Below are 101,018 nucleotides of genomic sequence, written 5' to 3' on the forward strand. Positions count from 1 at the left end.
AAGAAGTCTAATCGCCTGAGAAAGCGAGTGTAGTTGAAACTCGGTCGATAAGAGCGGGTCTAACTGCCCGAGAAAGTATGCATAGCCGAAACTGGGTCGATACGTTAGGGAAGGTGAATGTATGAAACATAGCTTTGTTATGTTGAGAACGGGTGTTATGGAAGTCGTTTGTCCCTGTACACATTGTGAAGGAATGAAAAAAATAGAAGTAAGAAAAGGGACCATTATAACAATTACACCAGATAAAAAGTATGTTGATGGCCTTGGCTGGTATTTTTTAATTGATTTCAACTGGGAGTACCAAGTATACATAAACATTCATGACTTTGAACACTATTATTTTCAGGAGATCTTTTGTTCACTTGTTGATTTTGATTTGAAATATATCTACATACAGTTTAGGCTTAATCAAGCTCTTGACGAGAGAAATAAAGAGGCATTTAATTATTTCTCCGACGAACTTATACAGTTGAACAAATTAAAAGAAACAATTGTGAAACGAATGCAATATCATGATAAAGTGTAAATAGATAGCTATGATGTATATAGAAGTCGATTGTAGCAATATACGTATTACATAACGTAGGAGGAAATTTGAATTGAATATATTAGATGTAATTAATACACGCCGAAATATAAAGAGTTTTAAAGAAGAACAGGTTGATATGGTGCAAATCAACAAATGGTTACAAGCAGGAGCAATGGCACCGAATCACAGAATGACCGAACCTTGGGAAGTGTATGTCGTTGGTCCGGAGGCAAGAGAGAAATTAAATCATAAAACAAACTTCTTTAATGCCCCTGTTGTTCTTGCTGTTTTATCAAGACATGGCGCAACAGATGTTGAAACTGCTGAAAATGTAATTGCAACAGCTTGCTTTGTACAGAATTTCAACTTAGCTGCATGGGCGGATGGTGTAGGTACATTTTGGTCTTCTATGGGTAATGTTCAAAAGAACCGTGATATTTTAGGAGTTCCAGAAGGATATGATGTCATTGGTGTATTTGGTGTTGGATATCCTGACGAAATAAAAGAACCAAAGGTAAGAACATCTATACAAGAGAAGATTAAGTTCATTTCTTAATTAATACGCAACGAATTCGGTATAAAAGTATGCTGAAGAAAAGGGCTTGTCCACTGATATGTAAGTGTATCGATGGGCAGGTCCTTTTTCTGTGCTTTACAAGATTGATACTATCCCATTATGGTTAAGGAAGGTAAATATAGAAAAAATATATTCTTATTTGAAACAAACCGTTTTGAAAACCGACTTGTAAGTAAAGGGGGGAATGAAGTGAGTGAGGAATTAGATATTGATATGTTATATAGAGAGTATCACATAGATATTTATCGTTTTTCCTTATATTTTTCAAATAATAAACAGGATGCAGAAGATATTACTCAGGAAGTTTTTATAAAAGCAATCCGGAATCGTAAACAGCTGAAGGATGATACTCGCGCGAAATACTGGCTGCTATCGATAGCCAGACATACGGCGATTGATCATATGCGGAAAAAGAAGTTGAAATTGAGATTACCAGATTTAATCGAAAAACTGACTACCCATGAAAAAGAACAGTCTATAGATGATCATATCCTGTTAAAAGAGAAGTGGGAAGAAATTCAAAATGCGCTGCTGCATATAAAACCACATTATCGTAGTTTATTAATTTTACGAGGAATTCAAGAAATGACAATAAAGGAGACTGCAGAAATTTTAGGCTGTACGGAGCTAAAAGTACGAGTAGACTTTTTCCGTGCTGTGAAAGTATTGAAACGAGAACTTCATTCGTTGGAAGGAGTGAATGATAGTGAAACAGACCGAAGATCTAACGCAAGAGGCTAAGAAGCTGCTGAATCCAATTAAGCAAAGACCTAATCTTAAACCTGATCAAGCATTTGTTACTGAATTACATAATCGCATACTCATTGAAAACACAAAGAAAAAACCAAAAGTAAATCTTGTTCCTTTGTTTGCTATAGCAACTATCATTCTTATCGTTCCTTTACTTATTTTATCTACTTTGACTGAAAATGAATCTGTTGCTTTTGATGTTGAGGAATCCTCCAGTATCCAATTAGTGAAACAGATAGAATATGGAAGTGAAAAAGGAGACATCAGTCTAAATGCTTATGGAATGAATCCTGTTTCTAGTTTTGATATCAAGGATGGGACTTTATATCTGCTAGATGATGCTGGGTCACAAATAGTTGTTATGAGTAAAGATGGAGAGAGAACATCGATTTCTATACCGAAAGATCAATACACAATGGGAATACTTCAAGATATTTTAGTAACAAAGAATGAAGATATTTATGTGGTTAACTCTTTGGATAAAGAAGTGTATCAATTTCAGGCTGATGGTAAACTAGTAGATACTTATGATTTATCCAATGTTGATTTATTTTTTCCGGACTCGTTATATGAACTAGAAGATAATGAGATAATTGTTGGTCAAAACCAAGAACAATTTGTAAGCCTAGAAACAATGGATTTTATTAATGATAAAAACCTTCCGTTTCAATTTAAGCGTGTGAATCAAAAGGAAAGTAAGTTATTAGTTAACAATCAGGAAAATCAAACTGAGCTGACCTTGTTATCAGATTTAGGACTTGGCAATGTATCTATAAAGGAGCTCACAGAAGATCAAATTCTTTACATGGAGACCATTACTCCACCAGTTTTCACACCCCTTTCAGAGACACATCTGTATGTGTTAAATAGTGAAGGTACCAAACTTGGAGGTGCCCGTATTCCTGTAGAAACGTTTATAGAAAAACCACAGAGGGTGGAGAATTATATCAAAACCGATGGAAATCAAATTTATCTTTTAATTCCTGAGAAAGAGCAAATTTCTTTATATGAAGTATCCTTAGGGAAAACGTATGAAAGCTTTATAGAGGAACAAGCAAAAGAGCATACAATAGGCTATGATTATCAAACGTTTGGAGAGCCATTTCCAGAGTTAGAGGCTGAAGTAAAGAAGCTATTTACTGACAACAAAATTAAGTATGGTAATGCGGATTCATTAAATGGAGTTTCAATCGACGAAGATGGTAAAGTGATAATAGACTTTAAGGATTTCTTGTCAGGTAGTCCTGCAAGTGCCGAAGCACAATCCCTGTTCGAGGCACTTCATTCCGCAACATTTGAGAAGTTCCCGGAAATTCAACAAATCTATTTTCAGTTTGATGGCAGCTTTAGCGCATGGTGTCATTGGTTAGAAAGTACGGAGGAACCTTGGAAACGTCAAGGTACCGAATAATAGAGGAGAGTTGTTAATGTGCAGAAACATTAGGCCATTATTTAATTTTGAACCAGCAGCAACCGATGATGAGATATATGCAGCTTCATTACAGTATGTTAGAAAAATAACAGGATTTAATAAGCCCTCCAAGGCGAATGAAGAAGCATTTAATCAAGCGATTAACGAGATAGCAGCGGTTACTCGAAAATTAGTAGATTCAATGGAAACGAGTGCCCAACCTCGTAATCGTGAAGTAGAGGCTGAGCGGGCAAAAGCAAGGGCTGCCAAAAGGTTTGGGTAGACGTCGTGAGAGTTGCGGGCTAAATGAATAGAAATGAATTTTAAAGATCGTCACAAAAGACGATCTTTCTTTATTACTGAATGAAGCTTTTAACCTACTATTGTTTTAATCAAATAAAATGTAAAAACACAAAACGAGACCAGTTTTCGAGAGCTCAAGTTAATGGGATTATAGAGTTGTTTTTATTATATATAATAGTACCATTGCATTATTAAGTAGGTATTTTGTACAAAGTATCAATCATATATTTTGAAGGGGAGTGGTGTATCTACTAAGGAGGGACAACATGACAGCTAATCCTATTGTTGCTAGGTCACTAGACGAAATTAGATTTTGGTCTAGGATTATGAAGGAACATGCCTTGTTTTTAAGCTTGGGATTTACTTATGAACAACAGCAATTAATTGATGAAGCCAATCAGTTTATTGCATTGTTTGAAAGGATTGAAGAGAAGTTATCAAGATTTACTGTTAATTCTGATTTGCGCCAAGTCCAAGCCTTCAATGCTGAGGTTTATCAGGCTGCCGTATCAATATGGAGTTACAAAAGAAAGGTTTTAGGTTTAACACTACGCTGTGAAATCAGAGGCAGTAACAACTTTCCTTTATTAGTTGACCATATTAGCAGAGAAGCTGCATATTTTGCTAATCGTTTAAAAGAACTAAATGAAGGGAAATTAGCCCCATCCCCTGCTGCCATCATTGAAGAAAATGTATTCTTCTTACGAATTATGGCTGATCATGCTAAGTTTATCGGACACCTCTTAGACCCGTCCGAAAGAAAATTAGTTAACCAGGCGAGAGAATTTAGTCATGATTTTGATCAACTTCTATTTCAAGCTGTTGATTTGGAATCAATGAGACCACAATCTGAAACGAAGCCCATTCTCACACAATTCTTAGATCAAAATAAAGTTTCTGTCGCTTCCTTAAGGGACTTCAAGAAAACGGCAAGAGAATTAATTGAAGCTTGTCGTATTAAGAGTAATATTCATCCTCTTTTAGCAGATCATACTTTCAGAGAAGCTGAAAGGTTCTTGGAAATAATAGATTTATTTGAAGCTAGTCTGAAAAGAAGGTAATACATTACTTAACTTTTGCAATTGCGGGTTGTAGTACAATGTGGAAAAGTAATGCAGAAAAAAGATCAATAGTTACTGAGCCATTTAAAAGACAAGTGGTATGCAGTAATTGTGTTGCAATTTGATATGAATTTTTTTGTGTGAGTGATATTTTTGTGATAGAAAACGGAGTCCGAACTCAATAGAGTCGGGCTTTTTTTATTTTTAAGCTGTTGAACTCATATTATGGTGATAATTTTCTTGTAATAGAAAAAAATAATAATAAGAAAGGAGGGATGAAAATGACTATGAAAAAGTGGTTGAGAGGATTGGTAGGTTTACTCTCAGTAGTTGTTCTAATGACAACTTTTAGCTCATTTAGTGTATTTGCCAAATTCGATAGCGTAACACAAAAAATGAATCCGATTGAAGTTGAGTTGAACGATGATTACTTTAACCCGAAAGTTATCACGATCTCCAGTGGTAGTACGACAACTTTTTTATTGAAAAACAAAGGAAAGAAAGAACATACCTTCACAGTTGAAAAGCTATCTATTGATGTCGAACTACAACCAGGAGAAGAAAAATCGATTTCAGTGAAGCCGGAAAAACCGGGTACATATGAGCTTATATGTAGATACCATTTTAAGAAAGGCATGGTTGGAGAGGTAATAGTTAAGTGACCATTAAAACAAAAGTATTGATTTATGAAGGCTTAGAGCAATTATTTGTCTAAGCCTTTTTTTATTTTTTACGTTCAAGTAACTCTTTTATCTTAGCAAATTCCTACATATTCGCTTTTTATCATGCTTTTTGCCATAAACGGTATTAAAGGTTTTGAATAATCAGTTGGGTTTCCATTGTTCTACATTATTTGACAAATTTTGAAATTATATTAAGGTTAATAAGAGATAGAATAATGTGTTATTTCAGTAAATAGATTTGAGAGGTGCTATTTTATGGAGAAAAGTAAAAAATTGTTACTAGTCATGGTTTTTGTTGTATTTGGATTACTCACGGCTGCGTGTGGAGACTCATCTGATGAAACAGGTGGTACGCCGGAAACCCAGAAAGAAGATAATAACGAACCGGAAACTACAAAGGACACTAATTCAGATGTGGATACAACAGAAGAAAGTACAGAAAACATTGATACAGATACAACGGATACAGAGAAGAGTGATACAGGCGAAAAAGCTGAAACATCAAATAATGAAACTGAAGAAGCTGATACTTATATCGGGGTGAAAGCGGAGTATCTCAATAAATTAAACGCTACTAAACTAGAAGTAGAAGCAGTGGAACCAGCAGATTCTTCAACCTATGCATTGAAAAAAGTAGAGAATGAACGCTGGGAAGCATGGGACGGGCTGTTAAATGAAATTTATGGAGTTCTTAAGTTACAACTCACTTCAGAAGAGATAGAGAAATTGAGAGAAGAACAACGGAAGTGGATCACATATAGAGATGATACGGCATTAGAGGCTTCTTTGAAATTCAAAGGTGGTACGATGGAGCAATTAGAATATGTGTCAGTCCTGGCTAATGTCACAGAAGAAAGATGCTTTGAATTAGTTGAAGAGTATATGAAATAGATTAATAGAATATGTGATACAAATGTAGAGTTGAGTATAACAACGATTGAAACAATTGGGGAGATGTTTTTGTGGAAAAAGAATATACAGAAATTAATTCAAAAACAATTGATAAGTGGGTTGAGGAAGGATGGCAATGGGGTCAACCGATCAGTCATGAGGTATTCGAAAAAGCAAAAAATAATGAGTGGGAAATGGTGTTAACACCTACGAAGGCAGTACCGAAGGAATGGTTTTGCGATTTGAAGAATGCCAAGGTACTTGGCTTAGCTTCTGGCGGTGGTCAGCAAATGCCTATCTTTTCTGCATTAGGTGCTAAGTGCACGGTATTAGATTATTCGGAAAAACAATTAGAAAGTGAACGAGAAGTTGCGAAAAGAGAAAATTACGAGATTAAAACAGTAAAAGCAGATATGACAAAACGATTCCCTTTTGAGGATGAAACATTCGATCTTATTTTTCATCCTGTATCCAATTGTTATGTTGAAGATGTTTTGCCGATTTGGAAGGAATGTTACAGGGTGTTGAAAAAAGGAGGCATCCTTGTAGCCGGGCTAGATAATGGAATAAATTATATTTTTGATGAAGACGAAACAACGGTCAAATATAAGCTGCCGTTTAATCCTTTGAAGAATGAGCAGCAGTATGAAGATTCAATAAAAAATGACTGGGGAATCCAATTCTCACACACCATTGAAGAACAAATCGGGGGACAATTACAGGCAGGGTTTATCCTAACAGATATCTATCAAGATACAAATGGTTCTGGTAAGCTTCATGTACATAATATCCCGACTTTTTATGCGACAAGGGCAATTAAAAAGTGAGGGTTATATCCTTTACCGCGAAAAAAGCAAGTGCAAAATGCCTTGCTTTTTTACATAGATCCAAAATAAATCCTTTAAACAGTCTTACTTTTTTTCTGATTCTTCACTAGAAAATAAGCCGTAATCCATGAGGTGATCGGAATGACAAGTGTTACTCCTATTCCTGCACAAAGGATTGTGACCAACTCAGCGCTGAATATTTTTGAATTTACAATTTCTCCTAGGGAATAGGACAGATCCTTGAACCAAATTAACAGTGCCAAATAGCTGCCAAAAAAGGCGAAAAACAATGTGTTTGTACTTGTTCCTAGTATATCCTTTGCGATACTTATTCCAGAATTAAATAATTCTCTCCTACTCAAATGTGGATTATGATAATGTATTTCACGCATTGGCGAAGAAACGGCTATTGCTGTGTCAGTAATTGCTCCGATTGTACTCATGATGATTACTGAAACAGCAATTTTCACAAAATCAATTCCAATATAAAGAGAGAACATACCCAGCTCTTCGATTTCTTCTTCACCAAATCCTTGTATCATCGTCTTTTCAGTAATAATAATGATAAGGAATAATAAGATAACAATTGAAATGATTGTAGAAAGAAACGCTGTTTTCGTTTTAGTGTTTACTTGGTTAATATAGAAAAGATTAATACAGCTTATAGCTACACAAGCAATTACCGTTAAAATAATCGGGTTTATATTTGGGTCGTTCAAAAAAATAATTGTAATAAAGAGTATACCAAAATTAAAGAATAATGCTAAAAACGATCGTACTCCTTTTTTTCCGCCAATAAGAGTCATTAATAGGAATAAAATCAACGCAAATACTACCAATACATTCATAGTTTTGCCCTCTTTCTATTCACGAAAAAGATTGTGGTATATAGGCCAATAGGAATGGTTATCACAATCCCGATACCTCCTGCTAATGCCCGTGCAAGTTCTAATGATAGGTTCATTGAAAGAGTGAACCCTAGTGGAGAAGCATTTTTAAAATAAAGAATAAGTAATGGAATTGACCCACTGATATATGCAAAAAACAAGATATTTGTCATCGTACCCATTATATCTCTTCCAATTTCCAATCCCGACTTACTAAGTGCTTTTACGGATATTTGGTTGTTCTTTTCATATAAACTAAAGATGGAAGATGACATCGTAATGGCTACATCCATTACGGCCCCTAAAGAACCAATGAATAATCCAGCCATAAATACTATTTTATAAGGGCGGGTGATAAACTGTAATTCTTCGTATCGAAGTCCTTGCTCAGACGTTACCCATAGAACAAAGTAGGCAATTAGAAGAGAAACAAAAGTACCCAATAGAGTAGAAATAATAGCTGCATATGTTTTTTCATTTAAACCATTTACTAGCAGTAAAGAAATAATTGTAAAAAGAATCACACTTACACTACATATTACAATTAAATTGTTATCTGCCTGACTCATATAAATATCTAATGCGTACGATAATATCACGGCATTGACAATTAGACTGATAATCGATAACAATCCTTGGCGTTTTCCTACTAATAGCAAGATGAAGATAAATACCCAGGCTACAAGTAGGAGGTATTTGTCGCGTTTAACTTCTAAAATAGCCCCAGTTATTGTATCATTTTCCTCTGTATTATCATTAATTGAAACAAATAACTCATTACCAACATGGTACTCATGGTCATAGGCCTTCGAGGATGAATATTCATTGACTAAGTGAATGACTTGTCCTTTGTACTCACCATTTTTAATTTTAGCCATAATAGACTGCGTAAAGAGAGTATCTTTATTTTCGTAGTTATCAATCATTTCAGTTTTATCTATTACACTTGTTTCAATCACTTCAGCAATAGGACGGTCGTACAATGAATGATTATTGTTAACAAAGATAAGTGAACATATAAATCCAAGAATGAGAACGATCGAATAGATTTTTTGTTTAAGAGATATATTTTTATATGTATTCAGTAGAAAATTCAAAGAAAAACCTCCAAAACTTGCTTCCATACAATGGATTTAGAATAACAGGAATAAATTCAAATGGTCAAGAGAGGGTTATTCTATCTTGTACTCGTGGATTTGAAAATAGGATACGAGAGGAAAGTTAAGGTTAAAACACAAGTTAGTAGGTTTATAATAGTATATGTATTGTAGATATGTATGGGCTTTTGTAAGTCCCCATTAATAATGATTATCCTTTTATTTGCAGGAATCTGGATCTAAATTCTAGAATGTGATGATGATGACAATAATGTAAACCAGTATTTACTTACTGTATAGGAGACCGTAAATATGTATGAACCGAAGATGAAAGAAACCGACAATAGTGTAATTGAATTTATTGAACGTGTTGAAAATGAAAATAAGAAGGCAGATGCCCATCAGTTATTAGAAATTTTTGAAGAGGTAACTGGCTTTGAAGCAAAAATGTGGGGTCCTAGTATTATAGGCTTCGGTAGCTATCATTATAAGTATGCATCAGGTCGTGAAGGGGATGCGCCTTTAGTGGGTTATTCCCCAAGAAAAGCGAAAATTAGTCTTTATTTGGCCTATGAAAGTGTGGAAAGAGAGAAATTATTAGAAAGCTTTGGTAAACACACAAAGAGTAAGGCTTGTATTTATATTAATAAAGTAGCTGATATCAATACCAATGTTTTAAAGGATTTAATTAAACATACTGTAGAAACATATCAGAATCTTTATCCGAACGAATAATAATATTGCGATTGTTCTATCCATTTCCTGCTGACTTTTTGTAATTATTTTTTGCTGTTTCCGATTTGAATTATACCTCGCGAAAATTGTTATTGAAGCATTTTTCACTTCAACAGCCATACGTCTTTAAAAGAGTTCTGAATTATCTGAAGTTTAGTGGAATTTACGATATTGTTGGTTATAATAATAGTTGGAGTAATATTCCAATAAAATCAGAGGAGCTGAAATAATGCGATTTATTCCTTATTTACAGTTAAATGGAAATGCAAGAGAAGCAATTGGATTTTACGAAAAGGTATTTCATGCAGAAAATTTAGGGGTTATTACATTTGGTGAAATGCCTTCTTCTCCAGATTTCCCTTTACCTGAGGATGCAAAAGACCTTGTTGCACACGCTACGATAAGGGTTGGAGAGTCAGCAATTATGTTTTCAGATACATTCCCAGGTCAACCGGCTCAAGAAGGTAACCTGGTGACCATTTGTGTTACATTTGACAATGCAGACAAAGCTCGCCAAGTTTTTGAAGCTGTACAAGATGGCGGACAAGTTGAAATGCCACTATCAGAAACAAGTTTTAGTCCTGCTTACGGGGTCATTAAAGATAAATTTGGCGTAACCTTCCAATTTTATACTGAAGGTCACCAAGGTTAGTACATAAGATAAATCACAGGGACGGTTCTTTTGTTTCTTTACTAAACAAGAGAACAGTCCATTGTTTACTAAGGAGATTTTATCTAAGCTTTTAACTACCTTTTTTCTTCACCGGCATCCAGATTTCACTATAGACATTTTCCGATGTTCCGTTGTACTTTGTAAAAGATATGCCAGGTAGATTTGTTACTTGGTAATCTGAAGATGGTAACCATTCTGAGTAAATTTTGCATACGTTTCTTGGAGCGTAGTGGGAAATGGTCCCTGATTCGGGAAGATTGCCCATAGACTTTCTTCGATCGTAATTTCCCCTAAATCCTCAAATGGGTTAGCATTTGTAGTAGCGAAACCTATCATATGAGTTAAATGCCCTTTTTCTTCCAAGTGCCCGTCATCAAAATTATAGGACACATTCAAGACTTGATGAGGATACAGATCTGCTAACTGATGCATTTCATTTCTTTGTTGTTCGGTGATAGATTGTGCCAGTTCTATGATTGCTTGATTTTCACCTTCGAATTGAATAGGAACTCGTTTGGATACACCTACTATATTAAATTTTTCCTTTTTTTCAATTTTGAATTCCAGAGAAATTCCTCCTCTAATATCAATATAAAATGTAAATTTCGGAAATGATTTTTGAATATTGTTTTTAGCCACTTCTGATGGCAAAAAACCACTCCAATCACGAAAGGCCCTTGAAAATCCTTCAATCGACTGATAACCATATTTATAGGAAATATCTGTTACTTTTGCTCCGTTTATTAATTCAACATTGGCAACGGATAATCTCCTGTTTTTGATATACTCACTCAGTGACATCCCAGCCATATACGAAAACATCCTTTTAAAATGATAATCGGAAAGCCCAACAATTTTGGATATGTCTTTACCAGAGATATCCTCTGTTAAATGTGCTTCAATGTAATTTATTAAACGATTGAATTCTTGTAACATGTTTTTCCCTCCTTACACCTATATAGTACTTGTTACAATTATTTTTGACTTGATATTTGGTATACGGACTTTATCGGAATTCTTTTTCCACTATTATAATCCTTTATTACTAATAAACGTAACGAATCTACAAGCAGTAAAGTCACCAATATTGCTCACAAATAGTTGGTAAAATCAAGACTAGTATGTACAAGGAAGCTAGACTGCTTCAAAATCTAAAAAAGCCTATTGCTATATTCGTCATGAAAAAAATGCATGCAATACAGGAGATAGCAGTGGAGACTGCTTAATAAAGAAAGCTGACTGGTTCTTTAGGAATCAGTCAGCTTTTTGCATGTGTTTCTACTTTCAAAGCTCGCAGCAGCTAATTTTGTGAAGTCCCATGGGGGTAGATATGGCGGATATAGTATATAAATTTCTCCCAAAGGGATTACAATAACAGATATTTATAATGCATTAGGAGATACATCAACCATACCGTTTTATACAGTTATCTCAACTGAAGTAGAGGCATTTATTTCTCGAAACATTGATAAAGTGGAAAAGAATTTTTAAGAGGAATTGAATAAATTACAATTCAAGATTTAGTAGGTTTTAAGAAAAGGGGATAGTCCTTTTTACGGTAATAAATAGCAATAGCAGAGTAATTCGAGAAAAAATTCGCTCTGCTATCTGTATTTAAATAGATTTTCTTATTTTCTTAAATCCTACCAATGTACTTTGGATCCCTAATAATTCCAGGTTGACCTGGAACCCAGTTAGCAGGGACGCCTTCTCCAGTTTTTCTACTATATTGAATGCCATGGATGACCCGTAAAATTTCGTATACATTACGACCGACTTCCAAAGGATTTATGAATTTAGTAACAATCGTTCCTTCTGGATCAATAATAACGGTTGCCCTAAATGTTGCTCCAGTTTTTTCATTTAGCACTCTATATGCTTTACTAATTTTATGTGTTCGGTCACTTAAAAGCGGAAACGACACTTTTGATGCAGATGGAGAAATCTCAGTAAAAACTTTGTGAGAATATACACTGTCTGTACTTATAGCAAGGACTTCAGTATTTAGAGCCTTAAATTGTTCATGAATGGCAGCGACCGCTGCCAATTCTGTCGGTCAAACAAAAGTAAAATCACTTGCATAGAAAAATAAGACTACCCATTTTCCACGGTAACTTTCCAGGTGAATTTCTTTTATTTTCTTTTCTACATTGTCGTAAGCTTCAGCTACAAATAAGGGGGCAACATCTGTTGTTTGTGCACAAAAAGGAAGAACACAGTTTCCTAGACTGTCTTCAGGTCTTTTAGATTCCACATTACCACCTCCCGCCATTAGGAATACGATTTACTAGTAGATGGTTTTTATGGTTACCCGCCAGCCGGTGCAGCAGCTGCAGCTGGACCACCATTGGTCCTTGCGCCAAGTTCTTGATCGATTAATAAAAGAGCAGATGGGTTATTACCAGCAAGTTTAAGACGGTTCACAATTGTTAAACTCTGGGCTTCTTCGTCAATTTGTTCTCTTAAGAAGTCTTGGATGATAACAGCTGCTTGAGGGTCAACTTGATTTACATAATTAAAGGCCTGACGATATGAATTCGTTACAAATTGTTCGTGAGCTAACACTTTTTGGAATGTTTCAAGTGGTGTTCCGAAATCGGTTGGCTGTGCAGGTAAAGTGTTTAACTGAACAGTACCATCTCGATCCACAACAAAATCGATCAATTTTAGCATGTGAGTTCTTTCTTCCTCAGATTGTAATCGTAGCCATTTAGCCATTCCTGTTAGGTTTAACCTTCCCATATATGCAGACATTGCAAGATATAACGTAGTTGAAACATGTTCAATCTGAATAAGGTTATTTAATAGTTTCTGAAGCTCTTCATTCATTGGGTACACTCCTTATAGAATATAAATTATAGTCTATAGTATCTAATCAATACACAAGTGTACCTTGTATATGTGTTTACACTAGCCCATTTATGCTATGGCCATACTTTATTGATAGTTCTGTTTATAAATAGCAATACTAAAAATGTTGTAGATTAAAGAGAATGTGGTGAGAAAATGGAAAATTTCCCGACAATACATACAAACTTTTGGGATGCAATGATTGCAGTTCCTATAGTCGTAATACTAACGCAAATTCTAAAAAAGATATTTCCAATCTCAAAGCCTTTTGTCCCTAGTGTGGCAAATGTACTTGGACTACTTATATCGATTTTCTTTGCTCATCGGAATAACCTATGGGCTGGTGTCTTTATGGGTTTTTTTTATGGAAATGCTGCGGTAGGAGTGTACGCTTCATTAAAGACACAACTTAAAGCGTATCGAGAGGCAAAAGAATGAGTAAATCACAGGTACGGTTCTTTTGTTTCTTTTTTGAAACACGAGAACCGTCCCCATGTTTACATGTTTATATTTTTTTTCATAGTTTGACAAGCTTATTTAATTGTTAAGGAAGATTAATTTTCACTTAAATAATTCCTTCGAAAAGGGTATACATGAGAAGATAATTCCCCCATTTTTCTCATTACTATTGAAGTATACGTCTTTAAGTAATCTTTACATAGGATTTACATTGAATCTGTATAATGAACCTTATGGGTAGGAAGTACTATGAAATCGGGGGGCATAAGTTTGGGTATGAGAAATGTATTTAACATAAACTTTCATGGTAAAAAAAAGTTTAGTAGTACTAAAGTGAGTATAGTTGAAAAATCCAGTATTAGGCTTAATCTCAGTACTAGATTATTCATTCTGTTTGCAGCCTTGCTTTTGGTATCCAATGTTGCTGTAGGAGTCAGTTCCTACTTGAAAGCAAAGGATATGGGTATGCAAACAATCGAAAACAGATTAGAGAGAGAAGCAGATTTAATGGGATACATAGCAGAAAATTTAAAGTTTGTATACGTAAGCGATGAAGATTACTTTAAGCAGCAGCTAGAAACAAATGTCCGCTCGCAACAAAAAAAGCTTCAAAGTGAGGGGATTACCTCTGATTTTTTCTATATTGCTGATGATAAAGCAATTCCGTTTGAATCTAGTAATAATTCTAACTATGAATTTTCAGAACGAACAATAAATTTAATTAAGGAAACAAAAACAGGCATTATTCATGAAAAACATAATGGAAAAGATTATACTATTGCTTTTAAAGAGATGAAAGAGATCAATGGGATGTTTGTGATTCTCATTCCGACAGATTCATATATGAATTCAGTTAATGAAATGGCATATACTACAATAGTGGCAATTGCTATTAGCATCCTCATTGCAACTGTTGTAATTAGCCTCTTTGTGAGAAAAGTGACTAAACCGTTAACTCATCTTAAAGATACAATGAGAAAGGTCCGTGAAGGAGATCTGCAATACTCCTCTAAAATTCATACAAATATTCCGGAAATCACCTCTCTACATGAAAGCTATAACAGTATGATTGAGCAAATGATGAGGATGATAAATGAACTATCTGAGACTAATAAAGAACTATCGAACACTGGGGATGAGCTAAAGGATTCATCACAAAGTGCTTTAGTAAGTGGACAGCAGCTAGTTTCTGCTATAAATCTAGTGAAATTGGGAGCAGAGCAAACGGCTGCAAGCTCTGAAACTAGTGTGAATAGTTATCAAGATATGAAGCAGATGATTGAAGAAATGTTAAAGAATATGGATCGTGTATTTAACAGTTCAGCTACTATGAATCATACTGCTGAACAGGGCGAAAAAATTATGGGTACATTAATTTCAGCTATCCATTTATATGGTGAAGATTTCGAGCACCTTACGAACACTATTCGCCAAGTAAAGGAATATTCTCTTTCTATTACAAATCTTGTTGGAATGATAAGAGGGATTGCAGTACAAACAAAACTATTAGCACTTAATGCTTCGATTGAAGCGGCACGAGCAGGTGAGGCGGGTAAAGGGTTTGCTGTTGTTGCAAATGAAGTGAGAAATCTTGCAGAACAATCTTCGAAAACGACGGAAGACATTACTCGTGCCATCATGAATATGGAGAACATAACAATAAATGCTACCGAGGAATTTGATCAAATGCATTTAAAAATAAAAACAAATTTATCTATGGCCAGCAATTCTAAAACTTCATTTGACAATTTAATGCATGAGATATCTGAAGTTAGCAGTAATTTATCTTTCATGAAAGATGAACTGAAACATATTGAGAGTATTTTACCTAAATTAGAGTATCAAGCTGACAGCTTCTCTTCAGTTTCACAAGAAACTCTGGCTAGCGCTGAAGGGATGCTTTCTGCAAGCGAACATCAGATTAGACAAATGGAGAGCACCCATGAAATTGGCTTAAGGCTACACACTTTGGCTAAGTCACTATCTAAAATTAACCAGCAATTTCGTATTTTGAAATAGGCATTTGAGAAAAAGCATAAAAGAGCTTTCAAGACGAATTGAATTAATTTACAACTCAAGATTTAGTAGACATTAAGAATATGGGAAAGTCTTTTTCGATAATAAAAAGCTTCGAGATCCTCGAAGCTTTACTTAACAACCTTCATTGACTTTGCAATCTCTATCATCAATTTCTTTGGGATTTCTGTACTATCCATTACGATATATGTACCTTCCTGTTTCCAACAAAGTAAGCCACCTGTAATTTCTCCTTTATCATCGCTGCTGTTTCCCCATTTTGAAAAATATCCCTGACTTTCATTAATATCGATTTGCTCAGCATTGAGACTTCTTCTAACATCATCGTATAATAATCGTCTTGGACTTTGTTCAATACCAACCATTAATTTTGTGTCATTACTATTCATATAATGTAGTCGGAAATGAGAGTAATGTTCAGTTTCTTCTGATGGGTATGTCTTAATTTCTAAGGTCCAATCTTCAGGAATCTGATCAGGTGTAAGGACAGAAAAGACGACTTTTTCGTTGACCTCTGAAACCGACATGCTGTTGTGGTTGTACTGGATGTCCTTTGCGTGAGTGATAAAAGGGGTAAGAATAAGTAGAATGAAAAAAAGTATTACTCGTATATACAATGACAACTACCTCCAAAGTGAATTTGATGGTAGTTTTTCCAAATTGGACTGATATATTTACACATATTGCCAGTGTGCTGTTAACTCGGCTGAGACCTGGTTCCTTTTACAGATGGTTTATTGACAAGATAGATCCCGACTAAAATGATACTCCCACCTGCTAATGTAGAAAAATGCAGTTGTTCATTCAGTAGAAGCCAACCAGAAATGACACCGAAAAGAGGAGCAAGGAAGAGAAAGGAACTAACCTTTCCAGGGTCTTCTTTTTGTAAAAGATAAAACCAGATCGTGAACTGCACAATCGAGGCCATAATTGCTAGCCAAAGTATAATAAACACAGATGCAGGTGCAAAAACGATATGAATATCCTCAAACAGTGCACTCATCAACAATAAGAGTAGTCCTCCAAACAGCATTTGATAAGCGGTTAATACCCATGTATCAAAAGCTGAACCCCATCTTTTTAATAATAGTGTCGCAACTGCCCAGGAAATGGCACTCATTAGACCTAAAACAGTTCCTAACTTCTGAAGATTTAAACTTGCGCCTAAGGTAATTACTACGCCTAAAAAACCAACAACTACACCTACCCACTGTAATTTCCGGTATTTCATCTTCATAAAAAGAGTACCAAAAACAACGACAAGTAATGGATTAGTAAAAGTTAATATAGATGACTCGCCTGCAGAGATAGTACGTAAACTTAGAAAAATACACCCCATTACAAAGGCGGTTTGGAAGGTACCCACCATGATCATTTGCAACCATTCTGTTAGTTTCCTGGGATGTGGTCGTTTCAAGAGTGCTACAACCGATGTCATTAGTAAACCCGCGATGGTAAAACGTAGGCCGACTAATAGTAAAGGTGATACATAGGTCAAACCGATTTTTCCAACAGCAAATGATGAACCCATCAGTCCAGTTGTTATCACTAACAATATAATAAATTTAGTTCTACTCATGATTATCTAGACTCCATTCATTGTAGTCTTGCAAGAATACATCGGGTATTTGCTTATCGGAGATTAACAAGCTTTGTATTTTATATACTATAAAAATAGGAAAAGACCTGCTTATGTAAGAAAGTAGTTTTTCTAATTTGTCGTCTCTCCGCCTAAATAATATTGTAACTGCTCGGATTTCTATTAAATTACACACTATTTTGTGGTGCTATTCCAACTAAATTGGGCTGCTTCTGTTGATCGATATAGTAAAATAAACGGTAAATCTCGCCTGAATTCCGACCTTTTTTTAACAAGTTTTATCATAATGAAAATTCGCATATCAATTGGCTTGGTTTGGGTATTGATGGATAAATGAAGCTGACATTCTTTCTTATCCTTAAATTGAGTAACCTTTGATTGTGTAAATAAGCGGAGTTTTTCCCGTTAGTCTACTGAATATAGCACTTTTCTGGGGATATAAGGGGATTTCTTACCGTTAAGGACAAGCAAATTAGTCCATTTCCATGTTTTTCGACTAAATAGGGGGAATCTACCCCTCTTTTTTAAACTGTTTTCCGTGCTATTTCATTAATAAGAGGAATTTCTCCACTTATTTTAGTAGATTATTACCTTGTATTTTTTTATTTGTGACCGGTGCTTATCCTTGGAAAAAAATGCTTGGAGCATATATGACTTCAAGCATTCTTTTCTGATTTACTTGCCGAATTGCTTTCAATTCAAGTGGGAATTACTATAGATAAGCAATTTAATTGTATTTTGTGCCTTAAGACAGAATACATTACCTCTTACGTATATGGTTTTTGTTCATTCCGCTTTAGAAGTCTTTCCACCTGATAAGATAAACTCCATCGCATCCTAAACGCACTGGAATTGTCCTATTTTGCAAGCAATTAACAAAGATATCCCCAACAAAATGCAACCCATTGCTGCTAATGTTGAAATTTGTAACTGTTCAACTAAATGAATATAACCAATTGATGTAATTTAGAAGAGCAAGGAGTAGTAAAGAACTAATTCAAGACAAACAGACTCCACTTGTAATTCAAGCAAGGGAGTCTATTTGTTATATAATAGAATTTTAGATTTAGAGAAAGGGATTTGTAGAAGGTGTTCCACCATTTTCATTATTAGAATGCCTTTGTTAGTCCTCCATCTACAACTAATGATTGGCCTGTAATATATGTATTTGCTTCAGATGCGAGGAAAACAATAGTCTTGGCAAATTCTTCTGGTACACCATACCGGCCAAGTGGAATCGAAGCTTGTGCAGAATTGATGAGTTCCTCATAGCTAACGTTTAAATTTTTAGCACGTTTGTGATCAATCTCAACAACACGGTCAGTTGCAAAACGCCCTGGACCTACTGTGTTAATTAAGATTTTGTCTTTAGCAAGCTCTTGTGAAAGACTTTTGGATAATCCAGTAATACCGGTTCTAAACGTGTTCGATAAAATAAGCCCATCTATAGGTTGCTTTATTGAAGTTGAAGCTATATTTACAATTCTTCCATGTCCTTGTTTTTTCATATGTGGGAGAACTTCACGGATAGAGCGAATAAAACTTAACAATGTTAGTTCAAAGGCATCCATCCATTTTTCATCGTCAAAGTCATCAAAGAATCCAGCCGGAGGACCACCTGTATTATTAACAAGAACATCAATTGTACCAAACTGGGTCACTGTCTCATTAACTAATTCTTTTATCTGCGAAGGTTTTTTAACATCACATACGAAATATCGAATGTTTGCGTTAGTTTCATTTATAATTTCTTCTTGAGCTACTTTTAGTTGTTCTTCATTTCGACTCGTGATCATGACTTTTGCGCCTTCTTTTGCGAATTGAAAAGCGGCTGCCTTTCCCAACCCCTTACTTGAAGCAAGAACAAGGACGGATTTTCCTTTTAAACCTAATTCCATAGCAGATCACTCCTTATTTTTTTAATAGTTTATTAATTACTGAGAAATCTTCATTATGGTATTGTTCTGGAAGTAGTTCAAATAATTGATAAGAAGTATTTAAAAGAGGGAGAGGTATATCTTCACCTTCCTTAAGTGCAATTTTCATATCCTTCTTCATTAAGCTAAATTTAAACCCTAAATCGTATTGGTCCTTAACCATATTATTATATTTATTTTTGAATGCAGTAGAATTACCTGAGCTAGAAGTGATTACGCTATAAAGAATATCATGATTAATACCTAGCTTTTCAGCTAATGTGAATGCCTCTGAAGCTGCTAGTGCATGGATAGATAATAGCATTTGATTTATTGCCTTAACAGCTTTTCCATTTCCAACTTCACCAACATAGTAAATGTTACTACCAAAAACAGAAAGAACAGGGCGGATTGTTTCTAATAATGCCGCGTTTCCCCCGCAAATAATTGTAAGTGTTCCTTTTTCGGCACCAGTAGTGCCCCCACTTACCGGTGCATCGATTACACGAATATCTTTATCTGCATAGATGCGGTTTACTTTCTCAATTGTTTCAGAAGTACATGTAGACATTTCAATCAAGATTGTATTTGGGCTAATAGCAGAGAGAATTTGTTCATCTAGTAGAAGTCCTTCTACTTGTTGGTCTGCAGGTAAAATAGTAATAAGAACATCTATATCTTGTACTACCTCTACAAAACTATCTTTGATAATGCCCCCGCATTTTGCTAGTTCTTGAGCTGGTTGTTGATTAACATGGGCAGCAGATTTTACAGAATAGCCACTTTCGCATAATCGTTTAGCCATGGGTAAACCCATAGAGCCTAAACCGATAAAGCCGACTCTTTTCATTTTAACCCTCCTAGTTTTAACACAGTTTCACGACCTTGATACATATGCTCGAGCATGGCAGTCTTTGCACGATTTCCATCTTTTTCAATAATTGCATTCGTTATTGATTGATGTGCATTTACGGAACGCTTTAAGCGATCGATGTCGTACCAGTATAGTGATTGGTATACAAGGGGAGCAATCACCACCTTTGTTCGTAAGAAGCAGATATATTCATTTTGTGCTGCATTACATACTGCATCATGGAATAAACTATTCGTCTTCATGATCATTCGCATTATATTTTTTTCTTCATCAAAAATATCTATAAGGTTCCGATATTTTTCATTTGCCTCTTCTAATCTTTGAATATCCTCATCTGAACGATAAAGTGCCGCTTGATAGGCCATATGTCCTTCTAATAGAATACGAATGTCATATAACTTTCTAACATCTTCCTTCGTGTATTCTTTTACTACCACTCCTCGTTTTAAAGGAATTAATAATCCTTCTACCTGTAATTGTCTTAACGCTTCTCTTATTGGGGTCCTACTAATATTAAGGTCACTAGCGAGAAATTCTTCTGTAAGCCGCTCACCAGGTTTATAAGCTCCTTCAATAATCTTTTCTTTAATCTGTTCATAAATATTCATGTTTACACTCCTATTGTATACAATTGGTAATTTATATATTTTATTTTACCTTTAAAATCCTGTAAAAAGCAATAAAAACGGTGCTTTTTTATAATTATTTTATTTTTTCTAAAAATTCTGTTGAACGTTTGTATACAAAGTGATATATTTTTTTATAAATCACCTTCAAATGAAAAATAATTTGTAAACGATTTCAATTTTAGTTTTCGCTACTTAGAATTTTTTCTTCGAGGATCAATTACATATTTTAATCAAAAGAAGGTGAAAAAATATCTTTTTAATGAGGGGGAAATAAGGTGAAAAAGAGTTTTTGGTATCGTGGATTATGGTTTGGTTTTGTTTGTTTACTATTTTTTACATTAGTAGCTTGTAACTCTAGTTCTTCAAGTGGTAACAAAAAAGAAGGTGAAACTGGAAATGCCACAGCAACATATCCAGAAAAAGAAATTACAATTATTGTTCCTTGGGCTGCTGGTGGTGGAACAGATGCGATTGCAAGACAAATTGCATCTTTTATGGAGCAGGATTTAGGAAAACCAGTTGTTATTGTAAATAAAGAAGGCGGTGGAGGAGTAGTAGGTTTCAAAGAGATTGCGAACTCCAAAGCAGATGGTTATACAATTGGATTTATTTCTAACTCACTTTTATTACAAAAATATTCTAGCGAGACATTTGTAGATTATAAATCATTCGAACCTATTACACTAGTAAACCAAGATCCAGCAAGTTTAGCGGTTCCAGCTAATTCGCCATATAAAACTGCCGATGAGTTTATTGCGGCTGCAAAGGCAGAGAATGGAAAGTTCAGAATTTCTAATTCTGGACCTGGTGGTATCTGGCATGTTTCTGCATTGAAACTTGGAATCGATAATGGCATTGAATTTACACATGTTCCATATGAAGGTGGTAACCCAGCAGCTGTTGCTGCAGCAGGGGGATTTGTTGAAGGAACAACTGTAAGTGCTGCAGAGGTTTCATCTCTCGTAGATGCTGGAGAATTAAAAATCTTAGGAATTGCCTCTGAGGAAAGACTACCACAATTTCCTGATGTACCAACTTTACAAGAGCAAGGTGTAGATACAGTAATTGGGGTATGGAGAGGATTTGTTGCTCCAAAAGGTACTCCGAAAGAAATAATTGATTCGCTAAATGCATCAATTTCAAAAGCGGTTGAAACAGATGAGTATAAAGAATTCATGAATAATGGTGGTTTTGGAATTAGATATATTCCATCAAGTGATTTTGGACCCTTCATGGATGATGAGGATCAAAATTATAAGACCCTTTTTGAAACCATGGAATAAATAGCAGACCAGAAAGGGGTATATCAATGGTGATTGCAAATTATATTTTCATTGTATTTCTGGCTATATTAAGTGGGGTTATCCTAGTCGTGACAGGGGACTTTCCGACAGGTAGTTATTCGTCAGGGTATGGACCTGGATTTTATCCAAAAATCATCGTTTATATCATTATAGGTCTTACAGTTTTATTAGTAATTCAAACCTTGTTAAAGAAAGATATCCGAAAAGTTGAAATGAGTCTGAAACAATTAAAGATTCCAGCGGCTTTAGTAGGGTTAATTATTGTTTATTCATTAATCTTAGAACACCTTGGATTTGTGTTTACTACTCTAATTATCCTATGTACTGCCATGATTACATTAAAAACGAGTAAAGTGAGAGCGTTACTTGTTTCTAGTATTATAACAACATTAATTTATGTCGGATTTAAAATACTTCTTAGAGTTCCACTACCAGAAGGTATATTTATCTAAGTTCTAGGAGGGAATCACATGTCTCCATTTGATTTATACACAGCAGGTTTATCAAATGTATTTGTTCCTGAGGTTATCATGATGTTGTTAATCGGTACTTTGGCAGGCGTCATTATTGGCGCTCTGCCAGGATTAACAGCAACTATGGGGGTTGCGGTCATGACACCACTCACCTTTGGAATGAGTGCTGAAATGTCTTTTGCTTTATTATTAGGAGTTTTTAGTGGCGGAGTCTATGGTGGTTCAATGACTGCTGTATTAGCAAATATTCCTGGTACACCTTCTTCAATGATGACTGCATTAGACGGTTATCCATTAGGACAGAAAGGTGAAGCGGGCAAAGCGATTGGAATGGCGACGATTGCATCATTTATTGGTGGGTTAATTAGTGCTGTGATTCTCTCGATTTTTGCTCCTTCCATCGCAAGAGTTGCACTTAATTTTAGTGCACAAGAATACTTTGCTGTAGCCTTATTCGGTCTCGGAATTATTGCATTTATTAGTAATGGTTCAATGATAAAAGGCTTATTATCAGGATGCCTTGGTTTACTGATTGCTACTGTAGGAATGGACCCAATGACAGGGTTTGAAAGATTTACTGCAGGCAGTGCGGATTTATTAAGTGGAGTTGAGCTCTTGCCAGTACTGATTGGAATATTTGGTCTTGGTGAGATCTTAATAGTTGCTTTTTCGTCATTAAATGGGGTAAAAACAACAAAACAAATCGGTAAAATTATTCCGTCAAAAGAAGAAATTAAAGAAAATACTCCTACGATATTTAGAGGTTCTATTATTGGAAGTTTTATTGGTGCCATCCCAGCTGCGGGAGGAACGATTGCCGGAATCATTGCTTATGGATTCGAAAAAAGAATTTCACGTAATCCTGAAAAGTTTGGAACAGGCTATCTGAAAGGGGTCTCTGCACCTGAGTCCGCGAATAATGCAACAACTGGTGGTGCGATGATTCCGATGTTAACTCTTGGTATTCCAGGTGATGCAATTACAGCAATTTTAATAGGTGCTCTCGTATTACATGGGTTACAACCTGGCCCCTTACTTTTTCAAAACAACCCAGATATTGTCTCCATGATTTTTATTCTCTTATTACTTTCAAATTTTGCATTCTTGGCTATAGGTTTACTAGGAGCAAGAGTTGTCAGCAAGGTAATGACTACCCCAATGGGAATTTTACTTCCTACTATTTTAATTCTTTGTGCTGTAGGGACTTACTCTATTCGAAACTCATTTTTTGATCTTGGAGTCTTAATCGTGTTTGGTATTGTTGGTTTTCTATTTAATAAGGCTGACATACCGGCAGCTCCCCTAGTCTTGGGATTGATACTCGGTCCTCTCGTGGAACAGAATCTACGTCGCTCGCTTGTCTTATCTGAAGGTGATTTCCTAACTTTCTTTACTCGACCTATAAGTGCAACTTTCTTAGTGTTAACTATTCTTGTTCTTGTTTTTCCTTTATTAACGAAAGGAATTAATAAACTGAAACCGAGTAAGGAAGATGGCCAATCTAAGAAACTTTAAATATAAAAATTCGAAGGGGGTGGGAAGATGGTACATATTTATACAAATATAAAGAGACCTCATCCAGACTTAATCAAAGATTTTGCTACACAATCAACAGCTACTGTTCATGAAGTCATGGGTAAGAGAGGTGCAGTTCATTCATCGATTAAGCCTTTATATTCGGGGATGCGCCTTTGTGGATCGGCCCTTACATTGAGGGGTCACGCAGCAGATAACTTAATGTTATTAAAAGCTCTTGATATGGCTCAAGCGAATGATGTAATCGTTGCAGATCTAGGACAGCTTTCAGAGGCAGGCCCATGGGGTGAGGTAACAACGGTTCAGGCCAAGGTGAAAAATCTTGGAGGGCTTGTCACAAATGGTTCTATACGAGATTCGTTAGCAATTAAAGAACTAAACTTCCCTGTTTTTTGTAAATCAGTCAGCATAAAAGGTACAGCAAAGGACTCCTTAGGCTATATCAACCATACAATTTCAATCGGTGATACGGTGGTGAATCCGGGCGACATTGTACTGGGTGATGAAGACGGTGTCGTAATTATTCCGCTAGAAGAAGCATAAACAGTAATACAGAAAGCTAAAGAACGTGAGGCAAAGGAAGCTGAATACATGAAACGGATCCGTAATGGTGAATCTTTTTTCCATTTCATGGGTTATGATAAGGCTCTTGAACAAAAGGGTTGCATCATCGAGGAACGAAAAATAAAGGAGGAAAAACGATGAGTCAAGTGCTTAAACGACCGTCTAAGGAATTAATTGAAGGTTTTAAGGAAGTGTCCACACCAAATGTTTCGGACGCACTAGATAAACTCGGATTAAAAAGTGGTGTTTGCGGAATTCGTCCTTTATATGATTGCGAAAAAATTGTAGGTCCAGCCATTACGATGAAGGTTATTCCATATGGACCAGATGTACCAAAGGGGCATATGGGAGCTGATGCATTAGATGCTGCTGAACCGGGCGATATCATTGTAATTGATAATGGTGGTCGTACAGATCAAAACTGTTGGGGCGAGATTTTAGCCTTTGCTGCTCAGCAAATTGGTGTGTCTGGAGTCATTATTGATGGTGCAGCTCGAGATATTGATATTATTAGTGAAATTAAGTTTCCTGTCTATGCTAAAGGAACGGTTCCATTCACTGCAAGAGGAAGAAATGTTCAAGGTGGGTTTAACTGTACAATTCAAGTTGCAGGTGCACAGGTTCGACCAGTCGACATTATTATGGCTGATGTAAATGGGGTTGTAGTCATTCCGCTTGAACATGCAGAAGAAGTTCTCCGAATAAGTAAGGAAATTTTTGATCGTGAATTAGAGATTGTGCGCTTGTTGAAGGCGGGTATTCCTTTTTCCGAAGTTGACCGTCAATCAGGCTATGATAAGATGCTCGAAAAAAAATAAGAATGTAAGGAAAAGGAGGCAAAATGATGTTTTTAACTGATGAAGAAAAAGCTATGTTACACGGTGATAAAGGACCTTCCGTCCAAAAGGCAATGGAGATATTAGTAGCTCTTGGTGAAAGTTTCGGTGCAGAGCGCTTAATTGAAGTAAATAGTGTTCATATGGCTGGATCATCTATTGTTGTAGCAGGTGATGCAGGGACTAAATTTGTTGAAAATATTTCGAAGCAAGGTGCAAAATTCGTTACAAAAGTAACAACGAATCCTACCGCAATCGACCCAGATAAATGGAGAGAAATAGGGATAGATGAAGAAGATACAGCTCTACAAAATAGACTTTCAGATTCATATAAAAGCATGGGTGCAAATGCTTGTAATACATGTACACCTTACCTGGTAGGAAATACACCACGATTTGGAGAGCATCTTGCATGGGGGGAATCTTCCGCGGTTGTATATGCAAACTCAGTATTCGGAGCAAGAACAAATCGTGAAGGCGGTCCAAGTGCTCTCGCATCATCACTAACTGGTAGAACACCATTATACGGATTCCATTTAACAGAAAATCGTTATGGGAAGGTATTAGTAAAACTTGAAGCAGAATTAAATGATATGACGGATTATGGAACACTTGGTTATTTCGTCGGAAAGCAGGTAGGTCAAGATACTCCTGTTTTTGAAGGGATGCCAAAGTCTCCAACATTAGACGAACAAAAAGCTCTTAGTGCTGCGTTAGCATCCTCTGGATCAGTAAGTATGTTTCATTCTGTTGGAATTACACCTGAAGCTCCAACCTTAGAAGCGGCATTTGGTGGAAACGAGCCTGAGAAAGTTCTAGTGTTTACGGAAGCAGAGAAACAAAAGGCAGTAGCTGAGCTAGATAAAGAACCTACAGACCACGTAGATTGGATTCAAATCGGTTGTCCGAATGCAAGCGTAGAGGAAATTAAAGCTGTAGCTGAAGCGCTAGAAGGAAAAGTAGTCCATCCAGATGTAACATTATGGGTGACAACATCACAAGCGATGTATGCCATGGCAGCAAGAGTAGGATATGTGCAAGCAATTGAAGAAGCAGGTGGTACAGTAATTAGAGAAACATGCCCATTTTTAGCGAGAACAAGACAATTTGCACCTGAGAAAGGCTATAAAACCCTTACTACTAATTCTGCGAAAATGGCATTCTATGCACCAGGTATGTTTGGGTTACCTGCTCATTTTGGGAATTTAGAGAAGGTCATGAAGGCTGCTATCACAGGAACTTGGGGGTAAGGTAAATGACAAATGAAAAAATCGTTTTAAAAGGACGTAAGATTGTAAAAGGAAATGCAAAAGGAGAAGCAATTGTAGCAAGTGAAGCAATAAGTTTTAACGGTGGTGTTGATAATTTAACAGGTATTGTAACTGAACCTGGTCACCAGCTCGAGGGCAAAAATATTGCAGGAAAGATTTTAGTATTTACAACAGGAAAGGGTTCTACTGGAGGCTCTTATAAAATTTACGATATGGCAGAGCGTGGTACAGCTCCATTAGCTTTTATTCAAGTATCACCAGAATCTGTTACGACAATTGGCGCGATTATTGGAAATATTCCAGTTGTCGCTGGTTGTGACCAAGATCCAACGGTTGTCATTTCAACAGGTGATTATATCGAAGTAGATGCTGATTTAGGAGAAGTGATTGTGACAAAAGGTAAACAAAGCTCTGTTAGTGATGAACAAACTGAAGTGACTCGTTAACAATAACATACGTAAATGTGAATGGAGGATTTGAAAATGTCTATGGCTACTAGAGAATTAGTTCAAGAGTTTATGAAACTATCGACTCCTACTGTTTCTGATGCGCTTGATAAGTTAAAGATACGTGGTGGTTGCGAAGGCATAACACCAATCGTTTTAGGTAAAAAAATGGTAGGTCCAGCTTACACTGTTAAATATGTTCCAATCGGAGAGGATAAGGGAACTGTTGGTAACTTTATAGATGACGTAGAGATGGGAGATGTAATTGTATTAGACAATGAAGGACGTACAGATTGCACGGTTTGGGGCGACATCTTAACATATGTGGCTACAAATAAAGGAATATCTGGAACAGCAATTAATGGTGTTTGTCGCGATGTTGATGGAATTCGTAGCATGGGCTATCCGATGTTTACACGTGGACATTTTATGGTAACAGGTAAGGACCGTGTTATGGTCCATTCCGTAAATGAAACCGTTTCTTTAGCTAATGTCCAAGTACGTCCACGAGATCTTGTAATGGGTGACGAAAGTGGAGTGTTGGTTATCCCGCACAATCGTGCTGAAGAAGTTCTAATTATTGCAAACGAAATTGAAGAAGCAGAACAAGGTATCATTAATGAAATCAAGAATGGCAGTAGCTTAACAGAGGCTCGTGCCAAATATAAATATGATGAATTACAGCGTGCAGCGTCTAAGGAGGTTGTACAGTGAAAACTGAAACAAAGAAATCCCAAACATTAGCATTAGCCCAAAAGGTAGCTAATACCCGTTTTGAAGATTTACCAGCTGAAGTTATACATGAAGCAAAACGAAGAATCGCAGATGTAATTGGGATAGGATTATCTGGTTCAACTAGCATTGCTGGGAAGAAAATTACTGAGTTCTCATTAAATAAAGGTGGTTCTGGTAAAACAACTCTTTGGGGGTCTAACGTTTCAACGACCCCTGAGTTTGCTGCATTGGCAAATGGAACCATGACATTCCATATGGAATTAGATGATGTACATCGTACATCACATACTCACCCTGGTGTAACAGTTATTCCTGCTGCCCTTGCATTATGTGAAGAACATGGGCTTAGCGGTAAAGATCTATTGCTGGCAACAGTACTTGGCTATGATGTTGAGATTCGAGTAGGTCTAGCGGTGAGCCCGTCTATTTATGTTGATCGTACGTATCTAGCTCCTGGAACATTAGGAATCTTTGGAGCAACTGCAGCGACAGCAAAGCTTCTTAATTTTAATGTTGAAAAAACAGCAGGTGCATTAGGAACAGCTTCGTATATTGGACCACTTGCACCATTTGAATCGTTCCGCTTAGGGGCACCTGCAAAGGATACGATTATGGGCTGGGCAAATTATTCGGGAATTTACGCAACCTTATTATCTGATGTAGGCTTTGATGGACCAGAATCAGCCATGGAAGGAGACTTCGGATATTATAAAACTGTGGCAAATAAATTTGATGGTGATCGTATTTATAATGGACTATCAGATGGCTTTGAAATTATGAATACTGGTATTAAGCCTTATGCATGCTGCAGACAACATCATACAGCAATTGATGCAGTGTTAGAGTTAAGAGAAAAGCATAATTTAGTTCCTGAAGACATTGAGAAAATCACACATCGTACATTTGTTGTAGGTGCTCGCGGTACAGAGAAATGTCCAACTTCAATACCTGCAGCAAAATATAGTGCTCCATATACAATTGCCGTTGCTCTTACGTATGGCCGTGCATGGAGAGATGAATATTCTCAAGAACAGATTAAAAATCTTAGACTAATAGAGCTAGCATCAAAGGTTGAAGTTTTAGCAGATCAAGAACTAGATGCTTTATATGATGAAAAATGGCCTAGTATTATTGAGATTACAACAAAGAAAAAAGATGTGCTTGTGGCTAGATACGATTTACCAAAGGGTGAGCCTGAAAATCCTGTTTCAGATGAAGAACTAAAAGAAAAATTCATGTCATTAACAACAGATTTATTTTCAAGTGACCATGCAGAATCCATTTGGGATAAAATTTTCAAAGTAGATCAATTAGAAGATATTTCTGAACTTACAAATTTACTAAAAGCTTAAAATTTAATGGATAAGTAATAAGCTGATTAACAGGTTCTTACTGTTAACGGCTTATTATTTGTTTATATTGTGGGATTTAGGAGGAATAAGGATGTTAACAACTTTAAACAAACAATTAGAAAAATGGTTACCTTTCTTGACCCCAGCAAGCGTGGTAACCGGAGTATTACTAAGTACATTCCTTCTATCTCTCGATGTGATTGTTCCATGGGTTTTCGCCATCATGACCTTTTCTGGAGCAATCAATTCCTCCTTCAAATCTCTGCAACATACTATTTCACATCCATTTCCAATACTTGTTGCTCTTTTTATTTTACATATATTAATGCCTACATGGGCTTGGATAGTAGGTCATATAACATTTCCTGAAGATAGTCTTACGGTAACTGGATTTATTCTCGGGGTTGTAATACCAACTGGGATTACTAGTTTTATCTGGGTTGCCATGCGAAAAGGGAATACAGCTCTTACGCTATCTGTGATTATTATAGACACGATGTTGTCACCATTTATTGTGCCAGCCAGTATGACTATTTTTGTTGGTGCCAATGTTGAAATAGACATTTTAAATATGATGAAAGGTCTATTTTTCATGATCGTCATCCCTTCCATATTAGGAATGGTGGTCAATCATATTATGAAAAGCGAAACTAGGACAACATTTTCAACGTGGCTGTCTCCAGTCTCTAAGCTCGGAATCGTCTTTGTCGTAGTTATCAATAGTGCTGAAATAGCCCCATATTTACGGGAAGTAAATCTAAAACTACTGGCAATTGCAGTTGTTGTATTTTGTATTGCTTTTAGTGGGTACTTATTTGCGTATTTGATAGGGAAACTTTTAAAATTTGAACAACAAAATCTAGTCTGTCTTATCTTCACTGGTGGTATGAGGAATATCGGTGCTGGTGTAGTAATTGCCGTTTCCTTTTTTCCACCACAAACAGCAGTACCTGTTGTCATTGCGATGCTCTTTCAACAAATGCTCGCTTCCTTATATAGTTACTTTATAGTGAAGTTCGAAAAAGGGAATAAAGAGCAAAGTTATGAAAATATAATATAATTTTCAATAATACGAATTCCTTTGTTTAGACTCCTATATTATTAAGTAACATCTAGACCAGAAAACAGGATTTAATAAATTACTGGAATCTATTCCGCCTTAGAAGTCATCCCACCAGACAAGATAAACTTCATCGCATCCTCAGGCTTCACATCAATGATTTCAACCTGGTCTTTAGGGATCAAAACTGTAAAACCTGCAATTTGGAAGGTTTGCTGCACATAGACAGCGACATGATCCTTCAATGGGTCGTAAAAGCTTCCTAAATCTTCAGTTGTAATAAACGCAACAACCTTCATCTCTGTTCCTGGCAGTGTCACAAGTGCCACCTTTGAAAATGACTTTTTTTCACCAACGAAGGAATGAATAGTGTCCTTACTAACAGAGTATAGTGTTTTAACAAGTGGAATTCTTTCTAGAATTCTGTCAAGGACTCGAATAATTGTACCCGTGAAAAACTTCGTACTCAACCATCCCAAAATTGTAATTAGGACAAGAGTAGCAAGTATTCCAATCCCAGGTATATAATCCTCACGTAAATACGGTTTTAAGAACCCTCCAAGCAATCCATCTAAAAACATGAATACCTTAAAAACGACATAGATAACTAGGATAATGGGAACAACCGTTAGTATCCCTTTGACAAAATTTTGTATAATACGCTTCATCAAATCTTCTCCTTTTAAAAATCAAGTACCTTATAGACATATTCTTGAACAGCTTTCTATAGAATTTCAGCTACCTCACAATATGAAGTCGTTTATGTAAAGAGAGTTTACACTAAAAGAGGAAGGAAGTTCAATTAACAAGATGTGCTCTGAAGTTTTACTATGAAGCATGAAAGGGGTATTCAGCAATACGTCGAAAGGTTTATTTTAAATGGAAAGTAAATACAAATAAAAGAACAGCAGATACTTGCTGTCCTAAGAAAATTTCTTTACGTTTTAAAATAAAGTAAAAGAATAAGGAAGATAATGAGGCCAATCATAAAAATAGAACCGAGACTAGCACCGTACACGATATACACTTTCACATGAATAATCACATGAACAATTAGAACAAGAAGTAAGATAAATAGCAAAAAGATGACGGAATTCACATTTTTATTTCGATACAAACGATCAGCACCTTATCGTTACATAATGGGACATCTTATAGTTTATATATTGATCTTTTTCTTAAATTATTCATAGTGTGTAAATCTTATATATTAATATTTTATACTTATAATTATGGTAAAATTGCAAATAGAAAAAAGCCTAGGTAACAAGGAGAATTATACTTAAAATGTCTAAATTAAACATTACAGAGCTAAAAAAATCTCTCAAACAACTAGAACAAAAAGAACTCATTCAACTAGTTGCTGATTTATATAAGCTAAATTCAGATGTAAAGGACTATCTTTCTAGTAAGTTCGGTGGAGAAGAGGTAGCGTTAGAATTGTATAATAAGGCAAAAAAGAAGATACAGGACGAATTTTATCCTGATCGTGGATTACCTAAACTAAGATTATCAGAAGCGAAGCAAGCTATTTCTGATTTTAAAAAATCAACTGGTAATTCCTCCTTAGTTGCTGATTTGATGCTACTTTACGTAGAATTGGGAACAGAATTTTCAAGAGAATTTGGAGTAATGGAGACTCAATTCTACAATAGTATGGTTTTTATGTATGATAAAGTTGCTGAGGAATGTGAGAATAATGAAGAGCTCTATAATTTATTAAAAGAACGTCTTTATTCTTGTGTTTCAATGTCTGAAGAAGGAGATTGGGGCTATAATGAAGCTTTGATTGAAATATACTATAACATTTGCTGGGTACAGGATGAGGAAGAATAATAGAATTATATAGGGGATTTTAATGGGGAAGAAAAAACGAGGACATTATTGTTTTAAATGTGGACGTGACCGCGCCAACGAAAAGTTTAGCGGTAAGGGTCACCGACAGCACATCTGTAAGGATTGTAAGCGAAAAGGAAATCAAAAAGAAGAGGTTCCTACCATAAAACCATCATTCAATTTCAGGAGAATACTAAAGATACGAAGTGTTGTAATGACTGATACTAGGGAGTATATGTTCTTTACAATTCACAATAACATCTACTGCTTGATCGATTTTGATGAAAGCTTCGAAGCGATGAGCTATATATACAAATATCATCAAGACCTGCAGCCATCGTTTAAATTAACAAGTGAGTTGAATAATAATTTTGAGGATATCTATGACGCATTGCTGTTAAAATTTGAAAATAGATATGACTTGTTAGTATATTTAGATGAATACGGTTTATGTAGAGATGAAGACATGATAGAATACGAACCGACTCCAAAACAAATAAAATATCTTAGACTTGTCCCAGAAATTGAAGCCGCATATGAGCAGTGGTGGGATATAGGAGATGTGGATATACTTAATATTATGATCGTAGATGTAGATTAAGTAGACGGCGGTTCAAAGGGTAATTAGTTTTGTTTTTGTGGAGAAAATCAGAAAAAACATTACAAAAGTAGTGCTGAATCGGACAGGTTTTAGCATTCTTTTTTTTGTTATATCAATCTGTATTTGTATTTTACAATTAATTTAACTTCCAAAATATCACTGTAATTAGCGGAGTGACAATACCTGTAGTCACTCTGCTAATTGTTATGTTGTATGGTGTATTAAGAACCCTTTCTAGAGTATATATGAGAAATATATTGGAAGCGTCTTCGCCGAATTCAAAATATGTAAAAGACCGCCAACAACCGGTCTAAATGAATTATTTTTCTTCTGTTTCTGCTTCTCCGATAGATTGACTAAGTTTGTAAATCATATATTGATTTAACGAAACACCTTCTTGTTTAGCCTCCCCAGCTAATCTCCAATGAAGTGTTTTGGGCATTCTTAGAACGATTTTGCCACTAGGCATTTCATTTGGTTCCGGAATTGGGTCTCCATATTCCAATTTTATTTCAATGTAATCTTTTTTCACTTCTTCAAGTTCTGTTAAAAGTTTTTCTACTGTGTCAGCAGTAGTGTGACATCCATCTAATTCGGCAATTTTCCCATAATAATATGGTATATCTTCTTCTTTGACCTTATTTATTACTACTGTATAATCAAGAGACATATAATAATTAATATCTTTAGATTTAACATTGGACATGACTCACACACACTCCTTAAATTTCGTTAATTCTTCTCAAAATATCTTCGGTATAAGAGATTTTTAATGGACTTTCTTCCTTTAATACAACTATATCACCTGCATCATTTCGGAAATGCCTGTGCGAACCTTTTTTTCTCACCAATATGTAACCAAAATGATTAAGAACCTTTGCTGCGTCTGGGTATCGTATTCCTCTAGGTTGAGTTTTCATTTTTTCTATAATTTTTTCAACACTAGCCACTTTTACACCTCTTTATATTATAGTATCACATTTAGTATCATTATAACCTTGTTTGTAACTAGTTTGGAAATAATGTTAAAAAGTTCTTAATTAAGGTGCCTGTCACTTACTAGGTTAATTTTATAGTTAGAAAAATAGCCGAAGTAAGGGATCGATATGTCACTAAAAAAACATTTTAATATTACACGCAGTGATTATGAAGATTTAAAAGGAGTTATTCGAGCCCGTAGAAAGCCAGGAATTGAAGTTGAACCTGCTATTACTTTCTTGAAGAGGATGATGAAGTTGTAATAAAACCAGAAAAGAAACGGCTAATAAAAGAAGAAGAAGTAGTATTACCAAAAAAGTTAGCTGGAAGTGCGGACCGTTTTTCTCTTTAAGGTGTAGAAGAAACCCTCCGTATTGCAAACAGAGAGTATGTTCAGGAGGAAGAATAGTGAGCTAAAAGTTTATTGATTACAACAAAACCTTGCTCGTGAAGTACCTGACCCAATGCAGTAACGGTTTAACACAACTGGGGTCAGGCAGCTTTTATTAAATTCACATTTTTATTTCGATACAAACGATCAGCACCTTATCGTTACATAATGGGACATCTTATTGTTTATATATTTTTCATTGCACTAGATTATTCATGTAATTTCCTAACGCGCGTTACATTAAAAAAGACTTTGCAACAGATGTCCATTGCAAAGTCTTATTTCTTCTATTTTATTGCCTGCTCATGATAGAGCTCAGGGTCTGCTTTTACTTTTGGTCCTTTTTTAGGTTTTGGTCCCATGTTATCAAAGCGGGCTTGTTCGTAGATGGCAGAGCCAACAATTTCAGCAACATCCTGAAGTTTTTCTTTGCTAATTTTATCAAGGGAATCTTCTGGTGTATGATACCAAGGCTCAGAAGGACTGTGGATGAATAATGCTGCTGGAATTCCTGCTTCAGCGAATGGAACATGGTCACTTCTACCGCCAGAGTAATATGGAGTAGGCTCGCCATTTAATCTTGTGCTTGACGCCTGTGCAAGCTCTGTAACGAGATTTGGTTTTCCATCAAGTGTTGCCATTGCTAGATTACCAGCATCGCGGCTTCCAACCATGTCTAAGTTAAAGTTTGCAATAATGCGATTTAGTTCATCTTCTGGAAGATTTGCTACATAATGTGCTGAACCAAGTAGTCCAAGTTCTTCGGCACCAAAAGTGACAAATCTGATTTCTGTGTCGGTAGGTACGTACTTGAATGCACGGGCTAACTCAAGAGTCATTGCTGTTCCAGATGCATCATCATTTGCCCCTGGTGCACCGGCTACAGAATCATGGTGAGATCCGACCACGATGATATCATTTGTATCTTTGTTTTTATTTGTAGGTTTCTTTGTTGCAATGACGTTATGTGAAATACTCTCACCAGCTCTAGCACCTTCAACCTGCAGATTAGCTTGAAGAGCCTGTCCACTTGCTAACGCCTCATACAGCGCATCTCCTTCAGTTTTCGTAAGAGCGACTGCTGGTACATAATCATTATTTGCTTCTCCAAGTGTTCCATTGAGAGCGCCTGAAGTGTTATTGAAGATAATAACTCCCAATGCTCCTTTTTCAGCAGCATTTAATACCTTCTCTGCAAACGAAATATCCCCACGTTTGATTAGCGCGATTTTTCCAGATAAATCAGTATCTTGAAGCTCTTCCTGGGTTCCTAATCCTGCATAAACGAGTTCCCCTGTAACATCCCCGTTCACTGTATATGTGAACGAACTTGGGCTGAGATCACCATTATAGCCATCAACAGTAAGTCCGATGGAACTTGGAGGAGTATAGCCATAGAAGGTGAATGGCTGAATTTCTGTTTCATATCCATAGGATTCAAATTGCTCTTTTATGTATTGAACAGCGTTGTGTTCTGCTTCTGTCCCAGCGACACGCGGTGTTTCAGAAAGATGTGCGATGTTGTTATAAATATTGTCTACATTCAGTTGATTGATTACCTTGTGATCAAAGAATAGTTCATGCTGAGATTGCTTTACTTCTGCTGGTTTTGCGAATACGACAGGTGTTGCAATGGCCCCAAATGCGAGTGTTGTGGTAAGGCCGACTGATAAAACTAGTTTTTTCATGTAATGCCTCCTCTTACTAGATTAATAGTGGATCATACACCATCTTATAGTATTTTTAAAATTCAAATAAGTGTAGGAGTCCTTAGATATCTGTAGGACGAAACGCTTATTTACGGTCAAAAAAGGGGAGGGAGGGACGAAACGACTAGGAGGAAAATACTTCCAGCGGGAAGAAGCCACTAAAAGCGAACTTCACAAAAACAAAAACCACTCAACGCCTAAATAGGCATAGAGTGGTTTTATGAGTACCAGTCCGCTTTAACACACCTACGATCAGGCACCTTTCTATTTTGTTTTATGATTAATCTTCACATCATGTTTTTTCACATATTCATAGATTTCTCGATTTGTCTGATCATCATACTTTTTAACCCATTCCTTATTTGATAAATCAACGATTTCACTTCTAAGAGAATGGTATTCATCTTTTGCTTTTTCTTTTAAATCAAAAGTGAATTTAGATGTGAAATACAGAACGCCCCCAATAAATACGTCTCTAACAATATTTTTATTCGTAAACAATGTATCGACAATTGCGACATTACTAAAAGCAGCTGGAGTGTATAAGAAATACTTGATCAGTGTGTAGAGTGCATATCCAATCAACGCATATAAGAAAAATCTGTGCTGTGTCTTTTTTCTATTATGCTTTTCATTAAATTCCAGTAATCGATCCAGTGAATCTCCATCAGCCTTCGAAATACGTGTTCCTTCCTGATGCCAAGGTGCGGCGAAACTATTATCTGACATCGTACTCCCCCTCACATTACTCATACTCGCTTTGTATATAGTATTTTTTGTGTGGGAGGATTATGACAAGCTTCCTTTGAAAAAGAAGGGAGCGAAGTAAAAAAGAAAAAAAACACGCCATTCCGTATGAGAAGGGCAAGTATTCATCAATTAATAGATTGGAATTCTCATGGTTACGGTTGTACCTTCACCCAAGGCACTAGTGATTTCAAGTCCATATTGGTTTCCAAAGAAATACCGAATTTGGTCATGGACATTTTTTATTCCGATATGTGGTGCAATCATTGTGTCTCTGTTTTCAGCTAGTTGATTTCGTAGTTGTTGAAGCTGAGTTTCATCCATGCCAACTCCGTTATCGCGGACCATTATGAGTAGGTCATTTTCAGAATAAGCGGTTGAGACTTCGAGAATCCCGGGACCACTTTTGCGTTCAATACCATGAACAATACTATTTTCAATTAAGGGTTGAAGGGAGAAGTGCAGCAATCTGACGGACCCACTATGTGGCGCCAGGTTTTCGATGTATTGAATTTTATCTCCAAACCTCATTTGTTGAACCTTCACGTAAAGACGGCTATGATTTAACTCTTCCTCTAAGGTGACAGTTTCCTTACCGGTTTGAATATGACTCCGAAACAAGCGACCGAGTATTCCAATCATTTCACTTATTTCACGTTGTTTATTCAACACAGCCTTCATTTGAATCGTTTCAAGTGCATTAGCCAGAAAATGCGGATTGATTTGACTTTTAAGTGCACGATATTGTGAAATCTTTTGCTGCGCTTTTAGAATCGAGGCTCTTTCAATATAGTCCTGTATATCTTTTACCATCTTACTAATTCCTCGATACAGAACTCCAAACTCATCCTGTCTAGTTGTTTTGAGGTTAACATTGAACATTCCTTTTCCTACTAATTCAACCTGTTTTCGTAAAAAATTGATCGGACGAGTGATACGGGAGGACAAAAGTAACATAAATACAAGTGCTGTTACTAGGGAACAAAACGCAGAACCTAAGGTGATATACCTGAGCATATCCGCATGTTTCGTGATTTCTTTTTCATCTGTATACTGAACGATTTTCCAACCAGAGTAGGAAGAGGTTACATAATTAATAAATGATTTTTTTCCATCAATGGGAGCGTAATAACTGCCTTGTTCATTATGTAATACAGTGGCAAGCGATTGTTTATTAGTTGAATCCAGTTCCGTTTCTGAGCTAACGAGAGGGTTAATAGAATCATAGATAACGTTTCCATTACGATCAATGATAAAAAAGTTCCGGTTATGATTTTCAGAAAGGTTTAAGATTTCACGTAAGGAATCTTGACGGAGGTCAATCAACAATATTCCTAATGGATCTCTTGACCCTTTCTTATTAATGACTCTTGCAATCGAGAGCACAGGTTCACTTGCACTTTCGCGGTGAAACGGTATGTGAGTTCCAAGTAAAACAATTGCTCCCTTTCGTTTTAGTGTTTCTTTATACCATTCTTCATTAGTTACATCACCACTACTAAACTCTTCTCTTTTTATAAGTGTTGAATAAAAGACCTGATTACCAACGTAAATACGGACGCTATCCACATTTTTAATGGTGATTTCAATGGTATTGTTAAAATGCTCAATCGCATTTTCAAATTTAATACTTTCAAAATCAATCTCTTTGGATCCGTTGCTTGACCAATTCGAAAGGGCGTCCTGGAGTTCAACATCCATTAAGGCAGTTAATGTTCCTTGCTCAATACTATGGAGGTACTGGTCAATATTGAATGATAGATTATTAAGAATTAGATTGGAGCTGTTTTTATATTCATTTTTCACGGATTGAACTGAATAATAGTAGATAATAGCAGAGATAATTAAGAGCGGAATGGTGATTGTTATGACCATTAATACAAAAATCTGCTGATTAATCCGCTTTAGGTTTAGAGTTTGAAAGATCCAATCTAATTTACTCATATTTTTACATCCTTATTTTTTTTCGGTATTCGGTTGGTGTCAGTTGGCTGACGCTTTTAAAAATTTTCACAAAATGTTTATAGCTTTTGTATCCACACAATTTGGATACATCTGTCACGGAATACCTAGATTGACTTAAACATTCTTTCGCGAATTGAACTCTAATTTCAGATACAAATGTCATATAATTTTTATTTAATTTGGTTTTAAACAATCTACTTAAATAGGAGGGGTTATAAAAGAAATGTTCGGCAACGGTGTTAAGAGTTAGCTCTTGATCTATATTCTCTCTAATGAAGGTTTCAATCTTGTTGAAAAGTTGGAAGTCGTTCAGGTCAGTAGTATCAACAGGTATAGAACTTTCATTCTTAGTCTGATTTGCATCAAGTTTCCTTTGTTCCAGTTTCTTTATACAGTTGGTGACAGCAGTGAGGCTTTCTTCATATTCTAATGGTTTGACTAAATAATCGTGAACCCCACCATATCGAATTGCCTTCTGTGCGTATGAAAACTCACTGTATCCAGTTAACACAATAAACACGGTATCGGGTAATTCTTCGCGCAGCTTTTCAATCATTTCAAGTCCATCCATTTCAGGCATGCGAATATCTGTAATCACCAAATCAGGACGTTCGCGGAGTGCGACTTCCATTCCCTCTTTGCCGTTTTCTGCTTCTACAATTGCACAAACTCCAAGTGACTCCCAATCGAAGTATTGTTTTAATCCAGCCCGTACTAGAGGTTCGTCCTCTGTAATCATCAATTTGTACATCAAATCCCCCCATAGATTTAATTGTTGATGACTCTGTTCTATCTATGTCATTAGCATTATACTAAAAGTTCAGAAAACTATACAGAAAGATTTTGATAGAACCGTCATTTCCCGTGTAAAAGTAAGAAATAGACCATGAATGTAAAAAGAATGGGATATGTGTTCACCAGGGAGGGCTTCTATACTTGCGGAAAGATGGAACCCTAGTAGAAGAATCAGAGTTATTCAAAAAATAGTAGAGTGTTTACCACATGTCAAAATAGGTGTATGAATGTAAATTCCTTGGGATTGTTAGCGCTTTCGAATGCCTTTATAGTAAAACCTAAGAGTTACCACGCAAGATAACGAAGGATAAAAGGGGGAAATGAAATGGTAGGTATGAAAAAGAGACTCATCATGCTACTGACACTCATTCTAGCAGTATCTATGTTTTTAATTGGGTGTAGTGACAAGTCTTCAGAAACAAATTCGAATGAAGATCCAGGTAAGGATAAGGGAGATAATTCTGCTTCGGTTGAAATTACATGGTGGACATTTCCAAACTTCCAAGCATTAGATGGAGAATTAGGTAAGTATGAAAAGCAGATTATTGAAGCATTTAATGAGAAACATCCAGATATTAAAGTGAATCTTGAGATGCTCAGCTTCGAGGGTGGTACGGAAAAGCTTAACTTGGCAATTGCATCAAACACAGCACCTGATATGATCTACGATGCTCCTGGTAGAATCATAGATTGGGCGAAAAAAGGGTTGCTGGCACCATTAAATGACATGATGCCTGATGACGTAGTTAATGATATTTCACCAGCAATCATGAAGCAGTCGATGGTGGATGATGATGTGTTTATGTATCCATTTAATACAGGACCATTTATGATGGCGGTTAATAAAACGATCTTTGAAGATATTGGAGAACTCGATTTACTTCCGTTAGACCGACCAGACAGAACATGGACAGTTGCAGAATATGAAAAAGCATTACGTGCAGTGAAAGAAAAGGCACCTGAAATCATCCCGTCAGGCTTCTATGCAAAGAGTCTTGCAGGGGATCAGGGTACTAGAGGATATATCACTAACATAGGTGGAAGCAGATTTTTAAATGAAGATAATAGCGAGGTTGCCATTAACTCGGAAAATGGGATAAAAGGACTTGAATGGGTCGTGAAAGCGGCTGAGGAAGGCTTGGTTGCACCAGGTGCTGCCTCACTAGAAGCTGGAGACCATAATGATTTGTTTTTACAAGGGAAAATGGCATTTGCGATCAACTATTCAGCAGTTCTAAAATCATTGTTTGCGCCGGATAAAACAGTTGAATTTGAGGATGTGTTACTACCATATCCAACTCCAGATGGGTCAGATCCAAAGCTTGAACCATTCTTAGGAGGAATGGCCGTATTCAATAATGATGATGAGAAAAAAATTGAAGCTTCAAAAAAACTGATTGATTTCATTGTAAATGATCCTGAATGGGGTAAGAAAAACCTTATTCAAACAGGTGGATTATCTGCACGTAACTCGATTACAGGTGTGTACGAAGGGTCTGAATATGAGTATTCAGAGCTTGCACGTAAATTTATCACAGATCCTCCGACTACTGCTGACGGTTATGCAGAAATTCGTACCCACTGGTTCCCAGCGCTTCAAGAGGCTTTACTAGGAACGAAAACACCTAAAGAGGCATTGGACCAATTTGCAGAAAAGGCGAATGCGTCGATTAAAAAGGCTCAAGAAAGTAAGTAAATAGTAGCTTTTCAGTTGGGAGTAGCGTGCGTATAAACGCTGCTCCTTTTAACTAAAAAAATAGAATAGGAGAATAACATGTCAGCAATCGTCCACAAATTAAAGAAAAACGTATACTACGATTGGCTTATGAGTTATTTGTTTTTATTGCCGGCTCTCACGTTTTTCGTTGTTTTTGTCCTCTATCCGATGATAAAAGGGGGCTATATGAGTCTCTTTGAATACACGTTAACTAGCTTTGAATTTATTGGATTGGAGAACTATATTACACTGCTTCATGATGAAACCTTCCATAAATCGTTGAGAAATACCGTTATTATCGTTGCCGTTGCTGTTCCAATTGTCATTGTTTTCTCACTCTTTGTTGCTCTCGCTGTCTATAAGAGAAGCGAATTTACTCGCTCCTTCTTTAGAGGAGTATTTTATCTGCCTGCTGTAACGTCTGTCGTAAGTGTGACAGTCGTCTGGGGTTGGATTTATCACCCGAACTTTGGTGTCCTTAACTACCTTACGGGTTTGGTGGGGTTTGAACCGATTTCTTGGCTAGGTGATACAAGAACAGCATTAATGGCGATAACGGCTATTCTAATTACAACTTCTGTTGGTCAACCCATTATTCTCTACATTGCATCGTTAGGAAACATTCCAACAACCTATATCGAAGCAGCACAAATAGACCGGGCAACTCCATGGCAAATTTTCCGAAGGATTATTTGGCCGTTACTCATGCCAACCAACCTCTATGTCATCGTGATTACGACGATAAATTCGTTTCAGATCTTTGCGCTCATACAACTACTTACATCTGGTGGTCCAATCTATAGTACCTCGACTGTTATGTATGGTGTCTATGAGCAGGCCTTCCTTCTTGGTAATTTCGGATTGGCTTCGGCTATGGGTGTTGTTCTGGCCGTGATCATTGGGGTTATCTCGGTGATTCAATTTAAATACTTTGGCAGTGATGTAGAGTATTAGAAAGGGGAACTAAAATGAAAACAGTTATAAATGAAGAGAATAGCCTTTCGCGTAAGAAACAGGTTAAAGCACGAAAAAAGCGTCCAATTAAATTAAGTCCTATAAATATAATCACTGTTATTCTTTTAATTATGTCAGCACTATTTTTTATCTTTCCATTTTACTGGATTGTAACAGGCTCCTTCAAACCACAGGTAGTCGCAACAACGATACCTCCAGAATGGTTCCCATTACAACCAGTACTTGATAATTGGGTGACATTGTTTAGTAATCCGGTTTGGAGATGGACATTTAATAGTTTCTTTATCTCCTTTTGTGAAATGGTGGCTGTTTGTCTAGTTAGTGCGACAGCGGGCTTCGTGCTAGCAAAGAAAGTATTCCCAGGTCGTAAGCTTATTTTTACGATTCTTATCGCGGCTATGGCTCTACCGAAACAGGTTATACTTGTTCCTTTGTTCACCATGCTTGCGGATTTAGGCTGGGTGGACACGTATCGCGCATTAATTTTACCGGCAATTGGCTGGCCATTTGGTATTTTCCTTATGAAACAATTTTCTCAAACGATACCAAATGAATTGTTAGAGGCTGCAAAAATGGACGGGGCAGGTCATATTCGTACGTTTGTATCAATTGTTCTACCTATGCTGAAACCAGCTCTTGGTGCGTTAGCTATATTTACGTTTATGACCAGCTGGAACGATTACTTTAGCCAGCTTGTTATTACAAGGTCGACAGATATGATGACCCTGCCGTTAGGTGTAGCAACGATGCAGGGGGAATATCGGACTGATTACGGAGTCTTGATGGCTGGAGCAGCACTTGCGTCTATTCCGATGATTACGATTTTCATCATGTTCCAGAAGTATTTTACACAAGGAATTACACTTGGTGCGGTTAAAGGCTAAAAAACAAATTGTGCGGATAAATAATCTTTGATTAGCGAAATGAGATGACATTATGACCAAATGGGATTTGAACAATTTTAAAGGTATTTTTGTTGCGATGTATTCTGCGTATGATGATAAAGGTGAAGTGTGTACGGAACGAGTAAAGCAGTTGGCTCGCTCTTATGTAGGTACGGGTGTGAAGGGGTTATACGTCTGCGGCAGCTCAGGAGAAGGAATTCTCAAAACAAGGGAAGAGAGAATGAAGGTACTGGAAGCGGTTATGGAGGAGGTAGGAGAAGAGTTAACAATCCTCGTCCATGTGGGTGCGAATTCGACGAAAGAGAGCGTTGAACTTGCCAGACATGCGGAAATGGTTGGGGCTGATGCCGTTTCGTCTGTTCCGGCTATTTACTACAGACTATCTGAGCATGCTGTTGAAAAGCATTGGCAGGAAATGATTGATAGCACATCTCTGCCATTTATTATCTACCATATTCCGCAAACAACAGGGTTCCAATTAACTCAGAAACTATTTAAGAAAATGGCAGCACAGGAAAAAGTGATTGGAATCAAGATGTCAGGAGAAAGTGTGTTTGAGCTTCAACAATTTAAAGCAAATGCAGGAAAAGAGTTTTTAGTTTATAACGGTCCGGATGAGCAATTTCTGGGCGGGAGAATGATGGGAGCAGATGGAGGCATTGGTGGAACGTATGGAGTGATGCCTGAGTTATTTTGCCAATTAGAGCAATTGATTACGGAAGGCAAACTTGCAGTTGCTCAAGAGCTTCAATTTAAAATCAATTCGATCATCACGAAACTGCTCAGTTATCCTTCGTTATACGGAGCTTGCAAGTATATCCTTTCACTTCGAGGGATACAGACCGGTAATCCAAGATTACCGTTGTTACCAGTGCTAGAGGCGGACTATGACAGCTTAACTGAATTGAATAATAAGATTCTTACTGTCATCCAAAAATATAGGGAACGTTAGAGGTAGAGTTCTATTTTAGTAGTGTCCATTCATCATAAAAGGAGATGAAGAAGTGGTTCATCCTTTTTTTACTAAAGTGTATAAAAGTTTAATTGTTTCTTGTCAGGCACTTGAAAATGAACCATTACACGGATCAGTTGTAATGGCGAAAATGGCTACAGCGGCTAAAGAAGGTGGAGCGAAAGCGATAAGAAGCAACTCTGCTTCAGATGTTGCTGCTATCAAGAAAATAATAGGTATACCAGTTATTGGGCTGATCAAACGAGAGTATGGCGATAGTGAGGTATTTATTACTCCTACTTTAAAGGAAGTGAAGGAATTACTTGAAGTGAATCCAGAAGTCATTGCGCTAGACGCAACGATTCGGAAAAGGCCGAATGCAGAAAGGCTAGAAGACTTGGTTCGTTATATTCATGAACATAGTAACACGTTAGTGATGGGGGATATTGCAACAGTCGGGGACGCGGAGTATGCAATTGGCTGTGGAGTTGATATGGTATCTACGACTCTATCAGGTTATACAGCTGACAGTCCAAAAATAGAAGGACCTGATTTCGAACTGGTGAAACAGCTTTGTAAGAATACAAACCTACCTGTAATAGCAGAGGGTAGAATCACTACACCTGAGCAAGCTCGTAGAATGCTAGAGTTGGGAGCATGGTCAATTGTTGTAGGCGGAGCTATAACACGACCACAATTGATTACAAAAGGTTTTATGGAGGGTATTAAAGGAGTATGAGACAATTTCTAGCCTTTGATATCGGGGGGACTCATATAAAATATGGGATTGTAGACGAAACCGGAAAGATCCTTTCGAAAGGATTACTTGATACGGAAGCCTATTTGGGTGGAATGGCTATTATTAATAAGCTCATTGCTGTGAGTAAGGACATAACTATGACTCATACAATTGATGCTATTGCCATTAGCACTGCCGGCCAGGTGGATAGTAGTACCGGTACGATTGTTGGTGCAGGAGAAACCATTCCCAATTATACAGGTCTTGAAGTGAAGGCACTTGTTTCGAAAGCTCTCAATTTACCTGTTGAAGTCCGAAATGATGTGGAATGTGCTGCCCTAGGTGAGATGTGGCTGGGAAACCATGATTCTAGTAATCTATTCGTTCTTACAATTGGTACAGGTATTGGTGGAGCGATTGTAATTGACAACAAAATCTACTCAGGTCACACCTGTAAAGCAGGTGAATGCGGTTATATGCTCGTTGAAGGTGAACCCTTTGAAAAAAATGCATCGATAACCGGTTTGATACGATATGTACAAAGAAACAAGGAATACCGAAGCTGGACAGGAAAAGAAATCTTTAAGCGGTATGACCAGGGAGATGAAACGTGCAAAGTAGCCGTTGCCCATTTTTATAAGCATCTAGCGATAGGAATAGCGAATCTAGTGTATATTTTTAATCCGGAAAAAGTCATTATAGGTGGAGCTTTAACTGGAAGAGGAGAGCTGTTCTTAGAGGAAGTAAAGCTTGAGGTACAGAAGTATTTACAACCTGGGTTTTATAGTGACACTGAGATCGTTTTAGCAAAGCTAGGGAATAATGCTGGGATGATTGGGGCGGTTTATCATTTTTTAGAGAGGAATAATTGAAATGGAAGGAGCACGTGATATACAAATCACATGCTCCTTTTTTAATAGAAGTGCCTGTCACTTGTCGAATCGCTGTTTATTTTTTTTATATTAAAAGTTATAAACTTTAATCAAAACATTGTAATGTTTTCAATTAAATTAAAGGGTTCGTTGATCTTAGAAGGATTAACCACCTTTTTTGTTGAATTCCATATTGAACAAACGGGTTAATTCAATATGAAATCACAAAAGTAATGAGCATTTACTTTTAAATAGTATTAAACGGAGGTTGAGATGCAAAAAGTTTATTTAGATAGAACACAATTAACTGGAGCCATAAGTGTAAATATAGAAGATACTGAAGTTATACTAGCAGGGACAACAATTTTTCCTATGAGTGCTCACTACAAAAATGAAGAGTATCGAAAATGTGCCAGCGATTATGATATTCAATTTATCTTTGACGATGATATTCCACATATAGAGTTTTTTACGGTTCCACATGTAGATATTATGGCAAAAGATAGTAAAGGTGGGTTTATCGGAACTGTTTACCAACAGTGTGATTCTGAAAGTGACGCACCAATTTGTTATATAAATAGGGATTTAGAGTGCTTTATAATTTCTGAAAACGAAGAAGATTTTCTGAGTAATATAGGAACGTGGCAAGACAACTTGAAACCCTATGATAAAATTACCGTTTATCGTTCGAAAGCAGAAGCAGAAATGGAACTAGAATTTCTCGACTTGACTGTATTATTAAATATAAATAATAAGGGAGAGTAGTTGTTGAAGAAAGTTGCAGGAATTACCATCACAACTATAATTGTAATTATTGGTGCTTTTTATCTATTTAATTTAAGAAGTAAGCCAACTTTTAATGAGGTTGTACTTGAAATGCCAGAAATAACATCTATCGAAATGATTAAGTCTTCCGCTGAAAAGGAAGCATTTATTGAAAATGATAATGATATTATGCAATTACTAAAACACTTCTCTTAGGCGGAATTAAAGGAAGAGGAAGTGGGGTCAATTAATTTTGATGAATCCTACTGGTTAACACTAAGAACAAATGGTGAGAGAAAATTGGGAATAACAGTTTATGATGAAAATTATTTAATGATATTCGATTACAGCACAAGTAATCAGACTAGTTATCAAATAATTAGTGGATTTGACTCGTCCAATATAGAACAATATTTTGATTAAACGCTTAGTTTGTGCATGATTGTATTTAAAGTAACGAGTGTATGAGTTGAATAAAAAACCTTTGTAATCCTGATAAAAAAATTATGCTTAATATTACTTTTGTCTATTATGATTAAACGGGGTGATAATAATGTTAGTTAAAATTAAAGCGTTACCTGAAAAGAAGGCATTTTTTATTGGGCTGTCTTTACTGTTATTTAGTCCATTACTTTTATTTTTGTTATCACTCTCTTTTCCTATTGATAATTGGATGACTATGATTATCCAAGCTTTTATCTGGGGGTTTGCTTCTTTATTTGTTCTAAGTGCGGCTGACAAAAGACATTCACGTATTAAAAAGAACAAGTAAAGCCAATACATTTTCTAATTGAATTAACGGGTAGCTTGAGTTGAAGAAACTAAATTACGACTGAAAGGCATCGCTTACGCAATGCCTTTTGTCTTTTTACATTGATGATCCAATTTCTACTACAAGTTAGGGTGTTTAAGCTAAGTGTGTTTTTTACTTCGTACTTAATACACAAAATAGATTAATATTGTCGTTACAACTCCAATCCAAACGCTCAACAAGATACAGTAGCCCATGATATGTCTAATGTGTAACCCGACAATACTTAAGATAGGTAACGCCCAGAACGGTTGAATTAGATTCGTCCACGCATCTCCCCATCCAACTGCCATCGCCACAACTGCTGGATCTACACCAAGTTCCATCCCTGCAGGTATTTGTAACGGACCCTGGAGTGCCCATTGCCCACCTCCAGATGGTGCTAGGATGTTAACAAGACCTGCTGTCCAATACGTAAAGACCCCGAACGTTTCAGAGCTTGAAATGGAAGTCATTCCGTTTATTATAGTTGCAGCAAGACCAGAGCTACCGAGTAGGGCAATGATACCCGCATAAAACGGAAATTGTAGAATGATAGGAGAAATAGAATTTGCTGCTTCTTTGAACGCATTTCCATATTGAGCAAGTGATCCGTGAAAGATAAGGCCGAGTGATAAAAATAGTATATTAATAATATTTAAGTTTAAATCTTGGCTGTTTGTAAAATGTAAAACAGCATATACGATACCTACTAAACCAATTAATATCCCTAAAATAGGAGTGTCCTCTAGGACAGCAGCAGGTGTTTTCTTATCTTCTTCAAGCTCAAATTTAATCTGTTTCTTTGGTCCTTTAGCTGTATATGGAATGACATTTTTTGATGGGGCCATTAGTAGGATGAAAATTGGTATGGTGATGAGTAGGGTTAAGAAGATTATGATCGTTCCAGGATGAAAGATTGTTTCAGAAGTAGGAATAACACCCATTACGTTGGCTAGAAAATGGTCTTTGGTTGCAATTGTTAATCCAATAGAACTTGATAGTCCTGCAGTATACAGTACGGTTGGAGCATATGCACAAGCAACTAAAAGTGGAAAATGCGCATTCTGATTTCGCTTTCCAACTTCACGGGCAACGATTGCTCCTACTACGACTGCTAACCCCCAGTTGATATAATAGGCGGCAGCTGAGATTAAAAAAGTAAATAAATAGGCCTTGCGTGCAGTATTGGCTTTAGCAGATAGATTTTCTAAACCTCTTCGTATAAATGGAACAGAAGCTAATACCATTCCTGTCATAAGGAGCAGCACCATTTGCATCGTAAAAGCTAAATAAGTCCAAAAGCCGTTACCATACGATTGAAACAGATCCATTGGATTATCCGGTGTTGAAAAAAAGGCCAAGACAAATACAAACAACGTCATTAACACAGCAATTACAAACGCATCAGGCAAATAACGATGAATGAACTGCGAAAACCGATCTGATATTCTATTTAACATGTTCTCCCTCCTTTACTAGTAAAAGTATGAAGAAGGGGATTTGAATATGACAGGTTTGCAAGGTGTCTGTTCCGATGGGAATAGGGGGAGAAAACTAACTAGGATTCTATTGCCGTGCTACCATACCTTTTAATCTAGTTATTGAAGTTTATCCACCGTCGGTATATCAGCCGGTGCCCAATCTCGCGTGAAGGTGCCTGACCCCCAATGCAGTAACGCTTTAACACACCGGGTTCAGGCACCTATTTAGGTTTCACGTTGTCTTATAGTATGTAATGAGATAGACTTAATTGAATTATAAGTCCTTTCTAAAAGGATAAGCTATTACATTTAGAGGATAAGGGAAACGACATGGAACATACTTACCTAGGCAACACAATACAATTTGATATCAAGTACAAGAACAGAACCTCCATCGGCATTTCGATTGATGGCTATGGGAGAATTGAAGTACAGGCTCCAAAAGGGACATCTTATGAAAGTGTGCTCCGGGTATTGGAAGACAACTGGGTTCTGATTCAGGAAAAAGTAAACGAAATGCAGGATAGGATAAATGGCTCGCAGGAAAAGCTCTATGTGAATGATGAGAGCTTTTTATATTTAGGAGATACTTATCCTATTGAGATCATCCAAGATAAAGATATTACTCAAGACCATGTTGTGTTCGATAGAAAGAAGCTATATGTATATGTGAAGGAACTTGAGAATGAAAGATATCAACAAGCATTAAAACGATATTATTTTCAGCAGTGTAAGTCATTGGTCGAGACGGGTGTAACCGATTATCAACGACATTTCAAAAACAAACCACGTTCTATACGTATTACTGACAGTAAAACTAACTGGGGAACTTGTGATTCACAACACCATTTAACATTCAACTGGAGGCTAGCAATGGCGCCTCGTGAGGTAATTGACTATGTGGTGGTCCATGAAATGTGTCACATGGTGCATCTGAATCACGATCGCTCTTTCTGGCGTCTTGTAGGGAAAATAATGCCCGACTACAAGGAAAAAGAGCGCTGGTTAGCTTTATCAAACTGGAAAATGACAATTTAGGGCAGGACTCCCCGTTTAGTAATACTTAATCGCACTGGGGTTGTGGCGCCTTTTAATATTTGGAACATATCGCTACTATATAGGCGGGAATTAAGAGATTGATAAAAAAGTAATTATGGGGGGAAGGTATGAAACTATTTCATCCGCTATTAATAATTTTGTTGTTTTTCAGTTTGGGAGGATGTTCATCACCTACACTTTTGGATGCGATTGAAAAGAATGGTAGCGAAAATGTTGAGATATTATTCCAGGATGAAGTGGATCAGATTGTTCTGTTCTTAAACGAGGATTTCACAGGACAACCGATGCTAAGCTTAAATACTTATACAAAAGAAAAGTCGAGGTATAAATATGACTCGGGAACTGGAGAACACTCGCAAGGTATAGATTTATCAAAGGAATATGAGATTATTAGAGTTACTTCGGTTGGACGTAGTTCAATTGGTGCAGTATGGGGAGGCGTCTTTAATTACCCGAATGCTGAAACTGTTAATTATACGTTAGAAGATGAGGAAGGTAATGTGCTCTATAATTCTACCTTACAAATATCAGAAACAAATATTGTTTATGAGAAACTATCAGAAGATGTTTATGAACGAACTCACAATATTCATTATAAAATTTTAGATGATGAAGAAAATGTGATAGTTGAAAGGTAATTTAATGGGCTAAAGTTAGGTTAGTATATACAAAGATAGTAGATACTCGATCCGTCCTTGCCACACTTACGAAGTAGGCTCGATAAAAAGATATTACATAAATCGGAATTGCCAAATCTGTCTTTAGAATAAAAATGAAAAAGTTAATTTTGATATAAAATGCGCAATTAATGCAAGAGGTGCCTGTAATACAAAGCCTATGAGTAAAAAGCTCAGAAACTTCTTTACTGTTAATATCCTCTCAGTAATAAGAAACTTAACCGTCAAAAAGGAATAAGGAAATATTATTAATATGGTGGTAATGATTCCAGGAACATAGTCTTTGAAAAAGATGAATTGCAATACATGACCGATCCCGTTTGCTAATAGAATACCAGGAACTAAAAATGATAGGTAAGTGGTCGGCTCCATTCTAAGAAACTTGCGCCCCGAAAATGCTTTGAAACAACCTATTGAAGCAAATATCAATAAAAGTGTAAAAGCAAAAGCAAATTCAGCCCCTGTAACTCGAAAAGGAATACTAGTTGAGTTTGTGATGAGGAACTTTTCGACGGTCATAATTTCTTCTATATCGTGAAGTAAGTAGAGGAATGGGAATAGTATTAGAAACCTTTGTAACTTAGGATTCAACGTTTTGTACCTCGTTTCAGCTGATATCTATTAAACATATAACGGATAAACCTTCTCTTTAAATAGTATCATAAAATTACAAACATATTTGCATCTACTACTGTCATGGGATTGGGCTGGTTGAAATTTAGCAGTTAGGAAATTTATATAATAAATGATAAAAGTGACATTTATAGCTGTACCTGTTTATAAGGTGTACCATTTTCGGTATACCTTTCTTTGTTATAATGGAAAATATTGAGATAGATAAGAATTGGACTGTGTATTTGAGGAGGAAAAAATGGTTAACCAACTTAAGTTAGGCTGGATTGATTATTCCAGTGAACATAGAAATAAAGTTATGGCAGTGCTCCATGCACTTACAGCACCTGAGGCAGTTGATGAACTTGGAATTGGGTTGGTTCGTGATGGATTTGCCGACATTCTTTTTCCTGGTACATCGACTATCCAAACAAGAGCAAAATATTTCTTTATTGTTCCCTATATTCTGATGGAGTTAGAAAAAGTGAGCTTTCGATCTCCTAAGGATTTCTTGAATAGGCTTGGTGAAATTGAGATTGATTTAATCGAAGTTCTAAACAAAGATGGTGTAAGTGGAGTGATTGGCGGGCGAGCGGGGAGAAAGTTGAAGAGAAAGCCTTCAAGTATTTATTGGAATGGTCTTCGCACGTTTGGAATATTAAAATACGACTCTCTTTCTCTTGATAATTATTCCAAAGCGGTATTTAGCATGAAAGAAAATAGGACATTTGCTATTAATAGTGGAAATGAAGAAAATGACGACATTGATACGGCATCAGGAGAATACTCTAGTACGTTTTGGCGATGTTTATTACCGGATCCGTCATGGAAAGAGAATATAACAATGGACCTTTCTAGAGAGGAAGCATTGTATTTAAAGGAACGTATAGTAAAAGCTCCTAAGTCTAAAGACACATTATTTGCATACTTACTCAACCAAGACTCCAGTGTTTTACAAGTCGATACCTTTGAACAAATTGGTGAGAAGTATCAGCAGCTTCCTGAACAAATTCAAAAAGATTATAGAATGGCTAATAAATTCAGTGAGTTTATTTCAGGTGCAAATATACGTTATAACGTCGTTCTTTCAAATGGTGAAAATGAAAATGCAAACGAAAAATGGAATGAATGGATAAATAGCCCTTTTGTTAAGTATGAGTTTCATAATTTCGATTTCGTTGAGGTTATTAATCGATTACAAATAAAGAATATGAAATTAGTGAGATTCCTGAATAATTGGCAGCAGGTAGTTGCATCTGGAAACGACAAGGAAATCGACGAGTTAATAATTCGACGTGAAATAGAACTAAAATCAAAGGACCGTGCTAAGCTCCAAAATAGCAAGGTATATAAGTATGAGGAAGGCAATTGGGTAGGTTCTGATAAATTGGTATATCGATTCCCTGTAGCAAAGGATTTAATGAAAGACATCTATGACGGATTGGAGGACTAAGTAATGTTAAAGCCAGCAGAAGAAAGACTGAATTATAGTGATTTGTTAACGCCTCCTACCGGGTATGATGTTGATTTTGCAGTTGGGACAACTTATTCTCTTGATTTAGAAGCACTTGTAGGTGTTCCAATTGCTCTTAGTCTATCGGAGGAAATGGAAGGTACCTTTAAGGAGAATCCCATATATGTACTTGAAGCACTAAGAAGAAGTGTAGATAAATTTGCTATTTTTTGTGAGGCGGGTCAAATCAAAACGCCCCAAAATGCAAACAATGTTTTTTCTTTAATGGAGAACAGTGTATTTGAAGTAGCACTAGCAAATGAAAAGTCATTTCACCCAAAGGTTTGGTTGATTAAGTATAGGAATGAAGAAGAGGAAGAACTCTATCGATTCCTCGTTTTAACTCGTAATTTGACCTTTGATCGTAGCTGGGACTTGGCTATCGGTCTAGAAGGGAAAAAGAATAAGCGTAAAACTCTAAAAAACAGACCTATCTCTGATTTTTTACGGTTTCTAATTCCCTATTCTAAGGACGATGAAAAAAACGACCAAATCCAAAGCTTGATATCAGATCTAGACTATGTTCATTTTGATCCAGTTGATAAGCACATACCATCGTTTGAGTTTTACCCATTAGGGATCGATGGTTATGGAAAAGATGAGACAGGTATTTTTGAGAATTACCATCATTTACTTATTATTTCTCCATTTTTAAGTAACCAAACTGTTTCAAGTCTTAATCGCTTATCTTTAAAAAATGCATCAAAAACATTAATAACTAGAAGAACAGAGTTAGCAAAACTTGACGAAACAGTAGTTGATGTCTTCGATATTTATGCTCTTAAGGATCTGGTAGTAGAAGGTGAAGGAGCGATTAGCGGTGAAAATGAAGTAAATGAAATGGCACAGCTTCAAGATATTCATGCTAAGTTATATGCTCGTACGAAATATAATGAGCATCAGATTTTTATAGGATCAGCTAATTGTTCAGAAAGAGCTTTTAATGGCAATGTTGAATTTTTACTAAGATTGGACTATCAAAAGTATGGATTTAGAATACAGCATTTGTTAAATGACTTGTTTGGAGAAGATGAACGAGATAATCCATTTGAGAAAATCGAAATATTACCTGAGAAGGGTGAAACCGATACAATCCTTTCTGATGAAATGGAAAAAGCTATCAAACAACTTTGCAGAGCAAGTTCTAAGGCATATGTAAATGGGGAAGAAAATAATTACTCATTAAAGATAACATTTGATGAAATTCCATCCAATGTTGAATTCTCTATCAGTCCTTTATTGAGCAAGCAGAGCTTGTTATTAGCAAATGAAATTGTCTTCTACGATCTTGGCTTATTAGAATTAGGACAGTTCTATACTATTACAGCTATCAAGGATGGAGAGACTCTTACAAGAATTATTAAAATTCCAACTGAGGGTATACCAGCAGAACGTGATAATGAAGTTTTTCGTTCGATTATTAAGGACAAGTATACTTTCTTACGGTATGTTGCCTTTTTACTATCAGATGATTTCATCTTGGCAGCCATTGAGCAACTTGAAATGAAAAGGAATGGTGCTGGAAAGTGGGATACTACAATGTCTGATTATCCAGTCCTTTATGAGAACATGCTTAAGGCGGCTGCTCGTTCACCTGAAAAATTGCAGGATGTTGAAAACATAATGAATTACATTAAGGATGACGAAATCATACCAGAAGAGTTCAATCGTTTATATGAAACGTTTATTGGTGCTACAAAGAAGGTGAGGAAATGATTAACTTAGTTCAAAAGGAAAAGGAGATCCTTGCAGGATTGAAGGACTTTCAACGAGCAACTGTTGAGAGAGTATTCGAGTTAATAGTTAATGATTATTCTAGAGTACTTGTAGCAGATGAGGTTGGTCTAGGTAAGACGATGATTGCTCGGGGTGTCATTGCAAAAACAGCTCGTTATTTTCAAGAAACATTAAAAGATGAATTATTTAAAGTGGTTTATGTGTGTTCGAACCAAAGTATTGCTGGTCAAAATTTAGCGAAGTTGAAAATTGATGACCGAGTGACATTAGAGCACATGTCTGATACACGACTATCGATGCAACATTTAAAAATATTCGAAGATCAATATAACCCAGCACTTAAAGAAAATTATATACAACTCATTCCACTTACACCTTCCACTTCATTTAACTTAACTGGAGGTAGGGGGAGTGTAGCTGAACGGTCCTTGATTTTTGCAATCCTAAGAAGATATCAACCACTTGAACCGTATCTGGAAGAGATAGAGGTTCTCATGAAGGATACTGCATTTAAAGGGTGGGATTATTGGGCTAAAAACCATTATGAAGAAAAAGTGCAAAAGTGTAATGCGAATAGTAATGGTGAGTATATAAAACATATTCTCAAAAAGGTAGAAGACTACTTTACAAAAAACGATGATATTTTTGAACAAATAAAAGACGTATGTACTGAATTAAGAGAAAGTAACGACACTCCAAAAGGAACTAGTAAGGTAATACACAGGCTCCGAAAAATGATGGCTGAAATAAGTGTAGATCTAATGGACCCAGATCTAGTTATCATGGACGAGTTTCAACGTTTCCCGGAATTAATTAAAACGGATGATGAGAGTGAGACAGCATTACTCGCAAATAAATTCTTTAATTCACCAAAACAGGACAGAGAAAAGGTAAAAATACTTCTTTTATCAGCAACTCCCTATAAGCTATACACAACGTTAGAGGAAATGACGGAGAGTCAAAGTGATGATCATTATAAGGAATTTATGCAAGTTACTGATTTCTTATTTGAGCATGATCCTAACCAACAAACTGAGTTTAAAGAAGTATGGAACAATTTTTCAATTGCCTTAAGTCAAGCAAGTGTCCTTGATTTTGCGGTACTCTCTGCTAAAAAACAACAGGCAGAGGATAGCCTATACAAAGGAATCGCTAGAACGGAAAGAATGTTAGTGAAAGGTGCAAGTGAATTAATAGATACTAGTAATGAACAAGGTACCTTACAAATAACGGAGCGGGATATACTCTCTTACGTTGAACTAGATAATCTATTGCAAGAGATAGGATTAGAGGATAAGGTTCCTGTCGATTACGTCAAGTCAGCTCCTTTTCTCATGTCGTATATGGAGCATTATAAGCTGAAGCAAAAGATATTCCAATATTTCAGTAAAAATCCAAATGAAATAAGTCTTGCTAATAAACGTAATTTATGGGTAACGAAAAATGTAGTGTCTAATTACCGTGAATTACCTGAAACCAATGCAAGATTAGAAAAATTGAAAGAAATTGCAATACCAAAACAAGCTGAGAAACTAATGTGGATCCCACCTTCTGTTCCTTATTATGAGTTCGAAGGTCCATACGAGGGTATGAGTGATTTTTCGAAGGTATTAGTGTTTTCAGCATGGGAAATGGTTCCGAGAGCAATCGCTACGTTACTTTCATACGAGTCAGAGAGACTAACAGTTGGAGAGCTTATTAAAAAGAGTCCTAACAAAACGAAAGAGAACAAGAGTTATTTCGCAAAACGTAGATTTCCTGCACCTAGATTAACATTTGCAATGAGGGACCATGTTCCTGCAAATATGAATCAATTGTGTCTGCTATACCCTTCGATAACCTTATCAAGATTGTTCGATCCAATTAAGGTACTAAATGAAAAGAAGAGTTTAGTAGTTATTAAAGAGGAGATAAAATCTAAAATAAAACAGTTACTTTCAGAAGTAGAATATACTCCTAATGAAGAAAACGCACGACGGGATGAAAGATGGTATTATATTGCACCTCTGTTATTGGATCGAAATGAAGAGGTTATAAACGAGTGGTTTCAGAGTGAAGAGCTCTTACCAACACTTGAAACGGATGAAGAAAATAATAAAGAAACTGATAAAGCAGCTCTCTTAAAGCATTTCAAACAGTTAAGAGATATTTATCTATCTGACGAGGCTCCAGTATTAGGTAGACAGCCTGATGACTTACTAGAAGTAATGGTAAATATGGCAATTGGTTCGCCTGCTATTTGTGGATTAAGGGTTCTTGCTGCTCCAAGTAGTGAATCCATTGTACAAGCTATTCACCTTGGAAAAACAATTATTGATCGTTTTAATACCCAAGAGGCCATCTCAATAGTGGAGTTAGAATACGGTAAAGGAAATGATTCTGCACACTGGCAAAATGTACTTTCATATTGTGTGGATGGTAATATTCAAGCGATGTTAGATGAATATGCACATATGCTTCTAGAAGAAGGCGGGCTCTATAACAGACAAGATGGATTGAGAAATAGAGAACTAACTCGTACGATGATTCATTCCTTGAAAACTCATAGTGCAAGCTTCAATGTGGATACGTTTAATTCCTTTAAAGAGAGAACCAAACCTAAGAAGAAGCGGAATGACAAAGTAGACAAGTATATAAAAATGAGAACCAATTACGCAGTTGGTTTTTATGACATGAAGAATGAAGATAAAAGCGTTCAACGTAAAGATAACATAAGGTTGTCATTTAATTCACCGTTTCGACCTTTTGTCCTAGCGACAACTTCAATTGGCCAAGAAGGGTTAGACTTTCACTATTACTGTAGAAAGATTATGCATTGGAATCTACCCTCAAACCCAATTGATCTCGAGCAACGTGAGGGGCGAATTAACCGATATAAGTGCTTAGCTATACGACAAAATATCGCTAAAAAGTATAATTCTATTTCCTTTAACGAAGATATTTGGAACGAAATGTTTACTCAAGCAAATATCCATGAAAAGGGAGAAGAAAATTCCGAACTAGTACCATTTTGGTCCCTCCCAGCAGATCAAAAGGTAAAGATTGAAAGGATTGTCCCTGTATACCCGTTAAGTAGAGACGGAGTTAAGTATGAGCGGCTTATTAAAATTCTTTCTCTATACAGGTTAAGTCTAGGGCAAGCAAGGCAAGAGGAACTGCTTGAATATATTTTTGAGAATGATATAGAAGAGGATAAATTGAATGAGTTGTTTATGAATTTGAGTCCGTTTTATAAGGGGAGGGAAATGATTGAGAGCAGATAATAAATAAAGGTTAAACTACTTAAGGTAGATGGTTATTTTAATATAAATAGTAACATTAATGTTATTGGGTTCTGTGTTTAGGGTTCTAGACGGCGAGTCTATTGGTAAATTCTATAATGATGTTGTTTATATTTCATAATAGTGAATATATTCGAAAAATAAGCTCATCCGTAAATTGAGCTTATTTTCCGTTGTAAAACTGATTTTTATAAACCTCCAACAAGATTACACACTATCAAAATAAATGTTAAAATATACTTACATACATAATTAGACAAATACTGGGAAATTTAATTAGTTTTAAATTTAATAATTCACGTAAGTAGAGGAGCACAAATGACGCATTTTATTGAAAATTTAAAAGAGTCACTATATAAAGGGTTTATTGATCAATCATATAACAAAGTAGATATTTTTAAACCAAAGTTATTAGTAAATAATATGGTACAAAGTGAAAATGTATTGTCTACTCTATTAGAGGAATTAAATTATTGTCAGGAGTTTTTCTTTTCTGTTGCGTTTATAACCGAGAGTGGATTGGCGACATTAAAGTCTCATCTGTGGGATTTAAAGCAGAGAGGTATTAAGGGAAGGATACTCACATCCACCTTTCTTCAGTTCAATCACCCAAAAGTGTTTCGAGAGCTGATGAAAATTACAAATGTTGAGGTTAGATTGACAGATTTAAAGGGATTTCATTCAAAAGGGTATATATTTCGTCAGAATACCCATTTCTCTTTAATAGTTGGTAGCTCGAATTTAACGGCACATGCTTTAAAGGTAAATTATGAGTGGAATGTGAAGTTAACCTCTCATGAAAATGGAGAGATTATACATCATTTCCTTAAGCAGTTTGAAGATGTGTGGAAAGAATCCCATCTGTTAACTCCTCAATGGGTTGACCAGTATGAAGAGACATTTGTAGAACGAGTATATTTGCCTGATTTAGAAAAAATTGTGGAGTTTCCTGATGAATATCGAACTAATTCTTTGAAAGATGCCATTGAAATTAAACCTAACAAAATGCAAGAGGCTGCACTACAAAATATTCAGATGGTTCGTGAGAATAATAATAAAGGATTAGTCATTTCTGCAACTGGGACAGGAAAAACGTATCTATCAGCTTTTGATGTTCGTAGTTATGTTCCTAAAAGAATGTTGTTTATTGTCCATAGAGAGCAAATCCTTCAAAAAGCAAAGACTGATTATCAGAGAATCTTAGGTGGACTAAGTAAGGATTTTGGTATTCTATCAGGAACAACTAAACAATCAGATGTTAGGTATCTTTTTGCAACAATCCAAACGATTTCAAAAGAGAATGTATTGCATCAATTTGATCCTAAGGAGTTTGATTATATACTAATAGATGAGGTACATAGAGCTGGGGCTGAGTCCTATCTTAGAGTAATCAATTATTTTCAGCCGAAATTTTTACTAGGTATGACTGCAACACCAGAGCGTACTGATAACTTTAATATTTACGAGTTATTTGATTATAATATTGCATACGAAATTCGTCTTCAGGAAGCACTTGAAGAGGATATGCTTTGCCCATTTCACTATTTTGGAGTAACAGATTATGAATTAAATGGTGAACTAATCGATGAAACAGCTACATTATCTAAGCTTGTTACAGAGGAAAGAGTTAATCATATCATTGAAAAGGTTCATTACTATGGACATTCAGGCAAAAGTGTAAAAGGGTTAATGTTCTGTAGTGGAAAGGAAGAAGCAAAAAAACTTTCAGTGGCACTGAACGAAAGAGGGTTTAGAACTGTTGCGTTGACAGGTGATGATTCTCAAGAGGAGAGAATGTTTCAAGTAAGCAAATTAGAAAATGGACAATTAGATTACATAATTACTATTGATATCTTTAATGAAGGTATTGATATTCCTAGTGTAAATCAGGTTGTGATGCTAAGGCAAACCCAATCTAGCATTATTTTTATTCAACAATTAGGTCGTGGATTAAGAAAGCATGATTCAAAAGACTTTGTTACAATTATTGACTTCATTGGAAACTATCGAAATAATTATCTCATTCCTATTGCGCTATCGGGAGACAAATCACAGAATAAAGATATTGTCCGTAGGAATATGAAGGATACAAGTTATATTAAAGGTGTTTCAACAATAAACTTTGAGGAAATTGCAGCAAAACAAGTATTTAAGGCAATTAATGACAGTAAACTTACTTCATTAAAAATATTAAGAGAAGCCTACATCGAATTGAAAAATAGAATTGGGAAAATTCCAAATCTGATTGACTTTGTAGAACATAATTCAATTGATCCAGTAGTAATTGTAGAGGAGCATACGAATTATTATCAATTTTTAGTCAAGATGAAAGAAGAAATTCCACAACTTTCAATATATGAACAACAAGTTCTCACATTTTTATCACTAGAAGTCCTAAATGGAAAACGAAAACATGAAGTTTTATTGGTGGAATTATTACTAAAAAAAGGTGAACTAGTTAACATTGAATATTTACAAGAGTTATCATCTAATGATTGTTTTATAGATGAGGATACATTGTATTCTATTGAGCGAATCTTTAGTCTTGAATTTTTTACACAAACAACAATAAAGAAATATGGAGAAAAACCAATTGTTATTTATGAAGATAATACGTATAGATTTAATAATTCTATAAAAAAAAGCATTACTACTAATGACTATTTTAGGGACCTCATCAGTGATCTTGTAGAAACAGCAAAAAAGAAAACTGAAAAGTATAATTCTAAACAACCACTAACGCTTTACCAGAAATACTCTAGAAAAGATTCTTGTAAGTTATTGAATTGGCATAACGACGAGAGTTCTACTATGTATGGATACAAACCAAAACATGGTACTTGTCCAATTTTTATAACTTACCATAAGGATGAAAACATTGATTCAAGTGTGCAGTATGGAGATGAATTTTTAAATCCAAAGCTAATCAAATATTTTACAAAAAGTAATAGAACCCTACAATCAGAAGAAGTGAAAAAAATAATCTTCGCAGATGAAAGAAACTTTGATCTCCATATTTTCGTAAAAAAAGATGATGATGAAGGTTCTGATTTTTATTATTTAGGTATGGCACACCCGAAAAAAGATACAGCTGTACAAACAGTGATGTTAGATAAAAACGATAAAGAGATACCAGTTGTTACACTTGAATTAACCCTTGAACATGCAATTGAACCAAAACTCTATCATTACATCACAAGCGAATAAAAGAAAAATGCCTTCTCAATTGAGAAGGCTATACTTCGTTAATTAACTGTTCAACTGCAGGAATATCTGCAGGAGCCCATTTAAGAGAGGCAAGGTTATTTCGCTTCAACCAAATTAGTTTTGAATGTTCTGATGGGGTTGGTGAACCATTAATTATTCTACACTTGATCGAGATTAAGTTGATGATAAACGTCTCGTATTCATGAACGTTCTCATTGAATATTTCCTTTGTTTCTATTTCACATTGTAATTCTTCTTGAATTTCCCTTTGTAAGGCAGTAAAAATGTCTTCATCTGCTTCTACTTTTCCACCTGGAAATTCCCACATATTAGGAATTGTCATTAATGGTGATCTCAAAGCACATAATATTTCTTCCTGGGCATTTTCTATGATTGCTGCTACTACTTTTACTATTTTTTTCATGTTTTCCTCCAAATAATTAACTTTTAGATACTATAACATTTTGTAGAATAATTACATAAACAAATTTTATAAGAATTAATTAAGAGAATAAAGCTTTCTTTATTAATTCACAATATTAATTTAGTCACTCTTCTTGAGTGGCTTTTTGTTTAACATAGGATCCCAATTTGGATATCAACTATATTTCCAATATTTATACAGATCTAGATCATATTAACTATCTATAGTAAAATATTGTATATAACTAATTATCTTGGGGGCAATTATGCAAGATTATGTGAAATTTCCTACAAATGTATATGAACTGAATGAATTATATAGTAATAATATTAATTTATTAAAAATGAACAGTATAGTTGTTAATAATAAAATCTCGTTAGATTTCCTTAGATCACTTTATCAACAAGACAGAGATCGTTTTATAAAAATGATTGATGAGTTATCTTTAAGGTGTTTTAAGTTCCATACTGAAAAACCTAATAACATTATACCTAACTACTCTCCAACTATATCCAGTTATATCGAGGCACACAGCAATAGTGATAGATATAAGAAGATAGATTTTAATCTTTTTGGTTTATCAGGATTCGTCCATAGGTTTGAGGTAAATAGTGATCTGTTTTTTCATAAAATTCCTCTAAAGGGTTTTAAGTTGTTAAATGCTAGAATTGATGTTCATTCTTTAGAAGATGAGTTCAAAAGAGCTGGTTTTGAAATTAATGGATCTGCAAGTAAGGCTGATAGAGTAATAGAGACACCAGAGAAATATGAAACTACTAAAAGTGGCAATATAACGGAACAGAGTTTTCTTTATAAACTAGAGAAGTTTTTTCAAAAGACCCCTGTTCATGTAGTTTTTAATGGGGATGAATTTAAGGCTTTTAATAGATTTTGTGAGAATAAAAAAGTCCAAAATTTAATCCAAATAACTAGTGATACGATTGAACAATTTAGTAATTCTTATGGTGTGGGAAGAGCTAAGGTTCTATCCGTTAATGAATTATTATTATCTTTAATATATTCAAGCCTAGAGGATCTGGTTAGTAAATATCCTGGTTATTCCTCGGATGATGTATCCATCACTCAGAAAGTAAGTTCAATTGCTATTGAAGAGATTTTTATTGGTAATAAGTTCAATCGCTTTCTTGCATTCTGTGAAAAAAACTTGATTACTACAATTGGAGAAATCCAACAATCCCATATTAATGTGTTTTCGAAATCCCCAGGAATAGGGATTAAAAAAGTGCAAGATGTAGTGGAAGCCCTTCAAAAGACGATACTTTCTCCTAAAGACAGGGACAGTAAACAAGAACAAGAACCTACAGGGTTACTCTCAATAAGAAATGTCTTTCAAGCAAATAAATATAATTCATTTCGTCGTTTCTGTGCGAAAAAGGGAATACACTACTTACAAGAAATTAAAGATGAGGACATGTTAGAATTTGCTCATGCAAAAGGTGTTGGTGCTGGAAGACTAAAAGATGTACAAGAACGCCTAAGTGAATTAGACTTCCTACCAAAAGACACAAGTTCTACTGAAACGATTATTACGAGTGGTATGAAGATTAATGATCTCTTTATGGATAATAAATATATATTGTTTAGAGAGTTCTGTGTAAATCATCAAATTACTACAGTAGATGAAATTACTGCCTCTCATATGACTGAGTTTGCAAGAGTACCAGGTGTTGGTAAGAAAAAGCTGGAGTATATAAATGAACTTATCAAGAGTAACAGGTCTGTACAAGTCGTATCACAAGGGATTCAATTTGATGATGCTGAATTATATGAAATAGTTCGTGAGGTTAGAGTTTCAGCACTTTTAGAGGCATTTCGAGTGGAGGGTGACACAGTTAGCCAATCCACTCTAGAGGATATAAATGGGTTAAAGCTTGAAGATATAGAGGATCAATTTACAAATCAGCAAATTATTGAATTGCATAGGAAGGTTAGAAAGGCGAAAAAGCCTGTCTCGTTAATGAATGAATTAAAGGAATCCCTACGAGGCAATCAATATGAGATTCTCAAATTTCGTTACGGTCAAAAGCTAACATTAGAAGAAACAGGTAAACATTTTAATGTTACTCGGGAGCGTGTAAGACAAATTGCTGCAAAGGCATTAAAGTATGTAAAGCAGTTCCTTGGTCGTAATTACTTTTATTCCGTAGTGTCTTTATTATCTTCTTCTAAATCACTTATTACATCTGATGAATTATTGGCATTAGTAGGTAAAGAGAATGACTTTATATTGGAGATTCTTAAGGAAGATGTAAAAGGATTTACTTATTTTGAAAAGCTAGATGCATTCTTCTTTACACCAGAAAAGAAGATAAAATTTGATGTGTTAGATAATTTTATTGCAGATTTACCAGCTACCTTTTATTTAAATGAATTTGAAGATTCATTAGAGGACATACTTGAAACTCTTGGTGTAGAGGATCCTTCTTTACCAATTATCCAAAAGCTCATTGAACATTATGGTTTTCTCCCGTATGGAGAACTTTATTCAAGGGGAAAATTGACTATTTCAGACGTTCTAGAAATTTTATTCAAAAACTTTATTTCTGAACCGCTAAGGCTAGATGAGGAAGGCTACGATTATCTCCAGAGTTTAGCAAAGAAACACTTAAATTATGAACTTTCTTCATCATTAAGGGCAGTTGATGCGAGATTAAGGGATACAGAACAAATCATTTTAGTAGATCGATCTACGTTCGCATGGTTTGATAAGGATTCTTTTGATCAAAGAATTATCTCGAAGATTGATGATTATCTAAAAAAACAATTAAAAATTAGTCCTGTAATCAATATAGAAGAAGTTTTTACTGAGTTCGAAGATGAGTTGAAAGAAATTAATATTCACACAAAGCTTCATCTATACTCTATTGTTCGATATTTCCTTGATGACGATTATAATATTGGAAAAGGGAATACGCTAAACATTTTTAAAACGGATGATGATAAGCAAAACATTGAGGGAACACTTCTTGCTCTGATCGATTCTTTAGGCGGTTATTGTGATAAAACGGAATTAAAAGATAGACTGGGTTGGAAGCAAACAAAAATCGACCTAGGAATATCCTCATCGAGAAAATTGCTAGGTTGGGGAACGAATAAAGTAATCATTTTTGATCGGATTGGTTTAACTGAAAAAGATAAACATAATTTGATCGAATTTACAAATAAGAACTTAACTAAAGATGGGTTTACAACTTCTGGTTTATTGCTACGTGAAATGAAGTTTGATCCAAATCTTTCATCATTGATAACGAAAAAGGGAATAGACGATTCTATAAAGTTATCTTCAATTATTAAGATATTAATGCCCGAATTAAAGGGCCATTCAAACTATTTATATCTTGATGGTTGTCAATTTACTACTTTTGAAGATGTTATTATCAATCATTTTGACGGAGAAACAACTAGGAAAGCACTTCAAGACTTCATTGTGAATTATGGTTATAAAGAGGTAATGGCATCTGGTCTGTTGAAAAAGCTTCTTGAACAAAGGGCATTTATAGAAAGTGATGTAGACAAACTATATCCAACTTCGAAATTAAACATATCAGAAAATGTCATTGAAACGCTTGTAGACTTTATTGAAGAATCAAGATCAGGTAAAGAGTTTGTCTCTTTGAGCAATCTAAAGGGGTACAAGCGAAGTTTGCCTGACATAGGTCTTAGATGGAATCCATATTTAATTAAGAGTATTCTTATTATGAATGGGTATCGACAAATTACAAAAATCATAAGCAACTATCGATATGACAAAATAATTGTCGTAAAACTAGATAGTAAAATTAAAACATTTGAAGAGCTAGTACATTTTGTTTTGAAAAATGAATATGAAGGAAATATGCATGAACGTAGCGTTTATGATTTCTTAGTAGAAAAGGGAATCCTTAGGGAACAAGATAGTCCATATAGTAAGGTTCTTCCACATGAGCTGAAAAACTTTTCTAATCTAATAAGTGTTGATAGTTTAGGAATCGTAACTTTAAGGTAGGCGAGGAAATGTCGTTATTAGATTTAAATTTGAAGTATAAATATCGTTCGGACAATGATCAAATTCATAAAGACTTTTATGAAGGATGTCTTACTGAATCTATTAAGTATGACCGTGCAGTAGGTTATTTTACGAGCGATTCTTTAAGCGTTATCGCAAAGGGCTTAGATACCTTTCTTGAACGGCAAGGAACAATTAGATTGATTGCTAATCCTTACCTAACTGCTGAGGATGTTGAAGCCATTCGATTAGGATACAAAGCAAAAGTTGATGTCGTTTCTCAATCACTTCTTCGTCAACTTGAAATAAACGAAGAAGCGATTCGAAACGATACACTAAATACATTAGCTTGGCTAATCTATCAAAATAAACTGGAGATCAAAATAGCATTTACGACCAACAACAGTCTGTATCATGAGAAATTTGGGATATTTTATGATGAAGAGGGAAATAAAGTCGCCTTTTCAGGTTCTGCCAATGAAACAGTTGGAGGAATACGAAACAACTTTGAAAAAATTGATGTGTTTTGGCGAGAAACTGACAGTGAAAGAATCGAAGATATGGTAGTGGATTTTGAAAATCTTTGGTCAAATAACACGAATGGTTTATCAGTAATTGAGATACCACATATCATTAAGGAAACTATCTTAGGATACAAGAAGGAGGGGAAAAGAATTAGTACACCTAATAAAATTGTGAAGCCACGCCCATACCAACAAGAAGCAATAGATGCGGTGAAAAATAATAATTGGCACGGAATTCTCGAAATGGCGACTGGGACAGGAAAAACAATTACAAGTCTCCTAATATCACACGAGTTTTTTAAGGAAAAAGGACGTATTTTTCTTGTGATTATTGTCCCCTTCACACACCTTGTTGAGCAATGGGAGAAAAATTGTCAAGATATGAACTATAAAAATTTTACCCATTGCTTTGGGGCAAAAAAATCCTGGGTCAATAAACTTCAAACAGATGTACGAGATTTTAATTTAGGTTTAATAGAAAAACATGTTGTTATCACAACGTATAAAACAGCAGCATCACACGAGTTTAATAATCTTATAGGAAGATTAAAAGGAAAAAGCTTCCTTATCGCTGATGAATGTCATTACTTTGGTGTTAAGAGTCTTAGGGAAAATGAGCTCGACAATATGGAGGCTAAGCTGGGCCTTTCTGCGACACCTGAGCGTTGGTGGGATGAGGATGGTACGAGTTTTATTGAAGCCTTTTTTGGGCCACCTGTCTACGAATATGATATGAAAAGTGCCATTGATAACGGTGCGTTGACAGAATATATATATAATCCTTTGATTGTAGACTTGACAGATGAAGAAATTGAAAGCTATGAAAGACTTACAAGGCGACTTATTCATTTATATAGCGATGAAAAAGCGAATAGAGATGAAATAAGCGAAGTTAATCGAAAGAGGAGTCTACTTATCAGTAAAGCGGAGAATAAAAAGGATTCTTTATTTAGAATTTTTGATGAGAAGATTCGTGAAGAAGTATCACATACTTTAGTGTATTGTGCTCCAGGTGAGGTGGATCTGATTACAAGTAACCTATCAAGTTTAGGTTATAGAGTTCATCGTTTTGATTCAAAGGTTCCTTTACAGGAACGGACTAAGATTTTAGAATCATTTGACTTAGGATCTATACAGATTTTGGTAGCTATAAAATGTTTAGACGAGGGAGTAGATGTACCTAGTACGAAGGTGGCTTATTTCCTAGCTAGTACTTCGAACCCAAGAGAATTTGTACAACGTAGAGGCCGTATCCTTAGGAAATATCCGAACAAGAACCTTGCGACAATATACGACTTTGTTGTATTACCAAGTCAAACAAGTGATCAAATGTATAAATCAATAGCTTCTAAGGAGCTCCCGCGGTTTGCTGAGTTTTCTAGATTTGCAATAAATAACTTTAATGCTAGAGACATTGTTGGAAAAGAACTTAGGAAATATTCCTTAGAATACTTAATGGATAAGCTTCCATGGGAAGTATACAAGGAGTTCAAAAAGATGGAGGTATTTGAATGAAAATCAACAAAGATTTAAATAAGAAAATTGAAGAGTTTCCACGCGATTTATCTTATTTAGCTAAGATATTAATGAGTGAACTTGAATCTGGTACAAAATCGAATTCACAAATAGAGGCCTTAATTCGTGATGAGATTAGAGAGATTGTATTGGAGGATGAAGGTAAATGAAGCTATTAGAGATATCCCTGACTAATTTCAGACAGTTTTATGGTAATCAGAAGATTGAATTTTCGAATGGCGAAAAAAATATCACGATCATATTTGGTGAAAATGGTAAGGGAAAGACTGGGATCTTCCGTGCACTAATGTTTGGTCTTTATGGAAGTACTCATATCCAACAAGATAATCCTAAGGAAAAAATACACCTTGTTAATTTTATTGCATTAGAAGAAAATCCAAATATGCCGATTGAAGCTAATGTTAGAGTTGTATTCGAGTCCTTCGGTAAAAAGTATGAGCTACAAAGAACTGTTATGGGGCTAAAATCAGGTGATTCTATTGATGAACGTATTCAGGGTGTGTCGTTAAACATCATCGATGAACTTGGTAATTATAGTTCAGATTCTATAACCGACCCTACTGAAGTATCTCGTATCGTAAATAGTATCTTAGATGAAAGCATTAAAGATTTCTTCCTATTTGATGCGGAGAAAATTGAAACTCTTGCTAAAAGTGACGTGAAGGTTAGGGAGGAAGTTAAAAGAGGTATTGTTAAGCTACTTCAAATTGATAAGGTAGAAAGTGCAATTGGAATATTGAAGAGACTTCATAACGCTGAGAAAAGAAGAGTTCTAGACGGTTCTCAAAGCTTAGATCTAAATCGTAAACAAAATGAAATCGATGATCTGAAGCAAGAGATTGAAAATATCGGAGAGCGAATTGTCTTTAAGGAAAACAATAAAATCTCATGTGCAAATGAAATTGAAGATATTGAACAACGATTGGCTGAGAATGAAGATGTACGAAAAATTCAAGAAAAGCATGCTTCAGCAGTTGATAAAAAGAATATCCAAACTCGTCTAGCGAAGAGTAAGAAGGATGAAATAAAAAGTGATTTGGTTCAGAACGGATACAATATTGTCATGAAGGATACTTATCCTTCAGTAAAGGTGTATCTAGATCAGATATTGGTGGATCAAAAGGATTTGATTCCAATTGAAGTAATTGAAAAATCTCTTCGTGAATTTAAATGCGCGTGCTGTAATAATGATTTGCACCAACATCGAGAGAACCTACAACATATACAGCAATTGAAGAATAATTTTAAACGTTCTGAGCTTACACCACTTATCTCACTAATTTCTTCAGGAATACATGATTTCTCTCTAGAAGAGGAAGATGCTAAAAATGCCATTAACCGTAAGCTTGCAGAGTTTAGAGATATCAAACAAGGCATAGAAGAAATAAATAGGGAAATTCAACAGTATGAAGAAGAGATCGCAGATAAAGCACAAGAGCAGGAAAATCTAAAGCATCTTGAAACTACTCTTAAGGATAAAAAGAAAATGCTTCATGATCTAGGAGTCGAGATTGAAGGCTTAAAAAATCAATTAGATCAAAAAGAAAAAGACCTCATTGCGAAGGAAAAAGACTTTACTCGTTTACTTCGTGAAAATGAGAGCTTACGTATTGATTCGAAGGTATTACAATATATTGAGGATCTTAAGGAACATTTCGAGAAGGTATTCTATGAATATAGTGATGAAATGAGAAATAAATTAACATTTGAAACAACTTCTATCTTCAAAGAGTTAATTGATCGTAAAGATAAAGAACTGATTAATAGAATTGATATTAATGATAAATATGAGATTAAAGTTATTGGATGGGACGGAGTAGACATTACCCAGGATATTTCACAAGGTCAACGACAAGTTGTGGCATTATCATTCATCACGTCGCTTGCTAAAGTAGCAGCTGGCGGATCAGCTGATATTAACTTCCCACTCTTTATGGATACACCTTTTGGAAGAATAAGCGGAAATAACCGTGATCATTTAATTGATAACGTTCCTAACTTAACGTCTCAATGGGTACTGTTATTAACAGATACAGAATTATCGAAAACAGAGGAAATGAGATTTAAGGCAACTAACAAACTTGGAAAATGGTATAAGTTAGATCAAATTTCTACTGGCCACTCAAAGATTGTTCCGATGAATATTAATGAAGCTATGGCAACAAGGGGGTAGGATAATGGACTTTTTAATGGATCAAGCCTTACTTTATACTAGCAAAAAATACGAAGAAATCTACATTCACTTTAGAGATAAATATGATATAAAGTACCAAGAGCTGTTCTTAATTTGTGCAAGTATTGGCTTTAAGAAGAACAGAACAAATAAAGTTGAGGGTCATGGTAGAGAATTCCGTACCAATTATTTCAATTCTAAGCAAAAGGCAACCGCGTATTCGATTATTTTAAGCGATATGGAAATCGGAAAAAATATCGAAGCTTTTGAGGACTCAGACTTTCGCTTACGCGCACGTAAGACACTTGAGGCTTATGCGGAAGGTGGCATGGAAATTTTAGTAGAGGAAGTTTTTGGTCATCGTTGGGATGGAAATCGATTGGATCCAACCTATATTGAGTATGAGGTAGATTTATTAAGTTATATTTATGGCGACTCGGTTGAGGTTCCGTTTTAAGTCAAAAGTGTTCCTTACTAGGGAACACTTTTTTCAAAAATTTTATCAAGAAAACTAACGTAAAAAATAAGCAACCATATATATAATGACATCAAAATGAAGTGAAGTTTACAATATGTTAAAATAATCCTATTAACAAATTGAAGAGGAGAAACATAATCATGCCAATACATAACAAATTAGTCAGAGACCGAATTCCTGAAATTATCGAAAAAACTGGTAAGATGTTCTCAACGAGTATACTGTCAAATGATGAATACATAAAGGAACTTAAAAAGAAGAGTTTTGAAGAGTTAGAAGAATATATGGCAACTACCGATAACGAGAGTGCTCTTGAAGAACTTGCAGACTTACTCGAAATTATTCATGCTCTAGCAATTACACATAACTCCTCTATTGATGAAATTGAGAATATTCGCAAGGTAAAGGCCGAAAAACGCGGTGGTTTTAATGAAAAAATATTTTTAATCGAGGTAGAAGATGAGTAGATTTGATTTAATTACAAGTAATCTGGTAGAACATTTAGTCTATCAGATAGAGAAGTCGTCAAGTATTTTTATTTTGACTTCGTTTGTAATGAAATCTGGAGTAGATATATTGAGGGAACCACTTAGGCTAGCAGCCGAACGAGGAGCAGATATTAAAATCTGTACAGGAGATTATTTATTTGTTACGCAGCCAGAAGCTTTATCAAAGCTAATTAACATACATGACAGTATAGAAATACGTCTTTGGAGAAGTAATGGTACATCTTTTCATCCAAAGTCATATATATTTCAAAACGAAGATGAAGGTACTTTAATAGTCGGATCATCCAATCTATCAAGATCCGCTTTAACTACAGGAGTTGAGTGGAATTTAACTGTTGAAGTTTCATCCAAACAAGAGACCTTTTACAAAGCGGTAGAAGAGTTTTCTTATTTATTTTTGCATGAACAAACAATAGGGGTAAACAATGAAGTCATTAAAACGTATCAAATTGAATATGAAAAGTATCATCAACAACATCCATCACTAGTTAAGACTTGGACAGAGCTAGAAGAAATTGAATTGATGCTTCCACAAACTAAAGAAGATAAGAAAACGAACATTATTAAAGAGAAACAGATTGAATATGGAGAAATATTCCCTAGATTCGCTCAAATTGAAGCACTTCAAGAACTTGAAAAAACGTTAGAAGAGGATTATTCTAGTGCGCTAGTAGTTATGGCTACAGGATTAGGTAAAACGTACTTAGCAGGTTTTTTTGCTAGACACTTTAAACGAGTACTGTTTATTGCTCATCGTGAAGAAATACTCTACCAAGCCCAAGCATCATTTTTAAACATCCAGCCAAATAGCACATCAGGTATATATAACGGTAAGAGTAAGGATGGTAAAGCGGATTTTGTTTTTGCATCTATATTTACCCTTAGTATGAAACATCATCTTGAAGTATTTCAGCCAAATGAGTTTGATCTTATCATTGTGGATGAATTTCATCATGCAGCAGCAAACACCTATCAAAGAGTACTTGATTATTTCAGACCAAAATTTTTATTAGGTATAACTGCGACCCCTGACAGAAATGACAATAAAGATGTGTACGCAATCTGTGATGGAAATGTAGCTTATCGAATAGACTTTTTGGAGGCAATCCAAAGAAGTTGGTTAGCACCATTCAAGTACTATGGGGTTTATGATGATACAGATTATTCACAGATAAGATGGTTAGGGAACAAATATTCTGAAGAAGAACTACTGCAAGTACAGCTTAGAGAAGAAATGGCAGAAAAGATATTAGGGGCTTGGCAAAAATATAAACAAACTAAAACTCTTGTATTTTGCTCTTCCATTAAGCAAGCTGAATTTTTGTCGCATTATTTCAACCTGAAAGGTTTCCGAACAATTGGGCTCCATTCCCAACAACAGAATGTTAGTAGGAAACAAGCAATTAGAATGTTGGAAACTGGAGAGTTAGATGCTATCTTCACAGTCGATCTATTCAATGAGGGCGTAGATATTCCTTCTGTGGATACTATCTTATTTGTTCGACCTACAGAGTCTTTAACTGTTTTTACTCAACAAATTGGGAGAGGCTTACGTTTACATTCAGATAAAGAATATTGCGTGATAATTGACTTGATAGGAAATTACCGAAATGCAGATGTAAAATTGAGTTTATTTGATACTAATGGCACAGAGGATAAAAAGGGATCTGATCACATCAATCCAGCTCTCCCTGAAACATGTTCACTTAACCTGGAAGTAGCGGTTATTAATTTACTTAAGGAATTGGCACAAAAACGACAACCAAGAAAAGAAAAGTTACTACAAAGTTACTTGGATTTAAAGCTAGAGTTAGGTAAAAGGCCAACATATTTAGAGTTACATCTTAAAGGTCAATTGGATGCTTCTCAGTATAAATCAGAATGGAAGTCTTATGTAGGATTTTTATATTGGGCAAATGAATTGTCGGAACAAGAGAAAGAGGTATTCAGGAGATATGAATCCTGGTTGGTTGAAGTAGAAAGAACTGGGATGGCTAAAAGTTACAAAATGGTTGTCTTATTATCCATGCTTTCGAGAGGAGTATCAGAGTGGTTTAAACCAATCACCCCAGTAGAAGTGGCACCGTTCTTTCATAATTACTTAACTGAAAAAGAATATCGTAAGAGGATAGATTTTTCAGATGGTGAAACCAAACGTTTATGGGAATATAATGAGGAAAAAGTCTCCAAATTAATTATTAAAATGCCAATGACTAAATGGAGTGGAAGTTCCAAGGGATTGGTTACGTTCTCTGAAAATCAGTTTGCGTTTGCTTTTGATATACTCGAAGAGGATCAAGAAATTCTCTTTAAATGGACACAAGAAATATGTGAATACCGTCTTCATTATCATTTTGAACGGAAAGCAAAGTAGAGCTCTAAATTAGGAGCTCTATTTTTTATTAGTAAATTTTACCTATAATTATCTAAAAATTGTAAGTTTTTGTGGTATAATTTAGAAAATTGTAGAATGTTGGAGTGATTTAGGTGGCGATAACTGTTCCTGAAACAATCCGGTCATCTGCTACAGCCGGCGAAAGATTACTATTCCGTACTTTAAAACACTATTTACCAGATGATTATATCGTTTATTACGAGCCGGATATTCATGGAAGAAGACCAGATTTCGTAATTATTGGACCAGATTTAGGACTTGTTGTTTTAGAGGTAAAGGATTATACAAAAAATACATTGCTGCAATTGAACAACGATGAATGGATGATTGTGAGCACGCATGGTCAGCAGGCCATGGTAAAAAGTCCTATGAAGCAAGCACGAGATAATATGTTTCATATAGTTGATGTATTAAAAAAAGATAAGAGTCTTTTACAATTAGAAGGCAAATATCAGTTACATCTAAAATTTCCTTATGGTCATGGAGTTGTATTCACAAGACTTCAGCAGAAGGATTTTATTCAAGATAATCTTTATAGTGTAATAGACCCAAATCTATGTTTAACAAGGGATGAAATAGATCCTGAAAAGGAAGCGTTTTCTGATGAAAACCTTCATGAAAAAATATTAAATATGTTTAACGTTCCATATAGATTACGAGAGCCATTGGACATAGAGGATATTAACGCTATACGATATCATTTATTTCCTGAAATTCGAATAAGTGCCGAATTTAAGCCTCCGGTTCCTTATCAAGACCAGTTATTATTATCACTTCATGATATAAAAGCGATGGACCTTCATCAAGAGAATCTAGCAAAACAGATAGGTGATAAGAATAGACTTATTCGTGGTGTTGCTGGAAGTGGCAAGACACTAATATTGGCAAGCAGGGCTAAGATGCTTTCTAAGCAAAATCCTGACTGGAAAATTCTAATTCTCTGCTATAACATCTCGTTAGCTCAAAGTATTAGACATATGATTACCCATATGTTGAATGAGCCGGATAATTTATTTGACTTTGATTTTAGTGGTAACTCCGCCAGTAAAAATACTGAAAACGAAACAGTTATTGTACGCAATTTCCATGAATGGCTAAAAAAGGACCTGAACATTCATGAGAAGCAAATCCCTTTTTTGATTGAAAAGTTAACAAGCGGTGAGGCAATTTTACCTACATACGATGCTATCTTAATAGATGAGGGACAAGACTTTGAAGCAGATTGGTTAGCACTTGTTAGCAAGTTGTTAAATGAAGATACACAGTCTTTATTACTGGTTGAGGATAGAGCTCAAACTATCTATAAAAGAAAGCGAAGTTACCTGCAGGATACTGGATTAAGTTTTCAGGGTCGTTCCAGAGTACTTTCTATCAATTATCGAAACACAGCCCAAATCGTTTCATTTGCTTGGGAATTTTATCGAAAAAATTCACACCTTAAAAATAAAGTAGTAGATCGTGAGTTTGAAGGAGAAATAATTGCACCCCAAAGTACAAGACGTAAAGGTCCTGAACCTGCAATTATTAAAACTGATAACTTTTATAAAGAAATGGGTATAGTTGCTAGACAAATTAAGAATCTGCACGAGGAGAAAAAGGTTCCATACTCAGAGATGTTAATACTTTATAGAGTAAAGAGAACAAATAAAATCAATGTTATTGATGGAATACAACGAACGCTAACAAAGGATAATGTACCTTTTTACTGGTTGACAGAAAATGAAAAATCCAAACGTTCTTTTGAAAAAGATGAAGATAGTGTAAAAATCAGTACTATTGATAGTAGTAAGGGTCTTGATTTTCAAGCAGTATTCATAGTGAATATTGATAACATGCCATTTGCCCTAGAGGATGATATAGAACGTGAGGTTTCATTACTTTATATAGGAATGACTCGGGCGAAGCAGTACTTATGTCTTTCTTATTCGGGAGAGTCAGAGTTTACTATATATCTAGATGATGTGCAGTTGAATCGTAAAAACCTAGTGAAGTTAAAAAATAAAAATGGGTAAGGGTTGAAGGTATGGAGATCTTACTATTTCTACTATTAATCATTGGTGCTGCAGTACTCGGTCTACCAAAAGTAAAAGGCTATCTTGGTGAAGCATCCGTTCGACTATATTTAAACAAGCTAGATAAAGAGCAATATAAGGTGTATAACGATGTACTAATTCCACTTAAGAACAGAAGAGCATCTCAAATCGATCATGTGGTGGTGTCTCCGTTTGGGATATTTGTAATCGAGACGAAGAATTACAAAGGTTGGATATATGGAGATCCTAAGAGTAAATATTGGACACAGGTTATCTTTAATCGTAAGGAGAAGCTTTATAATCCTCTATGGCAAAACTATGGTCATATTAAGGCGCTGGAAGAGTATTTAGGTGTAGAAAACGAAGAAATCTATCATTCTATCGTTTCGTTCAGTACCAGATCTACGCTAAAACTTAAGGACATCAATAGACCTAATGCTAGTGTAATTTATTCTTCTCGTCTGTTAAGCACAATCAATTCTCACGAAAAGGTTAAGTTAACAGCTGCAGAAGTTGAACAAATCGTATCTATGCTTGAGAAAACTACAAATGCTGATTTTGAGAAGAAAAAGCAGCATGTGAAGAACGTAAAGGACTCCCAACGATTTTATCAGTATAAAATCAATTCTAATATGTGCCCTAAATGTGGTTCGGACCTTGTTGAGCGGAAGGGAAAGTATGGGGCTTTTAAAGGATGTAGTAATTATCCGAAGTGTAAGTTTGTTGTGAAGCAGTCTAGTTAATTACAACTGAGAGGGGTAGTCATTATGAAATTAGAAATGGGAGAATCGCTGATGTTATCGTGGCTGCGACATGTGAAACACTGTCAATCAGCTCAATTAAATTGGAAGCCATCTAATACCTGGTTTCTACATAACGAGGCAAAGATTGAAACTATTTTTACCTCAACAAAAAATTTCTTTGAACAAAAACACAATTTAAATCTATTTAAGAAAACAAAGTCATTCTCACAGCTTCTTATACAGGGAGAAATAGATGTGCTGGGGCTTCAATTACATAATGGTAGACTTGATAAAATATATGGAATTGATGTTTCCTTTCATGAATCTGGCTTGCGTTATGGGAGCAGTACCGAGACGGTAGAGAGAGTTCTAAAAAAAATGATTCGAACTGCAATGACAATATATGGTTATTTTAATCTATCAGGTGGGACTATTATTTTTGCAAGTCCTAAAATTTCTGAACCTGTTTACAATAATCTTCAAGTTTACGTAAAAGAAGCACAAGTTTTATTTAATAAAATGGGTTTCGATTTCAATTTTAAGGTGTTTGCTAATGGGGATTTTAAGTCTTATATTTTTGAACCCGTTGTGAGCAAAAGTGATGTAGTTGCAGATACTTCTGAGCTTTTTATGAGAAGTATTCAAATGTATAAGATGTTTGATCACAAAGAAAATGAAGTAAAAGAATCCAAGAGTGAGTTCACAGTTCCAAAGGTAAGTGCTGCAACTGAAGAAACTAAAATTGGCCAGTATGTGGTTAACGTTTTTACTAAGTTAGCTAGTGCTAATATCCTTTTACCTGATAAGCTTAATCGTTTACAAGACGAGAGATATTGTAAAGACACATTTGATATGAATTTCCCTGTGTTAAAAAAAGTAGTAATAGGATCTCCTTTGTTGGAACAGCGGCAAATTAATGGATACTCCAGATATTATGCCAAACCCCTTGCTATCTCTGGAGAGAAATATTTATTATCTAATGATTGGTATGAAAGAAACAGACCCTATTTTAATCGGTGGTTAAAGAATATAAAATAAACTTTACATTAAGAAGAGGTTATTAAAATGAAGCCATTCATAGAGGCATGGAGTAGTAAATTTCAAGCTGAAAAATACCCATTGGATTTCTATTTCTCTAGGATAGAAGGAGTACAAGATTCGAAGACTCCTCAGGAAGCAGGTAATTACATTATAGAGCTCCTTCATTGGAAAGATGGAAAGGTTAAGAAGGTTAACGGTGAATATGTTTTGTTGGCTGCAAAACCAAATACATATAGTGAGATAAAACATAAGGGTATCTTATGCTCATTCGAATTTTATAACTGGATTAAGAAGGTTCAGTCTCAGAAATCTTTTGATATTAATTGCTTTAAAGAACTATCTCAGTCATTTAATTTATACGGAAGTGATTCTATTGTAATACCATCCTTTATCTTACATGTTATATCACCAATTATATACCCACTCTATGACCAACATGTAGAACGAGCGAAAAGGATTTTACTTGCGGATAACCTATCAACAAATAGGAAGCTGGACATTACGTCTTACCAGGAATATCAGATGTTTTTACAACTATTAATAAATGATGTATACGCTGAGCCATTAACTATAGAGGAAATAAAAAAGGTCGACGATGCTTTATGGAGCTTTGGAAAATGGATAAAAGAACAAAATAAAACTTATAAACTATCTTTAAACAGGAAGTCTACTCATAGGAGTAACTCAAATGTACCAGATAATAAGTTTAAATTAAAAGTTTTAGAGTTAGTTGATAATAAGAAGTTAACACAACGAGGAGCAATGGAAACAGTTGCAGCAGAACATAAAATAAAGTTATCGCAAAGTTATTTAGATTATCCCGGTTCGCACATACACAGATGGAGAAAGCAACTAAACAATAATAATTGATAGGAGCGGGTTTGCATATTTTTAGCATCAGCAGAATCCTATTTTGTAAACGCTATTTACTAGAAGTCGATGAAGGGATGTTAAAGTAGGTATATCCCTCTTTAATGAAAATAAGTACAGGTAGGGGGATTGATTATGAACACGATCCATAGTTTTACGAGGAAAGTATGCGAAGTAAATTAAAAATAAAAGTAAAACCCATCAAAAAACCCTTGAGAACAAACATCCTTAAGGGTTATTTTTATTAATGCCATTCCAAAATGCCTCTTTAGTTCAAGTTAATCGTCATCAATCATCATCATCATCATCATCATCATCATAGAAATCGCAATCCTTTTCACCCGATTTGTTTAATGAGTATGGTTCCTCACAGTCAAAACATTGAGTAAATGAATCATCAGGGCATTCGCCTGGAATTGGATGTAACGGATTAAAATTAGGATTATCAAGTACTTCGAAAGGTCTCATCATTTCATGGTCTTCGTGTTCAAGGATATGGCAATGCCATGGATATATCCCGGTAAATGGTCCAAAACGGGCAATAATACGAGTAACTTCTAATGGATTAGCACGTACTGTATCTTTCCATCCCATCTCATTTGGATCAGGATCTCGTCGTTCGCCAACCTTCGTTATATTTCCATTTGCGTCAACAGAAATGGTTTGACGATCAAGGATTTGAAATTGAACAAGATGTAAGTGGATCGGATGTGTATCAGGGGTTAGATTGTATAGTTCCCACACTTCTACCGTTCCATTATAAGGAGTTTCTGTAATAGGTAATTCGTTCCAATCCATGTTATTTAGTAAAAGCTTCAAACGGTCGAAATCATCCTCACTTTCAACCAAACGATTCTCTCGAACAGTTACAGCATCGTTTTCATCAAGTCTCTCCAAGCAACTTAGTCGTTCTGGAACTTCACTTTTATCAGGTTTAGAATTTTTTTGCCTAACACGAAATTGCATGATTTGTGTTAGGTCTGGAGAAGGTTCGTCACCGAATGGGAAAGGAGATGGTGCATCATTTGTTAAGATTAAATTTTGTCCATTAAATCCTGAAAAATCCATAATAACATCTGCACGTTCTCCTGGTGCAAGAATTAACTGAGATATATTTACTCGGTGCTCTAGAAACCCTCCATCAGTACCAATTTGATAAAAAGCTTTGAACGCCTTGACTTGAACTTAATTGCATTCGATAAAAACGTGAATTAGATCCGTTAAGGATACGAAACCGATATTTTCGAGGCTCTACTTCAAGATAAGGCCATACTTTTCCGTTTACAAGAATGGTGTTGCCAAAAAACTCAGGAACTACAGATGGATTCGGTAACTCTGGGTCGATTGGTTCTGAAGGTAGAGGAGGTGGCTCTTGGCCAGGATGAGACGGATAGAATAATTCACCGTAACGTTCATGGTTTTTATTAAGATAGAATGATCGATCTTGAATCACTAATGGAATTTCATATTTTCCACTAGGAAGGTTCAATTGCTTTTCTGCATGATCTCTAATAAGATAAAAACCTGCTAGACCTGCATATACGTTTAAGCGAGTAATTCCGATAGCGTGGTCATGGTACCATAGTGTTGTTGGCCTTTGGCAGTTGGGGTAGTAATATACTTCATGTAAAAACTTTTTCCCGATATTTTTAAAGTCTTTTGTAAACCATGCTTCAGGGTACCCATCATTTTCTGGTCGAACGCGTCCGCCATGTAAATGCACAACCGTTCTAACAGAGGGTTCATCAGGTTCTGTACCATGTAGGGTTCTGTCTACTGGAAGTAGATGTTCAAATGGTAATTTATTTTCCCATTTTACTAGAATGGGCTTATTTCTCGTCACTTCAAAAGTGGGTCCAGGATACATTCCGTTGTAACCCCACACGGTGGTAGGGGGTAAGTCACGGTGCAATTGCTGTTGAATTTGTTTCATGGCTACCTCATAGTATGGGATGCCATTACGTTTTCCTGATGGTTTAAGTACACTAGGTAATGGCAGTGCATCAACAAATTTCTCTAAAGACAAAATACTCCTCTCCTTACTATTATTTAAATTTACTAGTACTCTATTAATCATGATATGAAAGTCTTTTAAAAGTGCTTGGATAAATTGACTAAGGTAATAGGGGATTTAAGGAATAATGAACAAAGATATAAACTTGAAATATACCATTCAATAAATTTTGAAATTAATAAACAATTATAAAGAAACAAAGCTTAAAGAAGCGCTTTTTACAAATGGAGCAGGACACTGCACCATCACCCCCTTTCATCAATGACACGGCATACCAATAAGTAAAAGGTATGAAACTAAGTTTGCCTAAATAAATATCTTATTGGTAATTCATTTTTAGGGGGAATCGGTGTGGGGTACTATGTTACTGTAGATTCAGGTGTAAGATTATATGTGGAAGATATAAATCCCCAGGGAAGTAAGACGATCGTGTTTTTGCATGGTTGGCCGTTAAGCCATGAACAGTTTGAGTATCAATTTGATGTTCTTCCTTTTAAGGGTTATCGCTGTATCGGAATTGACTGGAGAGGATTTGGTAAGTCGGATAAGCCGATAAGTGGATACAGTTTTGACCGATTAGCTGATGATATACGTACAGTAATTGATGTGCTACAATTAGATAATTTCACTCTTGCAGGTCACTCTACAGGTGGATCAATTGCGATTCGGTACATGTCTCGACATAATGGTTACGGAGTATCCAACCTTGTTTTAATAGACGCTGCAGCTCCTATAGGCTTTACTCCAGAAACTGCGAAAAAATTCCTCACTCTAGCGTTAAATGACCGTCCTAAGATGATGCGAGAAGTGACAGACAACTTTTTCTTTCAATATATAACAAGCCCATTTTCTGAGTGGTTTTTTCAATTAGGTTTACAAGCAGCAGGTTGGTCAACGGCAGCGATCATAATTACACTTAGAGATGAGAAACTTTATGCAGACTTGCAGAAAATACTTGTCCCTACTTTAATCGTTCATGGTGTTCACGACAAGGTTATTCCATTTGCTCAAGCTCAGGAACTAAATCAAAAAATAAAAAATTCACAGCTTGTTCCGTTTCATTACAGCGGTCATGGAGCTTTTTGGGAGGAACGTGACAAGTTTAACAAGCTCTTAATACAATTTATAGGTTGAACGTCAATCTGAATGTTTTACTTAATTATTATTTAGTAATAGCGATGGATGGATTACGTGTATTATTAGTAAACGAATCTACTTAAAATTTGACTAATACTGCGCAGCAACTGACTTCGTATTAAGATTTAATTTGTAAAATGATGCTAGGATGTCGGAAAGTTCATTCGCCGGGCAGTAGACTAAGCAATGCGCAGTAAATAGATCCTGATAAGAAAAACAAATGTTAAATAACTACAAATGGTGCTTTTCCAATACTTTTCGTGCAAGAATCTTCCCACGCATGGCAGGTGCTTTACTTTCATTCCAGCCATGGTCACCTTTGCTGCTGCCGTATTTCCTCATCCATTCAATAGGATATTGGCAGTACCGATGGGATTAGCTCTTATATGGCTGGGGTATGTTCTTTGGTCAGAACGTAGGAGAATCGGTGCAGATTGAGTTTTATATCTTCCTTAGGAAAAAAGAGAATGAAATTCATTATGAAATCATTCCCTCAAATAGATTTGTTATTACGCATCAATGACTTGCTAAACGTTTTTCAAAATCTGCTTTAAATGACAGAATAGCATCAATATTTACCGCAAAATCGTGGTCACTAATAGTAAAATTAGTTATAAACTCGTCCGATTTCTCACGAACCATAATTGTCGGACGGATATTGTCTCCAATAGCGTCCTGAGTTACAGAACTTCCATAGAAATACCAGTTGGTTTCAGTTGGCCGACTTGCAGCATTCTTAGATAGGTCATTTTTTATTATTTCGCACAAAGTATTCATAAAATCTTCAGTAAGCTTAATGGTTCTTCCATACTCACTTTCAACAGATATATCAGCATATCCATACCAAATATTCCTACTTGACTGCTTTCCGTCATCTGAGGTAAATGTTTCATCAAACAAAATTTTCATTTCATTACCCTCCGTTACTATAATAGTTCTTCACACTATTATACATCAATTGGAAATTGTAAAATAGTTTGCTGTAAGTTTCACTAACCTTTAATGAAGAGATAAAATACATTCTTGATCATCCTAAAATGATGGGTTTTTCACCTTGCTTAAAAAGGGAGCCCATCATATTTATTTGGATCAATTTTTTACTTGACGGAACACATTCCCTTCACCTATTCTTATATGCATGCCTATTTTTATATAATTTAAAAACGCATCGAAAGTTTTTACATAAGGAGGAGAGAATGTTGAATACATTAACAGGAAAGAAACGCTTACAGCTTGCTCTGCTATTAGGTTCATTAGGGCTATTGGGCCCATTTACAATTGATATGTATTTGCCATCTTTTCCTACCATCGCAGAGGAATTTCATACAAGCGCATCTTTAGTGCAATTAAGTTTAACATCCTGTTTGCTTGGACTAGGATTAGGACAATTAGTTATTGGTCCAATGAGTGATGTTAAAGGACGTCGTAAACCGTTACTACTATTTCTGGCTCTGTATCTTATAGCATCAATCATTTGTGCCATTGCACCAAACATCTATCTTTTTATCACCTCACGTTTTATTCAAGGTTTTGCTGCAGCAGGCGGTTTGGTCGTTTCGAGAGCAGTTGTCCGTGATGTTTATACAGGGAAAGAGTTAACGAAGTTTTTTGCTTTATTAATGCTAGTAGGGAATTTAGGTCCAATTGTAGCGCCAATTGCAGGCGGTGGAGTACTCGCTTTTTCAAAGTGGAATGGTGTATTCTTCGTACTAGCTTTAATTGGGTTTATATTGTTCCTAACGGTTTCATCTAAATTAGTTGAAACATTACCGGTAGAAAAGAGAGTACCAAGTAATTTACCACAAGTGTTAAGAAACTTTGGTTCGTTGATAGCAGACAGAGAGTTTGCAGGATATGCATTAACTCAGGGATTTATTATTGCTGGAATCTTTGCCTACGTATCTGGTATTCCATTTGTCTATCAAAATATATATGGGGTTTCTCCTCAAGTGTTTAGTTTATTATTTGGGGTTAATGGTATTGCCTTAATTATTGGGAGTCAATTAGTCGGTAGATTGGCAGATGTCATTCCAGAGAAAACGTTTTTAAAGATTGGATTATTTATTTCTTGTACATCAGGGACGGCATTACTGATAGCACTTCTTTTAAAAGCTCCATTATTAGCGGTTGCCATCCCTATTTTCTTTTTAGTTTCATCAATCGGAATTATCTCGACCACCTCTTTTGCATTAGCAATGGAATCACAAGGTCATATTGCAGGTAGTGCCTCTGCCTTATTAGGCTTATTACCATTTGTTCTTGGTTCAATTACCGCTCCTTTAGTTGGAGTTGCAGGGGAGTATACTGCTATTCCGATGGGGATAGTGATCCTAACAGCAAGCTTGTTAGCTTTGCTTTCTTATGTTGGATTAGTACGCAAAGCGGGGTTATATTCTCAACCGGTAAAAAAAATTGAGGAAACAATATAAAACGGATATTAGTAATAAGGATAGATGTATACAGGTGATCATCCTGTTCATTTATCCTTTTTCTTTTACACCTTTAAAATGTATGACATTCTAATCAAGTATTTAGTTCTAAGGTATCCTATAGATTTAATAAGAACAGATAATTTAGCAACCTATTTTGTAGGCGATTGAATCACCATTTGTCAACAAAATTCTATAAAGTATAATATAGGGATAGAAATAATACAGCAAAAGGAAGAACTCTTGATTATTTTTAATCAAAAGTCACCAGTCCTTTTATAGTTGAAAAAGATTAAGTTAAATAAATAAGTCGGTCGAACTTCTTAAAAGGAGGGGAAAGATGAAAATTTATGTGGATGCAGATGCCTGTCCGGTGAAAGATATTATTATTGCAGAAGCAAGGGATCTAAAAATTCCGGTTATCCTTGTTACAAGCTTTTCTCATTTTTCTAATGCAGAACAGCCATCAGGTGTGGAAACCATCTATGTTGATTCTGGAGCAGATGCTGCAGATTATCGGATTGTGAAGTTAGTGGAAAAAGGAGATATGATCGTGACCCAAGATTATGGTCTTGCGTCACTAGGTTTAGCAAAAGGCATTATCGTCCTCCACCATAAAGGATTTAGATATACAAATGAAAATATTGACCAATTATTACAGACACGTTATTTAAGTGCAATGGCTAGAAAAAGCGGACAGCGAACAAAGGGACCAAAGCCTTTTACAGCAGAAGACCGGGAGCAATTTAGGAATCTTTTTAAACAGGTTATTTCTCGTGAATAGTAAGGTAAACTCAGAGGTTCAGAAAGGAAATAAATATTTTGAAGTATATAAAGTCGCAAATGCAACAACTAATTAAGGAAAATAAAGAACTGCATACACGCTTTAAAGACTTGAAGACTGAGCATGGTCTTGAAAAAAACAATGCCCTCAAGGCTTTGTACCATTCAGAAGTTGCGGATGGAGGAAAGTATCAGGCAGCTTACCAAGCACTTGATCAGCCAAAAAAGTAGACTCTCATATCTTATTTATACTTACTAATAACTCTGTTCTAAATGCTGGATGGTAATTTGTTGGCTTGAAAAAATGGTTATTTTTTTAACTACTTGTAATTACTTTCAATAAGTGTTATTCTTAAGAAGAATTATTTTTGTTCGGTGTAAAGGATAGTCTAGGATAACTTTTCGTCTTGATGATCACTGAGTGCAAGAATAGTAACACATTGTGTGCAAAGCACACAGCAGGAGGAAACAACAATGGAACAAGGTAAAGTAAAATGGTTTAACTCAGAAAAAGGATTCGGATTTATCGAGCGTGAAGGTGGAGAAGATGTATTCGTACATTTCTCAGCTATCCAAGGCGAAGGTTTCAAATCTTTAGACGAAGGTCAAGCAGTTACTTTTGACGTTGAGCAAGGTCAACGTGGAGCTCAAGCAGCTAACGTTCGTAAAGCTTAATAGTAAAACCTAACTCAAGCAGACTCTTTATAGAGTCTGTTTTTTTTTTTTCTTAAAATAAAAAAAGGAGCCCTACTCACGAATGAGTAGGGCACATGTAAAAAGTAAATAAAATGGTAAACAAAGTGTATCACATAATCACGAATTCTCCTAATTACTTTTTGAATAGACATTAGAGTGGCGTATAGACTTTTCTTAAGCAGGGTGTGCTGCCAAGTAGAGGTCGTGTCATAAATTATGCAATATGCTTGGTTACAGCCATTGAAATGTACCACCTGTGACATAACATTTACCACCAAATGACAAAAAGTGTACCAAAGAATAGACAGACTGTTTAACACTGCAATCCTTCTGGTAATAAAAGATATATAAGACCCTATTTTTAGAGTGAAAAGTGTTATTAAAATTTGATTGATTTTCAATAAGGTCAGGATTCTGCAAACCGGTCAGATTAACTCTTGTATTACATAATAGACTCTTACTGTTCAATAAATATCTTCATTTTTAGTTGGCCTTGTGATAAATGTACTGATGCTCTCTCTGTTATATACATTTTCTCTCAAATACTAACGGTGCTGTTATATATAGTATGATTTTGACCATAGAGAAAAAAGACCCAGTGAATAATCAACACTTGGGTCGTGGTTAAGTCGCGTTAGCCATTGTGTTCTGCTTTAGGAAATTATTTTTGTGATTTGGATAACTTCCGTTAGGGTTATCCATCTCCAGCGCCTAGCCCCTCGAGGTCGCTTCACCCCTCCTGCGGTGGCAACATCCTCCTCGTCAGGGTTCCGACGCACAGGACGTGCTAGTGCCGGCGTTGCCACAGGACGTGGCGACATTAGCCGGCCAGCGCTTGTCGGACTTGCACAGGATGTGCTGACATTGACGTTCGCCACAGGACGTGGCGTTATTTTGTCGATGTTCCTTTTTCCAAGGCGCTTGCGCTTTTGTTCATAAAAACATGTTAATCAACTGATCCAGTTCGCTTAATTTCCACCTTTATATTTGGTTTTATCTTTAGTGTTGAGTAATTTTGTCTTAAATCTCGCTCAGTTAAATGGGAATATTTTCTTACACTTCTTATTTTTCTTCCGATGCCAATGGGATCCGTATTTAAATTTTTTAAATCCTCAAGTATATATCCAAATTCTTTGTTTAGGGCTTCACCAATTAGTTGTTCGATTTTGTTTAGTGAATCTTTATTTTTCACAGAAGTAGATGGTTGAAATTCTAATGTTGAAACGGAAATCGTTGCATTTAAATGAACCAATTCTTCGCTCTTTATCTTAATGTTTCCTTTGTACTTTATTGGATGAAGTGTAATCTTATAACTATCGCTTTTAGGAAGGTTGAGTTCGGCCATACCCCTTTTCTCTAGTTCTTCAGCAGGAATCTCTACAGTTATATCACCTAAAAATGCCTTATTATTTGTAAATAATTTTAGGTAAAGGGTGTTTATCAACGAAATAGACCCAACAATTTTATCATCTTTGAATAATGCAACACCATCTATAGAAGGTGCTACCCCATTTGAATTTTTTATGATGGGTAGGGTAGGATCGATACCAATTTCATAAAGTGTGGTTATAAAATCATGTAAGTTGGAGTTGACTAACATTTCTTTCTTTTCGTGTTTATCCAATAGATGATAGATATAGGATCCCATTTCGGGATATTCTTCATAGTTTGTATTGTTAATCGTCTCCTCAGCATTATCAGTAATGGCCAAAAAAATTAAAGAACCGATACTACTATCTCGTTGCATTGTATCCAGAAAAGAAGTAATTCCTACTGTTTCTGCCATATTTTTATTAAACAGTATGGTCCTTAATTGACCAGACGTAATGTCATGGCTAGTTCGTTCCTCTAGTTTTTGTCTGATTTGTTTACTAGTCGTTCCTTCAGCTGAAAGGGTTACACTGGTCTTTTCTTCTTTTCGGTCAAATTGTAACAAACTGATAGTGCCTTTGTATGTATTGTCATCAAGCAAGTCATATCCAATAATCGTTGAAATCCCTTGCATTTCTATTATTTTTTCAGGGGCCATGCATGCAGTACAAAAAAGAAAACACAGCAGAATAACAATTTTTTTCATTCTTTCAACTCCGTCTGGAACGAGTATTGATTTTTGATTTTATAATGGTTATTCCATACAAGAAAATCGGATAGATAAACCACAGGAAAAATCCAGTTTTGCCAACTTGATCAAAAAAATAATTATTATCTACTCTTTTAGTAATAAAAAAACTGCAGATAAAAATGATAATAGAGATGAGCCATATTCCATATTTTTGTTTTATATGAAAAATCTGTTTAATACCCTTTGAGGAAATATATAGAGTGATACATAGGTTTGGAAAAACAACTAAAATCCATAATGGAACCGCAACAAATTCAAAGCGCTCAATAAATGGGAAATGGACCGTGCTAATCATGCTGACAACAGGCCATACATTCTTTTCTAGTTCTTTCGCGCTAAAAAATAAAATAGAAACAACAGTTGTTATTAAAACAAGAATGGTCGTAAACCAGACTGCTATTTGACTAAACAGGTGTAGTTTATTTTTCTCCTTAATAAATGGAAAAATAAAAAGTAACGTCTCGAAACCTAACATTGTATAACTGCTCTTGAAAACTCCTTTCATAATTTCTGAAGGAGCTGTCGTCATAATAGGAAAAATCCTAGTTAGATTTATCTTTTGAAGTGGTTGATACATTACAACTAGCAGCCATATAGTCAATAAAAAGGATAAGAAGCAAACACCGGTCACTACTCTAAATCCGCCGGATACAGCATATATGGTTAATATTAATAAAGCCAATACCCCGACCCATTCATAGACACCTTCGTATCCCCATGTTAGTGACAACTCGACATAACTAATGGTGATCGAATAATGGACGGCAATAAAGTAAATGACGATAAGGAAGTTAAAAATACTACCAATCAAGCGTCCGAATATATGTTCGTGAATTTCAAAAAGAGTATCACCTTCATTTTTTTTTAGGATTGAAATCATTAACCATGTTATCAAGCTAACGAATAACCCAGATAGTAAAATGGATATCCAAGCATCTTTTTTTGATTCTAGATATATAATTCTTGGAACTCCAAGAATTCCCATACCAATTTGTGAAGTGTGTATGATATAAAACGCCATAAAGGCGTTAACAAAACGTATATTTGATTTCATTTTTCACCTCAAAATTCATCTAAATCTGTTATATTTTTTAATCGCTCCTTTAGGCGAATGGAGTCTTTTGGTCGATTTACTAACGGTCTCCTTATATAAAAATGGTGGGGGAGACGTATTAAAAAATATTGCAAATCTTTCATTCTTAGCGGATATAGAGGTGCCAGATAAGGTTTATTTAAAGAAGTTAATTTTAACAAGTGAACCATTAGAATACATATACCGACAACGATTCCATTTAACCCCCAAACACCTGCTAAAATAATGAATGGAAATCTAGCAATTCTGACTGCAGTGCCCATTTCATAAATAGGAGCCGAAAATGCCCCTAATGCACTAAATGCAACAATGATAATTAAAATATTGCTAGTTAACCCTGCCTCAACCGTTGCTTGGCCAATTACAATACCTCCTACAATTCCCATTGTTTGTCCTACTTTTGAAGGAAGGCGGGCCCCAGCTTCTCTAAGTAACTCAATTAACAATTCTAGTAAGAGTGCTTCTAATAAGGGTGGAAAAGGAACTTGTGAACGTGATTGTCCAATGATTATTAACAATTTAGATGGTATGAGTTCAAAATGATAAGTCATGGCCGCCACATAAATGGCTGTTAAAAAAAGAGAACCTACCATAGCAAATAAACGGATAAAACGAATAAATGTACTTAAAGACCATCTCAAATAGATATCTTCTGTTGATTCGAAAAATGAGAAAAAATTAGCAGGACCTATAATCGCTACAGGGCTGCCGTCTACCAAAACACCAATTCTCCCGTTTAAAATCGAGTAGATAAATCGATCGGGTAGCTCTGTTAATATAAATTGTGGAAATATAGAGTAATGACTATCTTCTAGGCATTGAGCCAAAACTGAACTGTCAATTATATTTTCCATTTTTAATTGTTTAATTCTGTCCTTAAGTGTCTGAAGAGTGTCATCGTTCGCAATATCTTTTATATATACAATTCTTACCTGCTTTTGAACGCGTTCCCCAATCTTTATTTCATCTGTGCACAAATTATAATCATTTAGATTTTGTCTGATTATCTTAACGTTAGAAGTTAATGATTCAGTGAACGAAATTTTAGGTCCATATACTAACGATTCTGTTTCTGCTTTCTCAATAGAACGTTCAATGGGATTTGCGCAGTTCACAATGAATGCCTTTTTTTCATCTAAAAAATAAATATAAGCAAATCCATTTAATAGGGAAGAGATAATCTCTTGTTCCTCCAGATTTACCTTTATTTCTTCTATAGGTATGTTTTTCATTAAATAGGTGTAATGTAGGTATTCTACAGAAAGTTCTTCAATGTATTTAATGACGTATTCATTTAGAATCTCTGACTTAATTAAATTTTTCATGAAAATAATATGAATCCCCTCTTGTCCAACTTCAAGCCTTCGACAAATCAAATCAGGTGATTCATTAAGAATGGATTTAATTTTTTCATAACCTGGGAAGTTATTATTATTATGACGATCTGTCATTCGTAACATATCCTTAAACAGTTTTTAATAGTGTCTGTAAAAACAATTAACTTATACAAAATATGGATAGAGGGCCTGTGAAACATTACATCATCATGGACAGCTTTAAACCATTATCGTGTCTAGACTAAGTGGATTTTACTAATTTAGTAATACTTCATACTTATTCAACAAACGGGTGCAAGAGCTGCAGATCGTGCTGCCATTCAAGGTGGCATTTTTGTTATTCGTAAATATAAGCAGTATAGTTGAGGCATCAAATAGTAAATTTGGTGGCGACTTCTGGTAAAAAACATGGCATAGGTGGTACAATCTTATGGCTGTAATCAATTTGCTTGGTTAATAACCGAGTAAAATACTAAAAATAACCAGATAGAAATCTCAAACTGGAATAATAATGGGGTGATTATATGAGTAAAGCTAAAGGAAAAGGCGGAACTGGCAGAGGAACGGACAAGAAGGGCTGGAATCGTTGGCAAGCTAGCGCAAACAAGAAAAAGAGTGCAAAACCTTATAAAAGTAAAGGCACAAACAAACCGGATGTAGAAAAATAAACCCATGAATTATGCTCTTTTTTAGATGAAAATTATCCCTAGTTAAAAGGAGGGCTTCGAATGGATACGATCATTTTTGATGTTGATGATACGCTATATGATCAAGCACAATCTTTTCATATAACGGTGAGGAAGATTTTTCAAGAGCCATTTTCAGACGAAGTAATCGATCAATTATATAAAGCTAGTCGTAAGTATAGCGAGATTTTATTTGATCAAAGTGAAGCAGGAGAAATATCCCAATTTGAATGGCAAACTGGCCGAATCATAGCTGCCTGTAAGGATTTTAACATCCCGATAGATACGGAAAAAGCGATTAATTTTCATGAAACGTATGTGACCGAACAAAATAACATTACATTGTTTCCAGAAATCGAAGAACTACTTCAAGTACTTTTCAAAGAAGGGAAACAGCTTGGAATTCTTACAAATGGTGAAGAAAAACATCAAGCAATGAAAATTAAACAGCTCGGTCTTAGCCGGTGGATTCCAGAAGAGATGACGTTTATTTCTGGTAAGATTGGCCATGCAAAACCGAAACGAGAAGTATTTGATTTTATTGAACAGAAGCTGGGCCTTGACCAAACCAATACCGTGTATATCGGAGATAATTTTGAAAAAGATATTATCGGAGCAAAACAAGCAGGCTGGCAAGCGATTTGGATGAATCATCGTAAGAAAGAGTTACCGACTGATGCTACCTATAAACCAGATCAAGAAGTACATAGTGCCAAGGAGTTATTAGAATTATTTTTGAAAAAGCTTACTAAACGAAATCAATACTAGAATAACCTGAGACAAACACTACTCGTGCTTGTCTTTTTTATATTTCTATGTGTGAAAAAACGGAACAAAGGAACCACAGAAAACCACCAAAGACCCCTCAAAAAAAATATTTTTAAAACCGATGCCCCTTTTTACCCCCTAACTCACTATAACAACTATGAAGGTAGTCCAATTATAATTGAAAGGGTAGTGATTGAGATGGGTAAGTTCAGAATGGTGGGTATTGATTTTTGGAATGATCCAGTTGTTGTGGAGGAAATGACGCCAGAGGACCGGTATTTTTATTTGTATCTTTTGACAAATCCTCGTACAACTCAGATAGGAATTTATAAGATTACGAAAAAACATATGGCTTGTGATCTTGGGTATTCAGTAGAGAGTGTACAATCGTTAATGGATCGGTTTATCAACCATCATCAGGTTATTCGTTATAATCCCGAAACAAGGGAGATTGCCATCAAGGATTGGGGAACGAATAACCTGCGCAGAGGTGGAAAACCGGTGATGGATTGTGTTTTATCCGAGTTAAAGAAAGTCAAAGATCGTTCGCTTATTTCTTATGTATCAGAAAATATTAGTAGAAGCGATATTTTAGGACTCTATGAATCTTTTATTGAAATAGAAGATGAGACTACCTGTCGAAATCATAATACATACAAAAACACGGCAGAATGGCGGGATATGGAGTCGTATGAAGATACGCCTTCGACACGTGATACGATACGTGGACAAGAAGAAGAAAAAGAAAAAGAAGAAGAAAAACAACAACAAGATCTTTATCCAAATATAGATTATACACCTAATGGAGAGCGTTCCGTTGTTTTTACTCAGCAAGACAAAGACATCAAAGAGATTCTCGAGTTCTGGGATCAAAACGGGTTTGGGTATACAAATGTGCATGGAAAAGACCGATTGTTGATGTGGTTATATGATTCTAGTTTTTTAAACCCGAAAGAAATCATCGTAAAGGCGATGCAGCTTGCTTGTTCTAACAATAAGAGAAGACTGAATTATGTCGAAGGTATTCTTAAGAATTGGGAAAACGAATCATTGCTGACGGTAGAAGAAATTGATTTGGAGCTTGAAAACAAGCCTAAAGAAAAAAGGCAAGCTGAAAAACAGTATACAGGCAGAGATATTCCAACTGACTTTGAATTTGATATAAATGCCGGTGAAAAGGAATGAGTTTTGTTGAGAAGACGTTTCTTGGAAGTCTGATGGAAGCTGATTTTTTAATCAAGGATACTGTCATTCAACCTGATCAACTCGAGAGTACCATTCATAAAGAGTTGATGAGGAGGATGCTTGACCTACATCGAGAGGGAAAGAATACGGATTTAATTACATTGACCACTTTACTAGATTTGGACTCGTTTGGTGGAGTCTCCTATCTATCTGAGTTGGTAGCATTTGCAGATATTGAGAAGTTTGAGGAATGTGAAGGACTCATTCTGGAAACCTGGAAGAAGCGGGAAACGAAAAATATCCTAACGAAGGCAGCGGTGAATGAGTGGGACATTGAACAGGTAATTGCCAGTTTGGATACCATTAACCAGGTAAAGGTCAACGATCATACATCTATCGAACATGCACTGTTAGCTATCTATGAGGCACCATGGCAAGAACAAAAAGAACAGGTTAGCGCAACAACTGGAATCAAACAACTTGATAAATTCACGGGAGGTTTTCAAGATGGCGAGGTTACTATTCTAGCGGCACGTCCATCAATGGGGAAAACCGATGTTATGCTCCACTTTGCAAAAGCAGCGGGATGGGCAAATTATGTACCTGTGGTGTTTTCGTTAGAGATGCCACTGAAGTTGATCACCTCAAGATTAGTTGCTTCAACGGGTGGTTTCAATCGAGTGAAAATGCGCGATCCGAAAAACATGCTGAATCAAGTTCAAAAGGAGAAATGGATGGGTGTGATTACCCACCTCAATAAGACGAATTTGCAGGTTTTTGATGGTGCTGGTCAAAAGGTATCCGAAATGAGAGCAAAAGTACGTAAAGTGATGAACGACTTTCCAACTAAGAAACCGGTCATTTTTATCGACTATTTAACACTTATACAATCTAGCGAGGTATATGGAGGTAATGCTCACTTTCAAGTAACTGAAATATCGAGAAACTTAAAAATGATGGCAAAGGACTTTGAGTGTCCAGTTGTTTGTTTAGCACAGTTGAATCGCTCCGTGGAATCGAGAGTCAACAAACGACCAATGATGTCTGATATACGGGAGTCTGGGAGTGTTGAACAGGATGCAGATGTCATTTTGTTTTTATACCGTGAAAAATACTATGACAAAGATACGGATGATACTTCACTGGAACTCATTATCACAAAAAATCGAAATGGTCCTGTTGGTACCGTTATGGTGAGTTACAACGAACATACCGGAGAGATAGGAGAGTTTCCGAAGAACACGGTGGGGCAATTTGTCTCATAGCATTTGTTCTGGAGCTAGATTGCTGGAAAAAAATGATTAGAGGTGATACATGTGGTTGTGAAGGAATTTTATCATGAGTGTTTACTAAATGAAGAAGCAACATTGGCTCATTACATATACCATCTACTTTCAGAACGTAAGGTTTCCTTACAGGATGATTTATCTCAATTAGACTTAAATAAAGCGGATCACCAGAAAGTTGCAGAGATGATTGAAACCAACTTGTTAGGGTTTCATCGAGTAAATGTCTATTCACTCAAAACAAACTTTAATGATTTTGTGTTTATCTTTGCACGCAACCATCAAGAAGCAACCCAATACTTCGCAAAAATGTTTCTACAAACACCTAAGAACTGTTATGAGTATCCGCTAGACTTTGAGTTTGTAAGAGGGAATGAGTTGGTGACGTTCCGAGATATGAAGAAGGAGCATGAGAGCTATCCTGCTGTGGCGGGGTATTACAGGAAAATGTAATTGTTGGACAGGTTCCTTAACCCACAATGGGGTGAGAGACCTGTCCCTCTGTTCCGTTTATAAAGAAAGATTTAATTGCCAGGATACTCCAAAGCGATCATTTACCCAGCCAAATTTCTTGCTGAACCCGTAATCACCAATTGGCATAAGAGCATGTCCACCTTCGAGTAGATTCTGATACAGGTTGTCAAGTTCCTCTTCTGACTCACAAGTGAGATAGATTGAGAATGAAGGGGTAAATGAAAACTGATGTTTCAAATTACTGTCAATGCACATGAACTCTTGACCTTTTAAGGAAAAGGTTGCCTGCATCACTGTTCCTTCGTCACCCGATTCATTGGCTCCGTATCGAGTTATGCTTTTAATTTCTGAGTCTTCAATTAAGGAGGTATAAAAATTCATTGCTTCTTCTGCATTTCCCTCCTGAAACATTAAGAAGGGTGTAACTTTTTCCACTATTAATCGACTCCTTTAGTTACATAATAAAATCATTAATTACTATAATAATGACATTCTAGAGATAATAATTCAACGGAGTCAGCTTCTACTTATAAACGTCCCTTTAACAGTAAAACAAGTACCAGACATATTGGCTATGCTTTTTTTTATTTTTAAAGAGAAACTAGTTGACGATGAAATTAAATATATGATATTATTAAAAATTTGATTAAAAACAATATATATGTTAAGGTTAAGAAGGTTACCATTCATGGAGGTGGATTATTTGTTTCAAATTGGCGATAACATTGTTTACCCTATGCACGGAGCAGGAATAATTGAAGCCATAGAAGTAAAGGAAATCTCAGGGGAAAAGCAACAGTATTATGTTATAAAAATGTTTAGTAGTAAGATGCAGGTCATGATTCCTGCAGCTAAAATAGAAAATTCAGGTGTACGTCCAGTTACTGACATCGACTCATTAAAACACATCATAGACATTTATCAGCATGGAGAATCAGATACAGAAATGCCGTGGAAACAGAGGTATAAAGTGAACACGGACAAAATTAAAACGGGTAACATACAAGAAGGCGTTGAAGTAGTACGTGATTTAATGCGTTTAAAGAAAGACAAAGCACTTAATTCAAGCGAAAAAAGAATGCTAGACAACGCACATGAATTTTTGAAAAGTGAACTGGGATTGATTAAAGGGATCACTGAAGATCAAATTAAAAGTTTCTGTTAATACTGTTTTAAGATAATCCGCATTTCCCAAAAACTAGATTCTTAAATTTTTGGGAAAACGACGATTATTATTAGAAGTACAACTTTTTAAACGACATTCAACTTCTTAAACTCACCTATAAGCGTTTACCTCTATTTGTTTTTTCTACATTTCCACTTTTAGTATATTAAATTTCTTCAACGAACGTTGCAGTAAAATACACACTTGATTTTGTAAATCCTGAATCACACTGGCACGGTCATGGAGCCGTAAGGATGAAAGAGAGGTAGGGCTTTCATTGGTTTAGGTATGCAATATATTATCTTTGTAGTTTATTTTAGAAGAAAAACAATACGGCTTGGTGAAATTCATTTAACAAAATGTGGATCACTAAGAAGCACTTCTTGGACAAGCACAGTGTCCCAAAATGAGTGGTGGACCTGTCCATTTAAAATGTTTCTTACGCCTGGAACTTATGATTATCGATTGTAATAATTGTATGTCCATGTGTGTTTTTGGCAATTTCTTTAGTCTCTTTAACTAGTTGTGAAATATGTTTACAACATTGCTGTGCCCCTTTGACAAGGAGTGGGACGCCTATCGCGTTAATTCCAAGCCCTCTTGAGAAGAATCCACCCATTGTCATAGCAAACGGAACAACAGGTGAAGTATTAGAAAAAATAATTTTTTCCTTAATCTGATAATGATTTACCATTATCTCACTAAAGTGATAGAGAGAAGGGAGGATTAATTTTGATGATCGTTTTCCTAATGTATATACAAGATTACCTTCATCATCTTCACCATGAAAGATAAATTTACCTGCATCCTTTTTCTTCAGTTTATTAAAATATGGGACTCCTAGTATTTCATCTTTTTCTAAAATCTTTGAAGGGTCATTGAGGATGTTGAGATGATAAGCAGCTGCTAGTGACGTAGAATGTGTTCCTCCGAAATCATGATAAATAAAAATCAACTGAATCACCTAGTTTCCATTTTTTATTGCCACTAAAACTCTAGATTATTCAACATCTGTAGGTGAATGAATATCATCCTGGTATTTATCTATAAAAAGGGAGCCGTGGCTATTCACAACTGCATAGTAGACATCTTTAACCTCTAGATTTCTTTTTTTGCACTCTACTTCAATCCATTTTTGATTGTATGGTCCAACTATATTTTTATTTATAATTTCTCCATCCATAATTAGTTCAATTGGCAAGGAAACTGTAGAATAAGGTAAATTCATATCCTGCTTGCAAATATTTTGAAACTGCTTCTTTTTTAGGACGGACAGTTCACCGCTTACTTCTAATAAAGCGTACTCCACTTCATTAATGTTAAAAATGTTCTTTTCTCTTAGATATTGATTAAGGTCATCAATTGAGAATTTTATTTTTTGCATGTTTTTATCAAGTATTTTTCCTTTTTCTATTAATACGGTAGGTCTACCCGATAACAATTTTCTTAGTCTCCTACTTCTAAATGATAACACCATGAAAAGGTAAAACAATAAAACTAATACAAGAAATGCACTAAGCATTTCTATGAAATCTATTTTAGTATCAAATCCCATATTGGCTATAAAGGAACCGATAGTTACGGCTAATGCGAAACTAAAGTGGTTTTTATGAGGATTGATGTGTTTTCCAATACTTAATGTTACTAGTACTAAGATGATAAAGCTTAATCCTGTTCTCCATATAGATAATAGTAGATCGTCCATTGGTTCTCCCGTTTTATTAGTTTAATGATTAAAATAAAGGCTTCTTATACCCACTAAAGAGGTATTTTTTTATTGTACCAATTTATGTATAAACCTATCCGTATCTATGATGATTCTTGCACTTTTAAACAGACATAGGGATTTGAAAAAATTACTGTGATAAACGTACATTTTTTCCCTCACGTACATACCTTATAAGTGTTAATCATTAAGTGAGGGGGTGAAGATCATGTACAATATGCCGTATGGGCAACCATATCAGTATACCTATTATGTAAATGTACCGACTTATAACAATCGGCATTTCTCAGGCTATGGGACTAACCCATATGAGACAAATTGGGGTTTTTATCAGGGGTATTATGATAACAGGAAACTTCAGTTAAAAGACTATGGTCCGAATCCATATGTAGTTAATATTAATGCAGCAACAAAGCAGAACGAAACATACCGGACAGCTTTATGGACCGGTACCCATTTACAAACGACTCTAATGAGTATTCCAGTTGGCGGGGATATAGGTTTAGAAGTACACCCGAGCGTAGATCAATTTTTACGTCTTGAACAGGGGCAAGGGCTAGTTCGAATGGGTAAAACTAAACAAAAATTGGATTTTGAAAGAAATGTTCAGGATGAGGATGCTATTTTTGTCCCGGCGGGTACCTGGCATAATGTTATAAATACGGGGAATATACCATTAAAACTTTATTCCATCTATGCTCCACCAAACCATCCTTTTGGAACCGTTCATCGAACAAAAGCAGAGGCCATGTCTGCAGAAAAGGAACGTACCACTGTTGTTTCTGGTAAGACACCTGATGAATGGATCAAGTACACAGAGTTTTTAGTCAAAGAAGGCTTGGAAGATGTTAAAAGAGGAATAAATATGACACATATCCTGCAAGAGTTTATTCTCATGGGAGTACTTGTGGGGAAAGGGTATTCACCCGAAAAAGCATATCAAACAGTAGAAGAATGGGAAAAAACAGGCGAATCTAAACTTCTTCAGCAAAGTAAGAATATGTAGAAAAAATCAAATTACTATGATGAGAAAGTATAAAAACCACGGTCTTACTGGACTGTGGTTTTTCAAGTTTGGTCAGGAGAAATCACCAATCAAATATAATAGGTGTAAAATAAACCTACTAACGAAATGGAGTGGGGTAAGGGAAGTACAATTCACTCACTTTGTGCAATTTTCTTTCTATTTGGAGCAAGAGGGGGTTGTTCTAACCAATTATATTTAACCATGATATTAAACCACTTTTTCGTTACTGTTAAATTTTCGATGATTACTTTTTCGTATTCAAATGCAAGATCTGTTCGCATGGCTGTTGCTAAACCGGCACCTTGAAAAGTTTGTGCCGTTTGAAATAAAAACCCCATATGAAACATCATCAGCTTATCCGAGAAAGGTGTTTCAGTTGAATTTGTAATTTCTGTTTCCCACGACATAGGAACAGGTAGATTATCTTTCTGCAATATTGCTGATAATGATTTGATTTGTTTATCTGCTACCTTACCTGAGTACTCTAAAAATTCTCTTACCTCCTTTGACTGACTAACTTGGCTAAATGAAATAGAGAGAGATTTAGACATAACCGCTTTCTTAAGATTTAAAGATAAACTAATAATTTCTGTTGCAGCCAAACGTCTACTTCTTCCAAAAAAACCGTCAGTGAATTCTTTTGTAGTAATAAGTTCCTGGTTTTCTTCTGGGTAGAAATATGGGTCTCTTTGAAAGTGGCCCAATTCTAAAAGTAATTCTGTACATTTATGGTAGAGTTTCTTTGCGTCAGAATCACATGAATCATAAAAATATCGTAAATCTCTATTTACTGATGAAGATAATGCTGTTACATGACCGATTAAACCATGCAAGGTCATGATGTGGAGATAATGTAAACAAAAGATATCAGTAAATAGTCTTTTGGCATTACTTTTTAGATCTGAATCATTAAAGCCATTAGGTAGAGGAAATCCGTCTTTTTTAATAAACGATACAATCTGTTCTTTTTGTTGTGCAAATACATGGATTGCTTCTTCAAATAATGCTCTTATTTTCTCATTTTCAACTATTGATACCATATATCTATTAACAGTATCTATCGCAGTCCCGTTAACATAAGCGCCCCACAAAGTACCAATCTCTGCTGAGGTTAATTTTATATCCTCTTTCTCCAAAGCGGTTCACCCCTATACATTTACTACTAATTTTATTATGTGATATTAAGGAGTTAATATTCTTTAAATGATAATAGAGGTAGAGTAGGGAAAATTTTATTTTTGTAAACTGGTTAATTACATCACAGACTTATGCTTTTAATACCTGTACCATAATTTTAGTAACGTATTGTTCCTTATGATTTCTTACAACGGTATCATAAATATACTCTTCAAAAACATAATCACCTAAGGATAGGTCTAAACGCTCCATCTCTGAAAAAATTCTCTTGTATGTATGCTGTATAGTTTTGTCCTCTCCAATATGATAGCCGATGAGGAAATCACCTTTAACTGCCTTGAAATATGGATATCCCTCTTTAGGGTGAGGTTGTTCAATATATAAGTAGCTGTATTTAGAGTATTCTCCATTTATTACTTGCTCACTTTTTGTGATACCACCGATGGGATATCCCGTATCGAGCTGTGACTCATTGACCTGACCAATAAACTCTGAAAGAACTTCTACAAACTCATCATCAGTAATATCTTCTATATTTCTGCTTAAAAAGAGTGTGGCTTCTGGTAAATGTTCAAGTGTAATTTGATCAAAGTCGAGCAGGGAGGCTTCCTCCATCAATGCGATTTTGGTCTCTATCTGTCTTTCCTTCATTTCAATTTCCTTGCGCTTTTTCACAATCTCATCTTTTTTCTGATACATTAATGCTAAAAAACTTTCAGGTGATTTATTCTGTGTGTATTGTTGAATATCATGTAGCGACATATCAAGATCTTTTAATAAATCAATCACATAAAATAATTCAATTTGGTTCAGTGAATAAAAACGATAGCCTTTTTCATTTTTATATACAGGAGATAAAAGGCCGATTTGATCGTAATAAAAGAGGGTTTGTTTATTCACCTTGCATAGCTTCGCGAATTCACCTGTGGTTAAATACTTTACACTTTTTTCATTCATTTTTTACAACACCACCCTTGACTATATAGTTACTATATACACTAGGATAATAGGATGTAAAGGAATAACTAGCTCCAATGTTAGTTGTTTTGTTGAGGAGAGTGCGTAAAATGAAGAGTTATAAAATTACCTTAGGATTGTTATTAATGAATTTGTTTATTGCGTTTTTGGGAATTGGCCTTGTTATCCCAGTATTACCTAAGCTCATGAATGAATTGGGGATAAATGGTATGACTATAGGTTATCTAACAGCTGCTTTTGCGATGGCACAATTGATTGTTTCGCCATTTGCGGGAAAGGCTGTAGATAAGTGGGGACGAAAAATAATTATTGTACTTGGATTATTTATTTTCGGATTCTCAGAGTTGTTATTTGGGCTTGGTAAAGATATTGAAACGTTATTTATTTCTCGTATCTTAGGTGGGATAAGTGCTGCATTTATTATGCCAGGTGTTACTGCCTATATTGCTGATATAACAAATAAGGAAACTCGTCCGAAAGCGCTTGGTTATATGTCAGCAGCCATTAGTACAGGGTTTATTATTGGCCCAGGAATTGGCGGATTTTTAGCGGAGTTTGGAACACGTACTCCATTTTATTTTGCTGGTGCACTTGGTACAATAGCTGCAATTCTTACAATCATATTCATTTCTGAACCGGATCGTGTACTTGAAATGCATGAGGAAACCACAGGTGGTAGGAAGGGTTTCGGACGTATTTTTGAGCCGAAATATTTTATAGCGTTTATCTTAATATTTATTACATCATTTGGTTTAGCAGCTTTTGAATCATTTTTTAGTTTATTCGTAGATCATAAGTTTCAATTTAAACCATCAGATATCGCCATTGTTATAACGGGTGGTGCTATTTTTGGCGCTGTATCACAGGTACTATTGTTTGACCGGCTTACTCGAATTTGGGGTGAAATCAAACTGATTCGATATAGCTTAGTTTTATCAGGTTTATTTGTCTTTTTAATGACGGTTGTTCATTCCTATTTTTATATCCTATTAGTTACATTTATTGTATTTGTAGGATTTGATTTATTCCGACCGGCTGTCACTTCTTACCTTTCAAACATCGCTGGAAACGAACAAGGTTTTGTTGGTGGCATGAACTCAATGTTCACAAGTCTCGCGAACATTACAGGTCCTATTATTGGAGGAATCCTATTTGATGTGGATATTGACTACCCTTACTACTTTGCAACTGTAATAATGGCTTTGGGAATCGTAATCACCCTGTTTTGGAAGAAACAAGCTGGTTATACTTCAAAAGAAGTAAAGGCAAGTGTCGCGAATATATCATCAAATTGAGGTAGAAACGAAAATGATTAAAAATTGTAGGGTGCATTGGTCCAGGGAGGATTGATGCACTTTTAGTTTTAATTTTTCCATCTCCCGTTATGGTGCATAAAATAATAATCTACCTTATAGAAATAATTGGTTAAAGAATATATTTAATCCTAGATGGGTTTTCGCTAAAATGCATTTTTTTCTCGTAACGTGCATAAGCGGCTTAACCCCCTAATTATTGTACACAATCTCCTTTTTTCTAGGTTTATCTTAGTTTTTCATTTTTCTTTAAAGGA

The 101,018-nt window shown here is 35.5% G+C and carries 95 protein-coding genes and 2 pseudogenes; 66 read left to right on the forward strand and 31 right to left on the reverse strand.

From position 1 onward, the window contains the following. The first annotated feature begins 121 nt into the window (after positions 1-121). The 9 genes from AB3M96_RS04640 (at position 122) to AB3M96_RS04680 (ending at position 7,032) form a co-directional block, all read left to right on the forward strand. Positions 122-526 (forward strand): hypothetical protein, encoded by a 405-nt coding sequence (locus AB3M96_RS04640; RefSeq protein ID WP_412966406.1) that lies wholly within the window; start codon positions 122-124, stop codon positions 524-526. A gap of 73 nt (positions 527-599) precedes the next feature. Next, on the forward strand, positions 600-1,085 hold the full coding sequence (locus AB3M96_RS04645; protein WP_412966407.1) for a nitroreductase family protein: 486 nt from the start codon (positions 600-602) through the stop codon (positions 1,083-1,085). A 210-nt stretch (positions 1,086-1,295) separates the two neighbouring features. After that, positions 1,296-1,847, forward strand: a complete 552-nt coding sequence (locus tag AB3M96_RS04650; protein WP_412966408.1) for an RNA polymerase sigma factor — start codon at positions 1,296-1,298, stop codon at positions 1,845-1,847. After that, positions 1,813-3,267 carry a hypothetical protein gene (locus AB3M96_RS04655; protein ID WP_412966409.1) on the forward strand — a complete coding sequence of 485 codons (1,455 nt, stop codon included), beginning with the start codon at positions 1,813-1,815 and terminating at the stop codon, positions 3,265-3,267. Before AB3M96_RS04650 ends, AB3M96_RS04655 begins: the two co-directional genes overlap by 35 nt. Positions 3,268-3,283: 16 nt before the next feature. Then, entirely contained in the window at positions 3,284-3,550 is a 267-nt protein-coding gene (locus tag AB3M96_RS04660) for a DUF2277 domain-containing protein (protein ID WP_412966410.1), read from the forward strand. A gap of 286 nt (positions 3,551-3,836) precedes the next feature. Continuing rightward, positions 3,837-4,631 carry a DUF2935 domain-containing protein gene (locus AB3M96_RS04665; RefSeq protein ID WP_412966411.1) on the forward strand — a complete coding sequence of 265 codons (795 nt, stop codon included), beginning with the start codon at positions 3,837-3,839 and terminating at the stop codon, positions 4,629-4,631. A 281-nt stretch (positions 4,632-4,912) separates the two neighbouring features. After that, positions 4,913-5,293 carry a cupredoxin domain-containing protein gene (locus AB3M96_RS04670; protein WP_412966412.1) on the forward strand — a complete coding sequence of 127 codons (381 nt, stop codon included), beginning with the start codon at positions 4,913-4,915 and terminating at the stop codon, positions 5,291-5,293. Positions 5,294-5,569: 276 nt separating this feature from the next. Next, positions 5,570-6,205, forward strand: coding sequence for a lysozyme inhibitor LprI family protein (locus AB3M96_RS04675; protein WP_412966413.1), 636 nt, complete (start codon positions 5,570-5,572; stop codon positions 6,203-6,205). 71 nt (positions 6,206-6,276) lie between these two features. Beyond that, positions 6,277-7,032, forward strand: coding sequence for a class I SAM-dependent methyltransferase (locus tag AB3M96_RS04680; protein WP_412966414.1), 756 nt, complete (start codon positions 6,277-6,279; stop codon positions 7,030-7,032). A gap of 74 nt (positions 7,033-7,106) precedes the next feature. Here AB3M96_RS04680 and AB3M96_RS04685 read toward each other — a convergent pair whose 3' ends face one another. Next, complete coding sequence (locus tag AB3M96_RS04685) at positions 7,107-7,880, reverse strand: YibE/F family protein (RefSeq protein WP_412966415.1); 774 nt, start codon at positions 7,878-7,880, stop codon at positions 7,107-7,109. Then, positions 7,877-9,016: a YibE/F family protein gene (locus AB3M96_RS04690; RefSeq protein WP_412966416.1), complete on the reverse strand. Its 1,140-nt coding sequence runs from the start codon at positions 9,014-9,016 to the stop codon at positions 7,877-7,879. The genes AB3M96_RS04685 and AB3M96_RS04690 overlap by 4 nt, the downstream gene beginning before the upstream one ends. 312 nt (positions 9,017-9,328) lie before the next feature. Here AB3M96_RS04690 and AB3M96_RS04695 point away from each other — a divergent pair, with 312 nt between their 5' ends. Both AB3M96_RS04695 and AB3M96_RS04700 read left to right on the forward strand, forming a co-directional pair. Next, positions 9,329-9,751, forward strand: a complete 423-nt coding sequence (locus tag AB3M96_RS04695; protein ID WP_412966417.1) for a DUF1801 domain-containing protein — start codon at positions 9,329-9,331, stop codon at positions 9,749-9,751. A gap of 229 nt (positions 9,752-9,980) precedes the next feature. Then, positions 9,981-10,403, forward strand: coding sequence for a VOC family protein (locus tag AB3M96_RS04700; RefSeq protein WP_412966418.1), 423 nt, complete (start codon positions 9,981-9,983; stop codon positions 10,401-10,403). 91 nt (positions 10,404-10,494) lie between these two features. On the opposite strand, the pseudogene AB3M96_RS04705 reads toward AB3M96_RS04700, so the two are convergent. The 3 genes and pseudogenes from AB3M96_RS04705 to AB3M96_RS04715 all read right to left on the reverse strand — a co-directional run bounded on the left by AB3M96_RS04705 (position 10,495) and on the right by AB3M96_RS04715 (position 13,253). Continuing rightward, positions 10,495-11,360 (reverse strand): annotated as a pseudogene (locus AB3M96_RS04705) (AraC family transcriptional regulator). Positions 11,361-12,060: 700 nt separating this feature from the next. Beyond that, the gene (locus tag AB3M96_RS04710) at positions 12,061-12,696 is read right to left on the reverse strand and encodes a peroxiredoxin (RefSeq protein WP_412966419.1); all 636 of its coding nucleotides are present in this window, start codon (positions 12,694-12,696) and stop codon (positions 12,061-12,063) included. Between the two features lie 35 nt (positions 12,697-12,731). Continuing rightward, positions 12,732-13,253, reverse strand: coding sequence for a ferritin (locus AB3M96_RS04715; protein WP_412966420.1), 522 nt, complete (start codon positions 13,251-13,253; stop codon positions 12,732-12,734). 177 nt (positions 13,254-13,430) lie between these two features. On the opposite strand from AB3M96_RS04715, the gene AB3M96_RS04720 reads away from it, so the two are divergent. Together AB3M96_RS04720 and AB3M96_RS04725 are read left to right on the forward strand one after the other, a co-directional pair. Further along, positions 13,431-13,712: a hypothetical protein gene (locus AB3M96_RS04720; protein ID WP_412966421.1), complete on the forward strand. Its 282-nt coding sequence runs from the start codon at positions 13,431-13,433 to the stop codon at positions 13,710-13,712. Positions 13,713-14,177: 465 nt separating this feature from the next. Then, a complete protein-coding gene (locus tag AB3M96_RS04725) occupies positions 14,178-15,752 on the forward strand; it encodes a methyl-accepting chemotaxis protein (RefSeq protein ID WP_412966422.1) in 1,575 nt (524 codons plus the stop codon). Between the two features lie 128 nt (positions 15,753-15,880). On the opposite strand, the gene AB3M96_RS04730 is transcribed toward AB3M96_RS04725, so the two are convergent. The 5 genes from AB3M96_RS04730 to AB3M96_RS04750 all read right to left on the reverse strand — a co-directional run bounded on the left by AB3M96_RS04730 (position 15,881) and on the right by AB3M96_RS04750 (position 20,768). Next, complete coding sequence (locus tag AB3M96_RS04730) at positions 15,881-16,297, reverse strand: DUF4367 domain-containing protein (RefSeq protein WP_412966423.1); 417 nt, start codon at positions 16,295-16,297, stop codon at positions 15,881-15,883. Positions 16,298-16,467: 170 nt separating this feature from the next. Next, positions 16,468-17,349 (reverse strand): DMT family transporter, encoded by an 882-nt coding sequence (locus AB3M96_RS04735; protein WP_412966424.1) that lies wholly within the window; start codon positions 17,347-17,349, stop codon positions 16,468-16,470. Between the two features lie 1,130 nt (positions 17,350-18,479). Further along, positions 18,480-19,268, reverse strand: a complete 789-nt coding sequence (locus tag AB3M96_RS04740) for an SDR family oxidoreductase (protein WP_412966425.1) — start codon at positions 19,266-19,268, stop codon at positions 18,480-18,482. Between the two features lie 13 nt (positions 19,269-19,281). Then, positions 19,282-20,136 (reverse strand): NAD(P)-dependent oxidoreductase, encoded by an 855-nt coding sequence (locus tag AB3M96_RS04745; protein ID WP_412966426.1) that lies wholly within the window; start codon positions 20,134-20,136, stop codon positions 19,282-19,284. Beyond that, complete coding sequence (locus AB3M96_RS04750) at positions 20,133-20,768, reverse strand: GntR family transcriptional regulator (RefSeq protein ID WP_412966427.1); 636 nt, start codon at positions 20,766-20,768, stop codon at positions 20,133-20,135. Before AB3M96_RS04750 ends, AB3M96_RS04745 begins: the two co-directional genes overlap by 4 nt. Positions 20,769-21,064: 296 nt before the next feature. Between AB3M96_RS04750 and AB3M96_RS04755 the strand changes: the two genes are divergently transcribed. The 10 genes from AB3M96_RS04755 to AB3M96_RS04800 all read left to right on the forward strand — a co-directional run bounded on the left by AB3M96_RS04755 (position 21,065) and on the right by AB3M96_RS04800 (position 30,366). Next, positions 21,065-22,072, forward strand: a complete 1,008-nt coding sequence (locus AB3M96_RS04755) for a tripartite tricarboxylate transporter substrate binding protein (protein ID WP_412966428.1) — start codon at positions 21,065-21,067, stop codon at positions 22,070-22,072. A 26-nt stretch (positions 22,073-22,098) separates the two neighbouring features. Then, positions 22,099-22,545: a tripartite tricarboxylate transporter TctB family protein gene (locus AB3M96_RS04760; protein ID WP_412966429.1), complete on the forward strand. Its 447-nt coding sequence runs from the start codon at positions 22,099-22,101 to the stop codon at positions 22,543-22,545. A gap of 18 nt (positions 22,546-22,563) precedes the next feature. Further along, complete coding sequence (locus AB3M96_RS04765) at positions 22,564-24,081, forward strand: tripartite tricarboxylate transporter permease (RefSeq protein ID WP_412966430.1); 1,518 nt, start codon at positions 22,564-22,566, stop codon at positions 24,079-24,081. A gap of 27 nt (positions 24,082-24,108) precedes the next feature. Then, positions 24,109-24,645, forward strand: coding sequence for an RraA family protein (locus AB3M96_RS04770; RefSeq protein ID WP_412966431.1), 537 nt, complete (start codon positions 24,109-24,111; stop codon positions 24,643-24,645). Between the two features lie 158 nt (positions 24,646-24,803). Next, the gene (locus tag AB3M96_RS04775; protein WP_412966432.1) at positions 24,804-25,484 is read left to right on the forward strand and encodes an RraA family protein; all 681 of its coding nucleotides are present in this window, start codon (positions 24,804-24,806) and stop codon (positions 25,482-25,484) included. Between the two features lie 26 nt (positions 25,485-25,510). Next, positions 25,511-26,752, forward strand: coding sequence for an aconitase X (locus tag AB3M96_RS04780; RefSeq protein ID WP_412966433.1), 1,242 nt, complete (start codon positions 25,511-25,513; stop codon positions 26,750-26,752). 5 nt (positions 26,753-26,757) lie between these two features. Then, the gene (locus tag AB3M96_RS04785) at positions 26,758-27,219 is read left to right on the forward strand and encodes an aconitase X swivel domain-containing protein (RefSeq protein WP_412966434.1); all 462 of its coding nucleotides are present in this window, start codon (positions 26,758-26,760) and stop codon (positions 27,217-27,219) included. 36 nt (positions 27,220-27,255) lie between these two features. After that, a complete protein-coding gene (locus AB3M96_RS04790; protein WP_412966435.1) occupies positions 27,256-27,933 on the forward strand; it encodes an RraA family protein in 678 nt (225 codons plus the stop codon). After that, positions 27,930-29,306, forward strand: coding sequence for an MmgE/PrpD family protein (locus AB3M96_RS04795; protein ID WP_412966436.1), 1,377 nt, complete (start codon positions 27,930-27,932; stop codon positions 29,304-29,306). Before AB3M96_RS04790 ends, AB3M96_RS04795 begins: the two co-directional genes overlap by 4 nt. Before the next feature lie 91 nt (positions 29,307-29,397). Further along, positions 29,398-30,366, forward strand: a complete 969-nt coding sequence (locus AB3M96_RS04800; protein WP_412966437.1) for a bile acid:sodium symporter family protein — start codon at positions 29,398-29,400, stop codon at positions 30,364-30,366. 89 nt (positions 30,367-30,455) lie between these two features. Here AB3M96_RS04800 and AB3M96_RS04805 read toward each other — a convergent pair whose 3' ends face one another. Next, positions 30,456-31,034 (reverse strand): DUF502 domain-containing protein, encoded by a 579-nt coding sequence (locus AB3M96_RS04805; RefSeq protein WP_412966438.1) that lies wholly within the window; start codon positions 31,032-31,034, stop codon positions 30,456-30,458. A gap of 269 nt (positions 31,035-31,303) precedes the next feature. Beyond that, complete coding sequence (locus AB3M96_RS04810; RefSeq protein WP_412966439.1) at positions 31,304-31,483, reverse strand: hypothetical protein; 180 nt, start codon at positions 31,481-31,483, stop codon at positions 31,304-31,306. A 170-nt stretch (positions 31,484-31,653) separates the two neighbouring features. Between AB3M96_RS04810 and AB3M96_RS04815 the strand changes: the two genes are divergently transcribed. Both AB3M96_RS04815 and AB3M96_RS04820 read left to right on the forward strand, forming a co-directional pair. Beyond that, a complete protein-coding gene (locus AB3M96_RS04815) occupies positions 31,654-32,202 on the forward strand; it encodes a DUF6155 family protein (RefSeq protein WP_412966440.1) in 549 nt (182 codons plus the stop codon). A gap of 22 nt (positions 32,203-32,224) precedes the next feature. Beyond that, on the forward strand, positions 32,225-32,803 hold the full coding sequence (locus tag AB3M96_RS04820; protein ID WP_412966441.1) for a hypothetical protein: 579 nt from the start codon (positions 32,225-32,227) through the stop codon (positions 32,801-32,803). A 319-nt stretch (positions 32,804-33,122) separates the two neighbouring features. On the opposite strand, the gene AB3M96_RS04825 is transcribed toward AB3M96_RS04820, so the two are convergent. Next, entirely contained in the window at positions 33,123-33,509 is a 387-nt protein-coding gene (locus AB3M96_RS04825) for a type II toxin-antitoxin system HicB family antitoxin (RefSeq protein ID WP_412966442.1), read from the reverse strand. Between the two features lie 16 nt (positions 33,510-33,525). Beyond that, complete coding sequence (locus AB3M96_RS04830) at positions 33,526-33,753, reverse strand: type II toxin-antitoxin system HicA family toxin (RefSeq protein ID WP_412966443.1); 228 nt, start codon at positions 33,751-33,753, stop codon at positions 33,526-33,528. Between the two features lie 156 nt (positions 33,754-33,909). On the opposite strand from AB3M96_RS04830, the gene AB3M96_RS04835 reads away from it, so the two are divergent. Further along, a complete protein-coding gene (locus tag AB3M96_RS04835; protein ID WP_412966444.1) occupies positions 33,910-34,044 on the forward strand; it encodes a hypothetical protein in 135 nt (44 codons plus the stop codon). Positions 34,045-34,459: 415 nt separating this feature from the next. Here AB3M96_RS04835 and AB3M96_RS04840 read toward each other — a convergent pair whose 3' ends face one another. From AB3M96_RS04840 to AB3M96_RS04855, 4 genes are all read right to left on the reverse strand, one after another. After that, positions 34,460-35,860 carry a M20/M25/M40 family metallo-hydrolase gene (locus AB3M96_RS04840; RefSeq protein WP_412966445.1) on the reverse strand — a complete coding sequence of 467 codons (1,401 nt, stop codon included), beginning with the start codon at positions 35,858-35,860 and terminating at the stop codon, positions 34,460-34,462. 285 nt (positions 35,861-36,145) lie between these two features. Continuing rightward, positions 36,146-36,610: a DUF2663 family protein gene (locus AB3M96_RS04845; protein WP_412966446.1), complete on the reverse strand. Its 465-nt coding sequence runs from the start codon at positions 36,608-36,610 to the stop codon at positions 36,146-36,148. A 150-nt stretch (positions 36,611-36,760) separates the two neighbouring features. Next, positions 36,761-38,572: a cache domain-containing sensor histidine kinase gene (locus tag AB3M96_RS04850; protein WP_412966447.1), complete on the reverse strand. Its 1,812-nt coding sequence runs from the start codon at positions 38,570-38,572 to the stop codon at positions 36,761-36,763. Between the two features lie 4 nt (positions 38,573-38,576). After that, positions 38,577-39,344: a response regulator transcription factor gene (locus AB3M96_RS04855; RefSeq protein WP_412966448.1), complete on the reverse strand. Its 768-nt coding sequence runs from the start codon at positions 39,342-39,344 to the stop codon at positions 38,577-38,579. Between the two features lie 369 nt (positions 39,345-39,713). Between AB3M96_RS04855 and AB3M96_RS04860 the strand changes: the two genes are divergently transcribed. The 10 genes from AB3M96_RS04860 (at position 39,714) to AB3M96_RS04905 (ending at position 47,085) form a co-directional block, all read left to right on the forward strand. Beyond that, positions 39,714-41,084, forward strand: a complete 1,371-nt coding sequence (locus tag AB3M96_RS04860; RefSeq protein WP_412966449.1) for an ABC transporter substrate-binding protein — start codon at positions 39,714-39,716, stop codon at positions 41,082-41,084. A 78-nt stretch (positions 41,085-41,162) separates the two neighbouring features. Then, the gene (locus AB3M96_RS04865; protein ID WP_412966450.1) at positions 41,163-42,059 is read left to right on the forward strand and encodes a carbohydrate ABC transporter permease; all 897 of its coding nucleotides are present in this window, start codon (positions 41,163-41,165) and stop codon (positions 42,057-42,059) included. Positions 42,060-42,073: 14 nt separating this feature from the next. Continuing rightward, positions 42,074-42,964, forward strand: coding sequence for a carbohydrate ABC transporter permease (locus AB3M96_RS04870; RefSeq protein WP_412966451.1), 891 nt, complete (start codon positions 42,074-42,076; stop codon positions 42,962-42,964). Between the two features lie 52 nt (positions 42,965-43,016). Then, a complete protein-coding gene (locus tag AB3M96_RS04875) occupies positions 43,017-43,937 on the forward strand; it encodes a dihydrodipicolinate synthase family protein (RefSeq protein WP_412966452.1) in 921 nt (306 codons plus the stop codon). 76 nt (positions 43,938-44,013) lie between these two features. Beyond that, complete coding sequence (locus AB3M96_RS04880; RefSeq protein WP_412966453.1) at positions 44,014-44,676, forward strand: N-acetylmannosamine-6-phosphate 2-epimerase; 663 nt, start codon at positions 44,014-44,016, stop codon at positions 44,674-44,676. Next, complete coding sequence (locus AB3M96_RS04885) at positions 44,673-45,548, forward strand: ROK family protein (protein ID WP_412966454.1); 876 nt, start codon at positions 44,673-44,675, stop codon at positions 45,546-45,548. Before AB3M96_RS04880 ends, AB3M96_RS04885 begins: the two co-directional genes overlap by 4 nt. 273 nt (positions 45,549-45,821) lie before the next feature. Next, positions 45,822-46,313: a hypothetical protein gene (locus AB3M96_RS04890; RefSeq protein ID WP_412966455.1), complete on the forward strand. Its 492-nt coding sequence runs from the start codon at positions 45,822-45,824 to the stop codon at positions 46,311-46,313. A 3-nt stretch (positions 46,314-46,316) separates the two neighbouring features. After that, positions 46,317-46,529 (forward strand): hypothetical protein, encoded by a 213-nt coding sequence (locus tag AB3M96_RS04895; RefSeq protein WP_412966456.1) that lies wholly within the window; start codon positions 46,317-46,319, stop codon positions 46,527-46,529. 21 nt (positions 46,530-46,550) lie between these two features. After that, positions 46,551-46,736 (forward strand): hypothetical protein, encoded by a 186-nt coding sequence (locus AB3M96_RS04900; RefSeq protein ID WP_412966457.1) that lies wholly within the window; start codon positions 46,551-46,553, stop codon positions 46,734-46,736. 130 nt (positions 46,737-46,866) lie between these two features. Beyond that, positions 46,867-47,085: a hypothetical protein gene (locus AB3M96_RS04905; protein WP_412966458.1), complete on the forward strand. Its 219-nt coding sequence runs from the start codon at positions 46,867-46,869 to the stop codon at positions 47,083-47,085. Between the two features lie 164 nt (positions 47,086-47,249). Here AB3M96_RS04905 and AB3M96_RS04910 read toward each other — a convergent pair whose 3' ends face one another. After that, the gene (locus AB3M96_RS04910; protein WP_412966459.1) at positions 47,250-48,566 is read right to left on the reverse strand and encodes a short-chain fatty acid transporter; all 1,317 of its coding nucleotides are present in this window, start codon (positions 48,564-48,566) and stop codon (positions 47,250-47,252) included. A gap of 351 nt (positions 48,567-48,917) precedes the next feature. Between AB3M96_RS04910 and AB3M96_RS04915 the strand changes: the two genes are divergently transcribed. Together AB3M96_RS04915 and AB3M96_RS04920 are read left to right on the forward strand one after the other, a co-directional pair. Next, positions 48,918-49,625 (forward strand): M48 family metallopeptidase, encoded by a 708-nt coding sequence (locus tag AB3M96_RS04915; RefSeq protein WP_412966460.1) that lies wholly within the window; start codon positions 48,918-48,920, stop codon positions 49,623-49,625. Positions 49,626-49,753: 128 nt separating this feature from the next. Then, complete coding sequence (locus AB3M96_RS04920) at positions 49,754-50,284, forward strand: hypothetical protein (RefSeq protein WP_412966461.1); 531 nt, start codon at positions 49,754-49,756, stop codon at positions 50,282-50,284. A gap of 123 nt (positions 50,285-50,407) precedes the next feature. Here AB3M96_RS04920 and AB3M96_RS04925 read toward each other — a convergent pair whose 3' ends face one another. Further along, positions 50,408-50,914: an HXXEE domain-containing protein gene (locus tag AB3M96_RS04925; protein ID WP_412966462.1), complete on the reverse strand. Its 507-nt coding sequence runs from the start codon at positions 50,912-50,914 to the stop codon at positions 50,408-50,410. A gap of 280 nt (positions 50,915-51,194) precedes the next feature. On the opposite strand from AB3M96_RS04925, the gene AB3M96_RS04930 reads away from it, so the two are divergent. The 4 genes from AB3M96_RS04930 (at position 51,195) to AB3M96_RS04945 (ending at position 60,673) form a co-directional block, all read left to right on the forward strand. Then, positions 51,195-52,388 (forward strand): DUF6361 family protein, encoded by a 1,194-nt coding sequence (locus AB3M96_RS04930; protein ID WP_412966463.1) that lies wholly within the window; start codon positions 51,195-51,197, stop codon positions 52,386-52,388. A 3-nt stretch (positions 52,389-52,391) separates the two neighbouring features. Beyond that, complete coding sequence (locus tag AB3M96_RS04935; protein WP_412966464.1) at positions 52,392-54,164, forward strand: phospholipase D family protein; 1,773 nt, start codon at positions 52,392-52,394, stop codon at positions 54,162-54,164. After that, entirely contained in the window at positions 54,161-57,448 is a 3,288-nt protein-coding gene (locus tag AB3M96_RS04940; protein WP_412966465.1) for a helicase C-terminal domain-containing protein, read from the forward strand. The genes AB3M96_RS04935 and AB3M96_RS04940 overlap by 4 nt, the downstream gene beginning before the upstream one ends. A gap of 336 nt (positions 57,449-57,784) precedes the next feature. Next, on the forward strand, positions 57,785-60,673 hold the full coding sequence (locus AB3M96_RS04945; protein WP_412966466.1) for a DEAD/DEAH box helicase: 2,889 nt from the start codon (positions 57,785-57,787) through the stop codon (positions 60,671-60,673). 28 nt (positions 60,674-60,701) lie between these two features. On the opposite strand, the gene AB3M96_RS04950 is transcribed toward AB3M96_RS04945, so the two are convergent. After that, positions 60,702-61,097 carry a (deoxy)nucleoside triphosphate pyrophosphohydrolase gene (locus AB3M96_RS04950; protein ID WP_412966467.1) on the reverse strand — a complete coding sequence of 132 codons (396 nt, stop codon included), beginning with the start codon at positions 61,095-61,097 and terminating at the stop codon, positions 60,702-60,704. Between the two features lie 265 nt (positions 61,098-61,362). Here AB3M96_RS04950 and AB3M96_RS04955 point away from each other — a divergent pair, with 265 nt between their 5' ends. The 11 genes from AB3M96_RS04955 (at position 61,363) to AB3M96_RS05005 (ending at position 77,405) form a co-directional block, all read left to right on the forward strand. Beyond that, the gene (locus AB3M96_RS04955) at positions 61,363-65,103 is read left to right on the forward strand and encodes a sigma factor-like helix-turn-helix DNA-binding protein (protein ID WP_412966468.1); all 3,741 of its coding nucleotides are present in this window, start codon (positions 61,363-61,365) and stop codon (positions 65,101-65,103) included. Between the two features lie 29 nt (positions 65,104-65,132). Beyond that, a complete protein-coding gene (locus tag AB3M96_RS04960; RefSeq protein WP_412966469.1) occupies positions 65,133-67,142 on the forward strand; it encodes a DEAD/DEAH box helicase family protein in 2,010 nt (669 codons plus the stop codon). Then, a complete protein-coding gene (locus tag AB3M96_RS04965; RefSeq protein ID WP_412966470.1) occupies positions 67,139-67,312 on the forward strand; it encodes a hypothetical protein in 174 nt (57 codons plus the stop codon). The genes AB3M96_RS04960 and AB3M96_RS04965 overlap by 4 nt, the downstream gene beginning before the upstream one ends. Continuing rightward, a complete protein-coding gene (locus AB3M96_RS04970) occupies positions 67,309-69,336 on the forward strand; it encodes an AAA family ATPase (protein WP_412966471.1) in 2,028 nt (675 codons plus the stop codon). The genes AB3M96_RS04965 and AB3M96_RS04970 overlap by 4 nt, the downstream gene beginning before the upstream one ends. Before the next feature lie 4 nt (positions 69,337-69,340). After that, entirely contained in the window at positions 69,341-69,793 is a 453-nt protein-coding gene (locus AB3M96_RS04975; protein ID WP_412966472.1) for a hypothetical protein, read from the forward strand. Positions 69,794-69,954: 161 nt separating this feature from the next. Continuing rightward, positions 69,955-70,281 carry a phosphoribosyl-ATP pyrophosphohydrolase gene (locus AB3M96_RS04980; RefSeq protein ID WP_412966473.1) on the forward strand — a complete coding sequence of 109 codons (327 nt, stop codon included), beginning with the start codon at positions 69,955-69,957 and terminating at the stop codon, positions 70,279-70,281. Continuing rightward, positions 70,274-72,697, forward strand: a complete 2,424-nt coding sequence (locus AB3M96_RS04985; protein WP_412966474.1) for a DEAD/DEAH box helicase family protein — start codon at positions 70,274-70,276, stop codon at positions 72,695-72,697. Before AB3M96_RS04980 ends, AB3M96_RS04985 begins: the two co-directional genes overlap by 8 nt. Before the next feature lie 113 nt (positions 72,698-72,810). Beyond that, complete coding sequence (locus tag AB3M96_RS04990; RefSeq protein WP_412966475.1) at positions 72,811-74,730, forward strand: 3'-5' exonuclease; 1,920 nt, start codon at positions 72,811-72,813, stop codon at positions 74,728-74,730. Between the two features lie 11 nt (positions 74,731-74,741). Then, on the forward strand, positions 74,742-75,494 hold the full coding sequence (locus AB3M96_RS04995) for an NERD domain-containing protein (RefSeq protein WP_412966476.1): 753 nt from the start codon (positions 74,742-74,744) through the stop codon (positions 75,492-75,494). A 24-nt stretch (positions 75,495-75,518) separates the two neighbouring features. Next, positions 75,519-76,532: a hypothetical protein gene (locus tag AB3M96_RS05000; RefSeq protein ID WP_412966477.1), complete on the forward strand. Its 1,014-nt coding sequence runs from the start codon at positions 75,519-75,521 to the stop codon at positions 76,530-76,532. A 27-nt stretch (positions 76,533-76,559) separates the two neighbouring features. Then, the gene (locus tag AB3M96_RS05005; RefSeq protein ID WP_412966478.1) at positions 76,560-77,405 is read left to right on the forward strand and encodes a hypothetical protein; all 846 of its coding nucleotides are present in this window, start codon (positions 76,560-76,562) and stop codon (positions 77,403-77,405) included. Between the two features lie 288 nt (positions 77,406-77,693). Here AB3M96_RS05005 and AB3M96_RS05010 read toward each other — a convergent pair. Next, positions 77,694-79,431, reverse strand: a pseudogene (locus AB3M96_RS05010) (multicopper oxidase family protein). Between the two features lie 339 nt (positions 79,432-79,770). Here AB3M96_RS05010 and AB3M96_RS05015 point away from each other — a divergent pair. After that, positions 79,771-80,553 carry an alpha/beta fold hydrolase gene (locus AB3M96_RS05015; RefSeq protein ID WP_412966479.1) on the forward strand — a complete coding sequence of 261 codons (783 nt, stop codon included), beginning with the start codon at positions 79,771-79,773 and terminating at the stop codon, positions 80,551-80,553. Positions 80,554-81,072: 519 nt separating this feature from the next. Here the strand turns inward: AB3M96_RS05015 and AB3M96_RS05020 are convergent. Continuing rightward, positions 81,073-81,465 carry a hypothetical protein gene (locus AB3M96_RS05020; protein ID WP_412966480.1) on the reverse strand — a complete coding sequence of 131 codons (393 nt, stop codon included), beginning with the start codon at positions 81,463-81,465 and terminating at the stop codon, positions 81,073-81,075. A 290-nt stretch (positions 81,466-81,755) separates the two neighbouring features. Here AB3M96_RS05020 and AB3M96_RS05025 point away from each other — a divergent pair, with 290 nt between their 5' ends. The 4 genes from AB3M96_RS05025 (at position 81,756) to AB3M96_RS05040 (ending at position 84,443) form a co-directional block, all read left to right on the forward strand. Beyond that, a complete protein-coding gene (locus AB3M96_RS05025) occupies positions 81,756-82,985 on the forward strand; it encodes a multidrug effflux MFS transporter (RefSeq protein ID WP_412966481.1) in 1,230 nt (409 codons plus the stop codon). A gap of 340 nt (positions 82,986-83,325) precedes the next feature. Next, entirely contained in the window at positions 83,326-83,769 is a 444-nt protein-coding gene (locus AB3M96_RS05030; protein ID WP_412966482.1) for a YaiI/YqxD family protein, read from the forward strand. A 38-nt stretch (positions 83,770-83,807) separates the two neighbouring features. Further along, on the forward strand, positions 83,808-83,999 hold the full coding sequence (locus AB3M96_RS05035) for a hypothetical protein (RefSeq protein WP_412966483.1): 192 nt from the start codon (positions 83,808-83,810) through the stop codon (positions 83,997-83,999). A gap of 243 nt (positions 84,000-84,242) precedes the next feature. Further along, positions 84,243-84,443 (forward strand): cold-shock protein, encoded by a 201-nt coding sequence (locus AB3M96_RS05040; protein ID WP_412966484.1) that lies wholly within the window; start codon positions 84,243-84,245, stop codon positions 84,441-84,443. 967 nt (positions 84,444-85,410) lie between these two features. Here the strand turns inward: AB3M96_RS05040 and AB3M96_RS05045 are convergent. From AB3M96_RS05045 to AB3M96_RS05055, 3 genes are read right to left on the reverse strand one after another with little or no spacing between them, the layout of a single operon-like run. Further along, complete coding sequence (locus AB3M96_RS05045) at positions 85,411-86,541, reverse strand: Ger(x)C family spore germination protein (RefSeq protein ID WP_412966485.1); 1,131 nt, start codon at positions 86,539-86,541, stop codon at positions 85,411-85,413. 4 nt (positions 86,542-86,545) lie between these two features. Further along, complete coding sequence (locus AB3M96_RS05050) at positions 86,546-87,640, reverse strand: GerAB/ArcD/ProY family transporter (protein ID WP_412966486.1); 1,095 nt, start codon at positions 87,638-87,640, stop codon at positions 86,546-86,548. Positions 87,641-87,648: 8 nt separating this feature from the next. Beyond that, positions 87,649-89,130: a spore germination protein gene (locus tag AB3M96_RS05055; protein WP_412966487.1), complete on the reverse strand. Its 1,482-nt coding sequence runs from the start codon at positions 89,128-89,130 to the stop codon at positions 87,649-87,651. 410 nt (positions 89,131-89,540) lie between these two features. On the opposite strand from AB3M96_RS05055, the gene AB3M96_RS05060 reads away from it, so the two are divergent. From AB3M96_RS05060 to AB3M96_RS05080, 5 genes are all read left to right on the forward strand, one after another. Next, positions 89,541-89,684 (forward strand): DUF3934 domain-containing protein, encoded by a 144-nt coding sequence (locus AB3M96_RS05060; protein WP_412966488.1) that lies wholly within the window; start codon positions 89,541-89,543, stop codon positions 89,682-89,684. A gap of 60 nt (positions 89,685-89,744) precedes the next feature. Then, complete coding sequence (locus AB3M96_RS05065; protein ID WP_412966489.1) at positions 89,745-90,470, forward strand: HAD family hydrolase; 726 nt, start codon at positions 89,745-89,747, stop codon at positions 90,468-90,470. Between the two features lie 198 nt (positions 90,471-90,668). Next, positions 90,669-91,655, forward strand: coding sequence for a DnaD domain-containing protein (locus AB3M96_RS05070; RefSeq protein WP_412966490.1), 987 nt, complete (start codon positions 90,669-90,671; stop codon positions 91,653-91,655). Continuing rightward, entirely contained in the window at positions 91,652-92,920 is a 1,269-nt protein-coding gene (locus tag AB3M96_RS05075) for a DnaB helicase C-terminal domain-containing protein (protein ID WP_412966491.1), read from the forward strand. The genes AB3M96_RS05070 and AB3M96_RS05075 overlap by 4 nt, the downstream gene beginning before the upstream one ends. Before the next feature lie 57 nt (positions 92,921-92,977). Then, on the forward strand, positions 92,978-93,394 hold the full coding sequence (locus tag AB3M96_RS05080) for a hypothetical protein (protein ID WP_412966492.1): 417 nt from the start codon (positions 92,978-92,980) through the stop codon (positions 93,392-93,394). A gap of 57 nt (positions 93,395-93,451) precedes the next feature. Here AB3M96_RS05080 and AB3M96_RS05085 read toward each other — a convergent pair whose 3' ends face one another. Further along, positions 93,452-93,850, reverse strand: a complete 399-nt coding sequence (locus AB3M96_RS05085; protein ID WP_412966493.1) for a VOC family protein — start codon at positions 93,848-93,850, stop codon at positions 93,452-93,454. Between the two features lie 253 nt (positions 93,851-94,103). Between AB3M96_RS05085 and AB3M96_RS05090 the strand changes: the two genes are divergently transcribed. Further along, positions 94,104-94,580 carry a CarD family transcriptional regulator gene (locus tag AB3M96_RS05090; protein WP_412966494.1) on the forward strand — a complete coding sequence of 159 codons (477 nt, stop codon included), beginning with the start codon at positions 94,104-94,106 and terminating at the stop codon, positions 94,578-94,580. Between the two features lie 439 nt (positions 94,581-95,019). On the opposite strand, the gene AB3M96_RS05095 is transcribed toward AB3M96_RS05090, so the two are convergent. Together AB3M96_RS05095 and AB3M96_RS05100 are read right to left on the reverse strand one after the other, a co-directional pair. Next, complete coding sequence (locus AB3M96_RS05095; RefSeq protein ID WP_412966509.1) at positions 95,020-95,535, reverse strand: DUF3189 family protein; 516 nt, start codon at positions 95,533-95,535, stop codon at positions 95,020-95,022. Positions 95,536-95,580: 45 nt separating this feature from the next. Then, positions 95,581-96,285, reverse strand: a complete 705-nt coding sequence (locus AB3M96_RS05100; RefSeq protein ID WP_412966495.1) for a DUF421 domain-containing protein — start codon at positions 96,283-96,285, stop codon at positions 95,581-95,583. Positions 96,286-96,514: 229 nt separating this feature from the next. Here AB3M96_RS05100 and AB3M96_RS05105 point away from each other — a divergent pair, with 229 nt between their 5' ends. Beyond that, positions 96,515-97,312: a cupin domain-containing protein gene (locus AB3M96_RS05105; protein WP_412966496.1), complete on the forward strand. Its 798-nt coding sequence runs from the start codon at positions 96,515-96,517 to the stop codon at positions 97,310-97,312. Between the two features lie 152 nt (positions 97,313-97,464). Here AB3M96_RS05105 and AB3M96_RS05110 read toward each other — a convergent pair whose 3' ends face one another. Then, entirely contained in the window at positions 97,465-98,469 is a 1,005-nt protein-coding gene (locus AB3M96_RS05110) for a DUF3231 family protein (RefSeq protein WP_412966497.1), read from the reverse strand. Between the two features lie 130 nt (positions 98,470-98,599). Further along, positions 98,600-99,427, reverse strand: a complete 828-nt coding sequence (locus tag AB3M96_RS05115) for a MerR family transcriptional regulator (RefSeq protein ID WP_412966498.1) — start codon at positions 99,425-99,427, stop codon at positions 98,600-98,602. A 110-nt stretch (positions 99,428-99,537) separates the two neighbouring features. Between AB3M96_RS05115 and norA the strand changes: the two genes are divergently transcribed. Next, entirely contained in the window at positions 99,538-100,743 is a 1,206-nt protein-coding gene (gene norA, locus AB3M96_RS05120) for a multidrug efflux MFS transporter NorA (RefSeq protein WP_412966499.1), read from the forward strand. The last annotated feature ends 275 nt before the right edge of the window (positions 100,744-101,018 follow it).

The sequence above is a fragment of the Ferdinandcohnia jepli genome (genome assembly GCF_047246645.1).
GTDB lineage: Bacteria > Bacillota > Bacilli > Bacillales > Bacillaceae_L > Ferdinandcohnia.

Coding starts and splice junctions, on each gene's coding strand:
- AB3M96_RS04640 (WP_412966406.1), top strand. CDS start 122: ATGAAACATAGCTTTGTTATGTTGAGAACGGGTGTTATGGAAGTCGTT.
- AB3M96_RS04660 (WP_412966410.1), top strand. CDS start 3,284: ATGTGCAGAAACATTAGGCCATTATTTAATTTTGAACCAGCAGCAACC.
- AB3M96_RS04665 (WP_412966411.1), top strand. CDS start 3,837: ATGACAGCTAATCCTATTGTTGCTAGGTCACTAGACGAAATTAGATTT.
- AB3M96_RS04670 (WP_412966412.1), top strand. CDS start 4,913: ATGACTATGAAAAAGTGGTTGAGAGGATTGGTAGGTTTACTCTCAGTA.
- AB3M96_RS04675 (WP_412966413.1), top strand. CDS start 5,570: ATGGAGAAAAGTAAAAAATTGTTACTAGTCATGGTTTTTGTTGTATTT.
- AB3M96_RS04685 (WP_412966415.1), bottom strand. CDS start 7,880: ATGAATGTATTGGTAGTATTTGCGTTGATTTTATTCCTATTAATGACT.
- AB3M96_RS04695 (WP_412966417.1), top strand. CDS start 9,329: ATGTATGAACCGAAGATGAAAGAAACCGACAATAGTGTAATTGAATTT.
- AB3M96_RS04700 (WP_412966418.1), top strand. CDS start 9,981: ATGCGATTTATTCCTTATTTACAGTTAAATGGAAATGCAAGAGAAGCA.
- AB3M96_RS04715 (WP_412966420.1), bottom strand. CDS start 13,253: ATGAATGAAGAGCTTCAGAAACTATTAAATAACCTTATTCAGATTGAA.
- AB3M96_RS04720 (WP_412966421.1), top strand. CDS start 13,431: ATGGAAAATTTCCCGACAATACATACAAACTTTTGGGATGCAATGATT.
- AB3M96_RS04730 (WP_412966423.1), bottom strand. CDS start 16,297: ATGTCGGTTTCAGAGGTCAACGAAAAAGTCGTCTTTTCTGTCCTTACA.
- AB3M96_RS04735 (WP_412966424.1), bottom strand. CDS start 17,349: ATGAGTAGAACTAAATTTATTATATTGTTAGTGATAACAACTGGACTG.
- AB3M96_RS04740 (WP_412966425.1), bottom strand. CDS start 19,268: ATGGAATTAGGTTTAAAAGGAAAATCCGTCCTTGTTCTTGCTTCAAGT.
- AB3M96_RS04745 (WP_412966426.1), bottom strand. CDS start 20,136: ATGAAAAGAGTCGGCTTTATCGGTTTAGGCTCTATGGGTTTACCCATG.
- AB3M96_RS04750 (WP_412966427.1), bottom strand. CDS start 20,768: ATGAATATTTATGAACAGATTAAAGAAAAGATTATTGAAGGAGCTTAT.
- AB3M96_RS04760 (WP_412966429.1), top strand. CDS start 22,099: ATGGTGATTGCAAATTATATTTTCATTGTATTTCTGGCTATATTAAGT.
- AB3M96_RS04765 (WP_412966430.1), top strand. CDS start 22,564: ATGTCTCCATTTGATTTATACACAGCAGGTTTATCAAATGTATTTGTT.
- AB3M96_RS04770 (WP_412966431.1), top strand. CDS start 24,109: ATGGTACATATTTATACAAATATAAAGAGACCTCATCCAGACTTAATC.
- AB3M96_RS04775 (WP_412966432.1), top strand. CDS start 24,804: ATGAGTCAAGTGCTTAAACGACCGTCTAAGGAATTAATTGAAGGTTTT.
- AB3M96_RS04780 (WP_412966433.1), top strand. CDS start 25,511: ATGTTTTTAACTGATGAAGAAAAAGCTATGTTACACGGTGATAAAGGA.
- AB3M96_RS04785 (WP_412966434.1), top strand. CDS start 26,758: ATGACAAATGAAAAAATCGTTTTAAAAGGACGTAAGATTGTAAAAGGA.
- AB3M96_RS04790 (WP_412966435.1), top strand. CDS start 27,256: ATGTCTATGGCTACTAGAGAATTAGTTCAAGAGTTTATGAAACTATCG.
- AB3M96_RS04800 (WP_412966437.1), top strand. CDS start 29,398: ATGTTAACAACTTTAAACAAACAATTAGAAAAATGGTTACCTTTCTTG.
- AB3M96_RS04805 (WP_412966438.1), bottom strand. CDS start 31,034: ATGAAGCGTATTATACAAAATTTTGTCAAAGGGATACTAACGGTTGTT.
- AB3M96_RS04815 (WP_412966440.1), top strand. CDS start 31,654: ATGTCTAAATTAAACATTACAGAGCTAAAAAAATCTCTCAAACAACTA.
- AB3M96_RS04820 (WP_412966441.1), top strand. CDS start 32,225: ATGGGGAAGAAAAAACGAGGACATTATTGTTTTAAATGTGGACGTGAC.
- AB3M96_RS04825 (WP_412966442.1), bottom strand. CDS start 33,509: ATGTCCAATGTTAAATCTAAAGATATTAATTATTATATGTCTCTTGAT.
- AB3M96_RS04835 (WP_412966444.1), top strand. CDS start 33,910: ATGTCACTAAAAAAACATTTTAATATTACACGCAGTGATTATGAAGAT.
- AB3M96_RS04840 (WP_412966445.1), bottom strand. CDS start 35,860: ATGAAAAAACTAGTTTTATCAGTCGGCCTTACCACAACACTCGCATTT.
- AB3M96_RS04845 (WP_412966446.1), bottom strand. CDS start 36,610: ATGTCAGATAATAGTTTCGCCGCACCTTGGCATCAGGAAGGAACACGT.
- AB3M96_RS04850 (WP_412966447.1), bottom strand. CDS start 38,572: ATGAGTAAATTAGATTGGATCTTTCAAACTCTAAACCTAAAGCGGATT.
- AB3M96_RS04855 (WP_412966448.1), bottom strand. CDS start 39,344: ATGTACAAATTGATGATTACAGAGGACGAACCTCTAGTACGGGCTGGA.
- AB3M96_RS04860 (WP_412966449.1), top strand. CDS start 39,714: ATGGTAGGTATGAAAAAGAGACTCATCATGCTACTGACACTCATTCTA.
- AB3M96_RS04865 (WP_412966450.1), top strand. CDS start 41,163: ATGTCAGCAATCGTCCACAAATTAAAGAAAAACGTATACTACGATTGG.
- AB3M96_RS04870 (WP_412966451.1), top strand. CDS start 42,074: ATGAAAACAGTTATAAATGAAGAGAATAGCCTTTCGCGTAAGAAACAG.
- AB3M96_RS04875 (WP_412966452.1), top strand. CDS start 43,017: ATGACCAAATGGGATTTGAACAATTTTAAAGGTATTTTTGTTGCGATG.
- AB3M96_RS04885 (WP_412966454.1), top strand. CDS start 44,673: ATGAGACAATTTCTAGCCTTTGATATCGGGGGGACTCATATAAAATAT.
- AB3M96_RS04890 (WP_412966455.1), top strand. CDS start 45,822: ATGCAAAAAGTTTATTTAGATAGAACACAATTAACTGGAGCCATAAGT.
- AB3M96_RS04905 (WP_412966458.1), top strand. CDS start 46,867: ATGTTAGTTAAAATTAAAGCGTTACCTGAAAAGAAGGCATTTTTTATT.
- AB3M96_RS04910 (WP_412966459.1), bottom strand. CDS start 48,566: ATGTTAAATAGAATATCAGATCGGTTTTCGCAGTTCATTCATCGTTAT.
- AB3M96_RS04915 (WP_412966460.1), top strand. CDS start 48,918: ATGGAACATACTTACCTAGGCAACACAATACAATTTGATATCAAGTAC.
- AB3M96_RS04920 (WP_412966461.1), top strand. CDS start 49,754: ATGAAACTATTTCATCCGCTATTAATAATTTTGTTGTTTTTCAGTTTG.
- AB3M96_RS04930 (WP_412966463.1), top strand. CDS start 51,195: ATGGTTAACCAACTTAAGTTAGGCTGGATTGATTATTCCAGTGAACAT.
- AB3M96_RS04935 (WP_412966464.1), top strand. CDS start 52,392: ATGTTAAAGCCAGCAGAAGAAAGACTGAATTATAGTGATTTGTTAACG.
- AB3M96_RS04940 (WP_412966465.1), top strand. CDS start 54,161: ATGATTAACTTAGTTCAAAAGGAAAAGGAGATCCTTGCAGGATTGAAG.
- AB3M96_RS04945 (WP_412966466.1), top strand. CDS start 57,785: ATGACGCATTTTATTGAAAATTTAAAAGAGTCACTATATAAAGGGTTT.
- AB3M96_RS04950 (WP_412966467.1), bottom strand. CDS start 61,097: ATGAAAAAAATAGTAAAAGTAGTAGCAGCAATCATAGAAAATGCCCAG.
- AB3M96_RS04955 (WP_412966468.1), top strand. CDS start 61,363: ATGCAAGATTATGTGAAATTTCCTACAAATGTATATGAACTGAATGAA.
- AB3M96_RS04965 (WP_412966470.1), top strand. CDS start 67,139: ATGAAAATCAACAAAGATTTAAATAAGAAAATTGAAGAGTTTCCACGC.
- AB3M96_RS04970 (WP_412966471.1), top strand. CDS start 67,309: ATGAAGCTATTAGAGATATCCCTGACTAATTTCAGACAGTTTTATGGT.
- AB3M96_RS04975 (WP_412966472.1), top strand. CDS start 69,341: ATGGACTTTTTAATGGATCAAGCCTTACTTTATACTAGCAAAAAATAC.
- AB3M96_RS04980 (WP_412966473.1), top strand. CDS start 69,955: ATGCCAATACATAACAAATTAGTCAGAGACCGAATTCCTGAAATTATC.
- AB3M96_RS04985 (WP_412966474.1), top strand. CDS start 70,274: ATGAGTAGATTTGATTTAATTACAAGTAATCTGGTAGAACATTTAGTC.
- AB3M96_RS04995 (WP_412966476.1), top strand. CDS start 74,742: ATGGAGATCTTACTATTTCTACTATTAATCATTGGTGCTGCAGTACTC.
- AB3M96_RS05000 (WP_412966477.1), top strand. CDS start 75,519: ATGAAATTAGAAATGGGAGAATCGCTGATGTTATCGTGGCTGCGACAT.
- AB3M96_RS05005 (WP_412966478.1), top strand. CDS start 76,560: ATGAAGCCATTCATAGAGGCATGGAGTAGTAAATTTCAAGCTGAAAAA.
- AB3M96_RS05020 (WP_412966480.1), bottom strand. CDS start 81,465: ATGAAAATTTTGTTTGATGAAACATTTACCTCAGATGACGGAAAGCAG.
- AB3M96_RS05030 (WP_412966482.1), top strand. CDS start 83,326: ATGAAAATTTATGTGGATGCAGATGCCTGTCCGGTGAAAGATATTATT.
- AB3M96_RS05040 (WP_412966484.1), top strand. CDS start 84,243: ATGGAACAAGGTAAAGTAAAATGGTTTAACTCAGAAAAAGGATTCGGA.
- AB3M96_RS05045 (WP_412966485.1), bottom strand. CDS start 86,541: ATGAAAAAAATTGTTATTCTGCTGTGTTTTCTTTTTTGTACTGCATGC.
- AB3M96_RS05050 (WP_412966486.1), bottom strand. CDS start 87,640: ATGAAATCAAATATACGTTTTGTTAACGCCTTTATGGCGTTTTATATC.
- AB3M96_RS05055 (WP_412966487.1), bottom strand. CDS start 89,130: ATGACAGATCGTCATAATAATAATAACTTCCCAGGTTATGAAAAAATT.
- AB3M96_RS05060 (WP_412966488.1), top strand. CDS start 89,541: ATGAGTAAAGCTAAAGGAAAAGGCGGAACTGGCAGAGGAACGGACAAG.
- AB3M96_RS05065 (WP_412966489.1), top strand. CDS start 89,745: ATGGATACGATCATTTTTGATGTTGATGATACGCTATATGATCAAGCA.
- AB3M96_RS05070 (WP_412966490.1), top strand. CDS start 90,669: ATGGGTAAGTTCAGAATGGTGGGTATTGATTTTTGGAATGATCCAGTT.
- AB3M96_RS05075 (WP_412966491.1), top strand. CDS start 91,652: ATGAGTTTTGTTGAGAAGACGTTTCTTGGAAGTCTGATGGAAGCTGAT.
- AB3M96_RS05090 (WP_412966494.1), top strand. CDS start 94,104: ATGGAGGTGGATTATTTGTTTCAAATTGGCGATAACATTGTTTACCCT.
- AB3M96_RS05100 (WP_412966495.1), bottom strand. CDS start 96,285: ATGGACGATCTACTATTATCTATATGGAGAACAGGATTAAGCTTTATC.
- AB3M96_RS05105 (WP_412966496.1), top strand. CDS start 96,515: ATGTACAATATGCCGTATGGGCAACCATATCAGTATACCTATTATGTA.
- AB3M96_RS05115 (WP_412966498.1), bottom strand. CDS start 99,427: ATGAATGAAAAAAGTGTAAAGTATTTAACCACAGGTGAATTCGCGAAG.
- norA (WP_412966499.1), top strand. CDS start 99,538: ATGAAGAGTTATAAAATTACCTTAGGATTGTTATTAATGAATTTGTTT.